96 protein-coding genes, 8 tRNA genes and 1 riboswitch (2 of these 105 cut by a window edge) are annotated in these 115,343 nt (G+C 40.6%); of the genes, 67 read left to right on the forward strand and 37 right to left on the reverse strand.

The window, feature by feature from the left end; all coding sequences use genetic code 11:
- The 4 genes from thrC to xerD form a co-directional block, all read right to left on the reverse strand.
- Window positions 1–136: the start of a threonine synthase gene (gene thrC, locus DK207_RS00275; protein ID WP_004637599.1), read on the reverse strand. The gene continues 1,004 nt to the left of window position 1, outside the view; 136 of the gene's 1,140 nt are visible here — the first part of the coding sequence; its start codon is at window positions 134–136; its stop codon lies beyond the left edge, outside the window.
- Between the two features lie 58 nt (window positions 137–194).
- Window positions 195–1,496 carry a homoserine dehydrogenase gene (locus DK207_RS00280; RefSeq protein ID WP_109439669.1) on the reverse strand — a complete coding sequence of 434 codons (1,302 nt, stop codon included), beginning with the start codon at window positions 1,494–1,496 and terminating at the stop codon, window positions 195–197.
- A gap of 131 nt (window positions 1,497–1,627) precedes the next feature.
- Complete coding sequence (locus DK207_RS00285; RefSeq protein WP_109439507.1) at window positions 1,628–2,443, reverse strand: DsbC family protein; 816 nt, start codon at window positions 2,441–2,443, stop codon at window positions 1,628–1,630.
- Between the two features lie 132 nt (window positions 2,444–2,575).
- Window positions 2,576–3,496 carry a site-specific tyrosine recombinase XerD gene (xerD, locus tag DK207_RS00290; RefSeq protein ID WP_109439670.1) on the reverse strand — a complete coding sequence of 307 codons (921 nt, stop codon included), beginning with the start codon at window positions 3,494–3,496 and terminating at the stop codon, window positions 2,576–2,578.
- A 150-nt stretch (window positions 3,497–3,646) separates the two neighbouring features.
- Between xerD and DK207_RS00295 the strand changes: the two genes are divergently transcribed.
- The 5 genes from DK207_RS00295 to ftsW all read left to right on the forward strand — a co-directional run bounded on the left by DK207_RS00295 (window position 3,647) and on the right by ftsW (window position 8,758).
- Window positions 3,647–3,907, forward strand: coding sequence for a FeoA family protein (locus tag DK207_RS00295; RefSeq protein ID WP_017394530.1), 261 nt, complete (start codon window positions 3,647–3,649; stop codon window positions 3,905–3,907).
- Complete coding sequence (gene feoB / locus DK207_RS00300) at window positions 3,904–5,757, forward strand: ferrous iron transporter B (protein ID WP_004637604.1); 1,854 nt, start codon at window positions 3,904–3,906, stop codon at window positions 5,755–5,757. Before DK207_RS00295 ends, feoB begins: the two co-directional genes overlap by 4 nt.
- Window positions 5,758–5,769: 12 nt before the next feature.
- Window positions 5,770–6,021, forward strand: a complete 252-nt coding sequence (locus DK207_RS00305; RefSeq protein WP_109439508.1) for a DUF6587 family protein — start codon at window positions 5,770–5,772, stop codon at window positions 6,019–6,021.
- A 174-nt stretch (window positions 6,022–6,195) separates the two neighbouring features.
- A complete protein-coding gene (murD, locus tag DK207_RS00310; protein ID WP_109439509.1) occupies window positions 6,196–7,554 on the forward strand; it encodes a UDP-N-acetylmuramoyl-L-alanine--D-glutamate ligase in 1,359 nt (452 codons plus the stop codon).
- Window positions 7,555–7,564: 10 nt separating this feature from the next.
- On the forward strand, window positions 7,565–8,758 hold the full coding sequence (ftsW, locus tag DK207_RS00315; protein WP_005087921.1) for a putative lipid II flippase FtsW: 1,194 nt from the start codon (window positions 7,565–7,567) through the stop codon (window positions 8,756–8,758).
- 62 nt (window positions 8,759–8,820) lie between these two features.
- Here ftsW and gluQRS read toward each other — a convergent pair whose 3' ends face one another.
- The 6 genes from gluQRS to DK207_RS00345 all read right to left on the reverse strand — a co-directional run bounded on the left by gluQRS (window position 8,821) and on the right by DK207_RS00345 (window position 15,249).
- Window positions 8,821–9,753 (reverse strand): tRNA glutamyl-Q(34) synthetase GluQRS, encoded by a 933-nt coding sequence (gene gluQRS / locus DK207_RS00320; RefSeq protein ID WP_109439510.1) that lies wholly within the window; start codon window positions 9,751–9,753, stop codon window positions 8,821–8,823.
- 2 nt (window positions 9,754–9,755) lie between these two features.
- Window positions 9,756–10,289, reverse strand: coding sequence for an RNA polymerase-binding protein DksA (gene dksA / locus DK207_RS00325; RefSeq protein ID WP_005083939.1), 534 nt, complete (start codon window positions 10,287–10,289; stop codon window positions 9,756–9,758).
- 203 nt (window positions 10,290–10,492) lie between these two features.
- Window positions 10,493–11,308 (reverse strand): 3',5'-cyclic-AMP phosphodiesterase, encoded by an 816-nt coding sequence (gene cpdA, locus DK207_RS00330; RefSeq protein WP_109439511.1) that lies wholly within the window; start codon window positions 11,306–11,308, stop codon window positions 10,493–10,495.
- A 22-nt stretch (window positions 11,309–11,330) separates the two neighbouring features.
- Window positions 11,331–11,942, reverse strand: a complete 612-nt coding sequence (locus DK207_RS00335) for an NUDIX domain-containing protein (protein WP_004637613.1) — start codon at window positions 11,940–11,942, stop codon at window positions 11,331–11,333.
- A gap of 75 nt (window positions 11,943–12,017) precedes the next feature.
- A complete protein-coding gene (thiC, locus tag DK207_RS00340) occupies window positions 12,018–13,913 on the reverse strand; it encodes a phosphomethylpyrimidine synthase ThiC (RefSeq protein WP_005087925.1) in 1,896 nt (631 codons plus the stop codon).
- A 92-nt stretch (window positions 13,914–14,005) separates the two neighbouring features.
- Window positions 14,006–14,126: riboswitch (TPP riboswitch) on the reverse strand.
- Window positions 14,127–14,160: 34 nt separating this feature from the next.
- Window positions 14,161–15,249 (reverse strand): hypothetical protein, encoded by a 1,089-nt coding sequence (locus DK207_RS00345; RefSeq protein ID WP_161419259.1) that lies wholly within the window; start codon window positions 15,247–15,249, stop codon window positions 14,161–14,163.
- A gap of 175 nt (window positions 15,250–15,424) precedes the next feature.
- Between DK207_RS00345 and phoU the strand changes: the two genes are divergently transcribed.
- Together phoU and DK207_RS15905 are read left to right on the forward strand one after the other, a co-directional pair.
- The gene (gene phoU / locus DK207_RS00350) at window positions 15,425–16,147 is read left to right on the forward strand and encodes a phosphate signaling complex protein PhoU (protein WP_004637615.1); all 723 of its coding nucleotides are present in this window, start codon (window positions 15,425–15,427) and stop codon (window positions 16,145–16,147) included.
- A gap of 163 nt (window positions 16,148–16,310) precedes the next feature.
- Complete coding sequence (locus tag DK207_RS15905) at window positions 16,311–16,427, forward strand: hypothetical protein (RefSeq protein ID WP_100222740.1); 117 nt, start codon at window positions 16,311–16,313, stop codon at window positions 16,425–16,427.
- A gap of 505 nt (window positions 16,428–16,932) precedes the next feature.
- Here DK207_RS15905 and DK207_RS00355 read toward each other — a convergent pair.
- Both DK207_RS00355 and argH read right to left on the reverse strand, forming a co-directional pair.
- Entirely contained in the window at window positions 16,933–17,208 is a 276-nt protein-coding gene (locus tag DK207_RS00355) for an oxidative damage protection protein (protein ID WP_005083932.1), read from the reverse strand.
- Between the two features lie 10 nt (window positions 17,209–17,218).
- On the reverse strand, window positions 17,219–18,652 hold the full coding sequence (argH, locus tag DK207_RS00360) for an argininosuccinate lyase (protein WP_109439513.1): 1,434 nt from the start codon (window positions 18,650–18,652) through the stop codon (window positions 17,219–17,221).
- On the opposite strand from argH, the gene DK207_RS00365 reads away from it, so the two are divergent.
- The 30 genes from DK207_RS00365 to DK207_RS00510 all read left to right on the forward strand — a co-directional run bounded on the left by DK207_RS00365 (window position 18,643) and on the right by DK207_RS00510 (window position 47,982).
- Window positions 18,643–19,785, forward strand: coding sequence for a sensor histidine kinase (locus tag DK207_RS00365; RefSeq protein ID WP_017395051.1), 1,143 nt, complete (start codon window positions 18,643–18,645; stop codon window positions 19,783–19,785). The genes argH and DK207_RS00365 overlap by 10 nt on opposite strands.
- A gap of 57 nt (window positions 19,786–19,842) precedes the next feature.
- On the forward strand, window positions 19,843–20,580 hold the full coding sequence (locus tag DK207_RS00370) for a LytR/AlgR family response regulator transcription factor (RefSeq protein WP_109439514.1): 738 nt from the start codon (window positions 19,843–19,845) through the stop codon (window positions 20,578–20,580).
- A gap of 108 nt (window positions 20,581–20,688) precedes the next feature.
- Window positions 20,689–21,606 carry a hydroxymethylbilane synthase gene (gene hemC, locus DK207_RS00375; protein ID WP_005087936.1) on the forward strand — a complete coding sequence of 306 codons (918 nt, stop codon included), beginning with the start codon at window positions 20,689–20,691 and terminating at the stop codon, window positions 21,604–21,606.
- A complete protein-coding gene (locus tag DK207_RS00380; protein WP_005087939.1) occupies window positions 21,606–22,382 on the forward strand; it encodes a uroporphyrinogen-III synthase in 777 nt (258 codons plus the stop codon). The genes hemC and DK207_RS00380 overlap by 1 nt, the downstream gene beginning before the upstream one ends.
- Window positions 22,379–23,206, forward strand: coding sequence for a hypothetical protein (locus tag DK207_RS00385; protein ID WP_005087940.1), 828 nt, complete (start codon window positions 22,379–22,381; stop codon window positions 23,204–23,206). The genes DK207_RS00380 and DK207_RS00385 overlap by 4 nt, the downstream gene beginning before the upstream one ends.
- A 5-nt stretch (window positions 23,207–23,211) precedes the next feature.
- Window positions 23,212–24,405, forward strand: a complete 1,194-nt coding sequence (locus DK207_RS00390; protein ID WP_109439515.1) for a hypothetical protein — start codon at window positions 23,212–23,214, stop codon at window positions 24,403–24,405.
- Window positions 24,406–24,413: 8 nt separating this feature from the next.
- A complete protein-coding gene (locus DK207_RS00395) occupies window positions 24,414–24,845 on the forward strand; it encodes an acyl-CoA thioesterase (RefSeq protein ID WP_005083921.1) in 432 nt (143 codons plus the stop codon).
- Window positions 24,846–25,272: 427 nt separating this feature from the next.
- On the forward strand, window positions 25,273–25,599 hold the full coding sequence (locus DK207_RS00400) for an H-NS family nucleoid-associated regulatory protein (protein WP_004637627.1): 327 nt from the start codon (window positions 25,273–25,275) through the stop codon (window positions 25,597–25,599).
- Between the two features lie 174 nt (window positions 25,600–25,773).
- Window positions 25,774–26,517 carry a type II secretion system protein N gene (gene gspN, locus DK207_RS00405; protein WP_026056326.1) on the forward strand — a complete coding sequence of 248 codons (744 nt, stop codon included), beginning with the start codon at window positions 25,774–25,776 and terminating at the stop codon, window positions 26,515–26,517.
- Complete coding sequence (locus DK207_RS00410; protein WP_109439516.1) at window positions 26,517–27,356, forward strand: type II secretion system protein N; 840 nt, start codon at window positions 26,517–26,519, stop codon at window positions 27,354–27,356. The genes gspN and DK207_RS00410 overlap by 1 nt, the downstream gene beginning before the upstream one ends.
- Window positions 27,357–27,397: 41 nt before the next feature.
- A complete protein-coding gene (gspD, locus tag DK207_RS00415; RefSeq protein ID WP_005087946.1) occupies window positions 27,398–29,608 on the forward strand; it encodes a type II secretion system secretin GspD in 2,211 nt (736 codons plus the stop codon).
- A gap of 78 nt (window positions 29,609–29,686) precedes the next feature.
- The gene (locus tag DK207_RS00420) at window positions 29,687–30,295 is read left to right on the forward strand and encodes an FHA domain-containing protein (protein ID WP_109439671.1); all 609 of its coding nucleotides are present in this window, start codon (window positions 29,687–29,689) and stop codon (window positions 30,293–30,295) included.
- 112 nt (window positions 30,296–30,407) lie between these two features.
- Window positions 30,408–31,100 (forward strand): phosphoglycolate phosphatase, encoded by a 693-nt coding sequence (locus DK207_RS00425; protein WP_005087950.1) that lies wholly within the window; start codon window positions 30,408–30,410, stop codon window positions 31,098–31,100.
- A gap of 82 nt (window positions 31,101–31,182) precedes the next feature.
- A complete protein-coding gene (trpE, locus tag DK207_RS00430) occupies window positions 31,183–32,676 on the forward strand; it encodes an anthranilate synthase component I (protein ID WP_109439517.1) in 1,494 nt (497 codons plus the stop codon).
- Between the two features lie 98 nt (window positions 32,677–32,774).
- Window positions 32,775–32,850, forward strand: a tRNA-Thr gene (locus tag DK207_RS00435).
- 52 nt (window positions 32,851–32,902) lie between these two features.
- A tRNA-Tyr gene (locus DK207_RS00440) sits at window positions 32,903–32,986 on the forward strand.
- 34 nt (window positions 32,987–33,020) lie between these two features.
- Window positions 33,021–33,096: transfer RNA gene (locus DK207_RS00445), tRNA-Gly, on the forward strand.
- A gap of 11 nt (window positions 33,097–33,107) precedes the next feature.
- Window positions 33,108–33,182, forward strand: a tRNA-Thr gene (locus DK207_RS00450).
- 164 nt (window positions 33,183–33,346) lie between these two features.
- Complete coding sequence (tuf, locus tag DK207_RS00455) at window positions 33,347–34,537, forward strand: elongation factor Tu (RefSeq protein ID WP_004770934.1); 1,191 nt, start codon at window positions 33,347–33,349, stop codon at window positions 34,535–34,537.
- A gap of 48 nt (window positions 34,538–34,585) precedes the next feature.
- Window positions 34,586–34,661 (forward strand) — tRNA-Trp (locus tag DK207_RS00460).
- A gap of 76 nt (window positions 34,662–34,737) precedes the next feature.
- The gene (gene secE, locus DK207_RS00465) at window positions 34,738–35,178 is read left to right on the forward strand and encodes a preprotein translocase subunit SecE (protein ID WP_004637637.1); all 441 of its coding nucleotides are present in this window, start codon (window positions 34,738–34,740) and stop codon (window positions 35,176–35,178) included.
- Between the two features lie 6 nt (window positions 35,179–35,184).
- The gene (gene nusG / locus DK207_RS00470; protein WP_004637638.1) at window positions 35,185–35,718 is read left to right on the forward strand and encodes a transcription termination/antitermination protein NusG; all 534 of its coding nucleotides are present in this window, start codon (window positions 35,185–35,187) and stop codon (window positions 35,716–35,718) included.
- 111 nt (window positions 35,719–35,829) lie between these two features.
- A complete protein-coding gene (gene rplK, locus DK207_RS00475) occupies window positions 35,830–36,258 on the forward strand; it encodes a 50S ribosomal protein L11 (protein ID WP_004637639.1) in 429 nt (142 codons plus the stop codon).
- A 3-nt stretch (window positions 36,259–36,261) separates the two neighbouring features.
- Window positions 36,262–36,957: a 50S ribosomal protein L1 gene (rplA, locus tag DK207_RS00480; protein ID WP_004637640.1), complete on the forward strand. Its 696-nt coding sequence runs from the start codon at window positions 36,262–36,264 to the stop codon at window positions 36,955–36,957.
- A 249-nt stretch (window positions 36,958–37,206) separates the two neighbouring features.
- Window positions 37,207–37,713, forward strand: coding sequence for a 50S ribosomal protein L10 (gene rplJ, locus DK207_RS00485; RefSeq protein ID WP_004876417.1), 507 nt, complete (start codon window positions 37,207–37,209; stop codon window positions 37,711–37,713).
- A gap of 42 nt (window positions 37,714–37,755) precedes the next feature.
- Window positions 37,756–38,127 (forward strand): 50S ribosomal protein L7/L12, encoded by a 372-nt coding sequence (gene rplL / locus DK207_RS00490; RefSeq protein WP_004637642.1) that lies wholly within the window; start codon window positions 37,756–37,758, stop codon window positions 38,125–38,127.
- 308 nt (window positions 38,128–38,435) lie between these two features.
- Complete coding sequence (gene rpoB / locus DK207_RS00495) at window positions 38,436–42,524, forward strand: DNA-directed RNA polymerase subunit beta (protein ID WP_004637643.1); 4,089 nt, start codon at window positions 38,436–38,438, stop codon at window positions 42,522–42,524.
- A gap of 172 nt (window positions 42,525–42,696) precedes the next feature.
- A complete protein-coding gene (rpoC, locus tag DK207_RS00500; RefSeq protein WP_075316323.1) occupies window positions 42,697–46,890 on the forward strand; it encodes a DNA-directed RNA polymerase subunit beta' in 4,194 nt (1,397 codons plus the stop codon).
- Between the two features lie 165 nt (window positions 46,891–47,055).
- Window positions 47,056–47,421: a hypothetical protein gene (locus DK207_RS00505; RefSeq protein WP_004637645.1), complete on the forward strand. Its 366-nt coding sequence runs from the start codon at window positions 47,056–47,058 to the stop codon at window positions 47,419–47,421.
- Between the two features lie 204 nt (window positions 47,422–47,625).
- Complete coding sequence (locus tag DK207_RS00510) at window positions 47,626–47,982, forward strand: YMGG-like glycine zipper-containing protein (RefSeq protein WP_004637646.1); 357 nt, start codon at window positions 47,626–47,628, stop codon at window positions 47,980–47,982.
- A 76-nt stretch (window positions 47,983–48,058) separates the two neighbouring features.
- On the opposite strand, the gene DK207_RS00515 is transcribed toward DK207_RS00510, so the two are convergent.
- Entirely contained in the window at window positions 48,059–48,574 is a 516-nt protein-coding gene (locus DK207_RS00515; RefSeq protein ID WP_171261738.1) for a DUF4442 domain-containing protein, read from the reverse strand.
- 94 nt (window positions 48,575–48,668) lie between these two features.
- On the opposite strand from DK207_RS00515, the gene DK207_RS00520 reads away from it, so the two are divergent.
- From DK207_RS00520 to htpG, 5 genes are all read left to right on the forward strand, one after another.
- A complete protein-coding gene (locus tag DK207_RS00520) occupies window positions 48,669–49,541 on the forward strand; it encodes an alpha/beta fold hydrolase (protein WP_005087961.1) in 873 nt (290 codons plus the stop codon).
- A 76-nt stretch (window positions 49,542–49,617) separates the two neighbouring features.
- The gene (locus DK207_RS00525) at window positions 49,618–50,982 is read left to right on the forward strand and encodes a Na+/H+ antiporter family protein (protein WP_109439518.1); all 1,365 of its coding nucleotides are present in this window, start codon (window positions 49,618–49,620) and stop codon (window positions 50,980–50,982) included.
- A gap of 478 nt (window positions 50,983–51,460) precedes the next feature.
- Window positions 51,461–52,063, forward strand: a complete 603-nt coding sequence (locus DK207_RS00530; RefSeq protein WP_109439519.1) for an OmpW/AlkL family protein — start codon at window positions 51,461–51,463, stop codon at window positions 52,061–52,063.
- A gap of 128 nt (window positions 52,064–52,191) precedes the next feature.
- Window positions 52,192–52,542, forward strand: coding sequence for a lysozyme inhibitor LprI family protein (locus DK207_RS00535; RefSeq protein ID WP_109439520.1), 351 nt, complete (start codon window positions 52,192–52,194; stop codon window positions 52,540–52,542).
- Window positions 52,543–52,659: 117 nt separating this feature from the next.
- On the forward strand, window positions 52,660–54,579 hold the full coding sequence (gene htpG / locus DK207_RS00540) for a molecular chaperone HtpG (protein ID WP_109439521.1): 1,920 nt from the start codon (window positions 52,660–52,662) through the stop codon (window positions 54,577–54,579).
- Window positions 54,580–54,679: 100 nt separating this feature from the next.
- Here the strand turns inward: htpG and DK207_RS00545 are convergent, their stop codons facing one another.
- From DK207_RS00545 to DK207_RS00555, 3 genes are all read right to left on the reverse strand, one after another.
- Window positions 54,680–55,816 (reverse strand): hypothetical protein, encoded by a 1,137-nt coding sequence (locus tag DK207_RS00545; RefSeq protein WP_109439522.1) that lies wholly within the window; start codon window positions 55,814–55,816, stop codon window positions 54,680–54,682.
- A gap of 212 nt (window positions 55,817–56,028) precedes the next feature.
- Window positions 56,029–57,441, reverse strand: coding sequence for a hypothetical protein (locus tag DK207_RS00550; protein ID WP_075316319.1), 1,413 nt, complete (start codon window positions 57,439–57,441; stop codon window positions 56,029–56,031).
- 557 nt (window positions 57,442–57,998) lie between these two features.
- Window positions 57,999–58,694 carry a DsbA family oxidoreductase gene (locus tag DK207_RS00555; protein WP_004637654.1) on the reverse strand — a complete coding sequence of 232 codons (696 nt, stop codon included), beginning with the start codon at window positions 58,692–58,694 and terminating at the stop codon, window positions 57,999–58,001.
- Window positions 58,695–58,870: 176 nt separating this feature from the next.
- Here DK207_RS00555 and DK207_RS00560 point away from each other — a divergent pair, with 176 nt between their 5' ends.
- Window positions 58,871–59,620: a hypothetical protein gene (locus DK207_RS00560; protein ID WP_109439523.1), complete on the forward strand. Its 750-nt coding sequence runs from the start codon at window positions 58,871–58,873 to the stop codon at window positions 59,618–59,620.
- 60 nt (window positions 59,621–59,680) lie between these two features.
- On the opposite strand, the gene DK207_RS00565 is transcribed toward DK207_RS00560, so the two are convergent.
- Entirely contained in the window at window positions 59,681–60,379 is a 699-nt protein-coding gene (locus tag DK207_RS00565; RefSeq protein WP_109439524.1) for a hypothetical protein, read from the reverse strand.
- 297 nt (window positions 60,380–60,676) lie between these two features.
- Between DK207_RS00565 and DK207_RS00570 the strand changes: the two genes are divergently transcribed.
- Entirely contained in the window at window positions 60,677–61,189 is a 513-nt protein-coding gene (locus DK207_RS00570; RefSeq protein ID WP_109439525.1) for a hypothetical protein, read from the forward strand.
- Window positions 61,190–61,257: 68 nt separating this feature from the next.
- Here the strand turns inward: DK207_RS00570 and fadA are convergent, their stop codons facing one another.
- Together fadA and fadB are read right to left on the reverse strand one after the other, a co-directional pair.
- Entirely contained in the window at window positions 61,258–62,430 is a 1,173-nt protein-coding gene (gene fadA, locus DK207_RS00575) for an acetyl-CoA C-acyltransferase FadA (RefSeq protein WP_109439526.1), read from the reverse strand.
- A 12-nt stretch (window positions 62,431–62,442) separates the two neighbouring features.
- Window positions 62,443–64,596 (reverse strand): fatty acid oxidation complex subunit alpha FadB, encoded by a 2,154-nt coding sequence (gene fadB / locus DK207_RS00580; protein ID WP_109439527.1) that lies wholly within the window; start codon window positions 64,594–64,596, stop codon window positions 62,443–62,445.
- Window positions 64,597–65,051: 455 nt separating this feature from the next.
- On the opposite strand from fadB, the gene DK207_RS00585 reads away from it, so the two are divergent.
- The 5 genes from DK207_RS00585 to pgsA all read left to right on the forward strand — a co-directional run bounded on the left by DK207_RS00585 (window position 65,052) and on the right by pgsA (window position 70,712).
- Window positions 65,052–66,068: a hypothetical protein gene (locus DK207_RS00585; protein WP_109439528.1), complete on the forward strand. Its 1,017-nt coding sequence runs from the start codon at window positions 65,052–65,054 to the stop codon at window positions 66,066–66,068.
- Window positions 66,069–66,240: 172 nt separating this feature from the next.
- The gene (lpxO, locus tag DK207_RS00590; protein ID WP_109439529.1) at window positions 66,241–67,155 is read left to right on the forward strand and encodes a lipid A hydroxylase LpxO; all 915 of its coding nucleotides are present in this window, start codon (window positions 66,241–66,243) and stop codon (window positions 67,153–67,155) included.
- A gap of 164 nt (window positions 67,156–67,319) precedes the next feature.
- A complete protein-coding gene (uvrC, locus tag DK207_RS00595) occupies window positions 67,320–69,119 on the forward strand; it encodes an excinuclease ABC subunit UvrC (RefSeq protein WP_109439530.1) in 1,800 nt (599 codons plus the stop codon).
- A gap of 105 nt (window positions 69,120–69,224) precedes the next feature.
- Window positions 69,225–70,022 carry an acyl-CoA thioesterase gene (locus tag DK207_RS00600; RefSeq protein ID WP_109439531.1) on the forward strand — a complete coding sequence of 266 codons (798 nt, stop codon included), beginning with the start codon at window positions 69,225–69,227 and terminating at the stop codon, window positions 70,020–70,022.
- A gap of 105 nt (window positions 70,023–70,127) precedes the next feature.
- Complete coding sequence (pgsA, locus tag DK207_RS00605) at window positions 70,128–70,712, forward strand: CDP-diacylglycerol--glycerol-3-phosphate 3-phosphatidyltransferase (protein ID WP_109439672.1); 585 nt, start codon at window positions 70,128–70,130, stop codon at window positions 70,710–70,712.
- Between the two features lie 238 nt (window positions 70,713–70,950).
- Here pgsA and DK207_RS00610 read toward each other — a convergent pair whose 3' ends face one another.
- Window positions 70,951–71,718 (reverse strand): IclR family transcriptional regulator, encoded by a 768-nt coding sequence (locus DK207_RS00610; RefSeq protein WP_109439532.1) that lies wholly within the window; start codon window positions 71,716–71,718, stop codon window positions 70,951–70,953.
- Window positions 71,719–72,152: 434 nt separating this feature from the next.
- On the opposite strand from DK207_RS00610, the gene DK207_RS00615 reads away from it, so the two are divergent.
- The 3 genes from DK207_RS00615 (at window position 72,153) to DK207_RS00625 (ending at window position 75,513) form a co-directional block, all read left to right on the forward strand.
- Window positions 72,153–74,246, forward strand: a complete 2,094-nt coding sequence (locus tag DK207_RS00615) for an FUSC family protein (protein WP_109439533.1) — start codon at window positions 72,153–72,155, stop codon at window positions 74,244–74,246.
- Window positions 74,239–74,445 (forward strand): DUF1656 domain-containing protein, encoded by a 207-nt coding sequence (locus DK207_RS00620; RefSeq protein WP_109439534.1) that lies wholly within the window; start codon window positions 74,239–74,241, stop codon window positions 74,443–74,445. The genes DK207_RS00615 and DK207_RS00620 overlap by 8 nt, the downstream gene beginning before the upstream one ends.
- 66 nt (window positions 74,446–74,511) lie before the next feature.
- Window positions 74,512–75,513 (forward strand): HlyD family secretion protein, encoded by a 1,002-nt coding sequence (locus DK207_RS00625; protein WP_109439535.1) that lies wholly within the window; start codon window positions 74,512–74,514, stop codon window positions 75,511–75,513.
- A gap of 1 nt (window position 75,514) precedes the next feature.
- Here DK207_RS00625 and ruvX read toward each other — a convergent pair whose 3' ends face one another.
- The 3 genes from ruvX to recN form a co-directional block, all read right to left on the reverse strand.
- On the reverse strand, window positions 75,515–75,958 hold the full coding sequence (gene ruvX / locus DK207_RS00630) for a Holliday junction resolvase RuvX (RefSeq protein ID WP_109439536.1): 444 nt from the start codon (window positions 75,956–75,958) through the stop codon (window positions 75,515–75,517).
- The gene (locus DK207_RS00635) at window positions 75,951–76,505 is read right to left on the reverse strand and encodes a YqgE/AlgH family protein (protein WP_109439537.1); all 555 of its coding nucleotides are present in this window, start codon (window positions 76,503–76,505) and stop codon (window positions 75,951–75,953) included. The genes ruvX and DK207_RS00635 overlap by 8 nt, the downstream gene beginning before the upstream one ends.
- Window positions 76,506–76,619: 114 nt before the next feature.
- Entirely contained in the window at window positions 76,620–78,281 is a 1,662-nt protein-coding gene (gene recN, locus DK207_RS00640; protein WP_109439538.1) for a DNA repair protein RecN, read from the reverse strand.
- A gap of 333 nt (window positions 78,282–78,614) precedes the next feature.
- Here recN and DK207_RS00645 point away from each other — a divergent pair, with 333 nt between their 5' ends.
- The 3 genes from DK207_RS00645 to DK207_RS00660 all read left to right on the forward strand — a co-directional run bounded on the left by DK207_RS00645 (window position 78,615) and on the right by DK207_RS00660 (window position 80,808).
- Window positions 78,615–78,941, forward strand: coding sequence for a pyrimidine/purine nucleoside phosphorylase (locus DK207_RS00645; RefSeq protein WP_004637677.1), 327 nt, complete (start codon window positions 78,615–78,617; stop codon window positions 78,939–78,941).
- 169 nt (window positions 78,942–79,110) lie between these two features.
- On the forward strand, window positions 79,111–79,857 hold the full coding sequence (rlmB, locus tag DK207_RS00650) for a 23S rRNA (guanosine(2251)-2'-O)-methyltransferase RlmB (protein WP_004637678.1): 747 nt from the start codon (window positions 79,111–79,113) through the stop codon (window positions 79,855–79,857).
- A 39-nt stretch (window positions 79,858–79,896) separates the two neighbouring features.
- Window positions 79,897–80,808, forward strand: a complete 912-nt coding sequence (locus DK207_RS00660) for a DMT family transporter (RefSeq protein ID WP_109439540.1) — start codon at window positions 79,897–79,899, stop codon at window positions 80,806–80,808.
- On the opposite strand, the gene coaE is transcribed toward DK207_RS00660, so the two are convergent.
- The 4 genes from coaE to pilB are packed head-to-tail and all read right to left on the reverse strand — an operon-like array spanning window position 80,805 to window position 85,235.
- On the reverse strand, window positions 80,805–81,410 hold the full coding sequence (coaE, locus tag DK207_RS00665; protein ID WP_109439541.1) for a dephospho-CoA kinase: 606 nt from the start codon (window positions 81,408–81,410) through the stop codon (window positions 80,805–80,807). The two genes, DK207_RS00660 and coaE, sit on opposite strands and share 4 nt — an antisense overlap.
- Before the next feature lies 1 nt (window position 81,411).
- Complete coding sequence (locus tag DK207_RS00670; RefSeq protein ID WP_109439542.1) at window positions 81,412–82,272, reverse strand: prepilin peptidase; 861 nt, start codon at window positions 82,270–82,272, stop codon at window positions 81,412–81,414.
- On the reverse strand, window positions 82,272–83,498 hold the full coding sequence (locus DK207_RS00675; RefSeq protein WP_109439543.1) for a type II secretion system F family protein: 1,227 nt from the start codon (window positions 83,496–83,498) through the stop codon (window positions 82,272–82,274). Before DK207_RS00675 ends, DK207_RS00670 begins: the two co-directional genes overlap by 1 nt.
- Before the next feature lie 24 nt (window positions 83,499–83,522).
- A complete protein-coding gene (gene pilB / locus DK207_RS00680; protein ID WP_109439544.1) occupies window positions 83,523–85,235 on the reverse strand; it encodes a type IV-A pilus assembly ATPase PilB in 1,713 nt (570 codons plus the stop codon).
- Between the two features lie 375 nt (window positions 85,236–85,610).
- Here pilB and tpiA point away from each other — a divergent pair, with 375 nt between their 5' ends.
- From tpiA to DK207_RS00740, 12 genes are all read left to right on the forward strand, one after another.
- Window positions 85,611–86,402, forward strand: a complete 792-nt coding sequence (gene tpiA, locus DK207_RS00685) for a triose-phosphate isomerase (protein ID WP_109439545.1) — start codon at window positions 85,611–85,613, stop codon at window positions 86,400–86,402.
- A gap of 12 nt (window positions 86,403–86,414) precedes the next feature.
- Window positions 86,415–86,744, forward strand: coding sequence for a preprotein translocase subunit SecG (secG, locus tag DK207_RS00690; RefSeq protein ID WP_109439546.1), 330 nt, complete (start codon window positions 86,415–86,417; stop codon window positions 86,742–86,744).
- Window positions 86,745–86,805: 61 nt separating this feature from the next.
- A tRNA-Leu gene (locus DK207_RS00695) sits at window positions 86,806–86,890 on the forward strand.
- 43 nt (window positions 86,891–86,933) lie between these two features.
- A tRNA-Met gene (locus tag DK207_RS00700) sits at window positions 86,934–87,010 on the forward strand.
- A gap of 87 nt (window positions 87,011–87,097) precedes the next feature.
- Window positions 87,098–87,174 (forward strand) — tRNA-Met (locus DK207_RS00705).
- 205 nt (window positions 87,175–87,379) lie between these two features.
- Window positions 87,380–87,904 carry a ribosome maturation factor RimP gene (rimP, locus tag DK207_RS00710; RefSeq protein WP_005083847.1) on the forward strand — a complete coding sequence of 175 codons (525 nt, stop codon included), beginning with the start codon at window positions 87,380–87,382 and terminating at the stop codon, window positions 87,902–87,904.
- Between the two features lie 37 nt (window positions 87,905–87,941).
- Window positions 87,942–89,426, forward strand: coding sequence for a transcription termination factor NusA (gene nusA / locus DK207_RS00715; RefSeq protein WP_004637688.1), 1,485 nt, complete (start codon window positions 87,942–87,944; stop codon window positions 89,424–89,426).
- Window positions 89,427–89,436: 10 nt separating this feature from the next.
- The gene (gene infB, locus DK207_RS00720; RefSeq protein ID WP_109439547.1) at window positions 89,437–92,142 is read left to right on the forward strand and encodes a translation initiation factor IF-2; all 2,706 of its coding nucleotides are present in this window, start codon (window positions 89,437–89,439) and stop codon (window positions 92,140–92,142) included.
- The gene (locus tag DK207_RS00725) at window positions 92,142–92,540 is read left to right on the forward strand and encodes a ribosome-binding factor A (RefSeq protein WP_004637691.1); all 399 of its coding nucleotides are present in this window, start codon (window positions 92,142–92,144) and stop codon (window positions 92,538–92,540) included. The genes infB and DK207_RS00725 overlap by 1 nt, the downstream gene beginning before the upstream one ends.
- A 221-nt stretch (window positions 92,541–92,761) precedes the next feature.
- Window positions 92,762–93,526, forward strand: coding sequence for a hypothetical protein (locus DK207_RS00730; RefSeq protein ID WP_109439548.1), 765 nt, complete (start codon window positions 92,762–92,764; stop codon window positions 93,524–93,526).
- A gap of 5 nt (window positions 93,527–93,531) precedes the next feature.
- Window positions 93,532–94,119, forward strand: a complete 588-nt coding sequence (locus DK207_RS00735) for a hypothetical protein (RefSeq protein WP_109439673.1) — start codon at window positions 93,532–93,534, stop codon at window positions 94,117–94,119.
- Window positions 94,109–103,927, forward strand: a complete 9,819-nt coding sequence (locus tag DK207_RS00740) for a calcium-binding protein (protein ID WP_109439549.1) — start codon at window positions 94,109–94,111, stop codon at window positions 103,925–103,927. Before DK207_RS00735 ends, DK207_RS00740 begins: the two co-directional genes overlap by 11 nt.
- 85 nt (window positions 103,928–104,012) lie before the next feature.
- On the opposite strand, the gene DK207_RS00745 is transcribed toward DK207_RS00740, so the two are convergent.
- The 10 genes from DK207_RS00745 to DK207_RS00790 form a co-directional block, all read right to left on the reverse strand.
- Window positions 104,013–104,378, reverse strand: a complete 366-nt coding sequence (locus tag DK207_RS00745) for a Na+/H+ antiporter subunit G (RefSeq protein WP_109439550.1) — start codon at window positions 104,376–104,378, stop codon at window positions 104,013–104,015.
- Between the two features lie 11 nt (window positions 104,379–104,389).
- Window positions 104,390–104,665, reverse strand: a complete 276-nt coding sequence (locus tag DK207_RS00750) for a monovalent cation/H+ antiporter subunit F (protein ID WP_109439551.1) — start codon at window positions 104,663–104,665, stop codon at window positions 104,390–104,392.
- Window positions 104,662–105,189, reverse strand: coding sequence for a Na+/H+ antiporter subunit E (locus tag DK207_RS00755; protein WP_109439552.1), 528 nt, complete (start codon window positions 105,187–105,189; stop codon window positions 104,662–104,664). Before DK207_RS00755 ends, DK207_RS00750 begins: the two co-directional genes overlap by 4 nt.
- The gene (locus tag DK207_RS00760) at window positions 105,189–107,000 is read right to left on the reverse strand and encodes a monovalent cation/H+ antiporter subunit D (protein ID WP_005088013.1); all 1,812 of its coding nucleotides are present in this window, start codon (window positions 106,998–107,000) and stop codon (window positions 105,189–105,191) included. The genes DK207_RS00755 and DK207_RS00760 overlap by 1 nt, the downstream gene beginning before the upstream one ends.
- Complete coding sequence (locus DK207_RS00765) at window positions 107,000–107,368, reverse strand: Na+/H+ antiporter subunit C (protein ID WP_109439553.1); 369 nt, start codon at window positions 107,366–107,368, stop codon at window positions 107,000–107,002. The genes DK207_RS00760 and DK207_RS00765 overlap by 1 nt, the downstream gene beginning before the upstream one ends.
- A 1-nt stretch (window position 107,369) precedes the next feature.
- A complete protein-coding gene (locus DK207_RS00770) occupies window positions 107,370–110,213 on the reverse strand; it encodes a monovalent cation/H+ antiporter subunit A (protein WP_109439554.1) in 2,844 nt (947 codons plus the stop codon).
- A gap of 243 nt (window positions 110,214–110,456) precedes the next feature.
- The gene (locus DK207_RS00775) at window positions 110,457–111,839 is read right to left on the reverse strand and encodes an AAA family ATPase (RefSeq protein ID WP_109439555.1); all 1,383 of its coding nucleotides are present in this window, start codon (window positions 111,837–111,839) and stop codon (window positions 110,457–110,459) included.
- Window positions 111,840–111,951: 112 nt separating this feature from the next.
- Entirely contained in the window at window positions 111,952–113,460 is a 1,509-nt protein-coding gene (locus tag DK207_RS00780) for a UvrD-helicase domain-containing protein (RefSeq protein ID WP_109439556.1), read from the reverse strand.
- 9 nt (window positions 113,461–113,469) lie between these two features.
- On the reverse strand, window positions 113,470–114,237 hold the full coding sequence (gene hisIE / locus DK207_RS00785) for a bifunctional phosphoribosyl-AMP cyclohydrolase/phosphoribosyl-ATP diphosphatase HisIE (protein ID WP_109439557.1): 768 nt from the start codon (window positions 114,235–114,237) through the stop codon (window positions 113,470–113,472).
- A 197-nt stretch (window positions 114,238–114,434) separates the two neighbouring features.
- A protein-coding gene (locus tag DK207_RS00790) for an ABC1 kinase family protein (RefSeq protein WP_109439558.1) crosses the window boundary here: on the reverse strand, window positions 114,435–115,343 show its 3' portion. 711 nt of this gene lie beyond the right edge of the window; only the last 909 of its 1,620 coding nucleotides appear in the window; its start codon lies beyond the right edge, outside the window; its stop codon occupies window positions 114,435–114,437.

Consider the following 115,343-nt stretch of genomic DNA (forward strand, 5'->3'; position numbering starts at 1 on the left):
TCAGACGTGGAATATTCTCTAATTTAATTAGAGGCGTGTTTCCTTCACCTAGAGAAATAGCACGTGTAGTTGCAGACACAGGTAAACGGTCACGATAACGATCAACAAGACCAGTATAACGATTGGCATTCGACATGATGGTGTTCCAATATGAGGTAGAGCGGGGTGAGGGAAGGCATTTCCCCTCAACCTGATTAACTATCGAGCGATTCTAAACGAATTCTCACAATTTCGCCATGAATTGCAGGTAAAGCTTGAATTTGTGCAAGTGCTTCATCCATTTTTGATTCAACAATTGGATCGGTTAAAATCACAATTGGGATGAGATCTTTAAGACGAGACTGTTGCATGATGGCATCAATACTAATCCCTGCACGACTTAAGATCGCCGTAACATCAGCCAAGACACCTGTTTGATCTTCGGCATTCAAACGAATGTAATATCCAGTCGTCATTTCTTCACGACTGAGAATCGGCATATCGGTGAGTGCTTCAAATGCAAGTTGTGGAATTGTTCCAGCGCCATCTTCTGTGTAAGAAATATCACGTACAATATCAATGACATCTGCAACTACAGCAGAAGCTGTAGGCCCTGCGCCCGCACCCGCGCCATAATACAAGGTTGGACCGACGGCATTGGCTTGAACCAAAACAGCATTTTTAACGCCATTGACGTTAGCAATCAGTTCTTCTGCAGGAATTAGAGTAGGGTGTACGCGTAACTCAATACCTTTTTCAGCGCGACGTGCAATTCCCAAATGTTTGATACGGAAACCAAGCTCTTCGGCATACTTGACATCTTGTGCCGTAATTTTGCTGATACCTTCGGTATAGACCTTGTCAAACTGAAGTGGGATACCAAATGCACAAGACGCTAAGATAGTAAGCTTATGTGCTGCATCGATGCCCTCGACATCAAAGGTTGGATCTGCTTCTGCATAACCAAGTTGTTGGGCTTCAGCAAGGACATCCGCAAAGGCACGACCTTTCTCACGCATTTCTGTGAGAATAAAGTTACCTGTGCCGTTAATAATTCCTGCCAGCCATTCGATATGGTTTGCTGCTAGGCCTTCACGAATCACTTTAATAATTGGGATACCACCAGCTACAGCAGCTTCATAAGCGATTTGTACGGCGTTATCTTCAGCAGCTTTAAAAAGTTCATTACCATGTTCTGCAAGTAATGCTTTATTCGCTGTTACCACCTGTTTACCATGTTTGATGGCTTCCATGATGATTTCATAAGCAGGGTGAATTCCACCCATCACTTCAACAACGACATCCACATCAGGTTGGCGTACGATTGCCATCAGGTCATCGCTTTGCTGAACTCCTTCTAATTGTAGATCTGGACGTGGACGGCGAGTGCCTACGTGTGTAATTTGAATTTCTCGACCGGTACGGCGTTTAATTTCAGCAGCATTTTCTTGTAGTAGTTTAAGGGCACCACCACCAACAGTACCAAGACCGAGTATCGCCAGACGAACTGGTTTCACGTCACACTCCATTTTATTCAATCATTTTAATGAAGCTTGATCATAGCTAAAAAAATGCGCAGACACTAGGGCTAAGATCATCTTTAATCTGTCGCCCAAGTCGTTCAATTTTTGAATGCTAGAAGCATTGGTTATTTGTTTAAACGCTGAACGATTTCATCAGCCGTCATATAACCACCTAAGTACTCACCTTCAACGTTATAAATCGCTGGTGTGCCATTTACGCCCATACTAAGTCCCAACTGATATTGATCTCGGACAGGGTTTTTACACTCGGCTGAGGCAACGGGTTGATCTTGGATTGCTTGCTCAAACGCTGCTTTGCGATCAGTGCTACACCAAATGGCTTGCATGGTCGGCATGAATTGTTCACCACGTGGCCATGCGATATAGCGGACTTCGATGCCTTTGGCTGTGATTTCCGGAATTTGTTCATGTAAGCGATGGCAGTAAGGGCAGCTTGAATCGGTGAAAACGTAGACGATATGTTTGGCTTTTCCGCTTTTGGCTGGATAGACAATCAAATCTTCGGTTTTTAAGGTTGCGAGATGCTTTTTATTTTCTACAGCTTGCAATGCATCGCCGACATTGTGCAATTGTTTATCACCTAAGCGAATAACATCACCTTGGATAATGTATTGACCATCACTCGTTGCATAGACAGAGCCCATGCCATCAAGATTGACCCAAAACAAATTAGGGACTTCGGTTTTTTGTACGGCGATGATTTTAGCGTTAATTTTGGCAGCTTTGAAATGTTTGTCTAAAGTCGAGATTAGTCGTTGTTGTGCATTACGTTCATTTAATGTTGAAGCCTCGCCCGTTGCTGGCGTACTTGCTGTCAGCGTATCTTGTTTTGGGGTCACGTTATCTTTTGAGCAAGCACCTAATATTAATGTTGATGCCAATGTACAAGCCAGTACTAATCTAGACCGAGTAAACACCATAAAGAACCTTTTTTTCATACTGTATTTATAAACTCGCTCAAGCATATCAAAAAAATGCAATAACATCGTTAAATCTTGCATCGTGTCTGTGAATATGTTGCAGTTTATTTTTAGTGTTAAGCAACAGACATATTAACCTCTCGGATGATATTGATGATGCAAGGCTTGCATTCGATGCTGAGCAACATGGGTATAAATCTGAGTGGTAGAAAGATCACTGTGTCCGAGTAGCATTTGAACGACACGTAAGTCAGCCCCATGATTGAGTAAATGTGTCGCAAATGCATGTCGTAAGGTATGGGGGGAGAGCTCTGCTTGAATATTGGCTTGCAGCGCATAACGTTTAATTGCATACCAAAAATTTTGGCGGCTCATAATTCCGCCATGCTGAGTTAAAAACAAATAATCTGTACTACTCTTATATAACTGCGGACGAGATTCTGCTAAATATTTTTCGATCCAATCACAGGCATATTGCCCTAGTGGAACAAGACGTTCTTTATTGCCTTTGCCTGTAATACGCACAAACCCTTGTTTTAAGTTGATCAACTCTAAACGTAGATTGAGTAATTCTGATACACGTAATCCACAAGCATAGAGAACTTCAAACATTGCACGATCACGTAAGCCTAGCGTTGTACTGATATCTGGTGCATTGATTAAGGCCTCAACATCTTGTTCAGATAGATCTTTGGGTAATGCACGACCAATTTTAGGTGAGTGGTGTGAGGCAACAGGGTTATCTTCTCTTAGTTTTTGCTCGCGTAAGAATTTATAAAATTGGCGTAGGGCAGATAGGCAGCGTGCGATTGAGCGAGGACTTTTCCCTGCTTTGGTTAACTCAATTAAAACATCACCGATATCCTCACTAGACCACTGCGGTAGTGAAGCTGTTCGATGTAACTCGCTGCATTGAATCAAATCAGATAAATAAGCATTACGTGTATGAGGGCTTACAGTTTGTGCAACTAAATAATCACGAAAACCCTGCAAAAAACTTAAATTTTCTGGGATAGAAACGGCAGTAGGAATACGTGGTTTTTTATTTAACATAATTGAATAAATTGAGGTTCTCTGTTGGCACTGTAAAAGAAAAAAAACATATTGTCGATCTGTGAATTGGGTAAATGCCATTGAGATTGCTTTTGGTAATTATTCTCATTTGTCTGTATACTTGGTGAAAACGGTTTATGGTGAAATGTGGTGCGTTTATCAGCATTAAAAGTCAAGCAAACAGCGATGATTACCAAAGTTAATCGCTTAGTCGATGATACGGAACAGACAGACCTTGTAGCTGTTCGTTTAGAGAGTCTAGGCTTTGTGCCAGGTACACAAGTACAGGTGATTACCAAAGGTATTTTTGGTGGTGACCCGATCCTGATCCAGATCGGTTTTACGCGATTTGCATTGCGTAAAGCTGAAGCCGATAAAATAGAAATTCAACTTGAAGGAGCACCTGCATGAGTGATGCGTTACGTGTTGCCCTTGTGGGAAATCCGAACTGTGGTAAAACTTCATTATTCAACCATTTAACAGGAACACGCCAAAAAGTTGCCAACTACGCGGGAGTGACAGTTGAGCGTAAGGTTGGGCATTTTCAACTTCCTTCTGGGAAGAATGTTCGAGTGCTAGATTTGCCGGGCACTTATAGCTTAAAAGCAACTAGCCCAGATGAAGAAATTACCCGTGATGTTTGCCAAGGTAAAATTGCAGAAGAAGGTCATCAAGATGCTTTCTTATGTGTTGTAGATGCGACTAACTTAAAATTGCATCTGGGTTTGGTCTTAGAAGTGATCGAGCTTGGACGTCCTGTTTTAGTGATATTGAATATGATGGATGAAGCGCGCCGTCGTGGCATTCAAATCAATACACAAAAACTATCGGAACGTTTGGGTGTTCCTGTGGTGGAAACTGTTGCTGTTCGCCGTGCAGGTGTCGAAAATCTATTGCATGCCCTTGATCAAGGTAACTACAGCATTCCAAAAACTGAATTGAGCGGTTTGACGGGCGATCATCATCAAAAGATCGAAGTGATTTTTAACGATGTGGTTAAGTTTGTTGATCAGGAAGATCAGCGCACCAATTTCCTCGACAAAATTTTCCTACATCCAGTGCTTGGTTTGTTGAGCTTAGCAGTCATGATGTTTGTGGTTTTCCAAGCAGTTTTTGCTTGGGCTGCACCATTTATGGATGGGATTGAAGAATTTTTTGCTTGGGCGGGAGAGATTTTAGGTGATCATATTAGTCAACCTTTGCTCAATAGTTTAGTGGTTGATGGGATTATTGCTGGGGCAGGGAGTGTTCTAGTTTTCTTGCCACAAATTCTGATTCTGTTTTTCTTTATTTTAGTATTGGAAGAATCGGGTTATTTACCTCGCGCAGCCTTCTTGTTAGATAAACTGATGTTTAAAGCAGGGCTAAGTGGGCGTGCATTTATTCCTTTGCTTTCAAGTTTTGCTTGTGCAGTGCCAGGCATTATGGCGACCCGAAGTATTAGTGATCCACGTGATCGTTTTACCACGATTATGGTTGCGCCATTGATGACTTGTTCAGCGCGTTTACCTGTGTATGCACTATTGATTGCTGCCTTTATCCCAAGTCAAACCGTGTGGGGGATTTTTAACCTGCAAGGTTTGGTGTTATTTGGTTTATATATGGCAGGGATCATTAGTGCTTTATGCGTTGCCTTTGTGACAAAATTTTTGCAAAAAGATAAGTCGCAACATGCATTATTGTTGGAGTTGCCAAGTTATCGTATTCCTAACTTCAAAAGTGTAGCGATTGGTCTGTTAGATCGCGCCAAAATTTTCTTAAAGCGTGTGGGTGGAATTATTTTCGCTCTTTCGATTTTATTGTGGTTCTTATGTACTTTCCCTCAAGCACCTGAGGATGCAACGCGTGCTGCAATTGATTATAGCTTTGCGGGAATGATTGGGCATTTGTTACAACCAATTTTTGCTCCACTTGGCTTTAACTGGCAAATCGTCGTTGCATTGATTCCTGCAATGGCGGCACGTGAAGTTGTGGTTGCTGCCTTGGGAACGGTATATGCATTGTCTGGTGTGGATGATGATGCGATTGCCGATGGTCTGGCGAATTTAATTAGCGCCGATGGATCAGGTTGGTCACTTGCAACAGGATTATCGTTATTGGTTTGGTTTATCTATGCTCCACATTGCTTAGCTACTCTAGCGACTGTACGCCGTGAAACAGGTTCTTGGCAGCATGTGGGTGTGATGACCGCTTATCTGTTTGGGTTGGCTTATTTGATGTCTTTCTTTACCTATCAAATTGCATCTCGCATTTGGGGTTGATTGGAGTGCCTTATGTTTGAATACCTGATTGTCGCTGTATTGGTACTGTGGAGCACTATCGTTGTATTTAAGAAAGTGTTTCCTCAAACAGCAAATTCAGCGTTTAATGCTTTATCAAACTTGTGCCAACGTTTGGGTTGGCAGCGTTTAGCAACATGGTTAAAGCCTAAAATGGCTGCAGGCTGTGGCGGAGGTTGCGGTTGTTCAACTGATGAAGCAGACAGTAAAAAGGCAGCGCCAATACAAACTGTCAAATGGCGTTAAAAAATAAGGATTGCCCATCTTAAGATATGGGCAATTTTTTTTGCAACTTTAATGTGTTGAGCTTTTACGCACTGACACAAAAAAGAGTGAATAAAACTAAAACTGAAAAAGCATTTAAAACAGTAAAGTGCTAACATTTTTGCCATTCCGTGATCCGTAACAAATGGGGCAAAAATGTTAATACAACGTGGTGGATTAAAAGTTGTGGCTGGCTTGGGTATTTCAGGCGTATCAGCAGTAGACTTTCTGCATGAACAAGGCTACCAAGTTGCAGTCACGGACTCCAGAGAAACACCGCCCGGACATGATCAAATTCCTGAAAATATTAAAAAAAGCTTTGGAAAGCTAGATCTGGATCTATTGCTACAAGCCGAAGAAATTATTTTAAGTCCAGGATTGGCACCCCAACTACCAGAGATCCAACAAGCTCTTGAAAAGGGTATTCCCGTTATCAGTGATATCCAATTATTACGTCGTGCAACAGACGTTCCAATTGTTGCAATTACTGGATCTAATGCCAAAAGTACAGTTACAACTTTATTTGGCTTGATGGCAAAGGATGCAGGAAAAAAAGTGGCTGTAGGTGGTAATTTAGGTCGCCCAGCACTAGATTTACTCAAAGATCAGCCTGAACTCATTGTGTTGGAGTTATCTAGCTTTCAGTTAGAAACGACCTCACATTTGAATGCGGAAGTGGCCGTGTTGCTGAATATGAGTGAGGATCATCTAGATCGTCATGGCGATATGCTCGGCTACCATAAAGCAAAACATCGTATCTTCCAAGGTGTGAAAAAGGTGGTATATAACCGTGATGACAGTTTAAGTCGTCCTCTCGTTCCTGATGTCACACCGATGCAGAGTTTTGGTTTAAATGCACCTGACATGAATCAATATGGTGTACTTCGTGAAGCTGATGGGAGCATGTGGCTAGCCCGTGGTCGTGAACGTTTAATCAAAACCTCAGATTTGTATATTCAAGGAATGCACAATGTTGCAAATGCCTTGGCATGTTTGGCGTTAGGTGAGGCGATTGGTTTACCAACGCAATCCATGTTGGAAACATTACAACAATTTAAAGGGTTAGAGCATCGTTGTGAATATGTACAGACGGTTGATCAGGTGCGTTACTACAATGATTCTAAAGGCACCAATGTTGGCGCAACACTCGCGGCAATAGAGGGACTGGGTGCTGCAATCGAAGCAAAACATGGCAAATTGGCACTGATTTTAGGTGGTCAGGGTAAAGGGCAGGATTTTAAGCCTTTGCGTAATGCGATACAGAAATACGTTAAAACTGTTATTTTGATCGGTGAGGATGCTGCCATGATTGAGCAAGCCCTACACAATACAACCCTGATTCAGCATGCGATTAGCTTGAAGCAGGCGGTCGATATTGCCCATCAGGCAACACAAGCTGAAGATGTGGTTTTGCTTTCACCTGCATGTGCAAGTTTTGATATGTTTAAAAGTTATAATGACCGTGGTCATCAATTCGTGGCGTGTGTGCATGCCTTGAATGGTAATAAAAATTAGGAATAGAATTATGGCGGATTTAGCCCAAAACACGGCGCAAAAAATTTCGCAATTATTGAGTCGTTTACCAAAACTTCCAGCAGAAATGACGGCGCGAAATATTCTTATTTTTTGCGTGATTTGTTTATTGTGCTTTGGTTCAGTGATGGTGGCATCTGCTTCGATGCCTTATGCAGAGTATATTCATGAAAATCCATTTTACTTTCTAATCCGTCACGGCATTTCTATTTGTGTGGCTGGTATCGTGGCTTTTCTAACGTATCGAATATCGCTCAATCTATGGTTTAAGAATGCCTTTTTATTGTGGTTGATCACGATTTTATTATTGCTAGCGGTTTTGGTGATTGGTACAGAGGTCAATGGTGCGCATCGCTGGATCAAGGTCGGCGGTTTTACTATACAACCAACGGAGATTGCCAAAATTGTTATGGCAATTTTTACGGCAGATTATGTGGTTCGCCGTGCTAAAGAAGTACGTACACATTGGAAAGGACTGCTACGTCTAAGTGGTGTGATGGCGTTAACGGTAGGATTCATCGTTGCGGAACCTGATTTGGGGGCAACGGTGGTGATTGTCTTGATGATGGTGGGTGTCTTCTTTTTGGCAGGCGCACCAGCGACCCAGTTTTTAATCATGTTGGGTGCGATTCTCGCTGGCATCAGTGCGTTGATTATCTTCGAACCGTTCCGTTTTCAGCGATTGATTTCATTTACTAATCCTTGGGCTGATCCTTTGGGTGTTGGATATCAGTTGTCTAACGCTTTGATGGCTTTTGGGCGTGGGGAATGGTTTGGAACGGGTTTAGGACATAGTGTGCAAAAACTGTCTTATTTACCTGAAGCACATACGGATTTTATGTTGGCGGTATTGGGTGAGGAGTTTGGTTTTGTTGGTGTAACCTCAGTGATGATTTTGTCATTCACCATGCTTGCATGCTGTATCAAAATTGGACACCGTGCATTACAGCATAACTACCTACGTGCGGGTTATTTGGCTTATGGGATTAGCATTATTTTCTTACTGCAAATTTTGGTTAATGCAGGTATGAATATGGGCCTTATGCCAACCAAAGGTTTGACATTGCCGTTCATTAGTTATGGTGGGACATCTTTAATGATGTGTGCAGCGATGATCAGTTTGATTCTAAAAATTGATGCCTCGACTCAAGAGCATAATCCTGTCAAAGAAGAGTCGAATTTCTAGTTGTTCTGAGCTAGGATCGAAACTAGAAAGCCCTTAATTCGAATAAGGGCTTTTTTTATTGTTTATTGATATACACCAGAAAGATAAATGCCTTGTGGGATGAGACTCACATCCCATTGTTGTATCGCTTGCTTAAGCATAACGTTTGGTTGGTCGAGATCGACATGGGGCTGACCGAGTGCCAAAATGGCATGCTGTAATAGTTCAGGCGCTTTTGAAAGTTCAAGCGGTTGAGCCATATTCTGCTTTGATAGTTTTTGGCCTTGATCATTCATTGCTAATGGCAGATGCATATACTGCAAAACAGGATAATTCAGCACCGAAGCTAACCAGATTTGTCGTGCTGTGTTATCTAGTAAATCTGCGCCTCGAACAACATGGGTAATCCCTTGTAAAAAATCATCAACGACAACAGCGAGTTGATAGCTAATAATGCCATCACGGCGTTTTAATATGAAATCGCCTAAATCATGTTGAAGGTTGGAGCATTGTTGACCGTGTAGGCGGTCTTCAAAACAGATGCGTTGATCAGAGACTTTTAGGCGAATAGCTTGTTGGGCAAAATCTAAGTTAAGCTCTCGACATGTACCTGCATAAATATGGTTCGAGCCGAGAATTTTCCGTGTGCACTGACATGCATAAATCGCGTGAGTTGTTTTGAGTTGTTCCAAAACCTGTTCATAGTACGCTAAACGATCTTTTTGAAATATTATCTCGGCGTCAGGTTGGAACTGGAAGGCATCGATACAAGCAAGAATATGCGCTTCGCTATTTGGATAGATGCGAGGAATGTCAGTATCTTCAATCCGAACCAACCATGTCCCCTGATTGGCTTTAGCATCACAGTAACTCGCGACTGCGGTGAGCAAAGATCCAAAATGTAAAGGACCAGTAGGGGATGGGGCAAATCGACCTGAGTAGCGAATCAGCGAAACATCGTTTCGCTGATTCGCAAGAGCCGAGCTGTGCTCGGCTAGAGCATTCTCAACAGTCACAATTATCCGTTGTTTTGCTTTTCTTTGATTTCAGCCAAAGTTTTGCAGTCAATACATTGGGTCGCAGTTGGACGCGCTTCTAAGCGGCGTAAACCAATTTCGATACCACAAGTTTCACAGAATCCATAATCACCCGCTTGAATTGCTTCAAGTGATTGTTCGATCTTGCGAATCAGTTTACGTTCACGATCACGTGTACGTAATTCGATGGCAAACTCTTCTTCTTGTGTTGCTCGGTCATTGACATCAGGTAATGCTGTTGATTCATCTTGCATGGTATTCAAGGTACGATCAACTTCAGACATTAACTCAGCTTTCCACGCATCTAAAATTTGGCGGAAATGCTCAAGTTGCCCATCAGACATGTATTCTTCATTTTTCTTTGGCTGATAAGGTGCAATACCAAATAAACTTGCAGTGGTTCCACCTTCCGCAGCCTTGGCTTTGGTTTTACGCACACGTTTTACAGGCGCTTTTTGCTCATCAATCACTTCGGTTTGTTCATCCAAGACTTGATTTTGGTTGTCATTCGCCATAAAGGGCATTCCTCATCTTACACGTACTATCTATACGCAAAAAATATGGTGCTATGCAAGTGTTTTTATAGAAACCTGCGATGGTTTTTTCCATCAGGGGTCGTCATCATATAGAGTTTTTTCGCAAGATGGTAGTCATTCATGTCTAGATTTGGTGAGAAATCATCGATGTGATTTGTAATCAAAAGTTTAACAAACCACCGTTAATCATAACCCAATACCTCAGAGCTGCTCATGCGTTCAGAGGTTTTTAAGCGGTATACTTGTGTTTCCAACTCACCATTGGCTTTAAGGCAAATATAACGATAACCTGGATGTTCTTCATCCAATGCAAATTTTTCACTTTTTGGTTTAAATTGAATGCATGTTGATGGCGTTGATAAAAATTCAATCCCTTGCCACTGATGAATCGCATCTTGATGAACATGTCCACAAACGATGGCTTTGATATTGGAAAAGGGTTTAACGGTTTCCAATAAATCAGAGGCATTTTTTAGTTTATGTTGATCGATCCATGCAGATTGCATAGCAAATGGATGATGATGACAAGCAAGAATCACGTAACGATCATGTAGTTTTAATAATAATGTGTGAAGTTGCTTTAGTTGTGATTCGGTTATTTTTCCATCAATACGCTGGGGTTGTGCGCTATTTAATAAAATAATGACCCATTTCCCAAGTTCGATCACGGTAAGTTGTGTTTGATCCACTTCGTGAAAAGGAAAATGTGCGACGTCATCATGATTGCCTGGTGTGTGGAAAAAAGGAATTTCCAAACTTTGCATATGCTGGATATAGCGATTGTATGTTACAGGTGTTGGTGTTTGTGCCAAATCACCCGTATGCACGATCAGATCGATTTGAGGATGTTGTTGACGCATCAAGTCAATTACTGCATGAAAGCTTTGTTCGGGTTGCATACCAACGAACTCTAAATGCGAATACTCCAATAAATGTGTATCAGTAATCTGTATCATCACAAAATCTTGTTGTGATGAGGTTGAGACTTGGTAGGTCACCGTGTTTAGCCCCTCAGACTTGTTATCGTTGTTGTATATGTTGAGCAAGCCATTGTAATGCCATGATTACAGGTGCATTTCTCAACCGCCCGTTATTTAATAGTATGTTTAATTGGGAGTAATCAAATAAATGAAGTTGAATGTTCTCACCTTCATCCGCTACCCCAAAAACACCCCCATCCTTAGGTAATTCAACTTCTGCTACATATAAATGAAAAAGTTCAGAGCAAGCTCCCGCAGACGGGTAGAAGCTAAATAAATGTTTTAATGTTGTGATGTCACATCCAGATTCTTCTAATGCTTCTCGACGAATACAGCACTCCGGAGATTCATCGCCATCAAGTACGCCTGCTATGACTTCAAGTTGCCATGCAGATACCGTATCGTTGATCGCACCAATTCGAAATTGCTCGATCAGAGCGAAGCGTTGTTGTGCGTCATTGTATAGTAAAACGCCAGCAGCTTCAGGTCGATGAATTAATTCTCGTTGAATGACAGGTGAATACTCTAATCGATGAAATAATCGATGTTTGAGGCTCACTTTCTCTACTTGAATGAATCCCCGATATAAAAACGTTCGAGATTCTATCGTAACGTCGGAGGCTGAATAGCTGGCGTGGTCAAGAATATTCATCTTCAATCAGGATGAGATTGTACATATCTCATCCTAACCGAGAATGTTTCGCAGGCAAATCTTTTTTTAGTTGATTTACACTTTGTGGTACAATTTTTGACCATGTTCCTGATAAGCGGTTTTCATCGCATTGAGACCTGCTTCAACTTCTGTGTCGGCATCATTTGATTGTTTGGCATTGCGTTGATTTTGCGCATAATCTCGCACATTTTGCGTGATTTTCATCGAGCAGAACTTAGGGCCACACATTGAACAGAAGTGTGCTGATTTGTGTGCCTCTTTTGGTAGTGTTTCATCATGCATACTGCGTGCGGTATCAGGATCTAGGCTAAGATTGAACTGATCATCCCAACGGAATTCAAAACGTGCTTTAGAGAGGGCATTATCACGGACTTGCGCACCTGGATGACCTTTGGCTAAGTCTGCTGCATGTGCTGCAATTTTATAGGTAATAATTCCATCTTTAACATCTTTTTTATTCGGTAAGCCCAAGTGCTCTTTCGGTGTCACATAGCACAACATCGCTGTACCATACCAGCCAATCATTGCTGCACCAATTGCAGAAGTAATGTGATCATAACCTGGAGCAATATCTGTGGTCAGCGGTCCAAGCGTATAGAACGGCGCTTCTTTGCAGACTTCAAGTTGTAGATCCATATTTTCTTTGATCATATGCATTGGCACATGCCCAGGCCCTTCGATCATCACTTGTACGTCATGTTCCCAAGCGCGGTGGGTGAGCTCTCCTAAGGTTTTCAGTTCACTAAATTGTGCTTCGTCATTGGCATCCTGAATACAGCCTGGACGTAAACCATCACCTAAGCTGAATGACACATCATATGCTTTCATGATTTCACAAATTTCATCAAAATGCGTGTATAAGAAGTTTTCTTCATGGTGAGCTAAACACCATTGCGCCATAATTGAGCCGCCACGAGAGACGATTCCTGTTAAGCGATTCGCCGTCATTGGAACATAACGAAGTAATACACCTGCATGGATAGTGAAATAATCGACGCCTTGCTCGGCTTGTTCAATCAAAGTGTCTTTAAAGATTTCCCACGTCAAATCTTCGGCAACGCCATCGACCTTTTCTAGGGCTTGATAAATAGGAACAGTTCCAATTGGAACAGGTGAGTTACGGATAATCCATTCACGCGTTTCATGGATATTCTTACCAGTTGATAAATCCATAATCGTGTCGGCGCCCCAACGGGTTGCCCATGTCATTTTTGCAACTTCTTCATCAATCGATGAACCGAGTGCTGAATTGCCAATATTGGCATTAATCTTCACCAAAAAATTGCGACCAATAATCATGGGTTCACATTCTGGATGGTTAATATTGGCCGGAATAATGGCGCGTCCTGCTGCAACTTCTTGGCGTACAAATTCAGGGGTAATTTCTCTTAAATTTTGTGCCCCAAAGTTTTGGCCTGGATGTTGACGCATATCAACATCTTCGCGCTGGCGTTGGTTTTCACGAATTGCAATATACTCCATTTCAGGCGTAATAATGCCTTGTTTGGCATAATGCATTTGCGTGACATTTTTCCCTGCTTGTGCACGACGTGGATTTTGGATGTGAGCGAAACGAATTTCAGCAGTACGAATATCTTTTAAACGTGCTTGACCAAACTCAGAGCTCAGACCCGTTAAAACATCAGTATCGTTACGTTCTTCAATCCATTTTTGGCGAATCGAAGGTAAACCTTTGTTTAAATCAATTTGTACATTTGGATCAGTATAGACCCCAGATGTGTCATATACCATGATTGGGGGATTGTATTCACCGCCTAAGCCAGTGGGTGTTTCTGTTAAGCTGATTTCACGAAATGGAACTTGAATGTCTGGGCGAGAACCTTGGACATAAACTTTTTTGGATGCAGGTAAAATACGAGTTAAATCTTTAGCATCTTGCTCATGTTGAGCAGAGATATCAGCTGGAGAAAGATTCGTTAATTGGTTCATGGCATGATCCTTATGTTATGGCATTAACGAATCAAGCACGACCAAAAACAATGGCGGATTTATCCTTCGAAACGTGGATAAAACTGAGCTAGGTTTTTGCTGGGCTTGATTCCTACGCAGGTGTTAACCTGATCAGGTTCAACGGTACTCATATTTAAATCATGTGATTATTATGATCTCAGCAGTTGATTAACTGCGCTCCGTCAAGCTATGTATTAGATTATCAGATTTAAAAAAAAATGTAGGATTAATTCCACTTATGTCTAAAACAAATTGCATCTGTATAACAATCGCGTGAAGTATTCCAATCTCGAGGTTTAATATTTAGTGCCAAACGTAATTGTTCATGTGCAATTTGTTGTGGATGCTTTTTATGGCCATATTCATCAAATAATTCAATGGGTTGAAGTTTGAATTTTTCTTGACGTTGTTCTGTGGGGGTCTTTATAAAGCTGAGGAACTTTTGGGCTTTTTTGTTTAGCTGAGTATTGTGGTTTTTTGCGAGAAATTTAATTTGCTGAAGTGCATCTTCATCAATCCACGAATCTGTGGTGTAATTTTCGGATACAGGTGTATTATCCAGGCCAAAGAAAATAAAATTACTATAATCTTCAAATAGTTTTTTGGCATCAGGGGTGAAATATCCTTTAGGATATTTTTGGACATATCGTTCCCAAAATAACGCTCTTTCAACTAATTCCTGCCAAGAGATTGTTAATGATGCATCTCCAAAAGTGGGATCACGATTGTCTTTTGCCATGCGTTGAATAAAATCTTGTTGATCTTTGGGTAAAGTAGAAGCAAAAATATCAATTACATATTGTGGTTTACGGTGAAATTCAAATACACCTTCACTTAATGCCTGTAGATGGATATACGCTTGTTGTTGATGGTTAAATAAATATTGATCACGTGGGGCAAGTTCTCTAAATAATGTAATATCCCCTTGAACAGGTTCGTTTCTATCTAACTGTTCCCATACATTTTCATTATCTAATAAGCTGATTGTATATTTCTCAAAATGAGGGTAATAACGCGTGTAATACTCTTTAGTTTGTTGATGCCCTTCTAAAAAACGTTGATACATTTCTGTTGAGCTTTCTAACCACTTTAATTGTTGAGCATTTTCTACAGTGGCAATACATTGTTTGAGTTGAACGTTAATTTGGTTTAACGCCTCAATAGCGCTGTGATGGTCAATTTTCTGCATGATTTGATCTATTTTTTGACACTCTTCTTGAGAAGTTATTTTTTTTGCAGCTTGTTGGGAAGTCAGTTCATCTTCATTTTGGTGTGGTATTGGTTTTTGGCAGCCTAATAATAAAAGACTGCTCATAATAAAAAAAATAAAAATATGCATAAAAAGTTCTTGGATATAAGTTGTTATCACGGCATGATTATAAGGTTATAGAGATAGAAGATGAAATCTAATAGATAGACTGTCATAAAAACTTCATCATTGTTATGTTTTAATCATGCATCATTTTCCATGTGTCTAATGGAGGCATTCTGTGAGTCCAAGTAATCCTGTGTTAAGTCATCATATTTCTTCACAATTTAATGAAGACTTACAAGATGTACATACCAAATTTATGAGCATGGGGGGCTTGGTAGAGCAACAGGTAGCCAATGCCATCCATTCTTTATTAGATACAGATGCCAATCTCGCGATTGACGTTCAGTTTAAAGACAATACTGTCAATCAGCTTGAGCGTGATATTGATGAAGGTCTAACCTTGATTTTGGCACGTCGTCACCCAGCTGCGATTGATTTGCGTATGGTCATCGCAATGAGTAAGGCCAATACTGACTTGGAGCGTATTGGGGATGAGGCTGCAAAAATCGCACGTATTGCTCAAAACCTATGTGAAGAGGGTGAATCTCCACGTGGTTATATGGAAACACGTCATATTGGAAACCAAGTACGTGTCATGATCCATGATGCCTTGGATGCTTTTGCACGTTTGGATGTAGATCAAGCTTTGAAAGTTGTGATGGCAGATGTTGATATTGATCGTGAATATCAGTCAGCAACACGGACATTGATGACTTATATGATTGAAGATCCACGTCATATTTCACGTGTGATGAATGTAATGTGGGTATTACGCTCTTTGGAGCGTATTGGTGATCATGCACGTAATATTTCTGAACAAGTGATTTATATGGCAAAAGGGACCGATGTTCGTCATACCAGTATCGAAGAAATAGAACAAAAAGTTAATCAAAAATAATTTTATTTGATCTGCCTGAACTCTATTGTTTACCAGTTTTGTAGGATGCCTCTACCTGATCGTAGAGGCATTTCTGTTATAGTTTTTTGAAAAATTCTGTGTCTATATTTTAACGGATGGGTCATTCAAAATGGGATTAATCTCATTTGAAGGTGTGACCGCGATGCGCTTTTTAAAAAAGAATAACTCAGCAAGTTTTGTTTTTTTAATTATTACGCTCTATGCTTTTCTTGGCTTTGCGATTGGATTCGTAATCTGGGAATATTTCTTAGTGAGCTAAATGATACATAAAAAAATCCCAGACTTCGGGGGAAAGTCTGGGAGAGAAATATCATACTTCGGTGAGATCTCTAAGGGTCTCTTTGTCCTTCTGAATTAACTATAAGGGTGATCCGGAGTTGTGTCATGTAGACAAGTGTGTATGCTCTGTAAGACTTTATTGCTAATGTAAATATCACGTAAAAAAGAGAGCGAATTTGCTCTCTTTTTCAGTTGCTTACAGGTGTCTTCTTCGTGTCTTGCAGAAAACCAAAGCGTTGCTTTCCTGTTTAACTCGAAGCATAGCTTCTCGTCTTGCGCAAGGGCAGAGCCTTAAAACGATGTTTTAAGTTTGCTTATCCTTGCACTCCGAGCATAGCTCTCCGTCTTGCGACACAGGCAACGATTATTAATCGTTGCTTTCCTGTTTAACTCGAAGCATAGCTTCTCGCCTTGCGCAATAGATTCTTTTTGATTGTGGCCTACGCGGACTTCGTCCTTGTCTTGCAGAAAACCAAAGCGTTGCTTTAGTTTTCTTCAGGCTTCCAGCCTTCAGCTTTTTCTACGCTTTCATCATTGTTAAAGAATTTCTCACGTTGTTCTTCAAGAAACTTTTTAGCTTCAGGTTCAAACACATTTAAGCGCTTTTCATTAATCAATGTAGTTTGGTGCTGTAACCATTCTTGCCAAGCTTGTTTAGAAACGTTTTCAAAGAACTCTTGACCTTTCGCACCAGGAAATGGAGCGAAATCTAGACCTTCAAGTTCTTTTTGATATTTACGGCAAAATACTTGTCGAGTCATTATAATGTCCTTAAGCGTAAAGCTGTTCTAAGCGAGTATGGGCACGAGTAATTGCTGCTTCGACCTGTTTTGGTGACGTACCACCGATATGATCACGCGCATTGACAGAGGCTTCTAGTGTTAATGCTTGATCGAATACGTCCGCATCAATTAAATCTGAGAATTGTTGAAGCTGTTCTAAGGTTAACTCAGATAGATCTTTTTCTTCCGCAACACCTAAAGCGACTGCTTTACCTACAATTTCATGTGCGTCACGGAAAGCAACACCTTTTTTAACTAAGTAATCAGCAAGGTCTGTCGCTGTTGAGAAACCACGGAGTGCAGCTTCACGCATAATCTCGATATTTGGAACAAGTGCAGGAATCATATCTGCAAATGCCATCAATGAACCACGAACTGTATCAATCGCATCAAACAAAGGTTCTTTGTCTTCTTGGTTGTCTTTGTTATATGCCAAAGGTTGACCTTTCATCAGCGTCAATAGGCTAATAAGATCGCCAAACACACGACCTGATTTACCACGGATCAGTTCAGGAACATCTGGGTTTTTCTTCTGTGGCATGATCGATGAGCCTGTACAGAAGCGATCAGGAATGTTGACGAATTTAAATTGTGCTGAAGTCCATAAAATCAGTTCTTCTGACATGCGAGATAAATGCATCATGATCAAAGAGGCAGCGGCATTAAATTCAATCGCAAAATCACGATCCGAAACGGCATCTAATGAGTTTTCTGAAACAGACTCGAATCCAAGTAACTCTGCTGTATACGCACGATCAATTGGGTAAGTTGTTCCTGCTAAAGCTGCTGACCCCAGCGGCATACGATTAACACGCTTGCGGCAGTCTTGTAGACGCTCTGTGTCGCGGATTAGCATTTCAAACCAAGCCAGCAAATGATGACCAAAAGTCACGGGTTGAGCCGTCTGAAGATGGGTAAAACCAGGCATGATCGTGTTGGTATTCTTGCTTGCAAGTTGCAAAATACCTTGTTGTAGACGCTGTAAAATTGTCAAAATATCATCAATTTCATCACGCAAATATAGGCGAATATCAGTTGCAACTTGGTCATTACGGCTGCGGCCAGTATGTAGTTTTTTTCCTGTAATGCCGATACGTTGAGTCAAGCGAGACTCAATATTCATATGCACATCTTCTAAATCAATACGCCATTCAAACTCGCCTGCTTCAATTTCTGCTTGAATTGTGGTTAAACCTTGAATAATGTCATCACGTTCAGCTTCAGTGAGAACACCCACTTTAGCAAGCATGGTTGCATGTGCGATTGAACCTGCAATATCTTGCTTATAAAAACGTTGGTCAAATTGCACAGATGCGGTAAATTCTGCAACAAAAGCATCTGTTGCTTCTGAGAAGCGACCGCCCCACATGCCAGAGGTTTGATGAGGGCTTGCTGAAGATGAGGATTGAGAAGATGTGGTCATGGCGGCTCAGTAAAATAAAAAAGAGTATAGCAAATCCAAACGCAGTTGCCGAAACTCGTGCGAAGAAGTTATCGCAATCACGTTCATTGAATCCATCAGGCTCCTATTTTTTTACGAAAATTGGGCAATGGCAATACTTATTAGAATTAATTGTTGCAAGTAATGTTCTGGCGATGGTGTTGGCTTTGGCCGAAGCGCAGTCGTGGCAGGCATTGCAGGGTATTCGTGTCTTGCAATATATGTTTTTTATTAATTGGGTGATTTTGTCTTTTGCTGCATTGGTGGATTACTTCCAAGCTTTTTTTTCTAAATTTAGTCAGAAAACCGCTTTAACTTTGGGTTTTATTCTGTTGCAGCTGATTGTTTTTTCAACCACCTGTGCAGTAAATGTGATTCAGTATTGGACAGTACGCTCAGGTGGCTTTAATGAACAGATTTTATTTCATGGTGTGGGATTGCATTTGAGTTATGGTGTCTTGCTTGGTGCATTTTGTTTACGTTATTTATATATGCGCGAACAATGGTTGAATCAGCAATATAGTGAATTGAATGCTCGAATTCAGGCGATGCAAGCACGTATTCACCCCCATTTTTTATTTAATAGTTTAAATAGCGTGGTGAGTCTAATTAGTATTGATCCTGACAAGGCTGAAAATATGCTGATCAGTTTGTCGCGGTTGTTTCGAGCAAGTTTCCAAGAGCTTAAATTGGTCAGTTTGGCCGAAGAAATAGATTTATGTCAGCAATATCTCAGCATTGAAAAAATACGTTTGGGTGATCGTTTAAAAGTCGAATGGAATATTCAAGCCACACCGATTGAGCTAAAACGCGTTACGATTCCCTTATTAACATTGCAACCCCTGCTGGAGAATAGTATTTTTCATGGGGTAGAAAGGGTATTGCAGCAGTCAACCATTACGGTATTGGTTGAAATATTGCAAAATCAAGTCAGTATAGTCATTACTAACCCTTATTCTCGCGATACAATAAAACCGCGGAAAGGAAATGGTATTGCGATCGAAAATGTTGAACAACGTTTGAAAGCGTATTACGGTCAAACTGTAAAATTTCAAGTGTATGGCGGCACATCGTTATATACCACTGTGGTGAATTACCACTACCGAGTAAAATAATAAGTCGAGTTAACCATAAAAAATATGGATGAAGTTAACAGTGACAAGGAGAAATGGATGAAAGTCCTCATTGCTGATGATGAACCACTTGCAGTAGAGCGCTTATCACGTTTGGTAACTCACATGGGACACGACGTTGTGGCAACCGCACATCATGGACAAGATGTGTTAAGCCAGATAGAACAAACTTCACCTGATGTGGTTTTGTTAGATATTCAAATGCCAGGCATGAATGGTTTAGAGTGTGCAGAACAATTGCGCCATTTAGATCCACGACCTGCTGTTATTTTCTGCACGGCTTACGATCAGCATGCATTGGAAGCATTTAAATTTCAAGCACAGGGCTATTTACTAAAACCTGTCGCACAAGAAGATTTACAACAAGTATTTCACCATTTAATTCAACTAACCCAAGCACAAATGACGGGTTTACAATTAGAAGATATGGACGATTCCAAAACCCAGCGTCACCAAATTGCTGCTAAAACGTATCGCGGCGTCGAGTTAATTCCATTAGAGAATGTATATTATTTTCTAGCGGATCAGAAATATGTGACCGTTCGCCACAAGAATGGCAGTGTGTTGATTGATGAAACATTAAAAGATCTGGAAAATGAGTTTTCAGATCGTTTTATTCGTATTCATCGTAATGCGTTAGTCTCTCTAGATTATTTAGAAGGTTTAGAGTTGGTGGCTGCGGGGCAATATCAAGTCCGTCTACGTGAGTTGGATGAGCGTTTGTCGGTGAGTCGTCGACATCTACCGAGTTTAAGAGAATGTATGCACCAGCTATAGAGGTTGTTTTACCTGAGCTGAAAGATTGTTTGTGATTTTTTACTTGCAATTTTAGATGATCAAGTTAAGTTGGGAGCAATTGCTTTAATCAATGCTTGACGTAGATTTATGAAAACTCTAAAAATTGCGACTCGACAAAGTCCTCTTGCACTTTGGCAAGCGGAGCATATTCGTTCTCGTTTAAACGCACTTTATCCAGATTTAACTGTTGAGTTGGTTAAGTTTGTCACGCAAGGTGACAAAATCCTCGATACGCCATTAGCCAAAATTGGTGGTAAAGGCTTATTTGTGAAAGAACTGGAAGCCGCGTTATTAGATGGTCGTGCTGATCTGGCTGTGCATTCTATGAAAGATGTGCCGATGCATTTACCTGATGGTTTAACTTTAGCCGTTATTTGTGAGCGTGAAGATCCTTTAGATGCCTTTGTGTCGAATCAGTATGCGCGATTTGAGGATTTGCCGCAGGGTGCAAAAGTTGGAACTTCAAGTTTACGTCGAAAATGCCAGATTTTGCAGCAACGTCCAGATTTAGAAATTGTTGATTTACGTGGCAATGTGGGAACGCGGTTATCAAAGTTGGATGATGGTTTATATGATGCGATTATCCTCGCCAGCGCAGGTTTAAAGCGTTTAGGTTTGGCTGATCGGATTCGTCATTGTTTGGCTCCTGTCCTTAGCTTGCCTGCGGTGGGGCAAGGGGCATTAGGTTTGGAATGTCGTGCAGATGATGAAAAACTTTTGGCATTGATTCAGCCCTTACAACATGAAGAAACCTCGATTTGTGTGCGTGCGGAACGTGCCCTAAATGCTTATTTGGAAGGGGGGTGTCAGGTGCCAATCGCAGGTTATGCTACTATAGTCAATCATCAATTACGGATTGAAGGCCGTGTTGGGAGCGTTGATGGAAAGACGTTACTTAAAAAACAATTGATTGGTTCAACGGATCAAGCTGAACAGTTGGGTGAGCAACTTGCACAAGATTTATTGGATCAAGGTGCAGGTGAATTATTGAAAGCCCTATATTAATGCGATTTATTAATACTCGCCCGCAAGATCGTGCAGATCGCTTGACTCAAGCGATGCAGGATGCGGGTTATCAAGTAGAACACTTACCCTTATTAGAGCTAATTGCTGTGCCTCTTTCTGAGGAGTTGCAGCAACTATATCAGCAATTAGATCAGGTACAGGTGATTGTTGTTGTCAGCCCAACAGCGGTTGATATCGGAATGAAGTATTTGATCAAGTCTGGGTTGAACTTGCATCAGCTCGCACATATTCGCTGGATTGCGGTAGGTCAGGCAACAGCTAAAGCGTTGGCCCAGTTTGGTATCCAAAGTGATGTACCTGAGGTGGAAAGCTCAGAAGGCATGTTGGATCTTCCTCTTTTAAAGCAACAGAACGATTTGCAGAAAATTGCTTTTTGGCGAGGATTAGGTGGGCGTCAGTTTATGATGCAGCAATTACAACAGCAAGGCGTCAAAATTGCGAACTTTGTGCTTTACCATCGGCAATGCCCTCAACAAAGTGTGTTTGAATTCCCTCGTTTATTAGAAAAAATGGAACTTGATCAACCAGTCGCGGTGCTGATAAGTAGTGAGGCGAGCTGGAAAAATTGGCTTCAACTTTGTGCACAAAATCCTTGTAAGCAGAAATGGGTGTATTTGGTGTTAGGTGAGCGTTTAACTGCTATTTTAAATCAAGCGCAACATAGTTTAGGCAATACAATTAACATTATTCAGCTTGAAAATTTATCTGCATCGGAGATTATTCAACGCATGAGCGATTGGCGAGGGGCGGTATGAGAAAAATTGTCTATTTAATATTATTACTTGGCTTAGTGTGGTTGGTTAAGCTCAGTTATGATATGGCTCAAAATGCTCAGACGATTCCTCAACTGCAACAGCAACTTTCGCAAACTGAACAACGTTATGCTTTATTGAATGATCAGTTAGTCGCATTACAGCGTCAGTTACAAAGTAGTAGCCCAGAAACACCTTCTGGTTTAAATATGTCTCCAATGGTCATTACTGGTGTAGCACCCGTGATTTTGATCCAACAACAACTGCAACTGGTTCAGTTCGCGCTAGATCAACAACAATTTATTTATGCTTTGGAGCATTTGACTCAAGTTCAACAGCAAGTGCTTCAATCGAGTCTGGCGCCTGCACTACAACACAGTTTGCTCAAAGCGATTGAACAAGATAAGCAGTCAATTCAACAATTCGTTTTGACTCAAACACAGCAACAACAACAACTTGAAGGTTTATTGCAAGAATTGGATCAGCGGATTCAAAAAGAAATACAAAATCCTCAGTTGAAAGCTACAAAAGGCGAATCTTCAATATGGCGGCATTGGTTTAATTTGGAAAAAGTGCAGCGCAATCCACCTGACTTAGTGCATCGTAATCTTACTTTGAAAGAGGCGCAATTACGGATGTTACTTGCGTCAGATGCGTTACATCGTGGTCAGCAGGCTGAATACAGAAAATCAATTCAAGAAGTGATGCAATTGCTGGCTGAACTACCAGATCAGAATAGCCAACAAATGAATCAACGTCTTGATAAGATTTTGCATTTACCAACAGTAGCAACGCCGAAACTGATTACACTCGGGTTAGTGGGGTAAGCACAATGAAACATTTGTTGCTTCGTTATGTGTTGATTAGCTTATTCTTATTCGCAATTTTTGCGGTTTTGAGTTATGGCTATGGGCATGGTTATGCTTATCTCTATTGGCGTGATTGGCAATTACAAAGCAGTGTTTGGGGCTTAATTGCATTATTTATTATTATCAGTTTGTTGGCACAATCATTTTGGTTATTGGGTAAACGCTATTTTGTACGTGAACAACGTAAAAAAGAAATAGCCCTCCATTTTAAGGATTTGCATCCTTATGAGCAATTAGGTGTTGTTTGGTTGTTGGATGCGGCTAAAGATCAACAGGTTTTTATTGAACGAGTGTATACCCAATCAGGCTTGTTAAACCACATTGTTGCCGCCCAATTTGATTATAAAAATGGGAATTATGACGCAGCTTTGCAGCACTTGGAGCAATCGGCGCCGGTCGCGTTTGAATTGGCTGAATTGCAACGTATAGATATTTTTTTAGCGCAACAACAAGAAGAAAAAGCACTCACGCATTTAGAGTTTTTGACTCAACATCAATTATCTCCTTGGTTACTTCAAATCGAAACGGCTTATCAACAGCGTATCACTGCTTTATGGGGGAAATTGGCATTACAACGTCCGTGGTTGTTCCTGCAAGCAACGCAATATGGTTTGCTTGATGCTGAACATCGAGATCTATGGTTGCAGCAATTGCTGATTAAGTTTGATCAGGCATCCGTGGATGATTTAGCGGCATTGCAGCAGCGTTATTTAGCCTTGCAGAATGAAATACAGACTCGCCCATATACGAGTAAGGTGTTGTGGCTTAAATTATTGGCTCGAATGCCTGAGATGAGCATACAACATGAGCAATTGGCTTTGCATTTATTACAAGAGCATTTTGATCCGGAAGTATTTTATCTCTGGTTTCAACAGCAACTCCTGAAGCAAATCCCAGATTATGCTGATGTAGAGCAACGTATTTTGCTGTTCGAGCAACGTTATGCGGGTGTGCCGATGTTAAGTTTTGCTAAATGGCATATTTATGTGGCGACAGACCGTCAACAGGAAGCTGAGCAGTTATTAACTTTATATCCTGATAATATATTAATGAGTTATTTAAGGATTAAGTCAGTCCTAGGGGATAATTTTGATTTAATCAAACAGTTGAATTTAATATTTGAAAATGATGTTAATTTTCTGAACTTTAAGCTGTGAGTGAAAATATGAATGAGTTGTCTGTCTACCCTGTTATACATAAGCAAAGTGTTGCTTGGGGAGATATGGATGCATTTGGTCATGTAAATAATGTGCAATATTATCGCTATATAGAAAGTGCTCGTATTGCCTATTTGATGGCATTGAATATATTTGAGCAAGATATATTGACCGTAGTTGCATCGAGTCAATGTAAGTATTTAAGCCCTGTATTTTATCCAGATGTGTTGCATGTTGGTGCGCGTATTGAGGAGATCCGAAACAGTGCATTTAGAATGCAATATGTATTGTGGAGTGAGCAACAACAACAAATTGTTGCAACAGGCGATGCTGTAATGGTGTGTGTTGATAAAGTGAATGCAAAAAAAATAAATATCCCAGACCATATTAAGCAAAGGATCATTCAGTTAGAAAAGACTGTAGAGCATGATTTAATTTGAAACTAATCATCGTAAAGACAATTATGTCTGATATTGTGATTTTATAGAAAAACTTCATTTACTATTTTTCTGTAACACATCTTGCGTAGGTGTGATGGATTAAGGTTTGTAAATGGAGTTTTTCAATAATAAGTAAATCAAAGTGAGCCATAAAATTATCGGGTGTGATTTTTTGAAGTCGAAATATCAGTGCTATGCACTGTTTTGAACTGAGCTAAATTAAAAATAGATTAATATATATTTTATTTTGAGTTTTCATTTTAAGTTTTCTTGTAAATAAAAAGCATTTTTTTTGTTATAGTGTGATTAATTCAGCTATTCTTATATTGATTAATTAAATGCATATAAATTAATATTGAGCTGAATTTAGAATTCATTTTTTTTATTTTTGCGTGAAATATTTTCTTATTGAGTTGGAGTGGTTCGGATGAAACCAGATATTAGTGATTTATCAGTTGAAGATTTAAAGCGTTTGCAAGCAGAAGCTGAAGCTTTAATTGAAAGTAAAAAAGACCAAGCAATTGAAGATGCATATAATCAAATCATAGCAATTGCTGATGGTATTGGTTTAAGCGTTGAAGAGTTATTGGCTGTAGGTGAGCAAAAGCGTAAAAAGACTACGCGTAAAGCTGTAGAACCACGCTATCGCAATAAAAATAATACTGAAGAAACTTGGACTGGTCGTGGTAAACAGCCGCGTTGGTTGGTTGCTGAATTAGAAAAAGGCGCAAAACTTGAAGATTTCTTAATCTAAGTGAGTTTTAAAGTCATCGTTTTGTCATACCATGACTTTATCCTTTGTAAAAAACCAAGCTTAAAAGCTTGGTTTTTTTATATGAGAGAATTGGCGATGTTGAAAAATTATGCATAATGTCATTCAGAGCAAGTATTTTAAATGGATGATGTTAGCGATGTTGGTAAGGGTGGAATGAAGAAAAATACCAAACAATGGAGATGGTGGCTATTCGCCATTTTTGCATTTTTAATTTTTATTATTTTACAGATTCCAGCAACATGGCTTATTGCGAAATTTTCTAAAGATAATCAATTACTACATAATGTTAGTGGCAACATCTGGCAGGGACAAGCGGACTGGCAACGTGGGCAGTTACGAGGCTCTGTGCATTGGAAGACACGACCTTTAGATTTGTTGCTATTACGTTTTGGGGCTGATCTCGATATCCATAGTGGCAACACACAATTTAATGGTGTCTTTGCTTATGGCTTGGGGAAAAAAATTATTGTTAAGGGGTTACAAGGTCAAGTGGCACCTGAGACTTTGCGTTATTTTGCCAATTGGCAATGGCCTGAGAATGCAATTCAACTCAAGGATGTACAACTTCATTATCACAATGAAAAAGGTTTTAGTGCCACTGAAGGGCAACTGAACTGGGGTGGTGGCGAATTGACGTATACTTTTGGTCAGCGTCAAGAGCGTATGACTATGCCATCTTTAATTGCCGAGTTAAAAGATGCCAATGGACAATTGCAACTGGATGTACGCGATCAACGCAGTCAAAAAATGGCAAACATAAGTTTAGATGCCAATCTTATGCTTGATGTACAACTGACACAGCGAATGCTGTTAAACGTTCCTTCTTATCAGGGTAAAGCAGGACTAGACACTTATGTGATTAGCTCACGCCAGCCATTGTTACAAGGTGGAATGTGATGGACGTATTAATACAAAAAATACAACGGTTAGATTGGCAAAAGCTCGATAAGCTCAGTCCGTTGATTTTGGCAATCTTGTTATTATGGCTGTGTTGGAAGCTCGCTTCGTTTTTTTGGTTGGTAGTTGCTCCTCCTCAAGCGATGCAATTTGATCGGGTTGAGTTGGGTTCACAACAAGCACAAGTTCCGAATATCAGTTCATTCGCTTTATTTAATGAGCCCGCTGCGAGTACAGTGCAGGATAATGTTAATTTGGAATTACAAGGGGTATTGCTCGGTTCTTCCAACTCATTGTCCTCTGCAGTGATCAAATTAAATGATAGTGCTGAGCGTTATCGTGTAGGTGAAACCTTAGGTTCAACGTCATATCAACTGGTTGAAGTGTATTGGGATCGCGTGGTGTTGAAACAAGGCAATGGTGCAACACGAGAAGTGACCTTTAAAGGGTTGGAGAAAGGTTTATATCAGCCTATAGAACCAATCAATAATCGCAATAATCAGCCGCCGCCTGCACATATGCCAGAGCCTGTTCAAAACTCTCCTCAGTCTGCATTGGGGCAGGCAATTCAACAAATGCAGGATAACCGTGAGCAATATTTGAAGAATATGGGAGTGAGTGGTGGTGCAGATGGCTATGAAATCACAGATCAAACACCCGTTGGTCTTAAAAATACATTGGGTTTGCGTGCGGGGGATCGAGTTCTATCGATCAATGGCCAAACCGTTGGGCAGGGACTAAGCGAAGTACAATTACTAGAGCAAGTGCGTCGTCAAGGGCATGCCAAAATAGAAATAAAACGTGGTGATCAAGTGATGACCATTCAACAGAGTTTTTAGTGATCACACATCATCACAATAGTTAGGAATAAGTGCAGGTTATGGCTTTTTTGAATCATCAGCGTCCACTTTGGGCATTACTTGCCGCAGCACCGTTAGTTGCGACAATCAGTACCCATGTACAAGCACAGACATGGAAGATCAATCTACGTGATGCGGATTTGGCAGCATTTATTAATGAAGTTGCTGATATTACGGGGAAGAACTTTGCAGTTGATCCTCGTGTTCGTGGCAATGTGACGGTTATTTCTAATAAACCACTCAATAAAGATGAGGTTTACGATCTCTTTTTGGGTGTGTTGAGTGTTAATGGTGTGGTTGCCTTACCTTCAGGCAATACCATTCGTTTGGTTCCTGATAGTAATGTAAAAAATGCAGGTATTCCTTATGATGGGCGAAATCGTGCGGGTGGGGATCAAATCGTAACGCGTGTTATTTGGCTACAAAATACCAATCCAAATGATCTCGTACCTGCTTTGCGCCCATTGATGCCGCAGTTTGCGCATCTGGCGGCAGTGGCGGGAACCAATGCGTTGATCGTCTCTGATCGAGCAGCAAATATTTATCAGCTTGAGAATATTGTCCGAAACTTGGATGGAACAGGGCAGAATGATATTGAGGCGATTACGTTGCAGTCGAGTCAGGCAGAGGAAGTGATTGCTTTGCTTGAGACAATGAGTGGAACGGGATCATCTAAAGATTTGATGGGGTCTCGAGTACGTATTGTTGCGGATAATCGCACCAATCGTATTTTAATTAAAGGTGATCCAGATTCACGCAAGCGGTTGCGTCAAATTATCGAAATGGTCGATGTGCCGTCAGCAGATCGTTTGGGCGGATTAAAAGTATTTCGTTTGAAATATGCAAGTGCAAAAAATTTAGCTGAAATTTTACAAGGTTTGGTGACAGGTCAGTCAGTTTCATCCTCATCGACATCTAATAATAGTAGTTCAAATACTGTTAGTAATCTGATTTCGAATAATCAAAATAGCAGTTCATCCAATAACGCATCGGGAAATTCAGCGATTAGCCTAAATAGTGGTTTTAATAATCGTCAAAATAATGATGTGACCAGCTTTAATGGTGGTGGCGTGAGTATCATTGCTGATGGTACGCAGAATGCCTTGGTGGTTAAAGCTGATCCACAACTCATGCGTGAGATTGAGTCGGCAATACAACAACTGGATACACGCCGTCAGCAAGTTCTGATTGAAGCAGCAATTATAGAGGTTGTTGGAAGTGATGCTGATCAACTTGGTGTGCAATGGGTGTTAGGTGATTTGAGTAGTGGTGTTGGACTGGTTAATTTTTCAAATCTTGGTTCTGGACTATCCAAAATTGCAGCAGGTTATCTCAGTGGTGGTGCAGCAGGTGCAGCAGGCGCTTTGGGAGATGGTGCTTCAATAGGTGTCGGGAATTTTGAAAACTCACGCAAGGCGTATGGTGCGTTGATACAAGCTTTAAAAGCGAATACTAAATCTAACTTTTTATCGACGCCATCAATTGTTACGATGGACAACGAAGAAGCCTATATTGTAGTAGGACAAAATGTTCCATTTGTCACAGGATCAGTTGCAACAACAGCTGGTAGTACCGTCAACCCATATACCACAGTTGAACGGAAGGATGTCGGGATAACGCTGAAAGTTGTACCTCATATTGGTGAAGGAGGGTCAGTTCGTCTTGAAGTTGAACAAGAGGTTTCGAATGTTCAGCCTAATCGAGGGCAGGCAACGGATTTGGTGACCAGTAAACGGGCAATTAAGACCTCAGTCTTGGCTGATCATGGACAAACCGTGATTTTGGGTGGTTTGATTTCTGATGATACCAGTCTAACGCGTCAGGGTATCCCTGTGTTGGGTGATATTCCTTATTTAGGACGTTTATTCCGTGCTGACACGCGTAGTAATGAAAAACGTAACCTTTTAGTGTTTATCCATCCAACGATTGTGGGGGATTCAGATGATATTCGTCGTATATCACAGCAACGCTACAATCAGCTTTATAGCTTGCAGCTTTCGATGGATAAAAACGGAAATTTTGCCAAACTGCCTCAAAATGTCTCGGAGATTTACACTCAACCAGTGGTCAATAACTCACCATATCAGAACGTTCCAACAGCGACACAACAAAAGACCTCTGTGGTGACTACGCCAGTAGCGACAGCACAGCCACCTTTGCAAAAGCAATCGGTTGAGCGAAGTCAGAATACGGTGACAACCACAACGCTTCATCCGGCATCTTCACAGTAGATGCACACAAGCACTTCTGTCACAATGTTATGATTGCAAGAGCCGATAATCAATAAATCAGGATAAGGGTTGATGTTTATGACTTGGAAACTACAAGCCATTACAGGTGAATTTACGGGGAAAGAACTCACGATTGAACGTGATATGTTGGTAGGGCGTCATCAAGAGGCTGATATTTTATTGCAATCTGCCGATATTTCACGTCGCCATGCTGCTTTGTTGCTTAAGGAACAACAATTGTGGGTGCAAGATCTGAACTCATCAAATGGTACTTTTGTGAATGATGTGCGTATCACTCAAGATACTGAATTGCATGATGGTGATATTTTGCAATTTGCAAGTTTTGTATTTAGCGTTCTTGCCTCAGAAACTGAATTACCAGAAATTGAAGTGGAACCTGTAAACACAGTCACGCAAGATCAAGGTATGCCAAGTATTGCAGAAAGAGCTGTTGAAACGCCAATTAGTCGCGATGGTATGCCTCAGCAAGTGGGTATTCCTAAGCCTGCACCGATCCCTGAAGGGGTGAAAGTTGAGGTTTCTGCTGAACCAAAATCAGTGCCTATGCCAGAGCCTGTGTCGCGAGTTGCGCAGGAAAAAGAGCAACAAAAAAATGCTTCAGTGGGCATGATTTCTCTGATTGTGTTGATCATTTTGGCGGTGATCGCTTGGTTGTTCTTTAAATAATTAGACTAAACTTTTACAATCAAGGCATGCTTCGAGTTGCTCTAACATTTTAGTAAAGTGGTGTTAGGGTTTAGTTGAGGGATGCCTTTTTCATTTTATAGGTGGAAATTTAATGTCCATTGCACAGTTACAACGTCGTGATCTTATCTTGTTTGATTTGGATGGAACACTTGTAGATTCTGCTGCTGACTTATATCGTGCAATGAATATGAGTTTGGAAAAATTGCACTTTCCTGTAGTTACTGAAGATCAGATACGAGCATGGGTTGGAAAGGGCGCCGCAAAACTTTGTGAAACAGTCCTTGAATATTTATTTGAGGATGCAAGCCCTCCGCAACATACGCTCTTGTTAAACACATTCGTTGATGTCTATGCACAAGAGTTATGTGTCAATACTCAGGTATATGAAGGTGTTTTACCTTTTTTGGATTATTGCCAAACACATGGGATTGCTATGGCATGCGTGACCAATAAACCTGAGCAGTTAGCGAGAGGTATTTTGGATATTTTGTCACTTTCATCTTATTTTAAGATGGTGGTTGGTGGTGATACCTTGCCTGAGCGTAAACCTCATCCCTTGCCATTATTGCACTGTATGCAGAGCCAAAATGTTGCTGCCGCACAAACACTAATGATTGGTGATTCAAGTAATGATGTTGAAGCTGCACGACGTGCAGGTATAGATTGTATTGTGGTCAGCTATGGCTATAATCATGGGGAGAATATTTACGATTGCCAACCGCAACAAGTGGTGGATCGTTTAGTGGAACTTGTTGAAGAAGATCAGATCAGGAGACAGGCATGAAAGTAGTTATGGTTTTTCGATGGCGGGCTTGAGAGAGCACTAAAGAAAAAACGCACAGAAATTAAAACCATAGAGAATATCCATGACTACCTTAGTACAATTTGAGCAATTAAAATCAGCCGGCTATAACACCATTCCTGTTTACCGCCAACGTTTAGCCGATACTGAAACCCCACTTTCCGTTTTTGCTCGATTTAAAACACATAAACATGCCTATCTTTTCGAGTCTGTTGAAGGTGGTGAAAATTGGGCGAGATACTCAATGATCGGTTTGGGTGAATCTACGGTTTTCTCATGTAATGCAGGTGTGCTTACCGTTCAGCAAACTGATGGTACTGTTACCCAACAAAATTGTACCGACCCATTTCAATATATTCGCGACTTTCAGCATCAATTTAAAGTACCAAGTAAAAAAGAATTGCCTGAACTACCGAGCTTTACAGGTGGTTTGGTGGGTTATTTGGGTTACGATGCTGTACGCTATATCGAGCCAAAATTAAAAAATGTTCCAGCAGACGATCCTGTGACATTGCCAGACTTATGGTTAATGCTGTCAAAAACAGTGATCGTATTTGATAATTTAAAAGATACTTTATTTTTAATCCATCATGCTGATGCAAATCAAGATGATGCTTATGCGCAAGCACAACAAAAATTGGATCAATTAGAACAACTGCTTGCAACACCTGTGAGTTTGCAGGCAAAACCGCATACAGCTCCGCACTTTGAGTCGATCACGGGGAAAGAAAAGTTTCTTGAAACGGTAGAAACGGTGAAAGAGTACATTCGTGCTGGTGATGTCATGCAGGTGGTGCCAGGACAGCGAATGGTGTCTGATTTTGATGGTGAGGCATTACAGGTTTATCGTGCTTTGCGTCATCTCAATCCATCACCGTATTTGTTTTTAGTGCAAGGACGAACGCTTGTTGATGACAAGCCTTTTCATATTGTGGGTTCATCACCTGAAATCCTATCTCGTTTAGAGGATGGGATCGCAACGGTGCGTCCTTTGGCCGGTACACGACCACGTGGTAAGACTAAAGAAGAAGATTTGGCACTCGAGCAAGATTTATTAGCAGATGAAAAAGAGATTGCTGAACATTTGATGTTGATTGATCTGGGTCGTAATGATGTTGGGCGTGTTTCAAAGATTGGAAAAGTCCAAGTCACTGATCGCATGGTAATCGAGCGTTATTCACATGTGATGCATATTGTGTCAAATGTACAAGGTGAAGTGCGTGATGATGTCGATGCTTTGGATGTGTTTAAGGCAACATTTCCCGCAGGAACGCTTTCAGGTGCTCCTAAAATTCGTGCGATGGAAATCATTGATGAAGTTGAGCCTGTAAAACGTGGCGTATTTGGTGGTGCTGTTGGCTATTTAGGTTGGCATGGGGAAATGGACATGTCGATTGCGATTCGTACTTGTGTGATTCGTGATAAAAAGGTTTACGTGCAAGCGGGGGCAGGGTTGGTTGCAGACTCACATCCTGAATCAGAATGGAATGAAACCCAAATAAAAGCTCGCGCAGTGATCAAAGCGGTTGAATTATCGTCAAACGGATTGATTTTATGAGTTTTTAGCGTTTTTTTTAAAAAAACCACTTGCATCGATTCAGAGTTTTGCTAAACTGCACACCGTTCCGATACGAAACGTACGAAACACTAAGAAGCGCCGGCATAGCTCAGTTGGTAGAGCAACTGACTTGTAATCAGTAGGTCCACAGTTCGAATCCGTGTGCCGGCACCATCTTAAGGTTTTGAGTTTGAAGTAAACGAGCTGCACTGTGCAAGTGTGATTTGGTGGGATTCCCGAGCGGTCAAAGGGGGCAGACTGTAACTCTGCTACGAAAGTTTCGAAGGTTCGAATCCTTCTCCCACCACCATATAACTTCGATTGAAGTGGTAAAGTACCAACGCGCGGGAGTAACTCAGTTGGTAGAGTGGCAGCCTTCCAAGCTGCATGTCGCGAGTTCGATCCTCGTCTCCCGCTCCATCGAAGAGATCGCTCTTATAGCTCAGTGGTAGAGCACTCCCTTGGTAAGGGAGAGGTCTCGAGTTCAAATCTCGATAAGAGCTCCAGATATACAGCTTAGTAGAATTTCTACAAAATTTTAAAGAAGCAGGCTATTATAGTCTGCTTTTCAAGTATTAGGTGTCTAGTTTTTTAGGCGAATGTCGATAAAGAAAGTTTTTCAGGGTTGTTTTTCTCTAAACTGGTGTCGACGTAAACGAGGAAAATCAAAATGGCTAAGGCTAAGTTTGAACGTAATAAACCACACGTAAACGTGGGTACAATTGGTCACGTTGACCATGGTAAAACAACTTTAACTGCTGCGATTGCAACGATCTGTGCAAAAACTTACGGCGGTGAAGCTAAAGATTACGCAGCTATCGACTCTGCACCAGAAGAAAAAGCACGTGGTATTACAATTAATACTTCACACGTAGAATACGATTCTCCAACTCGTCACTACGCTCACGTAGACTGCCCGGGCCACGCCGATTATGTTAAAAACATGATTACTGGTGCTGCTCAGATGGACGGCGCGATCCTTGTATGTGCTGCGACTGATGGTCCAATGCCACAAACTCGTGAACACATCCTTCTTTCTCGTCAGGTTGGTGTACCTTACATTCTTGTATTCCTTAACAAGTGTGACCTTGTTGATGATGAAGAATTACTTGAATTAGTAGAAATGGAAGTTCGTGAACTTCTTTCTACTTATGACTTCCCAGGTGATGACACTCCAGTTATCCGTGGTTCTGCGCTTAAAGCGTTGGAAGGTGATGCTGGTCAGTACGGTGAGTCTGCAGTTCTTGCTCTTGTTGAAGCGCTTGACTCTTACATCCCAGAGCCAGAACGTGCTATCGACAAAGCATTCTTGATGCCAATCGAAGACGTATTCTCAATCTCTGGTCGTGGTACTGTAGTAACAGGCCGTGTTGAGTCTGGTATCGTTAAAGTAGGCGAAGAAGTTGAAATCGTTGGTATTAAAGATACAGTTAAAACAACTGTAACTGGCGTAGAAATGTTCCGTAAACTTCTAGACGAAGGTCGTGCGGGCGAGAACTGTGGTGTTCTTCTACGTGGTACTAAGCGTGAAGACGTACAACGTGGTCAAGTACTTGCTAAACCAGGTTCAATCAAGCCACACACTAAATTCGATGCAGAAGTATACGTACTTTCTAAAGAAGAAGGTGGTCGTCACACTCCATTCCTTAACGGTTACCGTCCACAGTTCTACTTCCGTACAACTGACGTAACTGGCGCGATCAAATTACAAGATGGCGTAGAAATGGTAATGCCTGGTGACAACGTAGAAATGTCAGTAGAGTTAATCCACCCGATCGCAATGGACCCAGGTCTACGTTTTGCGATCCGTGAAGGTGGTCGTACTGTAGGTGCTGGTGTTGTTGCGAAAGTAACTGCATAATAGATTATGAAACTCAAATCGGAAGCTTCGGCTTTCGATTTGCATCATAGGTCAGTAGTTCAATTGGTAGAGCGTCGGTCTCCAAAACCGAATGTTGGGGGTTCGAGTCCCTCCTGACCTGCCACTTTTTTTAAATAAAAACGCTTGATTCTGGCTAAGTTGTCATATAATAAGTCGCGAATTCTACGACGAGTAAAAAAATGTCGAATGATAAATCGCGTGACGCATCGAGCGACGCGCCAATCCCTCAAAGAAATAACGCTGCAGAAATTGTAAGCTCAGGTTCTCCATTAGATGTTGTCTTATGGTTGATTGCATTGACTTTGCTGATTGGTTCAGCAATGGTAAATCAGCATTTACCTGCCTATTGGGCACCAGCAAATGATATTTGGGTGCGCATTGGGGTAATTTTGGCTTGTATCGCGGTCGCTTTAGGTTTATTATACGCCACCCATCAAGGTAAAGGCTTTGTGCGTTTATTGCTAGATGCGCGGATAGAACTACGTCGAGTGGCTTGGCCGACAAAACAAGAGACGATGACCACCTCGTGGCAAGTTCTTGTGGTTGTAATTGTAACAGCAATCGTATTGTGGTGTTTTGATTACGGGTTGGGCTGGTTTATTAAGTTAATTATCGGGTAAGGTGCGATGAAGCGTTGGTATATTATTCATGCCTATTCAGGTTTTGAAAAGCAAGTGATGCGTTCGCTTAATGAACGTATTCAACGTAGCACGGTAGCTGATAGCTTTGGTGAGGTTCTTGTTCCTACTGAAGAAGTAGTTGAAATGAAGGACGGTAAAAAGCGCAAGTCTGAGCGTAAATTCTTTCCTGGCTATGTGTTAGTCGAAATGGAAATGAATGATGATACTTGGCACATCGTGAAAGAGTGTCCAAAAGTTCTTGGTTTTATTGGTGGAACACCAGAAAAACCTGCGCCAATCACTCAGCGTGAAGCTGATGCGATTCTTGCTCGTGTACGTAATCTTGGTGAAGCACCTCGTCCTAAGACGATGTTTGAACCAGGTGAAGAATTGCTCGTTATTGATGGTCCGTTCACTGACTTTAAAGGGGTCGTGGAGGAAGTTCAATACGATAAGTCACGTTTAACGTTGACAATTAATGTATTTAATCGACCTACTCAGGTTGAGCTGGAATTTCGCCAAGTCGAAAAAACAGTTTAATTTGAACTGGTTGAGAAGCGCCCGATTTGATCGGGCATTGTTGTTCTAACACTTCGGTGTTGTTTAATTTTTGGGGAGCCTAGCGGCGCTTGTACCCAGAGGTAATTTTCAATGGCTAAGAAGATTGACGGCTATATCAAGCTGCAAGTTCCAGCTGGTAAAGCAAATCCATCTCCACCAATTGGTCCTGCTTTAGGTCAACGTGGTGTAAACATCATGGCATTCTGTAAAGAATTCAATGCTGCTACACAAAAACTTGAAGTTGGTTTGCCAATTCCTGTCGTGATCACTGTGTACAACGATAAGTCGTTCACATTCATCATGAAAACTCCACCTGCATCTATTCTTCTTAAGAAAGCTGCTGGTATTCAAAAGGGTTCTTCTGTACCAAACAAAACTAAAGTTGGTAAGTTGACTCGTGCTCAATTAGAAGAAATCGCGACTACTAAAGAACCAGACTTAACTGGTGCTGATTTAGACGCTCGTGTGCGTACCATCGCTGGTTCTGCACGTTCTATGGGCTTGGAAGTGGAGCTATAAGACATGGCAAAGTTAACTAAACGTCAAAAAGCCATTGCTGCTGCTGTAGAAGCAAACAAAGTTTACACTTTGGAAGAAGCAGTACAAGTTCTTAACAGCTTACCAGCTGCGAAGTTCAAAGAATCTTTAGATATCGCTGTAAACCTTGGCGTAGACCCACGTAAATCTGATCAGGTTGTTCGTGGTGCGACAACTTTACCAGCAGGTACAGGTAAAACTGTACGTGTTGCAGTTTTTGCTCAAGGCGCTGCTGCTGAAGCTGCGAAAGAAGCAGGTGCTGACGTTGTTGGTTTTGATGACCTTGCTGAAAGCATTCAAGGTGGAAATCTTGACTTTGATGTCGTAATTGCTGCTCCAGATGCAATGCGCGTTGTTGGTAAGTTAGGTACTATTCTTGGTCCACGTGGCTTAATGCCAAACCCTAAAGTGGGTACAGTAACGCCTGACGTTGCTAACGCGGTTAAGAATGCGAAGTCTGGTCAAGCACGTTACCGTGTAGACAAAGCAGGTATCATCCACGCTGCAATCGGTCAGCTTGGTTTTAGCGAAGAAGCAGTACGTCAAAACGTTGAAACTTTAATTGCAGATTTAAAACGCTTAAAGCCTGCAACGTCTAAAGGTGTATACGTTAAAAAGATCACTTTGAGCTCAACTATGGGTCCTGGTTTGATCGTTGACGTAAGCAACGTTTCTAAGTAATTAGACAGAATTTTAAAGCCTTAGACTTTTTCTTTGAAAAAGTCTAAGCAAACTTTGAATTGATAAATGAATATTTATCAGCGTCAAAGACCTCAGGCGAGAAATATTTTCGAATGTTTTTCTTAATCTTCCAGTCTGAGTAGACGCGGTGGTGTGATTTATTCCTCCTCCGCGTGTAAGTCTTAGTCAGACTTACGAATTGGGAGTGCATCTTTTGGGATGCATAAATCACCGTTAGGAGGTTTTACGATGGCTCTTCTTATCGAAGACAAAAAACAGATCGTTGCAGAAGTAAACGAAGTTGCTTCTAAAGCGTTCTCTGCCGTTGTTGCTGACTATCAAGGCTTAACTGTAGAGCAATTAACAACACTTCGTGTTGAAGCTCGTAAGTTAGGTGTTACTACACGTATCGTGCGTAACACTTTGGCTAAGCGTTCATTTGAAGGTACTCAATTTGATATCTTGAATGACGACCTTGTTGGTCCAACAATTCTCGGTTTCTCTACTTCTGAAGATGACATGGGTGCTGCTGCACGCTTGTTCGAAGAATTTGCGAAAACTAATAAAGCATTTGAACTTAAAGCAGCTGCATTTGATGGCAAGCTTTATAAAGGTGCTGAAGTTAGCGTAATTGCAAACCTTCCGAACCAAGAGAAAGCGCTTACTATGCTTGCCTCTGTTCTTCAAGCTCCTATTTCGAAATTGGGTCGCCTCATTACAGCGCTCAAAGAGAAAAACGAGTCAGAAGCGGCTTAATCCTATTTTCACACCATTCAATATCCATTTGGAGTTATTCTCATGGCTTTAACAAACGAAGAAATCTTAAACGCAGTTGCTGAAAAAACAGTTCTTGAACTTGTTGAATTAATTTCTGCTTTCGAAGAAAAATTTAACGTATCTGCTGCTGCTGTTGCTGTAGCTGCTGCTCCAGGTGCTGGTGCTGCTGCTGCTGAAGAACAAACTGAATTCAACGTTGAGTTGACTTCTTTCGGTGCTAACAAAGTTGCTGTAATTAAAGCAGTTCGTGAAGCTACTGGCCTTGGTCTTAAAGAAGCTAAAGATCTTGTTGAAGGCGCTCCTGCTGTTCTTAAAGAAGGCGTTTCTAAAGAAGAAGGCGAAGAACTTAAGAAGAAGCTTGAAGAAGCTGGTGCTACAGTTACACTTAAGTAATGCTGTAGGGAGTCGATTTTTTGAAAATCGGCTCCAAAAAATGGCTGATGGCTCTTGGGTCATCAGCCTTTTTGCGTTACAATAATCGGCTCGTTTTTTGTTAGTTTTGCGTTTTTGACGCATATAATTAGAACAAACGGCTAAATATCAAACGCTTACCAATATTTTTTTGCTTATAAAAATATTGTTAAGCGTTTTAATACCACTAAAAATTGCAGCATTTGTAAACAGTGGTGGCCATATCGGCTTGCGTAATTCCTTCTAAGCCCGTTCTGCAGGCGGCTTAGTTTACTTTCCGAGGACTCCAGATGGCATACTCATATACCGAAAAGAAACGGATTCGTAAGAATTTTGGTAAATTGCCCCACGTAATGGAAGCACCGTACTTACTTTCGATTCAAGTCGATTCGTACCGTACTTTCTTACAAGGTGGCAAAACTCCAAAAAATCGCGAAGATATCGGTCTCCAAGCCGCATTTCGTTCAGTTTTTCCTATTGAAAGTTATTCTGGCAATGCTGCTTTAGAATTTGTTGAGTATAGTCTTGGTAAACCAGAGTTTGACGTACGTGAATGTATTTTACGTGGTTCAACTTATGCGGCACCAATGCGCGTAAAAATTCGTTTGATCATTAAAGATCGCGAAACCAAATCAATTAAAGACGTTCGTGAACAAGAAGTTTACATGGGTGAAATGCCACTCATGACCGATAACGGTACATTCGTTATTAACGGTACTGAGCGTGTAATCGTATCTCAATTACACCGTTCGCCAGGCGTATTCTTTGATCATGACAAGGGTAAGACCCACTCAAGCGGTAAAGTGTTGTATTCAGCACGTATTATCCCTTACCGTGGTTCATGGTTAGATTTCGAATTTGATGCTAAAGATTTAGTATTCGTACGTATTGACCGTCGTCGTAAATTATTGGCGACTGTGATTTTACGTGCTTTAAATTATACCAATGAGCAAATCCTGAATTTGTTCTATGAAAAAGTACCTGTCTATTTAGATATGGGCAGCTATCAAATTGATCTCGTTCCAGATCGCCTACGTGGTGAGATGGCGCAATTTGATATCTTAGATAACGATGGCAAAGCGATTGTTGAACAAGGCAAACGTATTAATGCACGTCACGTACGTCAAATGGAAGCAGCGAACTTAGCGAAGCTTTCAGTACCTGATGAATACTTGTATGAGCGTATTACAGCTGAAGATATCACATTGAAAGATGGTGATGTGATTCCTGCAAATACGGTGCTTAGCCATGAAGTGATGGTGAAAATCGCTGAAGGCGGCGTGAAACAGTTTAATATTCTGTTCACCAACGATATCGATCGTGGTCCTTTCGTTGCGGATACTTTACGTGCAGATACAACAACAGGTCGTGAAGAAGCACTTGTTGAAATCTATAAAGTCATGCGTCCAGGTGAGCCGCCAACGAAAGAAGCTGCTGAAAACTTATTTAATAACTTGTTCTTCTCTTCTGAGCGTTATGACCTGTCTCCAGTGGGTCGTATGAAGTTCAACCGTCGTTTGGGTCGTCCATACGAAGTGGGTACTGATCAGAAGTCTCGTGAAGTTGAAGGTATTTTATCACACGACGATATCATTGATGTACTTCGTACATTGGTGGAAATCCGTAACGGTAAAGGTGAAGTCGATGATATCGATCACTTAGGTAACCGTCGTGTACGTTCTGTTGGCGAAATGACAGAAAACCAATTCCGTGTTGGTTTAGTGCGTGTTGAACGTGCTGTTAAAGAGCGCTTGAGCCAGGCAGAAACAGATAACTTGTCTCCGCAAGATTTAATCAACGCAAAACCAGTTGCTGCTGCGATCAAAGAATTCTTTGGTTCAAGCCAATTATCTCAGTTCATGGACCAAAACAACCCATTATCTGAGATTACACACAAACGTCGTGTGTCTGCACTTGGTCCTGGTGGTTTGACGCGTGAGCGTGCGGGCTTCGAAGTACGTGACGTACACCAAACTCACTATGGTCGTGTTTGTCCGATTGAAACGCCTGAAGGTCCAAACATTGGTTTGATCAACTCGCTTTCTGTGTATGCAAAAGCGAACGACTTCGGTTTCTTGGAAACACCGTATCGTAAAGTTGTAGATGGCCGTGTAACAGATGACGTTGAATACTTATCTGCAATTGAAGAAGTAGGGACTGTCATTGCACAAGCCGACTCTGCAGTTGATAAAGATGGTAATTTAACTGAAGAAATGGTTTCTGTGCGTCATCAAGGTGAATTCGTACGTATGTCGCCTGAACGCGTAACGCATATGGACGTTTCTGCACAGCAGGTAGTATCAGTTGCGGCATCATTGATTCCATTCCTTGAACACGATGATGCGAACCGTGCATTGATGGGTTCGAACATGCAACGTCAGGCTGTTCCTACATTACGTGCTGACAAGCCGCTTGTTGGTACAGGTATGGAAGCGAACGTAGCGCGCGACTCGGGTGTGTGTGTGATCGCAAACCGTGGTGGTGCGATTGAGTATGTAGATGCATCTCGTATCGTTATTCGTGTCAACGAAGATGAAATGATTGCGGGTGAAGCAGGTGTAGATATCTATAACCTGATCAAATATACACGTTCAAACCAAAACACATGTATTAACCAGAATGTCATCGTGAACTTGGGCGACAAAGTTGCTCGTGGTGATATCTTGGCTGACGGTCCTTCGACTGACATGGGTGAACTTGCGCTGGGTCAAAACATGCGCGTCGCGTTCATGACATGGAACGGTTATAACTATGAAGACTCGATTTTACTTTCTGAGCGTGTTCTTCAAGAAGATCGTTTAACGTCGATTCACATTCAAGAATTGTCATGTGTAGCACGTGATACTAAGTTAGGTGCAGAAGAAATTACTGCCGATATTCCTAACGTTGGTGAAGCTGCACTGTCTAAATTGGATGAGTCAGGTATTGTTTATATCGGTGCTGAAGTGACTGCGGGTGATATCCTAGTTGGTAAGGTAACGCCTAAAGGTGAAACTCAGTTAACACCTGAAGAAAAATTACTTCGCGCAATCTTTGGAGAAAAAGCGGCAGACGTAAAAGATTCATCTTTGCGTGTTCCGTCTGGTACCAAAGGTACAGTGATTGACGTTCAAGTCTTCACACGTGATGGTTTAGAAAAGGACGAGCGTGCTCAAGCAATTGAGAAAGCTCAACTTGATGCCTACCGTAAAGACTTGAAAGAAGAATACAAAATCTTCGAAGAAGCAGCACGTGAACGTATTGTTCGCTTGTTGAAAGGTCAAGAGTCAAATGGTGGCGGTACAACCAAGCGCGGCGATAAACTCTCAGAAGATGTATTGTCTGGTTTAGAGCTTGTTGATTTACTTGAAATCCAACCAGCTGATGAAGCGATTGCTGAACGTTTAACGCAAATTCAAGTGTTCTTGAAAGAGAAGAGCATCGAAATCGATGAGAAATTTGCAGAGAAGAAGCGTAAGCTTTCTACAGGTGATGAATTAACAACGGGTGTATTAAAAGTTGTTAAGGTTTACCTTGCGGTTAAGCGTCGTATTCAGCCTGGTGATAAGATGGCGGGTCGTCACGGTAACAAGGGTGTGGTATCAAACATCTTACCTGTAGAAGACATGCCGCATGATATTCACGGTGTGCCAGTTGATATCGTATTGAACCCATTGGGTGTACCATCACGTATGAACGTGGGTCAGATTCTTGAAACTCACTTGGGTATGGCGGCAAAAGGTCTGGGTGAGCAAATTGATAAGATGCTCCAACAGCAACGTACGATTGCTGAATTGCGTGCGTTCCTCGACAAGATTTACAACAAAGTTGGTGGCGAACAAGAAGATCTTGATAGCTTAACCGACGAAGAAGTTTTAAAACTTGCAGGTAACCTGCGTGCAGGTGTGCCTTTGGCGACACCAGTATTTGATGGTGCTGAAGAAAGTCAAATTAAAGAGTTACTTGAGCTTGCTGAATTGCCACGTACTGGTCAAACCGTATTGTTTGATGGTCGTACTGGTGAACAGTTTGATCGTCCTGTAACTGTCGGTTATATGTACATGCTCAAATTGAACCACTTGGTTGATGACAAGATGCATGCGCGTTCAACTGGTTCTTACTCACTAGTGACACAACAGCCGCTTGGTGGTAAAGCACAATTCGGTGGTCAGCGTTTCGGTGAGATGGAAGTATGGGCACTTGAAGCATACGGTGCAGCATATACGCTTCAAGAAATGCTTACTGTGAAGTCGGATGACGTTGAAGGTCGTACACGCATCTATAAGAATATTGTAGATGGTAACCATTATATGGATCCGGGTATGCCTGAATCGTTCAACGTATTGACCAAAGAGATCCGTTCTTTAGGTATCAACATTGAACTGAAAAATGGTGACTAATTAGCCATTAATCCCCCCTCAACCCCCTTTATGAAAGGGGGAGTTCCCACTCGAAAGAGTAGGGGCTTCCCTCCTTAGAAAAAGGAGGGACTGAGGGAGGATTATTCAGTTAAAAAACAATATTTGTGACCCAGTTGAGTGAGTGTAGCTCCTCGACACACGGAGAAAAAAATTGAAAGACTTGCTCGATATCATGCGTAAGAAAACGGATTCAGAAGGTCATGCACCCGTTGAATTTGACCGTATCCGTATTGGTCTTGCGTCGCCAGAGATGATTAAGTCATGGTCTCACGGTGAAGTTAAAAAGCCTGAAACCATTAACTACCGTACTTTTAAACCTGAACGTGACGGTTTGTTCTGTGCCAAAATTTTTGGTCCAGTAAAAGATTACGAATGCTTGTGTGGTAAATACAAGCGTATGAAATACAAAGGCGTCATTTGTGAAAAATGTGGCGTTGAAGTTACAACAGCAAAAGTTCGTCGTGAGCGTATGGGTCATATTGACCTTGCATCACCAGTTGCACATATTTGGTTCTTGAAATCATTACCGAGCCGTATCGGTTTACTTCTTGATATGACATTACGTGATATCGAGCGTGTATTGTATTTCGAATCTTATGTTGTTACTGATCCTGGTATGACTCCGTTTGAAAAGTATCAACTTTTAACAGACGAAGAATACTACAATGCACTTGAAGAACACGGTGATGAATTCACTGCGAAAATGGGTGCAGAAGCAGTTCAGGATTTATTAAAAGATATCGATCTTGAAGCTGAGATTGCTCGTTTACGTGAAGAAATTCCGCAAACAACTTCTGAGACGAAACTTAAAAAAGCGTCTAAGCGTTTGAAGTTGATGGAAGCATTCAAAGATTCGAACAATAAGCCTGAATGGATGGTGATGAACGTACTTCCTGTACTTCCACCAGACTTACGTCCGCTTGTACCACTTGAAGGTGGTCGTTTCGCGACTTCAGACTTGAACGATTTATATCGTCGTGTGATCAACCGTAACAACCGATTGAAGCGCCTTCTTGACCTTGCTGCGCCAGACATTATCGTACGTAACGAAAAACGTATGTTACAAGAGTCTGTTGATGCGTTGCTTGATAATGGTCGTCGTGGTCGTGCGATTACAGGTTCGAACAAACGTCCATTGAAATCTTTGGCAGATATGATCAAAGGTAAACAAGGTCGTTTCCGTCAAAACTTGTTAGGTAAGCGTGTTGACTATTCTGGTCGTTCGGTCATTACTGTAGGTCCTACTTTACGTCTGCATCAATGTGGTCTTCCGAAGAAGATGGCACTTGAATTATTCAAGCCATTTATTTTCGCGAAATTACAAGCTTCAGGTCAGGCGACTACCATTAAAGCTGCGAAGAAAATGGTTGAGCGTGAGACGCCAGAAGTTTGGGACGTTCTTGCTTCCGTGATTCGTCAACATCCAGTGATGTTGAACCGTGCGCCAACACTTCACCGTTTGGGTCTTCAAGCGTTTGAACCTATTCTGATCGAAGGTAAGGCGATCCGTCTTCACCCACTCGTATGTGCTGCGTTTAACGCTGACTTCGATGGTGACCAAATGGCGGTACACGTTCCATTGACACTTGAAGCACAGCTAGAAGCGCGTGCGTTGATGATGTCAACAAACAACATCTTGTCACCAGCCAACGGTGAGCCAATCATCGTTCCTTCTCAGGACGTAGTCTTGGGTCTTTACTACATCACGCGTGATGCGGTAAATGCCAAAGGTGAAGGCATGGTGTTTGCTGATACTCACGAAGTGAACCGTGCGTTGGCGACTGGTAAGGTTGCGATCCATGCACGTGTTAAAGTACGTGTACACCAAACTGTAATTGATGAAAATGGTGAGCGTGAACAACAAACGATTATTGTTGATACGACACCTGGTCGTTGCTTGTTGTGGGAAGTTGTTCCACAAGGTTTAAGCTTTGATATGATCAACCTTGAGATGACCAAGAAAAACATCTCGAAGTTAATCAACTCTTGCTACCGTAAGCTTGGTTTGAAAGACACTGTTATCTTCGCTGACCAATTGATGTATTTGGGCTTCCGTCAAGCGACGCGCTCAGGTGTATCTGTTGGTATGGAAGACATGTTAATTCCACCAACCAAGCAAACGATTATCGATAAAGCTGAAACCGAAGTTCGTGAAATTGAACAACAGTTTGAGCAAGGTTTCGTAACCGCAGGTGAGCGATATAACAAAGTGGTCGATATTTGGGCACGTACCAATGACCAAGTTGCTAAAGCGATGATGGATAACTTGTCTTATACACTTGTTAAAAACAAGCAAGGTGAAGATGAGAAGCAGAAATCATTCAACAGTATCTACATGATGTCTGACTCAGGTGCCCGTGGTTCGGCAGCTCAGATTCGTCAGCTTGCAGGTATGCGTGGTTTGATGGCGAAACCAGACGGTTCGATTATTGAAACCCCAATTAAAGCAAACTTCCGTGAAGGTTTGACAGTACTTCAGTACTTCATCTCGACACACGGTGCACGTAAAGGTTTGGCCGATACGGCATTGAAAACAGCAAACTCTGGTTACTTGACTCGTCGTCTTGTAGACGTAGCGCAAGACTTGGTAATTACTGAACCTGACTGTGGTACAGCCGGTGGTTTAGTGATGACTCCGTTCATTCAGGGTGGTGATGTCATTGAGCCATTACGTGACCGTGTATTAGGTCGTGTAACAGCTGAAGATGTACGTCGTGCTTCTGATGATGAAGTGGTATTACCTCGTGGTACGCTCATTGACGAGAAAATCGCTGCTCAGCTTGAAGAAGCGGGTGTCGATGAAGTTAAAGTACGTTCTGTAATCGCTTGTGAATCTACATTCGGTGTGTGTGCACGTTGTTATGGTCGTGACCTAGCACGTGGTCACTTGGTGAATCCAGGTGAATCAGTCGGTGTAATGGCTGCTCAGTCAATTGGTGAACCTGGTACACAGTTAACGATGCGTACCTTCCACGTTGGTGGTGCTGCGAGCCGAACTTCTGCTGCGAACAGCGTTCAAGTACGTAACAAAGGTACTGTACGTTTCCACAATGTGAAAACTGTACAACATGCCAAAGGTCACTTAGTGTCAGTTTCTCGTTCAGGTGAAATTGGTATTGCGGATGACTTAGGTCGTGAGCGCGAGCGTTATAAACTTCCTTACGGTGCAAGCATCTTATTGAAAGATGGTGAGACTGTAGAAGCTGGCGGTATCGTAGCGACTTGGGATCCACATACCCACCCACTTGTTACAGAAGTTGCGGGTAAAGCACGTTTCAGCCAAATCGCTGATGGTGTAACTGCAACCTCTAAGACTGATGATGCAACAGGTATGACGACTGTTGAAATCTTGCCAGTAACAGCACGTCCTGCGTCTGGTAAAGATTTACGTCCTGCGATCGTGTTGGATACAACAGATGGCGGCGAACAGTTCTACTTCTTGCCACAAAATACAATCGTGACTGTCCGTGATGGCGAAACGATTGGTGTGGGTGATGTAATCGGTCGTGTACCACAAGAATCTTCACGTACGCGTGATATTACCGGTGGTCTTCCACGCGTTGCAGACTTGTTTGAAGCACGTAAACCAAAAGAGCATGCGATTTTGGCAGAAGTGTCTGGTATCGTAAGCTTTGGTAAAGAGACCAAAGGTAAGAACCGTTTAGTGATTACACCTGATGATGGTTCAGAGATCTACGAAGAGTTGATTCCTAAATGGCGTCAAATCAACGTGTTCGAGGGTGAGCATGTAAACCGTGGTGAAACCATTTCTGATGGTCCACAAAACCCACATGACATCTTACGTTTGAAAGGCGAAGTGGCTTTAACAAACTACATCGTGAACGAAGTTCAAGATGTTTACCGTCTCCAAGGTGTAAAAATCAACGATAAGCATATTGAAGTTGTTGTACGTCAAATGTTGCGTAAAGTTGATATTACTGATGGCGGCGATACAAGCTTCATCAAAGGTGAGCAAGTGGATTACATCCGCGTTGTTCAAGAGAACCAAGCTGTCTTGGCTCAGAACAAGTTCCCTGCGAAGTTTGAACGTCAGTTAATGGGTATTACCAAAGCATCGCTGTCTACTGACTCATTCATCTCTGCTGCATCGTTCCAGGAAACCACACGTGTGTTAACTGAAGCGGCTGTAACAGGTAAAGAAGATGACTTACGCGGCTTGAAAGAAAACGTTGTTGTGGGTCGCTTGATCCCAGCGGGTACAGGTCTTGCGTATCACTTAGAGCGTCGTCGTCAAGAAGCAGAAGCTGCTGAATTTGAACTTCATAATGATTTTAGTGAAGTTGACCAAGCATTTAGTCAAGCGTTGAACTCAGACCAGTTCTAAGTCTTAACGAATTAGAAAGGCACCTTCGGGTGCCTTTCTTAATGGAGAAAATACGAGCAAAATATTACAAAAAAGGGTATAGCACTCGCATTTGGTTACTTGATCTGAGTAAAAGCTTCATCAAAGCATATTATTCTAGCGGCATATAAAAGCGGAGTATTTCAAATGAAAAAAATGATGATTCTAATGGGTGCGGTATTGATGTCATCGACAATCTTAGCGGGTTGTCAACATGCAAGTCCAGAAAGTAAACGTATTGGTGCTGCTGCAATTGGCGGTGGTGCAGGTGGTGCTGTAGGTAAAAATCTAGGTGGTAATTTAGGTGCAGGTCTTGGTGCTGCTGTAGGAGCTGGTGTTGCTGCGAATACGAAAGGTGCGAACAGTAAGAATACGCGTAATAGTGCAATAGGTGCTGGCGTAGGTGCATGGTTGGGTGGCGCAGTATTAGGTGGTGAAGCTGGTGCTGCAACAGGTGGTGCGCTAGGTGGTAGTGCTGGTGCAGCTTATGGTGAGAAAAAAGGTAAGTACTAATATCGGCTCAGTACTGCTTAAATAATTCAAAAGCTCTTATGATGATAAGGGCTTTTTCAGTTTTGCTTTTAGTGATGTGATCATCAAGGCAACGACTTTACAAAATATCAATCGATTGGGACAGACTGGTAACACAATGTGATCAAATTCCCCATAAAAGAAGATTATGCTTTTCAGTAGAGCATAAAAGGAGTGAGTACGATCATGAAAAAAACAATCGGTTTAGTATCTACTTTAATGTTATCGGCGGTGATGTTTACAGGCTGTCAAAATATGAGTGCATCTGATCAGCGTATTGGTGCAGCAGCGTTAGGCGGAGCAGTTGGTGGCGGCGTAGGTAACCATGTCGGTGGCGGTTTGGGTGCAGGTGTTGGTGCCGCAGCAGGCGCAGGTGTTGGTGCAAATGCCAAAGGTGGTAGTAGCAGTACAACCACGAGCAGTGCAGTCGGTGCTGGTATTGGCTCAGTGGTTGGAAAAGCAATTTTTGGTGGTGACTCAGGCGCTGCGATTGGTGGTGCAATCGGTGGTGGTGCTGGTGCTGCTATCCAAGAAAAGAAATAGTGTTGAGCATATATCTACATTTTACGAGAGCAAAGAAAATGCCTGAAAAAATAAATTTCAGGCATTTTGTTTTGAATCAGTGTTGGTTTGAACTGGCTTTGGGTTTTTTACGTCGAATATAAAGTACTTTTTCGACTTCTGCGATTCGTGTACCTGCATCATCAATGATATTCAAAGTGTAATGTCTATAGACTGGTTCATAATTTGCGGTCAGGCGTTTAATTTCAACAATTTCATCGGCACTCAATTCTATGTCTGCATACACCGTATTTCTACCTGGAGAGAGGAAATTAATCGAAGCACTTTTATCCCACACAATATATTTGTGACCTAGATGATGCATCAGAAGAAGCATATAAAATGGGTCAACCATTGAATAAAGACTGCCTCCGAAGTGTGTACCTACGATATTACGATTTTTTCGTGTCAGTGGCATTTTGACGCGAATAAAATAGTTCTCTAGGTCGATGGTGTCTATCGCGATACCTGCACCACGATAAGGTGAATAATGGTTGATGATAAATTTAGACACAACTGGAATGGTGCGAATTTTTTTGAAAAAGGCTTTCATGGTCAATTTTTTTTCTTGCAACTCTATTCATACTCCATAAGTATCATTTTTATTGCATCGCTGGCAATGGCTGTTTTATGACCAAGCCACTTAAAAAACAAAATGGGAAAAAGTTATGCAAGTACAAGTAAAAACAGTGACCACATCTGACCAACAAACCTTATGTGTTAAAACATGGGGAGATCAGCAAAAGACACCATTGGTTTTGGTGCATGGATATCCAGATAACCAAGAAGTTTGGGAACCGATCATCGAGAAATTAGTAAATGATTACTTTGTTGTAACTTATGACGTACGTGGTGCGGGCTTATCGTCAATTCCAAAACGTATTAAAGATTATCGTTTGCCGCGCTTATCTTTAGATCTACAAGAAGTGGTTGATCAAGTTTTACCAAACCGCAATTTCCACATGGCAGCACATGATTGGGGATCTTTACAGTCATGGGAGTCAGCAACTGAGCCGAAACTCAAAGGGCGTTTGTTGTCTTATACAACGATTTCAGGGCCTTGTTTAGATCATGCATCTTTATATTTACGTGAAAAATTCAAATCCGCACCAAGCAATGTTTTGAAAATGTTAACGAAATCTTGGTATATCGGCGCATTCCATTTACCTTTGCTTGCCCCGACCGTATGGACATTTTTTAGCCCAGAAAGATGGGGGAAAATCTTGAGTGGTCTTGAGAAGAAGCAAGGTTTACCATTGAATGCAAATATTGTTGCGGATGGTAAATATGGAATTAATTTGTATCGTGCTAACTTTATTCCATCCTTAACTCAGCCACGTCAGCGCTATGCACAATGTCCTGTTCAGGCAATTGTATTACGTCGTGATGCCTTTGTAAGTCCAGAATACATTACTGAATCAATGCCAAAATGGGTTGAAAATTTTGAGTATGTAGAGTTGGATGCAAATCACTGGGCGGTACTGAGTCAACCTGAAAAAATTGCAGATTATATTCGCCAATTTATCGTGAAAAATGCATAAATAAAAAACATCAGATAGCAATCGCTCAATTTAAACTCTGCTAAAATGGCGCCCTCGTTTCATTTAGTTCAGAGTTATGTTTGCAATTATTGCAGCGGTTGCTGTCATGTTCGGCCTCTCCTTGGGGCGTGTTCCAGTGGTATTTGCATTGGTCATTGGTGCTTTGACTGGCGGCTTATTGGCTGGTTTAGGGCTACAAGGCACTTTAGATGCATTCAACAATGGTTTGGGTGGTGGTGCGAAAATCGCACTCGCTTATGGTGTTTTAGGTGCGTTTGCCTTAGCTTTGGCTCGTTCGGGATTGCCTGATCTTCTGGCCTATAAACTGGTTAAAAGTCTTAAAAATGATGCAGATATTCGTGCGCAAAAGCAGGTGAAATTTCTCATTTTTAGTACCATCGGACTCGCTGCTATTGCATCGCAGAATATTATTCCTGTACATATCGCTTTTATTCCTGTACTCATTCCACCGTTACTCATTGTGTTTAATCATTTACGGTTAGACCGTAGAGCGGTAGCTTGCGTGCTTACATTTGGCTTAGTCGCAACTTATATGTTCTTGCCGATGGGATTTGGCGCAATATTTTTGAATGATATTCTCGCACATAACATCAATCATTTTGGTCAGAGTTATGGCTTGCAAATCAGCAATGATCAAATTCCTCGCGCTATGATTATCCCTGTGGGGGGGATGTTTCTTGGTATGTTGACTGCTTTATTTGTGAGTTACCGTAAGCCACGAGTATATGAAGATAAGCCCTTGCATAATGTAACACGAAGCATCGTGGGCGAAATGGCACAGGAGCAACAAGCACCGCAAATTGCACGATTTACTTTATTTATGGCAGCTTTTGCCGTGATTGCAACCATTATTGTTCAGCTTTACTCGGATTCTATGATTGTTGCTGGATTAGTGGGCGTTGCAATTCTGAGTTGTGCTGGGATTTTTAAATGGAAAGAAGCTGACGATGTTATCGTGAGTGGAATGAGAATGATGGCATTGGTCGGCTTTACCATGATTGCAGCTCAAGGTTTTGCTGCGGTGATTGAGGCAACACATCAAGTTCCTGAGTTGGTAAAAGCGACTGCAGGATGGATTGGGGATAGTAAGGCACTTGCTGCTTTTGTGATGTTGTTGGTTGGATTATTGATTACTTTAGGGATTGGTTCTTCATTTTCCACGGTGCCAATTTTGGCAATCATGTATGTACCTTTGTGTTTGCAATTCGGTTTTAGTCCTATGGCAACAATTGCGCTTATAGGAACGGCTGCTGCTTTGGGGGATGCAGGCTCACCAGCATCCGATTCAACTCTAGGGCCGACTTCAGGTTTAAATATCGACGGACAACATGATCATATGCGAGATACAGTTGTGCCTACCTTTTTACATTTCAACCTGCCATTACTGATTTTTGGTTGGATTGCGGCGATGGTTTTATAAAAAATAACAAAGGCTCTTTTAGAGCCTTTGTTATATTAAGAAATAATAAAGTATAAAATTTAAATAAAAAGATTTATTTTATTATCTAATTAATAGCTTTAACTATTTTAGAGAGAGTGAATAAAAAAATTAGATATAATTTATTAATAAGGTATTAAAGTGACATTTTTTGACTTTATTGTGATTTATTTTTCAATCTTTTTATTAATTTCAACTAAAATATATAAAATTAATTTCATTTAAAAAATAAACTTATGATAGTTTAAATCTTACAAAAATACTTGGTTTTCATGGGTTTAAACCAAAGTAAAATACTTGGTTTTAGTTGTTGTTACATATATTTACAAATATATATCCTTTTGAATCATATATTTGAAAATATAATTAAAATAGTCGGAATTAATATGTATTGCATAATATTAAAACTCGTGATTATTATAAATATGTAAGTTTTTATTTTGTTATAGAGGTTATTTTAATGTTAAGAAAAATATTAGTTATTAGTTTATTGGGGATGTCTTCAACTGTTTTTGCGGGAGGTTTTCAAGTTAAAGTTGGGGCAAGTGTTATTGCACCAACAGATAAAACAACGATAGCTGATGTGGGAACATTAAAAGCGGATTATGAATTTGCTTTTACTCCGTCAGTTGAGTACGTTTTCGGGGATACACCATTTTCAGCTGAGTTATTACTGGCAACACCAATATCACATGACGTTTCTTTAGATGGAACCAAAGTGGTGAAGCTCAAACATTTACCACCCACCATTACTGCCAAATATAATTTTAAGAACTCAACTGCTTTTACGCCTTATATCGGGGTTGGGGGAACTGCATTTCTTGCATGGGATGAAAAAACAGTTGGCCCATTATCAAGTGAAAAAATTAAGGTGAAAGATGACTTTGGCTTTGCGGGACAACTGGGTTTTACTTTCCAGCCTGCTGATGCGAAAAATTGGGGAGTATTCTTTGATGCACGCTATGCTCAATTAAAACCACAAGTGAGATTGAATGGTACAAAACTGACTAACTTGGATATCAATCCGATGGTGTATACATTAGGTTATAGTTATAAATTTTAAATAAAAACATATAAAGAGACCTCACATCTAGTGAGGTTTCTTTGCAATATAAGCATGAAATAAATACAGTTCGGGAATGTTCAGTTTAGTATGCTAATTGAGTCGCTCATACAATCGTAGAGAAAAAGATGAAAAGGTTGCCTATTGCTGTATTTATATGGATATCATTTGCATTATTTTCTCAAACCCATGCAGCGAGTTTCTCTTGTAAGGCAGTCAAGTTAAAAGCAGAGTATCAAATCTGCGCTGATCGTGAGCTCAATGATGCTGATGTAAAGTTAGCAACAACTTATCAGATCATTTTGCATGCATTACCCATGGGTGGGCGAGATGCAGAAAAAGATCAGCAATTTAAATGGTTAAAGCAGCGTAATGCCTGTGAAACAAATAAGGCTTGTATTAAGCGGGCATATTTACAACGACAACAACAACTCGATCAATTGCTCCAAGAGCGTGTGCTGAGTCAAGGACCATTCTAATGTGATCTTTGAGTTGATTTGATATAAAAAATTCAAAAACAAGCATTGAAAAATTGGAGTTATCCACCATTCATAAATCATTCCAAATAGATAAGCCTCACAAATAAGGAGTGATGTATGAGTGAACAAGCCTCACAGAATTATAGTTTCCAAGCTGAAGTTGCTCAGTTATTGCATTTAGTGACGCATTCTCTCTATTCCAACCCAGAAATTTTCTTGCGTGAACTCATTTCGAATGCGTCAGATGCTTGTGATAAATTACGCTTTGAGGGGATTAATCACCCTGAATATTATGAAAATGATCCAAACTTACGTGTGCGTGTAACACTTGATAAAGACAATAAGACACTGACAATTTCTGATAATGGTATTGGTTTAAGTCAGCAGGAAGCGATCGATAACCTCGGAACGATTGCAAAATCAGGTACCAAGGATTTCATGTCTAAACTAACAGGTGATCAAAAAGCAGATGCGCAGTTGATTGGTCAGTTTGGTGTAGGCTTTTACTCAGGTTTTATTGTTGCTGATAAAATTACCGTTGAATCTCGTCGTGCGGGTTTAGATGTAGCAGAAGGTGTACGCTGGATCAGTGGTGGAACAGGTGAGTTTGAAGTTCAAAGCATTGATAAAGAAACCCGTGGTACTGACATTATTTTACATTTACGTGATGATGCACTTGAATACTTAGAATCTTGGAAAGTTAAACAAATCGTTAATAAATATTCAGACCACATCAGTTTGCCGATTGAAATGCAAAAAGAAGTCTGGCAAGAAGAAGAGGTCGCTGAGGGTGAAGAGCCAAAAGGCGGTCAAATGGTCAAAACTGATGAATGGGAAGCGATTAACTCTGCAAGTGCCTTATGGACACGTAGCAAGAGTGAAATCACTGCAGAACAGTATATCGAGTTTTATAAGAATTTAAGTCATGATTTTGCTGAACCTCTCGCTTGGACACACAATCGAGTAGAGGGAAGTACTGAATATACGCAATTGCTGTACATCCCAAGTCAGGCAAAACAGGATTTATTTACTCGTGAAGCCAAAGCCGGCATTAAGTTGTATGTAAAACGTGTATTCATCATGGATGAAGCAGACAACTTGATTCCAAACTATTTACGTTTTGTCCAAGGTATAGTGGATAGTGCCGATTTACCATTGAATGTCAGTCGTGAATTACTACAAGAAAGTCGTGATGTGAAAACCATTCGTGAAGGGAATACGCGCCGTGTATTAACCTTATTAGATGGTTTGGCAAAATCAGAAGATGAAAAAGACCAAGAGAAATTTAAAAAATTCTATTCAGAATTTGGTTCTGTACTTAAAGAAGGTTTAGGTGAAGATTTTGGCAATCGTGAACGTATTTTGAAACTATTACGTTATGCGACGTCAAATAATGATGAGATTTCAACTTCTTTTGCGGACTACAAAGCACGTATGAAAGAAGGGCAGAAAGCAATTTATTACGTGACTGCCGATAGCTTAACGGCTGCAAAAAACTCACCGCAGCTTGAGTTGTTTAAGAAAAAAGGCATTGAAGTATTGTTAATGGCAGATCGCGTTGACGACTGGGCAATGAATTTTGTGCATGAGTTCGATGGTACACCATTACAGAATGTCTCTAAAGGCGCCGTGGACTTAGGTGATTTACAAGATGCTGAAGAGAAAAAAGCACTTGAAGAAGCCGCAGAGCAATTTAAACCAGTCGTTGAGCGTTTAAGTAACTCATTAAAAGACAAAACTAAAGAGGTTCGTGTCACTACACGTTTAGTTGACTCTCCTGCATGCTTAGTCACCAGTGAAGGTGAGCTTTCTCCACAATTGGTTCGTATGTTAAAACAAGCGGGACAGGCTGTGCCAGAAGTTAAACCGACTTTGGAAATTAATCCAGAGCATCCATTGGTGAAAAAACTTGAGAGCTCAGCGCAATTTGATGATCTTGCGAATGTAATCTTTGACCAAGCGGTGATTGCAGAAGGTGGTTTACCTGAAGATCCTGCTGCTTATGTGAAGCGTATTAATGAGTTGTTATTGAAGTAAAATAAATTATTCGGAAAACCTCTGCTTTGTTGGCAGAGGTTTTTTATATTTATGGATAAGTCTAAAGTTATCCACAGTAATGTCTAAAAAATCATCTTCGTTAGAATAAGGTCTCAAGACGGAGGAAGGTACTCACATAATGATTGCGATCTTCACGATGATCATTAAAGTAGTTTAGGTCACCTTGCACATAGAACCATTCACGCCATAGCGGTTGCCGCCATGATACAAATGGACCCCAGCTATTTAAGCGTAAATCATTATCATTATAGTAACCCCCTGTATAGATGCCATAATTAAATCGATTATGCGCAAAGAATTGATGTTCACGGAAGGTACGATTATCCCATCTAAGGTCATCATCTTGCTTGTCTGCATAAGTAAGACTGAATTGATTGGATAAAAAGGGTTGATTCGGACGAGCATGGATGAGTTCTAGATTGGTACGTAGATAATTTTCACTTTTACTGCCATAACGATAGATTTGTTCAGCATTGAAGCTAAAGTCATGTTCTAACTCCCAGTTTTTCTTTGCTCTCAATCGCAGATAAATATCATTACCAGACCGGAGACCAAGATCAGCATTGGTTTCAAAGGGGAGTCTTTTTGATAAATCAGAGAAACGTAATGCAACAGAGCCATTACTATCGCGAGTTTGTTTTGAGCTAAATCTTTTATCTGGATCTTGATTCGGTTGCTGGTTAATACTGCTGATATGATTATCGAACTCATCATCTAAAGAGTCATCGCCAAAAACTAAGCTTAACCGTTTTTCCAGAGTCGGTAATTTGATCTTACCGCGAATACGTGGTTTAACCTCATAGTTGTCATATTCATTCCAGTAATTATCAAGCATGACGCGAATTGTTGCTGAAGCTGGTTTATCTGGATCAATTTCACCAAACCAATTATCAATTTTCACTGAAGTGCGATCTGCCCATTCTCGGATATGGCGTTGTTGTTTATCCACCCATGTCTTATCTTCTGTTTCCTTAATAGGTGGCACAACGGGTTGATTCGATTGCTCAGGGAATACTGTCGGTGTTGCATCTACAAATTTGGGAATATAACCTAACCAGCTTTCTGTAGGTGCCGTATGAGCGGGAGATGTTGGAGTTTGTTGCTGCACAATCGTATCCAAATCTGTTTCTGCATAGCAGGTATTGATCGCAGCCAAAGATAATGTTGCGAAGCAATAAAATAAAGGTGTTGATACCGTTCTGATAGAAATTGCCATAATGCATGCTTTATATATTGTTCTTGGTTTCATTTTTGATGATTCATCTGTCAAAAGCAAGTTACAGAAACAAAAAACAGCAATTTAATTATATAAAACAAGGAAAAGGGCGGAGTAAATATATTTCTCGGCCCTTATTATCATGCTTGGTTAAAAGGTGCAAATGATCACGGTGTCGATACAATAAAACCATAAAAATTAGGTACTGTTCTTTAAGAAGACTCAGAGATCGCACTATTTTCTAAAGCTTGATATAAATCGTGTACTGAGATGGGTTGTGGTAAACGACTAATTGCTTGGCGAATCAATTGCCAGGTATAACCATCTGCTCGATCTAATAACAAATAAGGATAAGCCTGATCTTCACTGGACAGTTTGACGCGTTCAGCGCCATGAATCACACGGATTTTATGACGTTCTCTTAATAAGATAACTGGTGTGAAAAAGGTGGCGGCAGTTTCTTCAAATGGAATGAATTTTTGTGTATTGATAAATGATGCTGGAATATAAGGATAAGCACGTTGATCACGTTGCCATATCAAACTGCCATTCATAATACATTCATTAAATAAGCTTTCGTGTTGATGATAATGCTGTTTGAAATTTCTCCAGCTGGTTTGGTGGATAGAGCTGGTTTGAGTATGTTGTTGGTTGGTATAGGACTGCAAGATAGACGTTGCATATTCAGTATTATGTGTTCCTACCAAAACCACGTAATGTGAAAATTGTCCTTGAGCATACAGTTGCTCAGCAATAAAAATCTGTGTGGACCCCCAAACAGGTTGGGCTTCATTTTCCGCTTTGAGATATAACCAATCAATTTTGATGTTCTGATCCATCTCGTTGTGCATATCAACACGATATAAGGATGGAAAATGACGAGCATTGACGCGTTCTAGGCGACAGAGAAAGCCATCTAAATTGAAATCATTTAGAGTTACAGGTTTCGCTTTGTTGAGATTGCTAGGACTACGATAAGATGATTTGATGGTCGATGGCGTGCCAGCGTGACTCTTGGAGGTGATTGGCTGAATTTTTTCTTGAATGATTGCGTCAAGCTGAGATTTGAATTGCTCGGTTTCTTCTCGGATTACCGATAAGATATCAGTTTGAGCTGGGTGATTTGTATTTGAAGATGCTTGTATAGGTTCTAAAACAGGAATCAGCGTTTCAAGTTCATGATCTGTTTTTAAGTATTCACTGGCATGGTTTTTTAACCATTGTAATGCATCATGGGATGATGGCATCCATGGGCTTTTCAGAAAAGATAATGCTGGACGAATCACCCAAACTTGCCAAAGTTGAGCTTGTCGTAATGCAGCCCACCCCATATCTCCAGAGGCGAATAATGCATTTTCAACACGACCCATAAAGTTATAGGTGCCTCGATATGTCATGGCAAAACCATGGTGACTCAACTCTTCGTTGGAAAACTCTTCATTTTGAATAAATGCCTTGAACGGTGTAATTTGATCTTGAAAAGTAGGATCGTCGCAAGATGCGCAAATATCTTTAATTCGTTGTTTTGCTTTCGCAATTTCAAACAGTGATGCTTTATCATCACTGAGCCCCTCAATCAGACTTTTGAGCTCATCAACCAAAAGTGCTTTCTCTAATACGTCCATCTATTGTTTCCTTAGAGATAGGCTTGAGCCTGTTCAAATAATAAATTAACCGTATAAATCGCAATGGATATACATTTTTTAAGTCAAATTGGTTCTGTTTTTTCCATGTAAAAAGTGATTCACAATAGTGATCAATCGTCTGGTTTTAGAACAACCATAAAAGCTGTAAAAACTTGTATTTTCATCACAAAAGACGTCACTTTATGACAATTATAGAAGAAAAAAAGTCAAAATCTATAGTCTGATAGTTAGCAAATACTCTCATTTGGCTAGGTGAAATAGAGATGCTGTTCATGCTTTATCCTTGAAAACAAAAACATTTTAAAAGAATAAATCGGATAAATAGATGATCAAATAGAAATGTATCTGTAAATTTATGACTAAGTTGTGAACAGTCTCACATATCAAAGATAAAAAACTTAAACAAATAAAAAATAAATCTAATTTAATAGTGATTGTTATAGTTAAAATACTGAAATAAAAAGAAAATATACGGATCTGTATAGAGGCAAGCAACGGTTTTACTTGTTGCTTGCTTATGGTTTGAACCACAATAATTATGGTTTTATTTCACATTGATCATCCTGGCATTGGGCGGTCTCGGTTGATTCCACTTGCTGGGGAGCTGTAGATTGTGCTTGTTGCAGCGCCTGTAAGAAAATTTCACGTGGTTGAGCACCTGAAAGCGCAAGTTTTTGATCAAATACAAAGAAAGGTACGCCTGTGACATTTAACTGTTCACGTGCAATTTTTTCATCATGACGAACAAAATCAGCCAGTTCATCTGAGTCAAGGACGTATTCCACTTCAGCATTATCCAAACCAATGCGTGACGCAATTTCTTCGACTACTTCGCGTTCACCAATTGCCAAGCCTTCAGTCATATAAGCATGGAAAAAAGCTTCTTTTGCTTCGTTACCTAAACCTTTGCTTTGCGCCAAGTGAATGATTCGATGGGCATTGAAACTATTACCAGAATTGGCTTTCTGCCATTGGAAATCAATACCTTCGGCAGCTGCCATGGTTGCAATATTACGTTCCATTTCTTCCATTTCGGCAAAAGTACGACCATATTTCTGAGCTAAACGTTCGGTATTTGATGTGTCATGCTTTGCTGGGGCATTGGGATCAAGCTCAAAACTATGCCAATGAATATCGAGTTCAATTCCAGCTTCTTCTGCAACATGTTCAAGACGTTTTTTACCAATATAACAAAAGGGACAAACGACGTCCGACCAGATATCTACGCGCATGGTGTTATCTCAATAATGATCATTACATCTGATAATAAGGGTGATCATGTTGAATTTAAAGCGAACATTATGTAATGCTGCATTACAAGGACTGAAATAAAAACATCTAAAGGTAGATTGTTAAACGGATTAACATCAACTTTAGAACTAAAAATATAATTAAATTTGGAGATGATATGCGTCGTTTGTTGATATTTTTATTCATTATTATTGTCTGTATTGGTTCATTTTTCTTCTATCAGGATTATATAAAACAGCACCGACTGAATAATCAAAAAATGTTTGAGGTGGTGATGGCTGAGAAAATGCGTGAACTCTATGATCAGGCTCAAGATTGGTCAACGCCTGTAGAGTTTGATGTGCATGATGATCGCTTATCTGGTGATTACCAAAAAATGTCTGCGTTTTTACTAGGATACTGGATGCAAAATGTCGAAGCTCGAAATCATTATTTGCGTGAGTTAAAAGCAGCGAAATGGGATACTTTTCTAGATGTTGAACGATTAGATCGAGATCGTACAGAGAATTATAAAGAAACAACCCAGATGTTCGTTGAGGTACGAAATGCTTCAGTACAATATGAGCAACAGCGCCAGAAAATTTATTTGGATTCACTAGAACAAGTCAAAAAAATGTCGATTCAGCAAGATTTACGTCAAACTCTACTCACCAAGTTAGAAAGTAATCTGGAAATTGATTCAAATGAGGATATCTTCTCTATTGAACAGCAAATTATAGAAAAGGCCCAAGCGATGTTTGATTTATTAAAGGCGCATCCATGGCAAAGAAAAAATAAAACTATTCTTTTTCATGAAAATACGCCTGTGAGAAAATTTAATACACTCTATCAAGAGGTACTTAAATTAAATAGTCAGATGAATAAGATTAAGAAAAACAATGTCGAGGTACTTGAAGAGGAACTATGAGCTTTAGTTAGGGCAATTATTGGCATCATCCATAGTTGCCCTCGCTAGCAAAATACTTGATTAATCAAAAATCTTTTCGGCAGCTTGAAACGGTAAACTCACCACATCAATTGCAACAGCAAAAGGCAGTAACACTAATTTCTCAAAAGGATTGAGACTAGATCGAGATTTATAACTTTCTTGTTGATTGGTATAGATCGTAACTTGATAGGGTTTGCTTAATGCTTTTAATGAGCTGAGATTATTAGCGACAGGATATACAACACCTGCAAGCTTAATATCAAAACAAAAGCGTTGTGCTTGCATACGTGTATCACTCGAAGATGAACACTCTTTTGCACCATTTTCAATAAAAAATTCTAAGTCTTTTTTACTTAAATCTTCTTTGAGTTTGACATAAGAAAGCGGTAAGGTGCCTGAAAAATGCCCATCATTTTTTGCTGAGTAAAAGTTTAAATCACGGGTGATTTGTATGTTTTTGGGATCTAGCTTGTTGATGATAGTCACGAACTGAGCACCGCCTTGAGTCAAAATATAACTATTTTTTTGACCGGCAATGACAATGCTATCTCTGGGCAGATTGGCTGTAGCTTGGGCTGGTCGTCCAAATGCCACCACATTGTCTTCAACTAAAGTGACTTTGGCAGTTCGTGTATAAGTTTTACTGTCTTTGGTGATTAGGGTTTTGGTGGCGCAGCCTGACAAAAAAGTTCCTGTTAGTACTAGTGCAAACGTCGTTTTCGCCAATGTAAATAGCATTTATTTCTCCTTGTACTTTAAAATTGAAATTTTTAAAAATTAATTATTTATAGCCCTAAAATGACATTCATCGAAAATATTGACCAAATAATATCTCTTATAACAAATGTGATTGTTTCTATAAAGATTCAAGTGATTTCAGAATGAGATTCGATTTTGATCTTTCGGTCAAAGTTTTATTGATATTTACCGTTTATCTGAGCTTTACTGAATCAAGTCGGACTTTGTTGTAGCCTATTATATAGACACTTTTATTTCTTGTTTTTCTATTGGGTGACTGATTTTTTGGAGCGAGCCATGAATTTTCTAAAACGATCAGCTTGTATCGCCGTATGGGTTGCTATAGGGTTGCCAACGGTGCAAGCCAATGATGTTGTTACGTTACCAACCATTAAAATCATGGCTGAATCTGAGCTACGTGAAGAAGTGGGCTTTATTCCGTTTCAAGAAGATGAGAAAGTTCGTGAAGCTTTGCAACACCATATTTATAAGGTGCATAGCGATATGCAGAATGCTGGCGTAGATGAAGGGATGACTACAGTCAATTATCAGCCTAAAACAACTGAACCAGATTTATCTCAGCTATCACCAATATTGCAGCAATATATTTTAGCTGTGGCGAGAGGATTTCAATCATCTGATCCAACCACAGGTGTATTTAAAATGTTGGAGCCTTTGAATATTGATCGAAATAATATCATGGGCATCCGAGATGGAACGATTAAGATCAATATGGATGATATCTTGAAATTGCAGCAGCAAATTCAAGATGGGTTAAATCCTCCCCAGAATCCTTTGTTTCCGCGTTAAAAATTCTATTCTATTTGGAGAATAAAAAATCCCCGCAAAGTGCGGGGATTTTTTTATCTTAGTGTCGATTAAACACGTTCGATAATGGTCGCGATACCTTGACCAAGACCGATACACATGGTCGCAAGACCGATTTGTGTATCTTGTTGTTCCATCACGTTCAACAATGTTGTTGTGATACGTGCACCTGAACAGCCCAATGGGTGACCTAATGCAATCGCACCACCATTCAAGTTGATGATGTCTTGTTTGTCATAAACGCCTAAGCCTTTCATTACTGATAAGCCTTGAGCAGCAAATGCTTCATTTAACTCGATAGTTTGGATGTCAGCCATCGTCAAACCAGCACGTTTAAGCGCTTTTTGAGTTGCTGGAACTGGACCGTAACCCATGATCGCAGCATCACATCCTGCAATCGCCATTGAGCGAATCACAGCACGTGGTTTTAAACCAAGCGCTTGAGCACGTTCAGCAGACATCAGTAACATTGCAGATGCACCGTCAGAAAGAGCAGAAGAAGTTGCTGCTGTTACTGAACCGCCTTTAGGATCGAAAACTGGTTTCAATGCTTTGAATGCTTCAAGGTTAGCATCTGGACGAATTACTTCATCGATATCGCAAAGGATTTTAAAGCCATTCGCATCATGACCTTCAACACCTACGATTTCGTTTTTGAAACGACCTTCTTGAGTTGCAGCCCAAGCGCGACGGTGAGATTCAACACCGAATGCGTCTTGTTCTTCACGAGAGATTTGATTCATACGACCTAACATTTCAGCGGTTAAGCCCATCATGTTAGATGCTTTTGCATAGTGTTTAGATGCTTCAGGGTTAAGGTCGATGCCGTGCATCATACCGACGTGACCCATGTGCTCTACGCCACCGATGATGAAGATATCGCCTTGATTCGTCGCAATTTGTGCAGCAGCAGTATGAAGTGCTTGCATAGAAGAACCACAAAGACGGTTAACGGTTTGACCGCCAGCGGTCTTTGGAATATCAGCCAATAAACCAATGTTACGAGCAATGTTCATACCTTGCTCTAAAGTTTGGTTTACACAACCCCAAATGATGTCTTCAACTTCGTTGGTATCAAATTGGTTACGAGCAACAAGTGCACGTACTAATTCAGCAGATAAACTGTCGGCACGTACATTGCGGAACATACCGTTACGTGATTTGCCCATGGCAGAACGAACGCCATCAACAATCACAACGTCACGTGGATTTAAAGTAGCCATTCACGTCGCTCCTTAACCGTAGAATTTTTTGTTGTTAGCAGCCATGTCACGCAACATTTGTGGCGCTTCATAAGCTTTACCTAAGTGTGCATATTTGTCGCAAAGCGCAACGTATTCAGCAACACCAGTTTGGTCGATATAACGGCATGGACCACCACGGAATGGAGGGAAACCTACACCCATGATCATCGCCATATCTGCTTCAGAAGCAGTTGCAACGATGTTGTCTTCTAAGCAACGAACCGTTTCGTTACAGAAAGCAAGCATCATACGGTCAATGATTTCTTGTGGATCAAATTCACGTTTTTCGCCAGTCACGAAAGGCGCAATGATTTCGTAAGCTGTTGGGTCAACAGTTTTCGCTTTCTTACCTTTCTTGTCTAACACATATTTGTAGAAACCAACGTCATTCTTTTGACCAAGACGTTTTGCTTCGTACATCGCTTGGATAGAACCTTTGTAGTCTGGTTTCATACGGTCAGGGAAACCTTCAGCCATCACCTCTGCGCCATGAACACCTGTATCGATACCAACAACGTCGATCAAGTATGCAGGACCCATAGGCCAACCGAATTTCGCCATTACATTATCAACTTGCTGGAAGTCAGCACCGTCTTTAACGAGTAGATCGAATGCACCGAAGTAAGGGAACAATACGCGATTTACCAAGAAACCTGGGCAATCGTTTACAACGATAGGTGTTTTACCCATTTTCTGAGCAAGAACAACAGTTGTTGCGATTGCTTCATCAGAAGTTTTTTCACCACGAATAACTTCAACCAATGGCATCATGTGTACTGGGTTGAAGAAGTGCATACCAACGAAGTTTTCAGGACGTTGTAATGCTTTCGCAAGGCGTGTAATCGAGATTGTAGATGTGTTAGATGCAATGATCGTGTTTTCACGAACATGCTTTTCTGTATCTGCAAGTACGATTTCTTTAACTTTAGGGTTTTCAGTTACCGCTTCGATCACGATATCCACTTCTTTAAACTCATCGTAGCTTAAAGTAGGACGGATGCGAGCAAGGGTTTCACCCATTTGCGCAGGTTTCATTTTCTTGCGTTCAACTTGCTTTGTTAACAAGCCATTCGCTTCTTTCATACCTAATGCAAGTTGTGGGTTCCCAATATCTTTCATGATGATTGGAGTGCCTTTGCTTGCCGCTTGGTAAGCAATACCACCACCCATAATACCAGCACCTAATACAGCTGCTTGGTTTACAGGATGAGCACCTTTTTCATATTTTTTCGCAGTTTTCTTCACAACTTGATCGTTGATGAATAAACCGATAAGTGCGCCAGCTTGTGGGGTGATCGCAGCTTTAGCGAAACCTTGAGCTTCAGCTTTTAATGCATCATCACGAGTTGAGCCTGCGCCAGCTTGTAAAGAATCAAGCAATAATTTAGGCGCTGGGTATTGAGCCGGGTTTGCTTTTGCAAGAACCGCACCTTTCGCCGTATTGAACGCCATCATTTGCTCAAGTGGGTTCAATTTAATAGCATCTAATTTTTCTTGACGCTTTGCTTTCCAGTTTAAACGACCAGCAAGTGCTTGTTTCACTAAGTCAACAGCAGCTTCTTGAAGTTTGTCAGCAGCAACAACAGCATCTACAGCACCATCTTTAAGCGCAGCAGCTGGCTTCTTAGGATTCGCCATCGCCATCCATTCAACGGCATTGTCGATACCGATCAAACGGCTTAAACGAACGCTACCACCAAAACCAGGATAGATACCGAGTTTGATTTCTGGTAATCCTACTTGTGCTTGTTCAGACATGACACGGTAGTCACACACTAAGCACATTTCAAAGCCGCCGCCAAGCGCCATGCCATTGATGGCAGCAACTTTAGGGATGTCTAAATCTTCAAAGCTATTGAAGATCTCATGTACAGGCATAAGCCAGTCAACAATTGCTTGTTCACCAGCAGCGAAGTTTTCGCCAAATTCAGTAATATCTGCACCAACGATAAATGTTGATTTCCCAGAAGTAACAACTAAGCCTTTAATATCGTTATTGGCTTTAACCGCAGCAATTGCTGCTTGGAAGTCTTCAATGGTCGCACGGTTAAATTTATTAACCGACTCACCTTGTAAGTCAAAGCGGAATTCTGCAATTCCGTCCGCAAGCATTTGGACGGTAATGGCATTGCCAGCGTGGATCATGCCTGATCTCCTTGTTGTGGAGGATTCTAAGTTGATGTCAAAAAGCTTATGCGCCTGTTAGGTCGCAAAAATGCTTCGGTAATCTTACGATAACTATATCTAAAAAGGGCATAACAAAGTTGTATCAAGCCGTGACGCAGTGGTCATCAAATTTTTATGCAGAAATATCGGTGTCATAGTTTTATTGTGGATTTTAATGGCGTAGCTGTGAAAAACCCATTAAAAAGATAAAGCTACTGTATATTTCTTATAAGGGAAATCATGATGAGAAGGGTATGTATTGGCTTTAAAATGAGGTTTTTTAGATAAAGGATAAAGACGGATTGAGTAGTTAATTTTTTTGACTTTGTAATAAAAAAATAAGTTTTTTTGTGAATTGTTGGACAGAAAGTATTGTCTAATTTTTTATCTATAGATAATATTTATGTTATAAAAATGTTCAAGAAAGTAATATTATGTTAAAAAATAAACTTGTTGTTCTGGCAATGCTTCCATTCATGCTAAGTGCGTGTGGAGGTGGTGGTGGTAGTTCAGGTAATAATAGTTCAACAGGTAGTAATGGGGCGCAGGACTCTACTGCCAATGGTACACGTTATTATTTTATGGATCATGAAGTTTCCTTATATGAAGATGATGACATCAGTGTTGAAATTGGTGATACTTTATCTTTTGGCGCATTTGAAATTTTTAATAAACAAGTCAAGGACCCTGCATCAAATCAACCATTAAATAACTATTTATTAACCGAGAAAAAGCTTTATTTACCGACTGATATCGCAACTAAGGTGATGAATATTCGTTCGATGACCGATTGGACATATGATGTCATTGGAGATGTCAAAGAAGATTGGAAACTTGAGCGTGTTGATCTCACAAACAAAAATATGTTCGATACCGTATTACCTAATTACCGAACTTTAGGCTTTGATGAGTTTGCTTTGGGGAATGCTGAGATATTCTTAAATGTACATGGCAATAAGGTATTTCCTGCTGGAAGCGCATGCTATCGTTTGGTATCGAGAAAAACGAATCAAGATACGTTTGCTTTCAATCAAAAAACGATGATTGAACAGAGTTTTGCAGATTTTAATCTAGAGAATGAATGGTACCTATTGGGGCTCAATGAAAATAATCTATTTGATTTTACGTATAGAGCCGCTAACGGGAAATGGCAAGATGTACCTTGGACAACCATTTACAGCACAAGTTTAGGCTTTTCAGCTAATGAGAGTGTAGCTGTTGAATACCAAGGTCAAACGTATGCAGCTGATTATACCAGTAGTATTGAATGGACTGCGAAGAAAGAAATTGAGCATTGGGAAACCTATTTAAAAAATGTGAAAGAAACGGAACAGATCCGTGGAGCAAAATTGAAGATTGCTCAATTAAAGTCAGGTTGTTATGTGTATAATGAAAAAGCAGCAGAAGCGCTTTATACTTTACCGTCTTTAGATTGGCAGCCTTATAAGTAAAATTAAAATATAGGAAGTATATGGATATCCCAAGTTTAAGGATTTGAGATATCCATGGTTGTAATATTAACTTGATCTGATTTTTTTTTTTGAATTTGCTAATATCACCTCACTTCTAAAGTCTAAAATTCTATTGCGATATTTTAATTAGTATCCAAAAGTGAGTAACTATATGATTAAGTGGATCATATTAGCGATTTTTATCATTTCTGCGTTGTATATTCAGCGTCGCGGGAAAGTAAAACATTCGTTTTATCGTCAGTTTTTTGACCATTCTACGATTCTCGCGCCAATCAATTTTTTAATGTACATGTTTTCCAAAGTGCCGAATCAGCCGTATATCGACACCCAGCATTTTCAGGACCTAAAGGTTCTGGATGAAAACTGGGAAATGATTCGTGATGAAGCGAAAGCATTATATGACAAAGGTGGCATTAAAGCGTCCAGTACCTATGATGACTTGGGTTTTAATTCCTTCTTTAAAACAGGTTGGAAACGTTTCTACTTGAAATGGTATGACTCGGCGCATCCATCGGCAGCGGAACTTTGTCCGAAAACAACTGCATTATTAAAGACTTTACCAACCATCAAAGCCGCAATGTTTACCGAGCTTGCGCCTGATAGCCGTTTGGTGCGACATCGTGATCCTTATGCAGGTTCGCTACGTTATCATTTAGGTTTAATCACACCAAATGATGATCGTTGCTTTATTGATGTGGATGGTGAGCGTTACTCATGGCGCGATGGTGAAAGTGTAGTATTTGATGAAACTTATATTCATTATGCTGAAAATACCACGGACCAAAACCGTATTATCTTTTTCGCAGATGTTGAACGTCCACTTAAAACTCGTTTTATGGAAAAGTTTAATCATTGGTTTGGCAAAAAAGTAATGACTGCAGCAAGTTCTCCAAATGAAGCTGGAGATCAAACAGGTGGTTTAAATAAAGCTTTTGGTTATGTTTACCAAATTCGGATTAAAGCCAAAGCACTGAAGAAATCTAATCGTCAGTTGTACTACTTTTTGAAGTGGTTCATCATGTTAGGCTTGTTCTTCCTCATCTTTGTTCGTCCCTATGTGTTTTAAATCATAATCAGATAAATTATCACTAAAATTTTTTGTATTCAGCTCTGAGATCTAATCAATTTCTCAGGGCTTTTTTTATTGCTCAAATTACATTTCAATCGGGACTTGAAATTCATCAATACAGCCTACATCATCAAAAGCATTACTGATCATAAAAGTCTGCCGTGAATCCAAACGCACGTGAACATATTGAAAAAATACTTGCTCATATGACCCAATTGCCGGGCGTTTATAAAATGCTGGGCAAAGATGGGGAGTTGCTCTACGTCGGTAAAGCGAAAAATCTAAAAAACCGAGTATCGAGTTATTTTGTTAAAACCATTGAGCATCCAAAAACTCAAGCCTTGGTTGCGCGCATTTATGACATCGAAACTTTAGTGGTTCGTTCCGAAACCGAAGCACTATTACTCGAACAGAACCTGATTAAATTGCATCGTCCCCCGTATAACATCATGTTGCGGGACGATAAATCTTACGTTTATATTTTCGTTTCGGCAGATAAACCTTACCCAAGGATTGCCAGTGGGCGGGGTAAAGGCAAACATCAAGTTGGTAAATTCTTTGGACCTTATCCAAGCGCTTATAGTGCAAGAGATACTCTCCTGACCTTACAAAAATTATTTAATGTTCGTCAGTGTGAAAATAGCTACTTTTCCCAACGTAAACGCCCTTGTTTACAGTATCAGATTAAGCGATGCACCGCGCCTTGTGTGGGTTTAATTAGTCCAGAAGACTATAAAGAAGATGTAATTAATTCGATCCGTTTTCTCCAAGGAGATACCAAAGAACTGAATCAAGAGTTGATTGGAAAAATGGAACAGGCGGCAGAAGCGCTCGAATTTGAAAAGGCGGTATTCTATCGGGATCGTCTGGCTTTACTGCGTGAGGTTCAGGCTCAGCAGGCAGTTTATAAAATTAAGGGTGAGGCGGATATTTTAGCCATCGCACATCAAGCTGGTGTTACTTGTGTCCAGATCATGTTTGTGCGTAATGGTCAGATGTTGGGTGGAAAAAGTTATTTCCCAGATATGTTAGGTGACGATCTAGGGCAAATGCTGAGTGATTTTATTGCGAACTTTTACTTTCAAGTTGCTGATGAAATCCCAGTCGAATTGATTGTTAATCTAGAAGTACCTGATAAAAAACAATTAGAAGAGGCCTTACAACAGACTTTTAAGAAAAAAATTCAGATTAAACATAAGGTGCGTGAAACGCGAGCTGAATGGCAAGAACTCGCCCAAATGAATGTGCAGCATGCTATTAAAGGTAAACTGAGTAATCATTTAGAGTTGAATGAGCGTTTCCATCAATTAGAGCAAGTGGTTGGTCGTCCAATTGATCGTATCGAATGTTTTGATATTAGTCATACCATGGGTGAAGCACCAATTGCTTCATGTGTGGTCTTTGATCAAGGTGGCGCAAGAAAACGCGATTATCGTCAATTTGCCATTCAGGATATTACGGGTGGGGATGACTATGCAGCGATGCGGCAAGCCCTGATTCGACGTTATAAAAAGAATATGTTGCCTGATTTACTCTTGATTGATGGTGGCAAAGGGCAACTACATATGGCAATGGAGGTCATGCAAGAGCTTGAACTGGATGCTTTTATGATTGGTGTTTCTAAAGGTGAGGGGCGTAAGCCTGGGTTAGAGACTTTACATTTCACGGATGGCACCAAGATTCAACTTGCCGAAGACCACAAGGCTTTGCACTTAATCCAACAGGTACGAGATGAAGCGCATCGTTTCGCCATTACTCGACATCGTGCAAAACGTGATAAACGCCGCAGTAGTTCAGTGCTAGAAGCTATTCCTGGTTTGGGACCAAAACGCCGTCGAGATTTATTGACACATTTTGGTGGTATTCAAGGCGTACTCAATGCATCTGAAAAAGAATTGACTCTGGTACCCGGCTTGGGTGAAGTCATGGCAAGGATCATCTATAAAATTTTGCATGAATAATTTGACCAATTGACCAAATTTTTTAATGATTAATTGGTCAATGACCATTCACAAATCTCGAAAAACATTCAAAGATAGAATGGATCGAAGATAAAAGGAAAAATGATGTCATTGCTTCCGCTGTATCAACAAGTTAAACAACAAGAATGGATTGATATTCCATCAGGATGGTTACAAGGTCGAACCGTATTTGGAGGACTCATCGCAGGACTGATGATCCAAAAAGCAATGGAGACGGTCAATGATTCTGCAAAACAACTTCTAAGCTGTAATGTCACCTTTATTGGGCCTGTACAACATGGATCTGCAAGGCTTACCGCTGAAATACTACGTGAAGGAAAATCGGTAACGAGCTTGGAAGTTCGTTTGTGGCAAAATGATGCAGTGCAAAGTATTTTGGTTGCTAGTTTTGGATTGCAACGAGCATCTCGAATTCATGTTAGTCATCTGCCGCAAGAACCCGATTATCCATCACCTGAAGCGCTCGATAAAACATATTATATTGAAGGCTTAATGCCTGAATGTATGCAGCAATTTGAATTATGTTGGGCTGAAGGTCAATATCCGATGGCGGGGAGTAAAGTGCCTGATTTCGGCGGTTGGTGTCGTTTTGCACCAAACCTGCATACTGATCGTGAAATGCAGCTTGCAGACTTATTTGCATTAATGGATGTATGGCCACCAGGTGTTCTACCCATGTTTAAAACACCCGCTCCAGCCAGTTCATTGACTTGGCAGATTACTTATATCCATCCAATTGCTCATAATATTCAGGATTGGTTTAAGTATAAGGTAACTACGGAGTATGCTGAACATGGTTATGCTACTGAATATGCTTATGTTTGGGACCGTGACCATCGACTTATTGCGATTTTAAGACAGACGGTTGCTGTGTTTGCCTAATCGACATTAGTCGGTATTTCGTATAAAGTTGCTTACAGATCGAAACAATCTCGGTACATCCTTTGCGCAATATGCAAATTTGATGCGAACAACATGGCGGTGTTTATGAGTACAGGGCGAATCCTGAACATTCCAAATATATTAACTTTGGCGCGTATTGCTCTCATACCTGTTTTTTTGGTAATCGCATATTGGCCACCAGCGATTGGCGCTGAACACCATGGTGGAATGATACGTCATATCATATTGACAGCAATCTTCGTCCTTGCCGCACTGACAGATTGGTTTGATGGCTATTTGGCACGAACATTGAACCAGACTTCTGCTTTTGGACGTTTTCTCGATCCCGTCGCAGATAAGTTAATGGTCGCGGCAGCTTTAATTGTACTTGTGCAATGGCAACCTACCATTTCAATGGCATTTGCAGCGATTGTGATTATTTCGCGTGAGATCACTGTTTCTGCTTTACGTGAATGGATGGCTGAGCTCGGGGCGCGAACCAATGTTGCAGTTTCTACAGTCGGAAAATACAAAACAGCATTCCAAATGATTGCGATCAGTGTGTTTTTGTTGAACTGGCAACCCTTAGAAATGTGGGCTTATGCTTTGTTATATGCGGCAGTGATCTTAACGTTATGGTCTATGTTTATTTATTTGAAAGCTGCATGGCCGTATTTAAAGCAACCGTAGTCTTTTTCTCATTAAGCTATTTTCTTAAACCTTTCTTCTGAAAGGTTTTTTTATATATAGGGTATGGTTTTTGCAAAAATGAAAAGAAGAAAAAAGCCCATCTGTTGATGAGCTTAGTTCTCTGAGGAGACATGCTCTATTGGGAGAGTATGCTGAAGAACAAAATCATAATATGAGAATTTTGATGTTTTTTCAATCTTTGAAAATGTAAAATTTAAAAAAATTCTCATAAATGGCTCTATCCATTTTCAGAAATTAAGGCAAATTTGTGTTCAATTTGAGCTGCATTACTTTGTAAAATTTCGATCAGTTTTTGAATATTTAAAAAATCAAAGCGATTTTTAGAGGCGACTAAAGTAAGTGCAATCGGTGCTTCTTTGCTAGAAAAACGAATAGGTACAGATAGCCCGCAAACCATCGGGTCAATCTCACCTTGTGATAAATAAAAGCCTTGTTTCTTAATTCTTCGCATTTGTTGAGAGAATTCATCCAGGTTCTGTGCAAAACCCACCTGAGAAAGCTCTTGCGTGAATTGTTGATAATAGGCTTGGATACGTTGCTTGCTCAAATGAGCAATCACGATTTTAGGAGACGCGCCGATATAAACAGGACGAGGACAACCTCGACCAAAAGAGAGTAGTTCTGCTTCTTTGAAGGTTTCATGATGTAAATCAATACAATAATCATGATTTAAATAGGTGAGTAAACAGCAGAGTTCGGTTTTATCAACGATATCACGCATAAATGGAATACTGATCTGAACCAATGGATCAGTGCTATGCGAAATATAGTCTAAAACAGCGATTTTGGAACCTAAAGTATAATCTCCTGATGTCCCGCTAATGCGTTTAAGCATATCAGCAGAAACTAGTTCTTTAAGGTAACGGTAGGCAGTTGGTTTAGACAGTCCAAGTTCATCACAAATGATATCGACATTGATAATCGGGCGTGAGACTGAAAATAAATCCAGCACAGTGAGAATCTTACCAAAGCTCGAACTTGCCATGATGACGTGTCTACTCCTTAAAAAGAACGTGAAAATCAAAATTTTATTGTTTTATAACAGAAAAGCGCTGAGTCTCATATGGGCATTTAGATTTGATAAATTCATCTGAATAAATCTCTAGCTTTCTGAGAAACCTAAGCCATCTCAATGAAAATATGTTTTAAAATAACATTAAATTATCAAAATATGATAATTATGTTGACTAAATTATCATTTTTTGGAAAAATTATCTACGCAATGTCTTAATTGGATAATTATTGTTCTAAATAATAGTTTCCATAACGCTGTCCACATTGTGCCTCATTTCAAATTAATCAGCTTAGTGTTCATCGACTGTTTTGGGTTAATCCAAAAATAGGTTGGATTTGTTGCCCTTGGTTTTATACCGATAGCAATCTGATGAGCAAAAACTGACCTAGCATTGAGATATATACATGTTACTTAAACAGTTGTTGGCTTTTAGACCTAGCCGACTAGACATCATTTTTGCCTGCAAAACCTTTGTGGCAGGTATGTTGGCACTGTTTGTTTCATTTGAACTGGATTTGATTAATCCGATGTGGTCGATTGGAACCGTTTTGATTATTGCTAATCCATACTCAGGAATGGTGTCATCAAAATGTGTTTATCGGTTGGTGGGTACTGTTGTCGGAGCAATTATTGCTTTGATCTTAACCCCTCATTTTATTAATACACCGTGGTTATTCACGATTATTCTGTCACTTTGGGTTGGCTTTGCTTTGTACGTTTCTTTATTGGATCGTACACCTCGTAGCTATGTGTTTATGTTGGCAGGATATTCAACTGCGATGATTGTATATAACGCCATTACTTATATTGATAGCTACAATATTTTTGATATTGCTTTAGCGCGAGTATTAGAGATTTCGATCGGTGTCATTGCAACTGCTGTTGTCTCTGCAACGTTCTTTCCAGTACATGTTGGGGCGATGATTAAACAAAGAGTAAACAAGGCGCTACATGATCTAGAAAGCACGTTTGAGAATTTGGTAACTACTCAAGAAACGTCCCAAGACTATACTCAGATTTTATCAGTGATTACCCGAGATGCCTCAGATATTCATGCGCTTGCTGTGCATTTGAATTATGAAAAAGGTGAACTCAAAGGGATGACTAAACCGTTGCAGGAGATGTTGCATCAGGTTTCCTTGGTGGTTGCTAATCTCGTGGCACTTTCACAACGTGTGAAACAGCTTGAGCAGATGCAAATGGCTGAACTGGCACCGCATCTAGATCAAATTCGACAGCGTACTTTATTATTTTTAAAGCAAGAAAAAAATTTGATCCCATTGGATTTACAAACACTGCCAACAGGGTTTGAACAAGATTTCTCCGAGTTAATCGCCAAGGCGACAGCCGAACAGCAAGTGGTTTTAGGGGCCTTAAAAATGGATATCCGCCACTTTATTGCCAATATTCTGGCTGTGAAACTTATTTGGCAACAAATTCAGCAAGGCAAAAAAGATATTCCAACAGAAATTACCGCGATAAGTACTACCTATCCGAGTTTACATCGTGATCATGGTATCGCTGTTCGTGGGGGAATCAGTGCCGTATTAATTACTTTTATCGTAACGGGCGCGTGGATTATTTCAGGCTGGAAAGCTGGATTTATGATGGCACAGATGGGTGCAGTCACGGCATGTATTTTGACTGCCTTGGATAATCCGGTGCCTGTATTGCGAATTTTTATTTGGGGCAGTTTGTTTTCAGCAGTTTTAGTCTTTTTGTATGCATTTGGGATTTTTCCACATGTAACACATTTTTGGCAATTGGCTCTGGTTCTGTTCCCTGTGTTTTTGGTCGCTGTGAGTATGATGGCAAATCAAATGTTGATGCCTGTCGGGATGGTGTTGGGTATCAACACCATGATGGGCTTGAATCTACATAATCAATACACCATGGATGCTGTGTCTTATTTGGACAGTTCCTTTGCGATGGTGTTGGGGGTACTGGTTTCATTGATTGTGATTGATCTGGTGAGGGCTGTTTCTCCAGATACCAGTGCCACACGTATTTTGGCTTTACATTATCAAGCCATGCGTCAAGCAATCAATATGCCGTATGGGAGCAACTTCAAAATCCATCTGCGCAGTATGCTGGACCGTGTGGGGGTGTTGAATACCAAGCTGGTACAAAACCTTGAGATTAAAACCTCAATTCAACATGCTTTGATTGAGAGTAGTTCAATTGTTGATTTGGTTCGATTACAAGAAATTAGTCAGAAGTTGCCTCAGTCTGAAACTTTGCAAAACCAAGTGAAGCGCTTGCAACAACAACTGAGTGATTATTTTAAAACCCAAGAAAAGCAGTTGTCATTGAATCATTTCCCAACAGAAATTTTGCAGCAGATAACGGAACTCCAAATGATTGCCTCGGAAATCGATGATGAGCAATTACGACAACGCATGCGGATTTCGTTGAACAATATTCGTGTCAGCATTGGACATGTCTCTGCTGAAGAGATGTGCTCAACGATAAATGGTGTAGGTGTATCTCATGGGTGAAGTAAATCTGTATGGAATTTATATTCCGATTTTGTTGGTACAAGCCATTATTGCCTACCTGTTATTTAAGTTCTCTAGTCTGCTCACAGATCGTTTAATAGCGAAAGGTTGGATTGCATTGCCTAGCATTTTCAATCTGTGTTTTTACTTGGGACTATTGTTATTCGTACATGGATTGTTTGTTTGGTTGTGGGTTTAGTGGCTTTCACAAGTGCTCATTTTTGAAAATTGAATCAGTTAAGAATATGTACGAAAGGTGATGAACATGAATGCATTTGATGTGCGAAAAGTTATACGTCCCGTGGTTTTACTTCTCGCGATTTTGATCGCTGTCTATACGGTTGTGCATTTGTGGAATTATTACAATGCATCGCCCTGGACACGTGATGGACGTGTCCGTGGCGACGTGATTCAGGTTGCTTCGGATGTGAATGGTTTGGTTACTGAGGTTTTAGTGCAAGATAACCAGACAGTGAAGAAAGGGCAGGTACTTTTCACCATCGATGTGGCACGTCAAGCCTTAGATGTTGAGCAGGCGAAATCTGATTTGGCCAAAGCCAATGCGGGATTGGCACAGGCGCATGCGAACCTGGCAGGTGCAAAAGCAAGTTTGGTCAAAACTGAGGCCAATATGAAGCTGGCAGAAAAGAATGCAGCACGTTATGTGAGCTTGATGGAGGGTGCGATCTCAAAACAAGAACAAGATCAAGTCTTTGCTACGCGTGATCAGGCACTCGCAGAACGTGAGCAATTGACAGCAACGATTGAGCAGGCCAATGCAGCGATCAAACAACAGCATGCTTTGATAGAAGTTGCTCAAAGTAATTTACATTTAGCACAATTGAATTTGCAGCGCTCAGAAGTGGTTGCACCAGCGGATGGGACTTTATCTAACTTTGACTTGAGAGTCGGTAATTACGTGAAAGTTGGGCAACCTGTTGCGGCACTGTTGGACCGTCATCAACTGTACGTAGTCGGATATTTTGAAGAAACCAAACTCAATCGGATTCATGTTGGAGACCAAGCTACAGTGCAGTTAATGGGGGATCAGCAGAAGATTCATGGGCATGTGCAGGGGATTGCTACAGGGATTGAGGATCGCGAACGTTCGGGAAGTTCTAATTTATTGGCAAACGTAAACCCAACTTTTAGTTGGGTGCGTTTAGCGCAACGTGTGCCTGTGAAAATTGTTTTGGATGAACCGCCGCATAATCAATTGGCTTTTGTGTCAGGACGTACTGCGACGGTCAGAATTATTGAGAAATAATTTAGGGGATAATTCCCGTAGGGTCACGATACCAGCTCTGAATCAATAGTGCAGCGGCAAAGCTATCTGCTGATAAACGCTTTGCTTGCCCTTTGCTTTGATAAAATTCGAGTTCTTCTCGCGCTTCTCGTGTGGTTAGGCGTTCATCTACCATCCAAGTGGTAATATTGGTTTGATGGCGTAAGCGTCTTGCAAACTTTCGAGCTCGGGCTGACAGTTCAGATTCACTGTCATCCATATTTAAGGGTAAGCCCACAATAAACAGATTTGGCTGCCATTCTTTGACGATCTTTAACAGTTGATTCCAGTCAGGAATACCATCTTTCATGCTGAACAATGGGAGTGGATTGGCACTTTCAATACTTGATTGACCAATCGCCATCCCCATTTTTTGTGTGCCAAAATCAAAAGCCATAATGGATTGAGAAGGGTTTAACTCAGGCATGGCCAATCTCTGAGGCAAGCCAAGTACGGTCTACACCGATTTTTTTGTATGCTGCATCCCATCGATCGTCATAAGGTAGATTAAAAATCAAATCCATATCAGAATCACAAATCAGCCAATCTCCGCGCGCCATTTCTTCTTCAAGTTGATTTTTAGTCCAACTTGCATAGCCCAGCGCGATTTGATAACGGCCAACGCCTTCATTGTGTGCAATCGCATCTAAAATATCTTTGCTGGTGGTAATACATACATTTTCACCGACAGCAATCGATGAGTGCCATGTCGGTTGCCCTGTATGTAATACAAAGCCAGCTTCTGGACGCAATGGACCACCTTGCAACACAGCATGGGGTTGTACATTATCTGCATCAATTTCTAAATCATTGAGTAATTCTTTGATTTGTAATTCGGATGGGCGATTGATAATGATGCCTTGTGCACCGTCTTCATCATGGCGTGCAACATAGATGACCGTATTTGCAAAGAATTCATCAGCCATGTCTGGTGGAGCTATGAGACAACGATGTGTTAAATATTGTTTCGTCACCTAGGCGGTTCTCCATCAAAAGATTGAGTTAATCTATGTATATAGGTTCTTTTTATCAACATACAAGAGTTAATCGGATTTCGCCAATCATTTTCTGATATTTTGTCGCAAAGTTCAGGTTGACTGGAATTTGAGTTGACGTAATTGCTTGGCGTGTTGCAGAGTTGTCTCACTGATCTCTACACCACCAGACATACGGGCAAGCTCTAAAATACGGTGTTCTTCATCCAGTTCAATGATGGTACTGCTCGCAGGATCAGTTTGTTGTTTTTTCACAAGTAAATGCTGATCAGATTGTGCGGCTACTTGGGCTTGATGCGTAATACAAAGTAATTGGACATGTTGTGCTAAATCCGCCAGTAAACGGCCAACAACTTCAGCTGTTCCACCACTAATCCCCACATCGATTTCATCAAAAACTAATACCTCAGCTTCGGTTTTCTCTGCATTCATCACTTGCATGACTAAGGCAATACGGGATAACTCACCACCTGATGCAACGCGTGCCAGCGGTTGGGGTGGAATCCCTTTATTTGCGGTAAAGAGGAGTTGAATCGAGCTAAACCCTTCGGCATTGGCTTGTTCCATCGGTTCAAATTTGAACTCAAAATGTGCTTCTGGTAGCGCAAGTGGTTTTACCTGTTCAGTCAGCTGTTTAGCTAAAGGAATAGCGGCTTCACGACGAATTTGATCTAGGTATTCGGCTTTTTGCAAAAATGCTTGATAAGACAATTCGACTTGTTCAGCCAAAGTTTCAGGATCTTCAAGCTGATGTAGTTGTTCTAGTTCCTGTTGCCACGTCTCATATTCTTGTTTTAATAATTCAGGCTGAGTACGGTATTTTCGTGCCAAACGATGGAATACTTCTAAGGTCGAATTCAGCTGCTCCATGCGCTCAGGGTCAAAACTTTGACGGTCAATGAATTGACGTAGACTTGCAGTTGCATCATCAATTTCACTTTGAGCATTTAATAATGAATTATAAATATCTGAGAGATGCTCACTACGTCCCGCATGAGATTCTAAACGACGAATAATCGAGGCAATTTCTTGGGTAATATTTTGCTCTGCCTCATCTAAGACATTTAAGCTATACCCACAGTCTTGCATGATATGTTCGTGATGACTTAGACGATCAAACTCTTGTTCAGTTTCACGATAATCGGTCTGAATGACTTCTTCAAGTTCCTCAATTTGTAATTCTAGGCTTTGAATTTTTTGGAGACGGGTAGCTTGAGCATCTAATGCGGCTTGATGTTGGCGAATATTATTTTGCCATGTTGTATAGGCATCACGTACTGCCTGAGCAGGTTCTGCGAAGTTATTGTAGCGATCTAACCAATGTTTAGGATAGGGTGGTTCGAGTAACTGTTGTTGACTATGCTGACTATAAAGTTGAACCAGTAAGCGTCCAATTTCCTTAAGTTCAGCTAAACTGCTAGGTCGACCATTGATCCAAGCTTTACTTCGTCCCGTGGCAAAAACAACACGTCTTAAATGAATTTCTCCCGTATCTTCTTCTAATTCATGCTCAGCCAACCATTGTGCTTCAGCACTATTGGGTTGATAACTAAATACGGCAGTGACATCTGCTTTGTCTGCGCCGTAGCGGACATAATTGGTATCGGTGCGTTCCCCCAAGCATGCAGACAATGCATCTAACAATAATGACTTGCCAGCACCTGTCTCACCTGTTAAGACATTGAAGCCTTGTTCAATATCTAAAGCCAAGTGATCAGCCAGTGCAAAATTAATTAAAGTTAAATGGGTCAGCATGAATGCATCCAATGCACGAAATCTTTTGCTTAAAGATAGAGAAATTTTACTGAGGCGACAAGAGTATCTTGTTTGATTGAAATAAAAGAGGGCTGAATTTATTTGAATTCATGATTAATGGAATATTGTTGTAAATAAATGACTTGATCATTTGAAAACCATATTCTTATTTTATTTATTGAGCAAGGACGTTGTGCTGTCCTTTTATTTTAGATCATGCGTTAGAAAATTGCTGAGAAAGCACAATAAAAATGGATTGATTCGTGACGCTGGCACAATTAAACTAGCTCCATCATAACCTAATATAAATGCTGCATTATTTGGAGAGTAGGCATGAGTTCAGTGCAGTTTGATCATGTTACGGTCATTAAAAAATCAAATGTATATTTTGGCGGAGCATGTATTAGTCATACCGTACAGTTTGAAGATGGAACGAAAAAGACGTTAGGTGTGATTTTACCCACTGAACAACCTTTAACTTTCGAAACACATGTCCCTGAGCGTATGGAAATTATTTCGGGTGAGTGTCGTGTGAAGATTGCGGATAGTGCTGAAAGTGAATTATTCCGCGCTGGACAGTCTTTCTATGTACCAGGTAATAGCATGTTTCATATCGAAGCAGATGAAGTACTCGATTATGTTTGCCATTTAGAGGGCTAACCTATTTGAGCCTAAATCGAGTACACTATATCTAAAGAGAATCCTGTAAAGTCATTTACAGGATTTTTTTATTAAATTCCCTTGCAGAGCTATTCGCTCCTCACCTGTAAAGTTACTTTGCAGGATTTTTAATTTTTTCTAAATTCCCCTTAAGTTAAAGAGGTTGTTCATGGCTAAACCTGAATATTATTATGGCGTTCACTCAGTTGAGACGTTGTTAGAGTTGGAGCCTGAACGCGTTTTGACTTTATTTACCTTAAAAGGTCGTGATGATCAACGCTTACAAAAGATTTTGCAGTTGGCTGAACCATTTGGTATCAGCGTGCAAAAGGCGAGTCGTGACAGTCTAGAAAAATTGGCAGGTCAGCCCTTCCATCAGGGTGTTGTTGCAGCCGTGCGTCCACATCCGACTTTAAACGAAAAAGATCTTGATCAGCTGATGCAACAATCACCAAATGCTTTATTGTTAGCTCTAGATCAAGTGACGGATCCACATAATTTGGGAGCTTGTATCCGTACAGCGGCGGCGATGGGTGTACAGGCTGTAATCGTGCCGCGAGATCGTGCCGCCAGTTTGACACCGACCGCCCGAAAAGTTGCTGCGGGCGGTGCTGAAAAAGTTAAATTTATCCAAGTGACCAATTTAGCGCGGACTTTGGCGCATTTGAAAGACACCACGCATACTCGTGTGATTGGTACTATGTTAGATGAAAAGGCTTTGCCGATTCAACAATGTGACTTTAGTGGACCTGTTGTGATTGTTATGGGGGCTGAAGACACCGGTCTAAGACCAATTACGCAGTCGCAATGTGATCAAACGGTTTATATTCCAATGTCAGGTGATTTACAGAGTTTAAATGTGAGTGTCGCGACAGGCATGGCGCTCTATGAGGCTTGTCGTCAGCGCAACCTGTAAACTTGATGCATTACTCAGCCATAGATTAAGTGATTTAACATGACCTCGCGAACTCAAGGCTACATATTTATCTTGATCACGATGTGCATTTGGGGCGGATTTACTATTTTTTCTCGTCTTAATGCCCATTGGCATATTAATGCCTGGGATTTAGTGGCCATGCGTTTTGCGATTGCATCGATGATTTTAATGCCAATCTTAATTTATAAAAAAGATTTGGTTTTTTTATGGCAACCTCGTGCCGTGATTTTGGCATTGATTGGTGGGTTGGCGTATTGTTTTACGGTCTATATTGCTTTTTTACATGCACCAGCAGCACATGCTGCCATTTTCCTTAATGGTTGTATTCCTCTTTGTACCGCCGTGGCGGCCTATCTCATCTTTAAGCAACCCTTTGATAAACATACATGGGTGAGTTTAGTCATCATGTTGAGTGCATTAGCGCTGATGAGTTATTTGATGTTGCATGAACAAACCACCGTATTCGGGGTGGGGGATGTACTTTTGTTCATAAGCGCAGTCTGGTGGGGTATTTTTACCGTACTTCTTAAACAATGGAAAATGTCGGCGTGGCATTCTACGGCGAGTGTAGTGATTTGGTCGGCATTGATTTATCTACCAATTTATTTTTTATTTATTCCGAAGCATTTCCACGAGGCAGAACCCTTACATTTAGTTATACAAGGACTGTTCCATGGCGTATTAGTCGTCATTATTGCAACCTTGACCTATGTTGCTGCAATTGAGCGTTTAGGCGCATTTAAAACAGGAAGTATTGTCACTTTGGCACCCTTTATTGCTGCTGTGATTGCAGTGCCGTTGTTAAATGAGCCTTTAAGTCTTGCTGTTGCGTGTGGTCTAGTCGGGATGGCAATTGGTGCATTACAGCCTTGGAGATGGCGGAGACAAGACAGTTTAAGTCAGCAACTTTCCCAGCAAAATAAAAATTAGTTGTGTTTTTCAGCACGTTGCAAATAATTAAGATGTAACGGTTTAAGTTTTTCATGCAAATGTTCCAATAAACCATCATTCAGCACAATATCATTGGCCAGTTGTTGCTTTTGGTTTCTTGGCATTTGCGCTGCAATAATTTTTCTAATTTGTTCTTCGTTTTGTCCATCTCGTTGGCTAGCGCGTTGCAATTGCGTTTGTTCATCTGCATCAATCAGTAACGTATGATGGACCAATTCATGTTGATTCGTTTCAAATAAGAGGGGTGAAACTAAAATAACATAAGGACTTTCAGCATGCTGGAGTTGTTGGATAATGGACTGACGAATCGCCGGATGAGTAATGTGTTCTAGGGTTTGACGTGCTTCAGGAGATTTAAAAATATGCTCTCTAAGCGCACGTCGATTAAGGTGACCATCCTCAAGTAAAACCCAGTCACCGAAAGCTTGGTGGATATCTTGTAATGCTTTCTGACCTGGTTCAACCACTTCTCTCGCCACGACATCTGTATCAACGACAGTAATACCTTGGGACTCGAACCATTGTGTAGCAGCTGATTTACCACTGCCAATACCGCCTGTAAGACCCAAGATAAATTGCATGCTAACCACCTAAATAAACTTTCATAATTTGATCACCCCATAAAAATGCGATCCAGCCTGCAATTGCAATATAGGGGCCAAAAGCAAAGGGCTGATTTTCACCCCGCATTTTCAATAAGATGATACCAATAATTGCACCAACAACAGAAGAAAGTAATACGATTAAAGGCAATAACATTGGACCCATCCAAGCCCCCAATGCTGCCAGTAACTTAAAATCACCATAGCCCATACCTTCTTTGCCTGTAAAGATCTTAAAAAGATAATAAACAATCCAAAGACAAAGGAAGCCAATGACATAGCCCCAAATTGCGGAGTCCGCAGTGGTATAGATCGCAAAACTATTGATGGCTAAACCCAATGCTGCCAGTGGAAGGGTAAAACGGTCAGGGAGCAGTTGGGTATCAAAATCAATAAAAGTAAGCGTGATCAACACCCAAGTGAGAACTAAACCAAATAGCATTTGTAGGGTAGGACCAAAAACAGCAACGACCACTAGAGAACACCCCATGGTCAATAATTCGATCAATGGATAACGAATGCTAATTGGGTTTTGACAGGCACCGCATTTACCGCGGAGTATTAACCAACTGATAACAGGGATATTTTGATACCATCGGATAGGCGTGTGACACTTAGGGCAAGTCGATGCAGGTTGGCTTAAAGTCAGTTTGTCTTCTTCAATGATGGGTTGTTCTGGATGGAGTAACATTTGGCACTCATATTGCCATTCCTGTTCCATCATTCTTGGCGTTCGAAAAATAACAACATTTAGGAAGCTACCAATACATAAACTAAAAAGCCCAACTGCAAGATAAAGTGCAGTTGGGTTTTCGATAAAATAAGTCAAGAATTGCTGCATTAGACCACAGAACCCATTTGGAAGATTGGAAGGTACATCGCGATAACAAGTCCCCCTACAAGTACCCCTAGAATTGCCATAATTAGAGGCTCCATCATTGCAGTTAAGCCGTCAACCGCATTATCAACCTCATTTTCGAAGTGCGTGGCAACTTTATCGAGCATACTATCTAAGGCCCCTGATTCTTCACCAATCGCGACCATCTGGATCGCCATGGATGGGAAACGGTTAGAAACACGCATAGCAAATTGCAGTTGTTGTCCTGTTGCAACATCCTCGCGAATTTTCATCACGGCCTCTTCGTAAACAACGTTATTGGTTGCACCAGCCGTTGATTCGAGTGCATCAATTAAAGGAACACCTGCTGCAAATGTGGTTGCAAGCGTACGACTGTAACGCGCGATAATTGCTTTATAAACCAAATCACCAAAAATGGGCAAACGCAATGCAAGTTTATCAAGGGTGTCGCGGAATTTTTTACTGCGTTTTTTTGCCTCAAGAAAACAGGCAATAATCGCACCGATAACAATAATCAAAATAAACCAATATTCTTGCATCCACACAGACATATTCACGACCATTTTGGTAAAGGCAGGTAAGTCTGCACCAAATGAGCTAAATAGATCTTGGAAGACAGGAACCACCTTAACCATCAAAATAATCGTGACAATCACTGCAACTACAATCACTGTCGCAGGATATTTCATGGCTTTTTTGATTTTTTGTTTGAGTAATTCACTTTTCTCTTTATAGATTGCGACACGATCAAGCATCGTTTCCAATGCCCCTGATTGTTCACCAGATTCAACTAAAGAACAGAATAAATTATCAAAGTATTGCGGATATTTCCGTAATGCGCCTGCAAAGGTATTACCGCCTTCAACTTCGCCTTTGAGTCCAAGCACCACTTCGCGCATGGACGGATTCTCTAAACCTTCGGCTACGATCTCAAAACCTTGTACCAGTGGGACCCCTGCTTTCATCATGGTTGCCAATTGGCGTGTAAATACCGTGATATCAAGAGTCGAAACTTTCTTTTTCATTAAGCCTTCGAGAATATTTTTACGTTTCTCTCGAATATTCTTAATGGTTACCCCTTGTTTGCGTAATGTGACTTTGGCTAAAGCCATATTACGTGCTGGTAATTCCCCTTTAATTTTTGCCCCTTTGCGGTCTACCCCTTCGTAAGCAAAAGTAGGCATCATTTGCGCTTTTTTAGCTGCCATGATTGATAATCCTTTTTATTAATTTTATTCACTTGTGACGCGGTTAATTTCTTGCAATGAGGTAATGCCTTGCATCACCTTTTTTAAACCTGAGCGTCTTAAATTATTAAATCCTGCCTTTTCTGATGCTGATGCGATTTGTAAAGCATTGCCATCCTCCATAATAATCTTAGAGATTTCAGGCGTGACTTTCATTACTTCATAAATACCGACACGACCTTTGTAGCCTTCACGGCATTCTGAACATCCCACAGGTTGGAAAATTTGCAACTCTGGATCTGCCAAGTCTTGTTCAGTGAAGCCAAGCTCTAAAAGACTTTGTTTGGGGATCTCTATAGGTGCTTTGCAATGCGAGCATAAACGACGGGCTAAGCGTTGTGCAATCACAAGATTGACCGAAGTAGCGATATTGAAAGAGGGAACCCCCATATTGCGTAGACGTGTCAGGGTTTCAGGTGCGCTATTGGTATGGAGCGTGGACATTACCATGTGACCTGTTTGTGCTGCCTTAATGGCAATTTCAGCAGTCTCTAGGTCACGAATCTCACCCACCATGATAATGTCTGGATCTTGTCGTAAGAATGCTTTAAGTGCAGCAGAGAAAGTTAGTCCAGTTTTGGTATTGACGTTAACCTGATTAATCCCTTCTAAGTTAATTTCCACAGGATCTTCGGCGGTAGAAATATTGGTATCTTCGGTATTGAGAATGTTGAGACCTGTATAGAGCGATACGGTTTTACCAGAACCCGTTGGACCAGTAATTAAAAGCATACCTTGAGGTTTATCCAATGCCTCTAGGAATAATGCCTTTTGTTCTTCTTCATAGCCTAAGGCTTCAATTCCGAGCATGGCACTCGATGGATCAAGAATACGGAGTACCAGCTTTTCGCCAAATAGGGTAGGCAGTGAGTTGACACGAAAGTCAATCGCTTTGGTTTTAGAGAGTTTGAGCTTGATACGGCCATCTTGAGGCATCCGTTTTTCTGAAATGTCCATTTGTGACATGACTTTTAAGCGGGAAGCAAGTCGCGTTGCAAGCTGTAAAGGAGGATTGGCGATTTGCCGTAAGACCCCGTCTACGCGATAGCGAACCCGATACATCTTTTCATAAGGTTCAAAATGTAAGTCGGAAGCGCCCATGCGAATGGCATCAATTAATAACTTATTGATATATTTTACAATTGGTGCTTCTTCACCCTGTGGCGTTTCATCATCACTTTGTTGAGTCTCTGGCGTTACATCCAGATCCAGATCAAAATCTTCATTATCACCAAAGTCAAAGCTCTCGGTATCGCCAAACTGCTGTTCGATCAGTTTTTCAAGTTTACTGTGTTCAACGATAATCGGTTCAATATTGAGCTTGGTGTTAAAGCGAATCGCATCAAGCGCGTCAATATTGGTAGGATTGCTCGTCGCGACATAAAGGATCTGCCCTCGTTGGATGAGGGGAGCCACCCGATGCTTTTGAATTAATTTGCTGTCAGCCAGCTCACGAGGCAATAATGCAGTATCGAATACGGCTAAATCAAAAATAGGTTCGCCGAACTCAGCTGAGATCGACTCTGCAATTATCAATTGCGAGATACGATGATGTTCAATTAAATATCCAACAATATCTTGTTGTGTTTTTTTTGCCGTATCGATTGCAGTTTGCATTGTCGATGCAGACATATGACCATCTTCGACCAACCGTCGAATAAACCCCGAAAATTTTGGAGACGTATGTAATCCTGACATCTGTCCGCCTTATATCAAAATGTTTATAATATGTATCTTAAAAATTATACTTTTGTTATGCAAAAATACTACTAGAGAAAGTGTCGTTTTTGACTTGATTCATTGCTAAAACTTTGAACTGATCGAGTTTTTTGTCAATTAATTTTCTTTATTGTTGCGTTACTCACAACACGATAAAAAAGCCAAACCTAAAAATTGCGTGTTATCTCTGAGATTCGCCATTAGAAATGTGTTTAATGAATCGGCTCCTTTTGTTAGGTGGAAAGGGGATTTTGCTCTGATTTAAATTTAAACAATAGAAAAAAACTGAATTTTATAAAAATCCGTGTAAAATATGCAGCATTTTTGAGAAATTAACATTAAGGTAGGCGAAGTATGTCGAGCTCGACTATTACCCCATGGGTTGTCGGTAATTGGAAAATGAATCCAATGCATGCGAATGCTGTCCAATTAGTACAAGAATTTAAGCAGTTATTACAACAGCAAGAAATTGATTCTACAAAATGTCATATCGGCGTTGCACCGATTGCAATCGCATTAACTCAAATTCAAACTCAGTTAAAAGATGCTGCTAGACCGATATACACAGTAGCACAAGATGTTTCTCGTGTAGCAGGGACAGGTGCTTATACGGGTGAGGTGAGTGCTGAACTTTTAAAAGATAGCGCGATTGAATTCGTGTTGGTCGGTCACTCCGAGCGTCGTGAAATATTTGGTGATGATGTTGCAATTTTAAAAGCAAAGTTACAAAACGCTTTAAACGCGGGCTTAACCGTGATTTATTGTGTGGGTGAAAGTTTGGAGCAACGTGAGCAAGGGCTTGCTGAGCAAGTTGTATTGCAACAAATCTGTGATATCGCCCCTGTTGTGCAAGCAGAACAGTGGAAAAATGTTGTGATTGCTTATGAGCCGATTTGGGCGATTGGTACGGGTAAAACTGCTTCACCAGCAGATGCGCAAGCCATGCACGCTAAAATTCGTGAAGGTTTAAAACAGATCACCTCATGGGGTGCCAATATTGCAATCCTATATGGTGGTAGTGTAAAAGCAGAAAATGCGGTTGAGCTTGCGGCTTGCCCAGATATAGACGGTGCTTTAGTGGGTGGTGCATCTTTAAATGCGCAGTCTTTTTACCAAATTGCAAAAGCATTTGCACAAAGCAAATAACGAGGAATAGAGATGTATAGTTTTATACTCGTTGTACACATTATTTTAGCAATTTTGATTATTGCTTTGGTCTTAGTACAACAAGGTAAAGGTGCTGAAGCAGGAGCATCATTTGGTGGTGGCGGTGCAGCAACCGTATTTGGAGCTTCTGGCGCTGGAAACTTCTTGACACGTTTGACTGCAATTTTTACGGCTATATTTTTTGTGACCAGCCTTTCATTGGCTGTGATGGCGAAGAAAAGCACGACGGATGCTTATAGCTTAAAAACTGTTCAAAGTTCTAGTGCAACTCCAGCAGCATCGACTGAAACTTCATCAAATGCACCGAAAACGACTGAATAAGTCGAATTAGCACTTTCCTTTTTTCAATTAAAGGAATAGAATGCGTCCCACAAAGAAAGCTGCGGTGGTGGTGGAATTGGTAGACACGCTACCTTGAGGTGGTAGTGCTTTCGGGCGTGGGGGTTCAAGTCCCCCCTTCCGCACCAAGCTTAATAACCAGTAAGTTTGGTGTATGCAGTGATTTGTTGATGCGGGATGGAGCAGTCTGGTAGCTCGTCGGGCTCATAACCCGAAGGTCGTTGGTTCAAATCCAGCTCCCGCTACCATTTGATTAAGGTGCAACTTAATCAAGCAATGGTGAAGAAAACTCAAATTGACTTTTTTTCATAATTGTATATAATTTTGCACGTTGATGCGGGATGGAGCAGTCTGGTAGCTCGTCGGGCTCATAACCCGAAGGTCGTTGGTTCAAATCCAGCTCCCGCTACCAAGTTTCTAAAAAGAGGCTCACAATAAGGTGGGCCTTTTTGCACAGTGGACTTCTGTTTTCTGTGTAACATAGGGGCGGTTACGCCCTTTTTTATTGGTTGTTTAGCTATCGTGTAGTGTCGATATGAGCCGGATACGGCGCAAGATCAAATTATCGTGTTCACTATACGGTTATTGATTGGCTCGCATGAGAGCAACGAGAGTAAATGAAACTATCAAATAAATCTCAAGCACTATTTGATCTAATCGCACCAGCGGTTGCTGCCTGTGATGTAGATTTGTGGGGAATTGAATTTCTGCCACAAGGTAAACGCTCATTACTACGCATTTATATCGATAAAGCCATCGATGAGAATGCAGAACCAGTTCTGAATGAAGATGGTGAAGTTGAAGAAGGTCGAGGTATTGGTGTTCAGGATTGTGTACTTGTGACACAACAAGTGGGTGCAATGCTGGATGTACATGATCCGATTTCAGGTGAATATGCATTAGAAGTTTCTTCACCAGGTTGGGATCGTCCATTCTTTCAGTTGTCACAAATGTCTGGGTATATTGGACAACAAGTTGCTTTACGATTAATTGCTGCTGTCGAAAACCGTCGTAAATTCCAAGCGAAATTACTTTCTGTTGATCTGGAAAATGAAATGATTCAGGTCGAAGTAGAGGGTGGTCAAGTGCTTGAAATTGATAGTCATAATATTGATAAAGCAAATTTAATCTATCAAGACTAATATTAACTTAATTTTATAAGAAATCGGTAGGTGACTTATGGGCCGTGAAATTCTTACCGTCGCAGAGACGGTTAGTAATGAAAAAGGTGTTAGTCGTGAGGCGATCTTCCAAGCATTAGAGCAAGCCCTAGTTGCAGCGACGAAGAAAAAGTTTTACGAAAATACACATGCAGAAGAAGCGCAACTCCGCGTTGAGATTGACCGTAAAACTGGTGACTACCGTACATTCCGTCAGTGGACTGTGGTAGCAGATGAAGATCATGAAATGCCTGCATGCCAAGATGCAATTTCTGATGTAGATCCTGCACAGTGGTCGATTGGTGATGTACGTGAGCTTGAAGTTGAGTCGATTGAGTTCGGTCGTATTGCTGCACAAATTGCAAAACAAGTGATTGTACAAAAAATTCGTGAAGCTGAACGTGCATTGGTTGCTGATGCGTATGAGTCAAAAGTTGGCGAATTGATTTATGGTGAAGTGAAAAAGCAAACTAAAGATGGCTTTATCATTGATCTTGGTGACAATGCTGAAGCGTATTTGGCACGTGAAGAAACGATTCACAAAGAAATCTTGCGTCCTAAGCAGCGTATCAATGCGATTTTATATAATGTAAATCGTGAAGGTCGTGGTGCACAGTTGTTATTGTCGCGTGCTCGTCCTGAAATGCTGATTGCGTTGATGAAAAAAGAAATTCCAGAAATTTCTGAAGAGATCATTGAAATCAAGGCAGCTGCACGTCAACCAGGTGTACGTGCTAAAATTGCTGTCAAAACCAATGATCACCGTATTGATCCAGTGGGTGCATGTATTGGTATGCGTGGTACTCGTATTCAAGCGGTACAGCAAGAACTCAATGGCGAGCGTATTGATGTGGTGGTGTGGTCTGACGACCCAGCGCAGTATATTGCAAGTGCATTAGAGCCAGCTGATGTATCTGGTATTGTGCTTGATGAAGACGCACGTAGTGCGGATATCATTTTCGCGACCAATGATCAGTTAGCGCGTGCGATTGGTTCGCAAGGTCAAAATGTTCGTTTAGCATCTGAGTTAACGGGTTATAAGCTCGACATGATGTTAGAAGAAGAGTATCGTGCTCGTCAGCAAAATGAAGCACAGCAATATCTTGATATGTTTGTTTCACGTTTAGATATTGAAGAAGACTTGGCAATGGCATTGGTTGAAATGGGCTTCACTTCATTAGAAGAGATTGCTTATGTGCCAGCAGAAACATTTGATGAGATTGAGCTTGATGCCGATCTAGTTGAATTATTGCAGAGTCGTGCGAAAGAAGCTGCTTTAACGGATGCGTTGAAACAGCAAGAAAATATTCAAGAGCCAAGCGCAGAACTTCTCGGTATGGATGGTATGACCACTGAGATTGCATATGCATTGGCGGCACGTGGTGTGATTACAGTTGATGACTTGGCTGACCAAGCAACTGACGATATTTCTGATATCGAAGGTTTGGGGCATGACAAAGCGGGTCAATTGATTATGAAAGCACGTGAATCATGGTTTAACTAGGAGATTATAGATGACGGACAAGTCGATTCAAGAGTTAGCACTCAGCGTAGAACGTCCTGTAGAGAAACTCCTAGAGCAGGTTCGCGAGGCAGGTCTACCACAGCGTAAAGCAGATGACATTATTACCACTGAACAGCAAGATACTTTAGTCAATTATTTGAAAAAAGTTCATGGTCAAGAAAGTGGTAACACAGGAAAGATCGCGTTGAAACGTAAAACAACGAGTACTGCTAAAGTAACCAGTACATCGGGTAAAGCAAAAAGCATTAATGTTGAAGTTCGTAAGAAGCAAGTTTTTGCAAAGCCAAATCCAGAATTAATTGCTGCAGAAGCAAAAGCGCGCGCAGAAGCGGAAGCAAAAGCACGCGTAGAACAGAGTTCACGTGCAGAAGCTGAACAAAAAGCGCGTAATCAAGCTGAACAGAAAGCCAATGCAACGCTAGAAGCAATGCGTGCGGCACACACTTCTGATAGCGCTACACAAGCGCCTGCTAAAACTGCAGTCGTTGTGAAAAAGCGTAACAGCGATAAAGTAATTAAAGCACCTGTTGTGAAACCAACAGAAACTGCAGAGCAAAAGAAAGCACGTGAAGAACAGGCTGCTCAGTTAAAAGCGACTGAAGAAGCAGTACGTCGCAAAGCGGCTGAAGAAGCTCAACAGCGTACACTTGAACAGATGCGTAAAATGGCATCGAAATATTCAAGTGATGATGCAACGACTACGATTCGTGTGATTGATGACTCACCATTGGCAGCTGGTCTTGTAGGTCAGGCTTATGAAGATTCCTTTAATCAAGAAGACCGTGAAATCAAACGTGGTGGCGCGAGCAACACACGTGGTCAGAAGAAAGGTGGTCGTAATAACCAAGAAGAGCAAAGCTTTAACCGTACACATCACAAACGTGGCTTAAAAACCAGTCAGTCAAACAAACATGGTTTTGAAAAACCGGTTAAGAAACAAGTTTATGATGTGGAAATTGGTTCAACGATTGTTGTGGCTGATTTAGCACAGAAAATGGCGGTTAAAGTCCGCGAAGTCATCAAGATGCTCATGAAAATGGGTGAGCTTGTCACTCAGAACCAATCGATTGACCAAGATACAGCAGTATTGGTGGTTGAAGAGTTAGGCCATAACCCAATTCTAGTTTCTGATACACAAGCAGAGGATAACTTGCTTGAAGCTGCTGAAGAAGCGCGTGGCGAGCAAACCACTCGTCCTCCAGTCGTCACCATCATGGGTCACGTTGACCATGGTAAAACGTCATTATTGGATCGTATCCGTCGTTCTAAAGTGGCAGCGGGCGAAGCAGGTGGTATTACGCAGCATATCGGTGCTTATCATGTTGAAACTGAGAAAGGCATTATTACTTTCTTAGATACTCCAGGACACGCAGCATTTACCTCTATGCGTTCTCGTGGTGCCAAAGCGACTGATATCGTTGTACTTGTTGTAGCTGCGGATGATGGTGTGATGCCACAAACTGCTGAAGCTATTGATCATGCGCGTGCTGCAGGTACGCCGATCATTGTTGCAATCAACAAGATGGATAAAGAGTCAGCTGATCCAGATCGCGTGTTAAATGAATTGACCACCAAAGGTATCGTACCTGAAGAGTGGGGCGGTGATGTTCCAATCGCTAAAGTATCAGCACACTCAGGTCAAGGTATTGATGAATTACTTGATTTGATCTTGATTCAATCTGAGTTGATGGAGCTTAAAGCTTCTGCAGAAGGTGCGGCACAAGGTGTTGTCATCGAAGCGCGTGTTGACAAAGGTCGCGGTGCAGTGACCTCGATTCTTGTACAAAACGGTACATTGAACATTGGTGATCTTGTATTGGCTGGTTCATCTTATGGTCGTGTACGTGCGATGTCTGATGAAAATGGTCAACGTATCACGACAGCTGGACCATCTATTCCTGTTGAAATCTTAGGTTTACCAGAAGCGCCAATGGCGGGTGATGAAGTTCTTGTCGTGAACGATGAGAAGAAAGCTCGTGAAGTTGCTGATGCGCGTGCTGACCGTGAGCGTCAAAAACGTCTTGAGCGTGCAAGCGCAATGCGTTTAGAAAACATCATGGCATCGATGGGCAAGAAAGATGTTCCAACCGTGAATGTTGTACTTAAAACTGATGTACGTGGTACTTTAGAAGCATTGCATGTTGCACTTGATGAACTTTCTACTGATGAAGTGAAAGTACGCGTAATCGGTTCAGGTGTTGGTGCGATTACTGAGTCTGATGTGACGCTTGCTGAATCATCTGAAGCTGTGTTATTAGGCTTTAACGTACGTGCAGATAACACAGCACGTCAGAAGTCTGATCAAGATGGTATTGATATTCGTTACTACAGCATTATTTATCAATTGATTGATGACGTAAAAGCGGCAATGAGCGGTAAGCTTGCTCCTGAACATCGTGAAACGATCTTGGGTGTTGCGCAAGTACGTGAAGTGTTCCGTTCAAGTAAGTTTGGTGCAGCAGCAGGCTGTATGGTGATGGAAGGTGTGATTCACCGTAACAAGCCAATCCGTGTCTTACGTGATGACGTGGTTGTGTTCCAAGGTGAACTTGAGTCTCTACGTCGTTATAAGGACGTGGTTGAAGAAGTTCGTGCTGGTATGGAATGTGGTCTTGCTGTAAAAGGTTATAACGACATCAAAGAACTCGATAAGATCGAGGTTTATGATGTCCAATTGGTTAAACGGAGTCTTTAATGGCGGGTAGCCAACGCTTAAAGCGCATGGCGGATTCGGTACAACGTGAGTTGTCTGAGCTGATCCGTCAAGAGCTTAAAGATCCACGTCTGGGTGGTCTAGTGACCATCTCAGCCGTGAAAGTTAGTGCTGATATGGGATATGCTGAAGTTTATGTGACCGTAATGGGGCGTGAACTTGGCGATGATCAAAGTGAAGCGGCGAATAAAGAAACTTTAGATGTATTGAATAAAGCATCTGGTTTCTTGCGTCATGAGTTGAGTCGTCGTATTAAAACCCGTATCACACCTCGCTTGCGTTTTCACTACGACAAAACCAATGCTTATGGCAATTATATGTTTGGTTTGATTGCTGAAGCTGTCAAGGATTTGCCTGAACAAGAGCAAGATAAAGAATAAGTTTAAAAAGCCACCTTCGGGTGGCTTTTTAATACATGAGGTTTTTAGGATGATTAGTAGATTCTATCTTTTAGAAATTTAAAAAATAATTAAAGAGAACAAGTACTCACTTAAAAGAAATTTTGCTAGTTAAATCAAAAATATATACAGACTGATTTGTATGAAAAAGAAGCAAGTCAGCGTAAAATATTGTAGACGAAAAACTGAAATAAAAATTTAAAATGCATATTCATTTTACCATTGAAGATAACGAAAAGTTGATTGGGGAAGGACCAATTCAAGTGGGTTGGTTTTTAACAGAGGACAGAGCATCCATTCTGTATGAACCACCTTATCGGATGCGTTCGCAGTCACAGACCAAACATGCCAAGTCAGCAAGCCGTTGTCCTGCGGTATTGCAGTTGGAAAGTCGTTATTTTGTTATTAATTGCCCATTTGACTTCCATCTGCGTTTTGCACGAGATGCACAAGGCAAGCCGACCTTAGTGAATGTCTTGGGGGATCAGTCGCCTATACGTGCCAATAAATTACGAGAGCTGCTCACAATTGTCAATGAGAATGAATGGCGTACGCCTCAAGTCCCAATCTTACAACTGAAACTTCCATATTGCTTTATTGCAGATGAAGTGGTGTACATCACTCAATTGGATGCTTTTGGGCATTACCGCAAGAATCCGCTACCAGGCACAATATTTGGTGGACGTTTTCCGATTCATATTTGGCCACGACCACTAATGTGGGCATTTGAATGGTATGACACTTCAAAGGATTTAATTCTAAAACGGGGTGAACCTTTATTTTACTGTCAGTTTGATGGTTACGATCCATCACACACGATAAAACTGCTACAGGCTGAGAAAACACCTGAACTTATGCACTATATGGATCAAATTTCAGGTGTGGTGAATTATGTGAATCAAACTTTTAGTTTGTTTAATGAAGTAGAAAAAATAAGACCTAAAAAATTATTAAAAATGGATAAATAATAATGATGAATATAAAAAACTACAGGCCATCAAAAGGTTTTATATGGGCTTTACTTTTAATCTTTTTTACAGCTTGGCTAGTATATAAATGTGTTCCTTTAACGGAGAAGAGACAGGATGCTCGTATTCATTCATTGATGGAACGGCAAAGGATGAGGCTAGCTCAAGAGTTCGACTCATATACATCAGAAGATTTTGCTAGATTACCAAAATTTGACTCTCGAAAATATGCTCTATTAAAGCGTAATGGTCGTTTTTGGTTAATACCTAGAGAATATTATGGTGCTAATGGGTTTACCATTAGAGTTAGAGATATTAATAAGCTAATGAAAAAAAAATGGAAAGATAATGCTGTGGAGCAAGCAGTATTTAGAATATTTATGTACTCACCTCAGTATTATTATGGTGATGTAAATACATTTAACCACAATTCATGCAATTCTGAAATAGGTCGATTTAAATGGAGTGGAGTTCTTATTGAAATTTACAATGCTCATTTTATTAATGTTACAGATGAGCAATATTTAGATGTTTGTTTAACTACATTAAAAATTTTAAAAGAAGAAATAAAGGAAATACATTATGTCAACTAAACTAAGCCAAGTACATATGGATCAAATTGCTGCTATGCGTCTACAGGCAGAAAATGGGCAAATTGGTTATTGGCGAATTTATCAAACTTTAGCCAATTTATTACAAACTAATTATGGCTATGAATCAACCAATCCAACAGTACTTTGGTTGAGAGGGGCAACAGAAGCCAATGTTGGGCGTGGTTCGATGTCTGAACTTATTCGTGTGTATAGTAGCACTCAGGCAATGTTACGTTATGGAGAAACAGTCTCTGAAAGTTTAATGCAACAGGCATCAGATGAAGTAGCTAAAAATCTATTAAAGAACCTTTTTGGTGAAGAAAAAATAGAAACTTATGCAGTCATACCTGAAATTGATGAAATTGCCGAAAAAGATGCAACCGCAGTTGGAAAAATTTTATTTAATCGTGATCCAAATGATACTGCTGCTGAGTTAGGGGCTAACTCAGCATGGTCAGGAGCACTACTTTTTACCCAGCTGACCAGTGATCAAAGTTATCGTTTAATGAGTAAAGGAGATAAACCTTTAGTAGTAGATTCCCTCAATGACTGGCGCGATGTGCTATATGCGTATGTCAGCTATGAAGCAGGTTTTAAAGCAGCAGCAACAGAGTTTTTAAAAAATGTAATTATTGATGAAACAATAGGGAGTAATCAAACGGCAAAGGATATTGCCATTTTAGGACAAACTTTTTATGGTTATGTTGTGGGAGAGAAAACATTTATTGATTATCTTTCTACTTTGGTAACAGGAACAGATAATCAAAAATTATTATCTTCATTTGGTTTAATTAATAGTGTTGGTGTAAATCGTTTTCTTGATATGTTAATGGGTGCTGTATTAGGAAAATCAATTATAGGAACAACGAATGATGATAACTTTTTTGCGAATGCAAGAGCATTTTTTCAAAGCTCAATTTTAGATTTAGAAACACAATCTTTAAACCAATCAAGTCTATCCGAATTAATCACTTTAGCAAAAACAAACGCCAATGTTCGTTCTGCTCTCAGTGCTCTTTCAATGGTATCAGTCGAAACAAGTTCAGCAGTCCAAAGCAAATTTGGACTATATAATCCATTAACAGAACAAGGTGAAATTACTGAACAGTGGATAGAGGATAGGGCCAAGGCATTATTAACTATAAGAAATTATTGGATAACAGGAACAACAATTGGTTCACCTTTACCAGATCAAAACTGGTTGATTGAAGATATAAGTACAGGAATAAAAGTGGTTAAAATGGGAGCAAATCTCAGTATCCCACAAAACTCCTTTATATTTGGTACAGATGGCAATGACAGTAATATACGTGGAGGTGATGGAAAAGATCATATTTATGGTGGTCGAGGCAATGACGAACTCTATGGTGGCAAAGGTAACGACTATTTAGAAGGCGGAGCAGGTAGTGATGAACTCTATGGTGGAGATGATCACGACAAACTCATGGGAATGGATGGGATTGACTATTTATATGGCGGAGCAGGAAACGACATATTATATGGCGGAGCGGAAAATGATGAATTGCATGGAGGTGATGGCAATGACTACTTACATGGCGGTTCAGATAATGATTTATTAAATGGTGGTAAAGGTAACGACTATTTAGAAGGCGGAGCAGGTAGTGATGAACTCTATGGTGGAGATGATCACGACAAACTCATGGGAATGGATGGGATTGACTATTTATATGGCGGAGTAGGAAACGACATATTATATGGCGGAGCGGAAAATGATGAATTGCATGGAGGTGATGGCAATGACTACTTACATGGCGGTTCAGATAATGATTTATTAAATGGTGGTAATGGCAACGATATTCTCGTTGGCGGAGAAGGCTGGTTACATGCTGATGGCGGTGATGGCAATGACATTATTTATGCTGATCAAAATAATATTAATTTATCGCCAGATGAACTTAATGGTGGAAGTGGCAATGATATTATCTATGCTGGTGCAGGATTAGCTACAATCAAAGGCGGTGAGGGGAATGACCTTGTTTATGGCGGGCAAAGCGCTGATATTATTCAGGGTGGTGCTGGCATAAATATTCTAGAGGGAAAAGGTGGCTTAGATATATATAAATTTGATTTTTTATCTGGTTCTGGAAATGAAACAAGTCTTATTATAGATGGTTTGGGTAAAATATTAATAAACTCAAAACAACTCATTACTGGTGAATATGATCATGAGATTAAGGCATGGCGAAGTCAGGATGGCCAATATATTATAAGAAAACTGGGTGAAGAAGATAATAAGAAAATAATAAGCATCCACAAGGACGGTGATGAGAAAAATACAATTTATATAGATGGTTGGAAAAATAATGGAGATATGGGATTAATTTTTAGTAATATCCTAACTAGTCCTGATCCATCCTTAGAAAATTTACCAATCTTAACAGGTGGAAATAATATTGCCTATAACCAAAATAAGGTTAATGGTGGGGCGGGTAATGACTATATCAGTGGAAGTACGACATATGATGCCGACATACTTTTGGGAGGGGCTGGTAAGGACTATATTACTGGTGGTGATGGAGATGACTTTATTGATGGAGGGGATGATGCAGATATTATTATGGGGGGAGCAGGAAAAGATATTATTTACGGAGGGGAGGGAAATGATTTAATCCTCAGTGCCGGAAATGGGGCAATTCGTGCAAGTGTCATTGCCAGTCAATATAACTTAGATGCTGAGTATATCTTGCAGTCTGTCAATAGAGAGTGGCAGCTTGACTTTAACTATGAACCAATCTATAGCGAAGAATCAAAATCATATATTTATTACTATGGAACATCGTTACTTCCACATATCAATCTTTCGGCAACGATTAATAATAAACGGGTTGAATTAGGGACTGTTTTAGCTTTATTGCCAGAAAAAGATGAGGGTGGTGAGTTAGGTACGGATATTGTCTATGGTGGAGCGGGTCAGGATTTTATTTTTGGTTCAGGCAGTGTTGACCAACTTTATGGTGGAACAGAGAGTGATTATCTCTTGGGTATGGGGGGGAGTGATTATCTGTATGGTGGTGCAGGTGTAGATTATTTGTATGGTGGGGCTGGCCGTGACTATCTTTATGGTGGAGCCGATAATGATACCATAATGGGTGGGTATGAGTCAGATGTCATCTATGGTGGAGATGGGGAAGATAACATCATTGGTGATCTACCGAATCTAATTGGAACCAATGGACCTCCAAAATCGGCTGATTCATCTCGCTATGGTGATGACCTGATTTATGGTGGAAAAGGTGGGGACACAATTCGGGGCAATGGTGGAAATGACATCATTTATGGTGGGGATGATGGCGACTTTGTGTATGGTGGGGATGGCAATGATATCCTCTTTGGTGATCAAGGAAAAGACCACATAGATGGTGGGATTGGAGATGATATTCTGTTTGGTGGAACTGAGGATGATAAGCTCTATGGTAAAGAAAATAATGATATTCTATTTGGTGGCAGTGGAGTAGATCACTTATATGGTGGTGATGGAGATGATATCCTGTATGGCGATACAGGCGATGATTTCCTTTATGGTGGTCGTGGTTCAGATTTATATGTTTTTTCAATTGGTGATGGAAAAGATACCATTGTAGAAGAGGTCTCAGATTTAGCTGCACTCAATTATCAAAATTTTATTTATTTTACATTTGATCCAAGCCAAACTCGTGCTGTTATTCGTGATGGTTTTAACTTGGTGATCAAATATGGCATAGACGATCAAGTAACGGTCAGAGATTATTATAAAGTCAGAAATACCAGTAAAAATACTTATCTAGAAAATCAAGAATTATTTGAACAGATTGAAATCTCGCAAGTACGCTTTGAAGATGGAACAGTCTGGGATACTGATCAAATCATGCAAATGGCACCCCCTCCAGAAGACAATGAGTTACCGCCTGAACCTTTGGAAAACGTGGCTTATTTTGTAGATGCGCTTGTAACCAGAGATTATATTGCCGCACAAGGAAAGGAAATTCTCACATTTACTTTTCCTGTAAATAGTGCTTCAGGTAGCCAACCTTTTTATATCCAGCAAATGCAAGCCATAGAAAGTGCGCTTAATAAATTTGCTCAAGTCCTCAATATCACATTTGTAGCATCAGAAACAGGTGCAGGCGATCTTAGATTTTATTTAGATGATCTTTCGGATGTCGATGCGGGCGCAGCAGCAGGTTATGCCAGTGCATACAATGGGCAAATACACTTAAACTCTGCTTACTTTGACACTGCAAACTCATTTGATGAAGGCCAATATGGTTTTGAAGTCTTACTGCATGAGATTGGACATGCTTTGGGGCTGGAACATCCATTTGAGGCACCAGTATTGCCAGAATTGGAGAATACCCAGAATAATACGATTATGTCGTATAGCTCTAATGGAATAAATGATACAGAATTAAAAATTTATGATATTGCAGCATTACACTATTTGCATGGGGTCAATAAAAATATACGTGCAGAAAATAATAGTTATACCTTTGCCGATAAGTATATTTGGGATGGCAATGGAATAGATACTTTTGATGCTTCACAACAGGTCGAAAATGTCTATCTGGATCTGAATGCTGGTGGCTGGAGTTATATCGGTCAAAAGAACCAAAGTATTTTGGTGGATGGGCAAAGCTTTATCGGTTATGGCACCACGATAGAGAATGCAATAAGTGGGACAGGTGATGATACACTAGTTTCAAATGAAACAAATAATATATTACAAGGTGGTTTAGGATGGGATACTTATATTTTTAATGAAAACTTTGGACAAGATGAAATTATAGAGATCAATACAGAGAATATTATAAAGTTCAACTTTGGCCTTGATGAAAGCTATTTATTTTATAGAGAGGGGAGAATTCATTATAAGGATAATATAATCAAGGTTGATATAGATAAGATTTCATTGTTTGAGATCAATCATAAAAACTACAGTTTGGAAGAATTTAAGAGTAAATTCTTAAGTTTAGATGGAAATTATATTGGAACAAATGGTGATGATATTATTGAAATCAATCTTGGAAATAACAGGATTTATGGAGAGGGAGGTAATGATAAAATCTATGGGGGAATCGGTGATGATAGGCTTTATGGTGGTACTGGACATGATGAGCTTTATGGTGGTGCTGGACATGATTTATTAGATGGAGGCGAAGGAGATGATATTCTGGATGGTGGAAATGGAGAAAATATCTTTGTTTTTGGGTTGAATTATGGTCATGATCTTATTAGATACTCCAGTGAGAAAAATAAGGTACAGCTTATAAATTTAAATCCAGAGGATGTTAGTGCTCATAGGCAGGATAATGACTTACTGATAAAAACTAAGAGTAGCAATGATAGTTTAATACTGGAGCGCTATTTTAGTGATATTAATACAGTCATAAGGAAAGACTATCTCGAGTTCCAGAATAGTGTGATTTGGGAAAAGGAAGACATTAAGCAACAGGTACTCAAGCCGACCAAAAATGATGATGTAATTGTTGGATTTTATGGTGAAAAACATACACTTTATGGGTTGGCTGGAAATGACTATATAATTGGTCATAATCAGAATGATCATTTATATGGTGGAGATGGTGATGATATTTTAGAAGGCGATGGTGGAAATGATTATCTGGACGGAGGTGCCGACAATGATCATCTCTATGGTGGAGCTGGGAATGATATTTTAATTGGTGGCGAGGGAAATGATACTCTATATGGTGGTGGTGGAAGTGATATTTATATCTTTGATTCAGGTTTTGGGCAGGATCGAATCATTGATGCCAAAGTAGGTGGGGAAACAGGTCAGGTTATTTTTAACCAAATAGATATAGATGATATTCAATTTGTAAGGGATAAAAATGAATCCAGAAATTTACTGATAAAAATTAAAAACACAACAGATGTCCTAACTGTAGAATCATTCTTCTCTTCTGATCCTTATTCATATACCAATACATCCCATTCTATTGACTTATTTAATATTACTCAAAACAATTTGTTATTAAACTTTAATGATATTGTCAATATTGTTAAAAATGGAACTATGCAAAGTGATGTTATTTATATCAGGGGAGAACATAATTATATTATAGATACACTTGCAGGAAATGATTATATTAATGCAGTTGATGGGCAATATGAGATTTATGCTGGCGATGGTGATGATGATATTGAAGTGCAAAACGCCTCAAACTCTCGTCTCTATGGTGGCGAGGGTAATGATTCCCTTAGTGTAGGAGGACATTATGCAGAAATCTATGGAGGGCGTGGTGATGACCAGCTCAGGGTCCAGGCAGGTGATCATCATGTACTCTATGGTGGTCTAGGCTATGATAATTATAGTATTGCAGATGGTTCTAAGAACACTTTAATACATGATGAAGATTATCAAGGTAAGATTAATCTATCGATGGTTCCATTTTATGCTGTAAGAGCAGGGGGTCATATCAGTGACTTTGTGTATCCACTCAGTGGAAATTTTGAATATGAAGTAAATAATATTAAATATTATAGCTTTACTAAGAATACAACAAGAAATGTAACGATCGAATATGATGCATATTTGGGTGAAGTAAAGTTTGTTTTAGATGAAGATTCATCGGGTTATAGTAATATATATGGTGAGGCACGAACTAAATATAGTTCGGGTGATGTTTTGTTTTATTTTAAAGATATTTATAACTATCAAGATTTTGAAAATATTAAGAAATTAGATGTGTTTATTAATAATAGTCAAAACCTTAAGGTAAATTATAGCGGTGGTAGTGGTTACCAGTTTCTAAGTACGACATTGTCCATTGCAGATATTTTTGATCAGGGAGTGGTCAAGTCAGTCTATGGTGCTGGAAATGACATTATTTATGGTGTAACCGCACATCATTTTGATGGAGACCATATTTATGCGGGTGCTGGTGATGACCAGATCTATACTGGTTCTGGGGCAAGTCGTGTATATGGTGAAGAAGGCAATGACTACATTGTAGTCACAGATACTACTGCTGTGGATGAAGTTTATGGTGGTAGTGATGATGATATCATCTATAACTACGATCCAAATGATGATGATCAAGATATCAAGTTAAACTATTCTGGAGATAAAATCTATGGTGGTGAGGGTAATGATACGATTCATATCAGCTATCAATCTGCCACAGTTTATGGTGGTTTAGGCAACGATACAATCTTTGCCAGTAATGTAGCTACTGATATGTATGGTGGAGTTGGTCAAGACCTTTATATTGGTGGATTAGCCGATGATCGATATTATTATAGTGTTGGAGATGGTTTTGATATTATCAATCAAACTGGTGGCGGTAGTGATGTTATACATTTGTCAGGTATAAATCTTCATAATGTGGAATTTGTTAAGGAGCATGATGATCTTATTTTGATATTCAACAATGATTCTGAGAGTGGAATTCTTATCAAAGATCATTATCTCGGTGGAGAAAATGCCATCGATGGTATTAAATTTGAAGATAGTAATACCATCATAAATGCTTCTGATATCGTGAATATTATTAGACTGCGCTCATATAATGGATTATATGATCAGATTATTGAAGGTACGGTTTCATCAGAAACATTATATGGTACATCACAGAATGATTTGATAGAAAGTTTTGATGGTAACGATACCATCTGGGCAAAGGCAGGAAACGACCGCATAGAAGGTGGTGCAGGTAATGATTATCTAGATGGTGGTATCGGTGATGACCATATGTATGGTGGTTCAGGGAATGATACATTGATCGGTGGTTTAGGTAATGATTATTTAGATGGTGGTGCTGGTGATGATAAATACTTTTATTATTTATCAGATGGTGTAGATATTATCGATCAAACTGGGGGTGGTCATGATGTGCTTTGGTTAATGGACCATGGTATTACGCATGATCGGATCAGTTTTTCTAAAAAAAATGATGATCTGATAGTCATGATTGATAATAATCCAGATCAATATGTTCGAGTTAAAGATCATTTTCTTGGTGGTGAAAAAGCCATTGCGGCAGTACAGCCAAATGGTGGATATACGATTACAGCTGCACAGATTGCAGCAATATTGAATCAAGCAACACAGCCTGAGCCTGAAAATCCTGATCCAACTGAACCAGAAACATCAAATGTCGCAGGGGATACAACGTATCATTATACAACAGGTGAACTCACGATTACTGAGCAATCGGGGAATGATAAGGTTGTCTTTAAAAGTGGCATTACTTTTAGTCAAGTTGGTAATTACCTGAATAAATCGGGTAATGACCTTATACTTAAAGTGAATGGTAGCAATACTAACAAAGTGACGGTGAAAAATTTCTTCTTGGGTGGAGATCATTTAGTCGAAACATTCCAGTTTGAAACAGGTGGGCAACTAACAGCAGAACAAATCTTCGGGGCATTTGGATTAACCATTCCACCAACACCAACTGAACCAAAAAATCCGGAACCTCCAGTTACTGAAAACCCAGAAGTTATAGGGAATACTACATATAACTATACAACTGGAACTTTAACCATCACTGAACATTCAGGTAATGACAAAGTAATCTTTAAAAATGGCATTACTTTTAGCCAGGTTGGAAATTATTTAACTAAATCAGGCGATGATCTGATCCTAAAAATCAATGGCAGTAATACCAATAAAGTTACTGTGAAAAATTTCTTCCTTGCTAGTAATTATCTAGTTGAAAACTTTGAGTTTGAAACGGGCGGTAATTTAACGGCAGAGCAGGTTTTTGGGGCGTTTGGTTTAACATTGCCATCTACAGGTGGAGTAAATCAGGATTCCAGTGAGGTCACAGGTGACACTGTCTATAACTACACAACAGGTGATTTAACCATCACTGAACAATCAGGCAATGACAAGGTCATCTTTAAAAATGGTATTACCTTTAATCAGGTAGGAAGTTATTTAACTAAATCAGGTGATGATTTAATCCTTAAAGTGAATGGTAGTAATACTAACAAAGTCACAGTAAAGAACTTCTTCTTAGGTGGGCAATATTTAGTAGAAACATTCCAGTTTGAAACTGGTGGGCAAATTACAGCTGAACAAATCTTTGGTGCATTTGGAATGACGGTGCCACAACAAAGCTCATCAGCAAATGTACCACCTGAATCAACTGATTTAGACGCTTTTAATACCACCTATAATTATAGTTCTGGTGTGATGTTCATTAATGAAAAGTTAGGAACAGATCAAGTAATCTTTGGAAATGGAATTACCTTTAGTCAAGTTGGTAACTATCTAACGAAATCTGGTGATGATCTAATTTTAAAAGTGAATGGCAGTAATACCAATAAAGTCACAGTTAAAGATTTCTTCTTGGGCGGTGCGCATGAGGTTGAGTCTTTTAGCTTTGAGACAGGCGGTAGTATTACTTCAGATCAAATTTATCAGGTATTTGTGATTGATCGTCCTGTCAATGCTGAGGATGAAGTCGCCAATATTGTAATGGGTGATTCAGGTGATAACGTGCTGAGTAGTGATGCGGCGGTGAGTGAATTATTCATCTTAAACGGGGGCAATGATATTCTTGAATTGTTGCTCAATGCTTCAGGTGAAATTGCTGTGGATTATGTAGCTGACTTTGATATGGCGGAAGACCAGATTGATTTGTCGCAAATATTGGACAGGCATGCAACTAGTTCCAATCTTTCCAATTATATCGAAATTATTTATGACACTGTTGCTAAAACGAATACATGGAATGTTCGTAGTGAAGCGAATGGAGATTATCAGGAATTATTGGTAATGACCAATCAAAGCGAGCAAGTGTATTTACAGGACCTTATTAGTAATCAAAGTGTTATATATTAATAATCTGTTACGCTAAGTTCTAAAAATCTGAAATAAAAAGACCAACTATAGTTGGTCTTTTTAACTGAGGTTCTTTTGTAAAAGATTAATCTTTTTTACGGCGATAATGCTGCCAAGGAAGCGGGCGATTTAAGGCTTCAGGTACCTCACCACTATTTGAACGTAAGCGTAAATGGATCGCGGCTTGTGCCATTAAGTTGGCAGATACTGGTGCTGTGATAAATGCAAAGAAAGTAATCAGTAATTCAACAGAGCCGAAACGACCATGAGAAGCACCGAATGCTATTGCTGCAATTAAAAAACTACCTAAGCCTAATGTACTTGCTTTGGTTGGGGCGTGAAGTCGCATGAATAGATCTGGTAAACGAATCATACCAATTGACCCTACCAACATAAAAAATGCGCCAAATACCACAAAAAAAGAAATAATAATTTCTAAGCCAAGATGCATGATTTATCTCCTTAATCAATCACATGCCCAGTTGTGAAATAACGAGCAAGTGCCGCGGTAGAAACAAAACCAAGCATTGCAACCAAGAGAGCACCTTCAAAAAAGTTGGTGCTGGCCCAGTAAATTCCCAATAATACGATAAGACATGTCGCATTGAGGAATAAGGTATCGAGCGCAAGCAAACGATCAATCACAGAAGGACCTGCAATCAAGCGGATCAAACACATAAACATGGAAATGGTGATTGCAACCAAACCAATACCTAGCGCATACGGTAAAATAGTCATTTGCTCGCTCCCTCTGGTATCTTCGCGTTGAAGATTTCAATTAAAGGCATTTCATAGCGCTGTTTAATTTCTTGAACTACCACCTCAGTATCACCACAATTAAGGGCATGAACAAGAATATCACCACGTTCTTGATCGATTCCTGCAGAAACCGTACCTGGTGTCGTGGTGATAATCATCGCGAGTAAAGTGTTGACTTGTTCATGTTCAGTGTCTAAAGGAACACGATACCATTTGGGTTGCAATTTTTTCATTGGACCCAACACCATTCTTGCGACACGGAAATTTGAAATCACAATATCCCATAGCACCACAAAGAACAGTTTGATTGCTGCCCCAAACTGAATACGCGGGGTGTAGGCGATAAAAGGTCGCACCAACACTGGAATGATTACGGCTAATATGAATGCAAATGTAAGACTCGATATATGCACGCTATTTGCCAACATTAACCAACTGACAAAAACCAAGCACGAGACAAATGGATGTGGAAAACAACGATGAAGCAAATTAAGTTTTTGCATTAGTGTTCCTCCATTGGCTTGAGCTGGGCTTCATTTGGAATCGTAGGAGCTTCTAAAATCTGTTCAGCAATTTGACGTTGCTTATACTCAGAAATATGTTCGCCTTGTAAGCTGGCTTTTGAAATCACATCAGGGATGAGTATCGCATTGTGATCTTCAACTTCACCGCCATATTTTGTTTCAGGAATATAGCTTGGATCAAAAGGTTGTACGCTGATCGCGCGTCCTTGAGAATCCTTTTTCAAGATGGCTTCATTATAAAGTGCGTGGTCTTGAATTTGCTGTGCTGTCGCAACGGCATATTGCTGAATTGGTGAGGCAAATACCACATATGCCATCAAACCAGCGAGTAATAGATAAATGGCTTTATCATTACGGTTGGGTGCAACCTCTGGTAGTGCCAAATATTCAGCATGTGCAGGCTCTTTCGGGTTCTGTTCAGGTGCACTCGCACGCCAGAAAAGAATGAAACCTACACGGGTAAAGGCAATAATACTCAGTAAGCTCACGATCAATACGATGGCAATAATCCACGCTTGATAAGGACTTTCTGCTGTTGCTTGCAATATAAAAACTTTGCCTAAGAAACCACTAAATGGTGGTAGACCTGCCATCATTAGCGCAATCGTAAAGTAGGTAAATGCAGCCGCTTTTTCCTGTTTCATCTTTGGCGAGACTTTTAAGTGATCTTTGAATGCTCCTCGTTGAGAAGTGATCCAACCACAAAACAGGTAGAATGCAGCAGCAATTAACGTACTGTGAACAACATAGTACAATGCGGCTGACCATGCTTGCGTATTAAACATCGCAATTGCAATCAAGAGTGTACCAATTGACGACAGGACCATAAAGCCAACAAAGCGGCGTAAACGATCCGCGCCGAGCGCACCAATTACCCCATAAATCGAAGTAATTAGACCAATTACCATTAAACAGTTCTTAAAAATACTTTGTGCCATGGCATCATCAAAGACCGTGCCATTTACACGTAAAATGGCATAAATTCCGACTTTGGTCATGATGGTAAAGATCGCTGCAACAGGCGTGCTGGCAACAGCATAAGTTTTTGGTAGCCAAAATCCAACAGGAAGCATTGCGGCTTTAATTCCAAACACCACAAACAAGATTAAGCCACCAGCAATTGCCAGTTTATGTTGATCGCTATCTAAAGTTGACATCAGGCGACCAACATCCGCCATATTCAAACTTCCTACGCTGCCATAAATCATTCCTAAACCAACAAGGAAAAGGGCAGAGGCGAGTAAGTTGATTGTGACGTAATGAACACCGAGCTGAAAACGTTGACGACCTTGACCATGCAACAGGAGTACATACGACGCCATCAATAAAATTTCGAAGAAGACAAATAGGTTAAACAAGTCACCTGTTAAGAAGGCGCCTGAAATTCCCATAAGCAAGAAATGGAACATGGCATGGAAATAACGACCACGGGTATCCCAGTTTGCGCTGGCATACCACAGCACAGGTACAGCAAGTGCATAGGTCAACGCCAACATAAATGCGGATAAGCGATCAAGGACCAATACGATACCAAATGGTGCCGACCATTCACCCATCTGGTAAACGGTGATTTGTCCAGTATTGGCAATCACTAAATAACTTAGTGCTGTGATCAATCCTAAAATAACAGAAACCAGACTGATGCCACGTCGCCAAGGTTGTCGCCAATCTTGTTTTAAAGACCCTGAACCAGGATTGCCCAATATTAATAACAAAAAGCTCGTAAAAGCAGGAATTAAGATACTAAGAATTGGAGTATGAGTCTGCCAGAAGTGGTAGAAATCAAACATTATGGCTCATCCTCACGTGGTTCATAAGTCAAGGTCGCTTCTTCTTTGGAGTCAACATGATCTGATCCCGACTCATAGCGACTGCGTAAAGCAAGTTGCACAATAAATGCCGTTGTTGCAAAGCCAATCACAATCGCAGTGAGTACCAGAGCTTGAGGCAGAGGATCAGAAACTTTCGCTGTTTCAGTCAGCACGGCAGGTGCATTGACTTGGGTGCGCCCCATTGCAAATAAAAATAAATTAACGGCATAGCCAATCATGACCAGACCGAGAACCACAGGGAATGTTCTAGCACGAAGAATCAGGTAAATTCCGGTTGCAGTCAGTAAACCAATTCCAGAGGCAAGTAAAAATTCAATACTAAGCATATTATTTATCTCCACTTGGGATTGGTCCCGACATACCAGAGTGACGTGAGTCACCTAAGACCGAAATCAAGAGCATGGTGGCGCCTACTACCGTGATATAGACCCCTAAATCAAATGGCATTGCTGAAGCCAAATGCATTTTTCCAATCAATGGCGGTTCAACATAGATATGTGCGCTCGTAAGGAATGGGCGTGCCCAGAACCAAGCACCAACACCTGTTAAACCTGCAATCATTAAACCTGAGCCAATCCAGATTTCATATAAACGTCCAGACTGGGCTCTAATCATGCGTTCAGCTTGATCTTGTCCTAAAGCAATATACTGAATAATGAGTGCCATTGAGGTCACTAGACCTGCAATAAACCCGCCCCCAGGGTAGTTATGCCCACGCAGGAAGATGTAAGCGCTGATCACCAATGCAATTGGCAAGATCCATGACGCTGCGATACGTAACATCAGTGGAGATGGGTTAAAACGATAGGTCAGACCTTGGGTCATGGTTGTACCATGGGCACGCATACCATCCATCAAACATAAGGCACCAATCGCGGCGATCCCAAGCACTGCAATTTCACCGAAGGTATCGAAACCACGGAAATCGACGAGAATAACGTTAACAACGTTAGAGCCACCGCCTAGTGGGATAGATTGCTGTAAGAAGAACCATGAGATTGAATTATGATCACGGGTAAGTAATAGCCATGTAATCCAACCAATTCCTAAACCACCTGCAATTGCAAGACTGGCATCTCTCCAACGACGTGGTCGGGTAGATTCATATGGTGTTAATTGTGGTAATAACGACAAGCTCATTAACAATAGAATCGTGGTAACGACATCTACCGTGATCTGGGTTAAGGCAAGGTCTGGTGCGGATAAACCGATAAAGGCCATCGTAACGACTAAACCGACAGCACCACTGATCAAAATGGCTTTAATTCTTTCGTGGTGGAACCACAACATCATCCAGCAGCCAGAGAACAGCACGAGCCAAAGCACGATAGCCGCCCAAGGCGCATGATTGAGCTCACGCGTACCTGTAGTCAAACCTTGATTGAACAGTGGTATTGCGACCATCGCTATGCTGAACAATACAATTAAAAGTAGATAGGACTGTAAAGAACCTGTCTCGGTTTTTTGTTTGATCTTACGGCTCGTGAGTAATAAATGTTTCAGGAACAGTTCAAATAAAACTTTCCCTTGCCATTTGCCAAGATAAGGATCCAAATCGATCTTGCGAATACGACCGTCTTTTGCGAGTGCAAAATAAAAGATCGTCCCACCGACCAAGGCAATTAAACTCATAATTAACGGCGCATTCACGCCATGCCAAATAGCCAGATGTGTGCCTGCAAACTCAGGTTGAGCTAAGCTTGCACGAGTGACACTGTTCACAAAAGTTTCTGCGAGCAGCGCAGGGAAGATACCCACCAAAATACAAAGCACAGCAAGAATAATGGCTGGTAAACGCATACCGATATGAGGCTCATGGGCATCTTTATGCGGAACTTGTTTACCAATTTCGCCATCGAAAAATACGCCATGGACTAAACGGATGGAGTAACTCACTGCAAAAATACCTGCAAGAGTTGCAATCACTGCTGAAACCAACATGACTGGACCCGACAAGTTTGCCAATAACTCAGTAAAGAACATTTCTTTCGAAAGGAAGCCATTGGTCAGAGGAACACCTGCCATTGATGCAGCAGTGATCATGGTCAGCGTTGCAGTAAATGGAAGGAGTTGCCAAATTCCACTAAGTTTACGCAGGTCACGTGTTCCTGTTTCATGGTCAATGATGCCCGCAATCATGAACAATGCTGCCTTAAAGGTCGCATGGTTGATGATATGGAAAATTGCAGCTGCAACGGCAAGGGGAGAACCAATACCAAGGAGACACACAATTAGACCTAAGTGACTGATGGTGGAGTATGCCAAGAGACCTTTTAAATCTTCTTTGAAAATGGCAAAACCAGCCGCCATACACAAAGTAAAGAGACCGATAAAAGTCACGATATTGTGATATAACGCAGCACCAATAAAAATAGGTGCTAAACGAGCGAGTAAGAAAATACCTGCTTTAACCATCGTTGCAGAGTGAAGATAGGCTGAAACAGGTGTGGGTGCAGCCATCGCATTCGGTAACCAAAAATGAAATGGGAACTGTGCGCTTTTAGTGAATGCACCAAGTAAAATCAGTAATAACGTCGGTACGAAGAGTTCATGCTGTTGAATCACATCCTTCATCAACACCAGTTGATCGATTTGATAAGTTCCAGTGATTTGTCCTAATAGAACAAAACCACCCAGCATTGCTAGCCCCCCCATACCTGTAATGGTGAGTGCCATACGTGCGCCACGTTGAGCTGCATCGTATTGACTCCAGTAACCAACCAATAAGAAGGAGGAGATACTGGTAAGCTCCCAAAAAACCAACAATAAGATTAAATTGTTAGAAAAAGAAATCCCCAACATCGCTGCCATAAACAGCATCAATAATTGATAAAGTTTACTCAGGGAGTTTTTAGGACTGAGATAATAATAGGCATATATAAAAATAAGGGTGCCGATACCGCTAATCAGCAGACCAAACAATAAACCTAGGGCATCTAGGCGGAAACTTAAATTAATACCTAACTGTGGTAACCAATCCCAACTTTCTAGGAGAGCATTACCTTGAAGAACTGTTGATGCCTGAGTTAAGAGTAAAATGAAACAACTCAGACTGATGCCAATCGCCCCAATTGCAGCCATGCCACGTGAAATACGGTGCAAGTATGGGATTAGGGTGGTGCCGAGTATGAGCGGTAATAAGATAATAATCGGTAGCACACTGGTATCCATGTCGATGATATAGGTCAGAAACCTAAGGTGAAATTTATTCAAGACTTACAGGCGTTCAAAGAGAATGCCAAAGCTTTAAATCTTGAAGCCCAATCAAGTTAATAGAGCAGTAAGTTGTATTGCGCAACTTAGTAATAAAAAGCGCTTTATTTTACTATAAAATGAACAAAAAAGATTGGCTTATTACATGAAAAACACAGATCAACAGGTAAAAAAATATGCGGTGCTGATCTGTTTTGAGGATTAAGAAGAGCTATGTTGTGATGTATCGTCGATTCTTAATAAATTGAGCAACTCATTTTTTTCTTGTGGGTCAAGCTCTTGAATTTGATTAAATAATATATCCACTTTATTGGATGATGCCGTCGCTTCGAGCAGGTTGGGATTGAGTGGCTCAGTCAGTTCTAGGGGTTGGTACAATTCGTTATAAAGTTCAGAAAATTGCTGTTGGGATTGTTCTATGTCGATCGGAAAAATTGCCTTCATGTCAAGTTGTAAGCATTGATAATGCAAGGCGTGTTCAAGTAACTCATCACGATTGCCCGTGGCAATGATTTGCAGGCGGGGGAAGGCTTGATGTAGGCGTTCCAAGATTTCAGCACATAGATTTTGATCCAATTGAGTATCGATTTGATCAATCAACAAGATACCTTCGCCTTCCAAACAAGGTTCAAAACAGTTTTGGTTGAGTAAACAAAGGCGGCGACAAATATCCCCGACGAGCGCAATCCAAGTCTTTTGTGAGGCTGAAAGTTGCTGAAATGGTAGCACTTGGTCGTGATAACGAACCATCAGTTGTAACTTAGGGACATATTGAATGTAGATATCTTTCAGTTCTGGAAAAACAGTGGTTAAGCTTTTTTTGAGTGCATATAAATTGGGGGCAGACAGCTGTTTTGGGTGATTTACCAGTTCCTGCTGTAATTGTTCTAACATCTCGGATTGATTTTGTTGGTTAAAATCATTGCCCATTAAACGTCTAACAATGTGTGCCGAGTGAGCATTTTCAACATCACTAATTTCCCTAAACCACTCAAAAAAACGTGAAAAAGTGGTATAGGGAATGGCGGTCAAATCATAAGCTGACATCTTCTGTAAGATCCCAGGTACATTTTTACTTTGTAAATTGATGTCTTGCACAAAGCGTTCGGCAGGATAATAAGCAACCAAGGGTAAGCCAAATAACGGGTCTTGTTGATTGGTCTTTTGATATAAACCTACCATTTGATCAAGTTGTTGAGTCTCAACTTGACTGATACCAACACCTTGATTGTTATAGGTTTTAAAAAGCTTCCATGCACAACTTTGAGTGTTGATGGATTGTGCTGAACTACTCTCAGCTAAACTGCTGTTCAACTCGCTGCTGAGTCTGACTTGGACTTGGACTTTGGCTTGTAAGCGGGTCAACATAATATCTTGATCAGCAATTACTACGCCAGCCGTCCGAATATCTTTATAGCGCGCCGAGAACCAAGACAGGGCATGATAGATATTTTTTAAAACAGTCGTTTTACCTGTGGCTTGGTCACCCAAGATTAAGGTAATGGGATATTGATCAGGGTGAAATTCAAGTTTTAAATCCCGAAACATACCGACATGTTTAAATTGAACCGATTCAAGTTGCATATGCTCACCTTAGGGTCAATGGTTTTCCAACCAGCGTTGCCTTATCAGCTAAAACGACATAAACAAGGCATGAAGCGCAGGTAATGGGAACAGACCCTAGTCAAGCGCGCTTTTAACCTACGGACTGACGAAGAGTTGAGGAAGCGCTTTGTTTTAGCTTTAATTGTTGTATTAAGTCATAAAGATGATGAATATTTAAACTTACTTTAGCACGAGTACAGGCCACGTAAAGTAATCTCAGCTCTTCATCTGTAATTTTATGTTCCAGTCCATTTATTTTAAATTGATAATCATCTTCGATATGTACTCGATTCCATTCCAAACCTTTGGCTTTATGCGCGGTTGAAATCACATAATCCGCTTGTTCAATGGGAGTGATTTTTGCCAAAGCTTTCTTGAGTGGTTCAGTGCCATGATCATCAACCAATTTAACTAACGGTTTGATGTCACTGCCATCATTGGTTTCACAGTATTCATGTACATCATGCCAAGAGTTAAACCAAGCCAGCTCGGGGACATCGGTAATACGTTTACCTTGCTTTAGCAGACTAGCTGCATCGACAAAACGGCTGAGCTTCTGATGATCGGCTTGTAGACTGACTTTATCGCCATGTACTAAACCTGACAGTAATAATTCCATTGCCCGAGCATTGGTACGGCATAAAATCGCATCACGCATTTTGGTATGGGGTTTATTTACCACACTGGATTTCATGTTTGGATTGCCGAGTAGTGGAACTGTTTCATTTAACGCACCCAGTAGGCAGTTTGCCACATCGGCAATCGCTTCACCAAAACGAAATGAGGTGGTCAACCGACTTTCATGTAATGGCATTTGTTGCATGGCATTGACAGCACCACGCCATGCATAGATTTGTTGATGCGCATCACCGACATAAATTACTTGGGTACTTTTTTGACGTAACAAGATCCCAAGCATGAGTGGGTCGGCATCCTGTGCTTCATCAAACAGGACATAGTCTGCTGGGATATTCGGTTCAGATAATGCCCAAAGCTTTAGATAAATATCATGTCCAATGCCAGCTTGATGATTCTGATCAATCGACTCCAACCAGCGACGTTCTACCGCAGGGTAAAGATGTTGTTGCAGAGCTTCGATGTCATCCTGATGTAGCCAGCTCGGTGCTTGGATATGCCGAGGAGCAGGGTATTGCGAACTGGTCGAGCAGAAATAACTGACAGCATTGGCAACGAGGCTCGCAAGTCGACTTGGCATCAGTACATATTTTTCATAACGACCGCCCATGAGACGACGAAGAGTAATCGGTTCTAGGCGATATTCTTTAGCGATAAAACTTGGGCTTAAACGTGGTAAGCGTAATTTATCTGTGACGCCACGCGGTACACTGCGAAAGGCAAGTGAGTGAAAGGTTCTGCAATTCACATTGCCATGAAATTTGCTTTGTGCTTCAGATGCGATGGCTTTATTAAATGCCAAGTACATACCACGCCGTTCAGGCATGGCATCGCTGATCATTTGTAAGGTGGTGGTTTTCCCTGTGCCAGCATACGCAATCACTTTAAAGGACTGTCCTAAGCGGGCATTGTCTATGGCAATCGCTTGCTCATAGGTGGCTTTGGGTTTTTCGATAATTGACACAGGTTCTCGTTACGCTTCTTTGCTACGGTTGGCTTTTTCAACAAGGCCGGATAAACCCTGACGACGAGCCAATTCATCTAATACTTCTTGGGGTTCAAGGTCGAAATAACCAAGCATGACAATACTATGGAACCATAAGTCTGCCACCTCATAAATCAGGTCATGTTTATTTTCCAATGAGGCTTGGATGGCATAGTCTTTGGCAGCAATAATGCTTTCGACGCTTTCTTCACCGACTTTTTCTACAATTTTATTGATGCCTTTTTTGTAGAGGCTGGCGATATAAGAGTTATCTGCTTCGGCTGTTTTACGTTGTTGCATCAAACGGCCCAGATAAGCAAGCACATCAACTTGTTCATTTTGATTATGCGTATGGGTTTCTGTTTTAGCAGATGCACCGTAAATCGCAGTTGGATCTTTCAGTTGAGCATCAACAACTTCCCAACCTTGAGGGGTTAGTTTGCGATAGAAACAAGACTCACGACCTGTGTGGCAGGCGATTCCACCATGTTGTTCAATTTGCAGAATGATGACATCCGCATCGCAATCCAAACGAATTTCATGCACGGTTTGGAAGTGTCCTGATTCTTCGCCTTTGTGCCAGAGCTTTTGACGTGAGCGTGAGTAATACACCGCCTGATTTTTTTCAGCAGTGAGTTGTAAAGCCTCACGATTCATCCACGCAACCATTAACACTCGACCAGTTTGATGATGTTGTGCAATGGCAGGAACAAGACCATTGGAATCAAATTTAACTTCATCTAACCAGTTTGACATGAGTGAAAATCCATTTGGTGGAAAGCCGTTAGTGTAGCGTTTGTGGCTAGGGTTGGCTATCCTTGTTGGGTAAAAAGTCGAAGATAGAGCGTTAAAGCGCGTTCGAAATTTCAATCAAATTTTGATCTGACTCGCGCAGATAAATGAATAAAATTTTAAGCATAAAAAAGCCCTTGTTTATACAAGGGCTTCTGAGTTTATTTCACAATCCGCCAGAGCGCTAACAGACTGCTTAAAACGATCAATACAATTGAGACAAACCAAGGGCTTATAATTGCGATCGTCAGCATAATCAACATAGTGCTACCAAACATCCAGCTACGACGTTGTTGCTGTTGCATTTGTAAACGCATTTGTTGGATTTCTTTGAGCTGTTTGTCTTGCCATGCTGATTGGTTTTTTAAACCATTCAGACTGTCGATGAGCAGGCTTGGAATATCTTGCGCGCCCAATAATAAGTCTGGAATTTGCTGGCCCAGTTCTTTCATATTTTTAACTGGATTCATATTGGCTTTGACCCATTCGGTCAAAATTGGTTTCGCCAATTTCCAAATATCGAGTTGAGGATAAAGATCTGTACCTAAGCCTTCAACATGAACCAAGGTTTTTAGCAGCAACATCAGTTGAGGTGGAATTTCTAGATGGAAGCGACGTGCAATATCCATGACTTGAATCAGAATACCTGCGAAATCTAACTGATCCATTGGTTTTGAGACCATTGGACCAACCGTGCGGCGCATCTCACGAGATAAGGCATCTTGATCGGTGCCTGGTGGAATCCAGCCTGCTTGATGTACGATCTGAATCAGTTGCATGAAGTTACTGTTCATGACGGCAAGTAACATCCGCGCTACGGTCATTTGGTCATGTTTTGACAACTCACCCATAATGGCGCAGTCCAGCGCGATAAAGCGAGGATTACTTGGGTTAATTGTTTCTACGAAAACATTACCCGGATGCATGTCAGCATGGAAGAAGTTGTCACGGAATACTTGTGTAAAGAAGATCGTTAAACCTTTTTCCGCCAAATCAGCACGATCCATGCCTAGACGATCAAAAGTTGCGGTATCTGAAATTGGGACACCTGTAATACGTTCAGCGACCAT

The sequence above is a fragment of the Acinetobacter haemolyticus genome (assembly GCF_900406815.1).
In the GTDB taxonomy this organism is placed as follows: Bacteria; Pseudomonadota; Gammaproteobacteria; order Pseudomonadales; family Moraxellaceae; genus Acinetobacter; species Acinetobacter haemolyticus_A.

Excerpts from the sequence above, each read along its gene's own strand:
- DK207_RS00600 (WP_109439531.1), top strand. The coding sequence starts at position 69,225 with ATGTCATTGCTTCCGCTGTATCAACAAGTTAAACAACAAGAATGGATT.
- DK207_RS00425 (WP_005087950.1), top strand. The coding sequence starts at position 30,408 with ATGTCCATTGCACAGTTACAACGTCGTGATCTTATCTTGTTTGATTTG.
- DK207_RS00610 (WP_109439532.1), bottom strand. The coding sequence starts at position 71,718 with ATGGCAAGTTCGAGCTTTGGTAAGATTCTCACTGTGCTGGATTTATTT.
- fadB (WP_109439527.1), bottom strand. The coding sequence starts at position 64,596 with ATGATCCACGCTGGCAATGCCATTACCGTCCAAATGCTTGCGGACGGA.
- DK207_RS00675 (WP_109439543.1), bottom strand. The coding sequence starts at position 83,498 with ATGGCAGCTAAAAAAGCGCAAATGATGCCTACTTTTGCTTACGAAGGG.
- gspN (WP_026056326.1), top strand. The coding sequence starts at position 25,774 with ATGAAGAAAAATACCAAACAATGGAGATGGTGGCTATTCGCCATTTTT.
- hisIE (WP_109439557.1), bottom strand. The coding sequence starts at position 114,237 with ATGTCAAACTGGTTAGATGAAGTTAAATTTGATTCCAATGGTCTTGTT.
- DK207_RS00395 (WP_005083921.1), top strand. The coding sequence starts at position 24,414 with ATGAATGAGTTGTCTGTCTACCCTGTTATACATAAGCAAAGTGTTGCT.
- DK207_RS00565 (WP_109439524.1), bottom strand. The coding sequence starts at position 60,379 with ATGCTATTTACATTGGCGAAAACGACGTTTGCACTAGTACTAACAGGA.
- DK207_RS00390 (WP_109439515.1), top strand. The coding sequence starts at position 23,212 with ATGAAACATTTGTTGCTTCGTTATGTGTTGATTAGCTTATTCTTATTC.
- ruvX (WP_109439536.1), bottom strand. The coding sequence starts at position 75,958 with ATGCCTGAGTTAAACCCTTCTCAATCCATTATGGCTTTTGATTTTGGC.
- DK207_RS00755 (WP_109439552.1), bottom strand. The coding sequence starts at position 105,189 with ATGCAAAAACTTAATTTGCTTCATCGTTGTTTTCCACATCCATTTGTC.
- secE (WP_004637637.1), top strand. The coding sequence starts at position 34,738 with ATGTCGAATGATAAATCGCGTGACGCATCGAGCGACGCGCCAATCCCT.
- feoB (WP_004637604.1), top strand. The coding sequence starts at position 3,904 with ATGAGTGATGCGTTACGTGTTGCCCTTGTGGGAAATCCGAACTGTGGT.
- DK207_RS15905 (WP_100222740.1), top strand. The coding sequence starts at position 16,311 with ATGCGCTTTTTAAAAAAGAATAACTCAGCAAGTTTTGTTTTTTTAATT.
- DK207_RS00760 (WP_005088013.1), bottom strand. The coding sequence starts at position 107,000 with ATGTTTGATTTCTACCACTTCTGGCAGACTCATACTCCAATTCTTAGT.
- DK207_RS00550 (WP_075316319.1), bottom strand. The coding sequence starts at position 57,441 with ATGGACGTATTAGAGAAAGCACTTTTGGTTGATGAGCTCAAAAGTCTG.
- DK207_RS00735 (WP_109439673.1), top strand. The coding sequence starts at position 93,532 with ATGAATATAAAAAACTACAGGCCATCAAAAGGTTTTATATGGGCTTTA.
- trpE (WP_109439517.1), top strand. The coding sequence starts at position 31,183 with ATGACTACCTTAGTACAATTTGAGCAATTAAAATCAGCCGGCTATAAC.
- DK207_RS00560 (WP_109439523.1), top strand. The coding sequence starts at position 58,871 with ATGCGTCGTTTGTTGATATTTTTATTCATTATTATTGTCTGTATTGGT.
- DK207_RS00410 (WP_109439516.1), top strand. The coding sequence starts at position 26,517 with ATGGACGTATTAATACAAAAAATACAACGGTTAGATTGGCAAAAGCTC.
- tpiA (WP_109439545.1), top strand. The coding sequence starts at position 85,611 with ATGTCGAGCTCGACTATTACCCCATGGGTTGTCGGTAATTGGAAAATG.
- DK207_RS00745 (WP_109439550.1), bottom strand. The coding sequence starts at position 104,378 with ATGCATCTTGGCTTAGAAATTATTATTTCTTTTTTTGTGGTATTTGGC.
- DK207_RS00530 (WP_109439519.1), top strand. The coding sequence starts at position 51,461 with ATGTTAAGAAAAATATTAGTTATTAGTTTATTGGGGATGTCTTCAACT.
- fadA (WP_109439526.1), bottom strand. The coding sequence starts at position 62,430 with ATGGCTACTTTAAATCCACGTGACGTTGTGATTGTTGATGGCGTTCGT.
- rplA (WP_004637640.1), top strand. The coding sequence starts at position 36,262 with ATGGCAAAGTTAACTAAACGTCAAAAAGCCATTGCTGCTGCTGTAGAA.
- DK207_RS00670 (WP_109439542.1), bottom strand. The coding sequence starts at position 82,272 with ATGCAGCAATTCTTGACTTATTTTATCGAAAACCCAACTGCACTTTAT.
- DK207_RS00400 (WP_004637627.1), top strand. The coding sequence starts at position 25,273 with ATGAAACCAGATATTAGTGATTTATCAGTTGAAGATTTAAAGCGTTTG.
- DK207_RS00730 (WP_109439548.1), top strand. The coding sequence starts at position 92,762 with ATGCATATTCATTTTACCATTGAAGATAACGAAAAGTTGATTGGGGAA.
- DK207_RS00520 (WP_005087961.1), top strand. The coding sequence starts at position 48,669 with ATGCAAGTACAAGTAAAAACAGTGACCACATCTGACCAACAAACCTTA.
- secG (WP_109439546.1), top strand. The coding sequence starts at position 86,415 with ATGTATAGTTTTATACTCGTTGTACACATTATTTTAGCAATTTTGATT.
- DK207_RS00620 (WP_109439534.1), top strand. The coding sequence starts at position 74,239 with ATGGGTGAAGTAAATCTGTATGGAATTTATATTCCGATTTTGTTGGTA.
- DK207_RS00775 (WP_109439555.1), bottom strand. The coding sequence starts at position 111,839 with ATGCAACTTGAATCGGTTCAATTTAAACATGTCGGTATGTTTCGGGAT.
- htpG (WP_109439521.1), top strand. The coding sequence starts at position 52,660 with ATGAGTGAACAAGCCTCACAGAATTATAGTTTCCAAGCTGAAGTTGCT.
- DK207_RS00740 (WP_109439549.1), top strand. The coding sequence starts at position 94,109 with ATGTCAACTAAACTAAGCCAAGTACATATGGATCAAATTGCTGCTATG.
- coaE (WP_109439541.1), bottom strand. The coding sequence starts at position 81,410 with ATGCAATTTATCTTGGGTCTTACAGGCGGTATTGGCAGTGGTAAATCA.
- DK207_RS00285 (WP_109439507.1), bottom strand. The coding sequence starts at position 2,443 with ATGGTGTTTACTCGGTCTAGATTAGTACTGGCTTGTACATTGGCATCA.
- DK207_RS00335 (WP_004637613.1), bottom strand. The coding sequence starts at position 11,942 with ATGAATATTCTTGACCACGCCAGCTATTCAGCCTCCGACGTTACGATA.
- nusG (WP_004637638.1), top strand. The coding sequence starts at position 35,185 with ATGAAGCGTTGGTATATTATTCATGCCTATTCAGGTTTTGAAAAGCAA.
- DK207_RS00385 (WP_005087940.1), top strand. The coding sequence starts at position 22,379 with ATGAGAAAAATTGTCTATTTAATATTATTACTTGGCTTAGTGTGGTTG.
- nusA (WP_004637688.1), top strand. The coding sequence starts at position 87,942 with ATGGGCCGTGAAATTCTTACCGTCGCAGAGACGGTTAGTAATGAAAAA.
- DK207_RS00365 (WP_017395051.1), top strand. The coding sequence starts at position 18,643 with ATGTGGTCATGGCGGCTCAGTAAAATAAAAAAGAGTATAGCAAATCCA.
- gspD (WP_005087946.1), top strand. The coding sequence starts at position 27,398 with ATGGCTTTTTTGAATCATCAGCGTCCACTTTGGGCATTACTTGCCGCA.
- pilB (WP_109439544.1), bottom strand. The coding sequence starts at position 85,235 with ATGTCAGGATTACATACGTCTCCAAAATTTTCGGGGTTTATTCGACGG.
- murD (WP_109439509.1), top strand. The coding sequence starts at position 6,196 with ATGTTAATACAACGTGGTGGATTAAAAGTTGTGGCTGGCTTGGGTATT.
- DK207_RS00305 (WP_109439508.1), top strand. The coding sequence starts at position 5,770 with ATGTTTGAATACCTGATTGTCGCTGTATTGGTACTGTGGAGCACTATC.
- lpxO (WP_109439529.1), top strand. The coding sequence starts at position 66,241 with ATGATTAAGTGGATCATATTAGCGATTTTTATCATTTCTGCGTTGTAT.
- pgsA (WP_109439672.1), top strand. The coding sequence starts at position 70,128 with ATGAGTACAGGGCGAATCCTGAACATTCCAAATATATTAACTTTGGCG.
- DK207_RS00505 (WP_004637645.1), top strand. The coding sequence starts at position 47,056 with ATGAAAAAAATGATGATTCTAATGGGTGCGGTATTGATGTCATCGACA.
- rplJ (WP_004876417.1), top strand. The coding sequence starts at position 37,207 with ATGGCTCTTCTTATCGAAGACAAAAAACAGATCGTTGCAGAAGTAAAC.
- DK207_RS00770 (WP_109439554.1), bottom strand. The coding sequence starts at position 110,213 with ATGGATACCAGTGTGCTACCGATTATTATCTTATTACCGCTCATACTC.
- DK207_RS00420 (WP_109439671.1), top strand. The coding sequence starts at position 29,687 with ATGACTTGGAAACTACAAGCCATTACAGGTGAATTTACGGGGAAAGAA.
- infB (WP_109439547.1), top strand. The coding sequence starts at position 89,437 with ATGACGGACAAGTCGATTCAAGAGTTAGCACTCAGCGTAGAACGTCCT.
- dksA (WP_005083939.1), bottom strand. The coding sequence starts at position 10,289 with ATGGCGAATGACAACCAAAATCAAGTCTTGGATGAACAAACCGAAGTG.
- DK207_RS00370 (WP_109439514.1), top strand. The coding sequence starts at position 19,843 with ATGAAAGTCCTCATTGCTGATGATGAACCACTTGCAGTAGAGCGCTTA.
- DK207_RS00725 (WP_004637691.1), top strand. The coding sequence starts at position 92,142 with ATGGCGGGTAGCCAACGCTTAAAGCGCATGGCGGATTCGGTACAACGT.
- recN (WP_109439538.1), bottom strand. The coding sequence starts at position 78,281 with ATGCTGACCCATTTAACTTTAATTAATTTTGCACTGGCTGATCACTTG.
- DK207_RS00345 (WP_161419259.1), bottom strand. The coding sequence starts at position 15,249 with ATGAGCAGTCTTTTATTATTAGGCTGCCAAAAACCAATACCACACCAA.
- DK207_RS00570 (WP_109439525.1), top strand. The coding sequence starts at position 60,677 with ATGAATTTTCTAAAACGATCAGCTTGTATCGCCGTATGGGTTGCTATA.
- DK207_RS00765 (WP_109439553.1), bottom strand. The coding sequence starts at position 107,368 with ATGCTTAGTATTGAATTTTTACTTGCCTCTGGAATTGGTTTACTGACT.
- ftsW (WP_005087921.1), top strand. The coding sequence starts at position 7,565 with ATGGCGGATTTAGCCCAAAACACGGCGCAAAAAATTTCGCAATTATTG.
- DK207_RS00380 (WP_005087939.1), top strand. The coding sequence starts at position 21,606 with ATGCGATTTATTAATACTCGCCCGCAAGATCGTGCAGATCGCTTGACT.
- tuf (WP_004770934.1), top strand. The coding sequence starts at position 33,347 with ATGGCTAAGGCTAAGTTTGAACGTAATAAACCACACGTAAACGTGGGT.
- DK207_RS00660 (WP_109439540.1), top strand. The coding sequence starts at position 79,897 with ATGACCTCGCGAACTCAAGGCTACATATTTATCTTGATCACGATGTGC.
- DK207_RS00625 (WP_109439535.1), top strand. The coding sequence starts at position 74,512 with ATGAATGCATTTGATGTGCGAAAAGTTATACGTCCCGTGGTTTTACTT.
- DK207_RS00585 (WP_109439528.1), top strand. The coding sequence starts at position 65,052 with ATGTTAAAAAATAAACTTGTTGTTCTGGCAATGCTTCCATTCATGCTA.
- rplL (WP_004637642.1), top strand. The coding sequence starts at position 37,756 with ATGGCTTTAACAAACGAAGAAATCTTAAACGCAGTTGCTGAAAAAACA.
- DK207_RS00535 (WP_109439520.1), top strand. The coding sequence starts at position 52,192 with ATGAAAAGGTTGCCTATTGCTGTATTTATATGGATATCATTTGCATTA.
- DK207_RS00645 (WP_004637677.1), top strand. The coding sequence starts at position 78,615 with ATGAGTTCAGTGCAGTTTGATCATGTTACGGTCATTAAAAAATCAAAT.
- DK207_RS00510 (WP_004637646.1), top strand. The coding sequence starts at position 47,626 with ATGAAAAAAACAATCGGTTTAGTATCTACTTTAATGTTATCGGCGGTG.
- DK207_RS00525 (WP_109439518.1), top strand. The coding sequence starts at position 49,618 with ATGTTTGCAATTATTGCAGCGGTTGCTGTCATGTTCGGCCTCTCCTTG.
- DK207_RS00355 (WP_005083932.1), bottom strand. The coding sequence starts at position 17,208 with ATGACTCGACAAGTATTTTGCCGTAAATATCAAAAAGAACTTGAAGGT.
- argH (WP_109439513.1), bottom strand. The coding sequence starts at position 18,652 with ATGACCACATCTTCTCAATCCTCATCTTCAGCAAGCCCTCATCAAACC.
- rimP (WP_005083847.1), top strand. The coding sequence starts at position 87,380 with ATGAAACTATCAAATAAATCTCAAGCACTATTTGATCTAATCGCACCA.
- xerD (WP_109439670.1), bottom strand. The coding sequence starts at position 3,496 with ATGTTAAATAAAAAACCACGTATTCCTACTGCCGTTTCTATCCCAGAA.
- thiC (WP_005087925.1), bottom strand. The coding sequence starts at position 13,913 with ATGAACCAATTAACGAATCTTTCTCCAGCTGATATCTCTGCTCAACAT.
- rpoB (WP_004637643.1), top strand. The coding sequence starts at position 38,436 with ATGGCATACTCATATACCGAAAAGAAACGGATTCGTAAGAATTTTGGT.
- rplK (WP_004637639.1), top strand. The coding sequence starts at position 35,830 with ATGGCTAAGAAGATTGACGGCTATATCAAGCTGCAAGTTCCAGCTGGT.
- DK207_RS00555 (WP_004637654.1), bottom strand. The coding sequence starts at position 58,694 with ATGCGCGTAGATATCTGGTCGGACGTCGTTTGTCCCTTTTGTTATATT.
- hemC (WP_005087936.1), top strand. The coding sequence starts at position 20,689 with ATGAAAACTCTAAAAATTGCGACTCGACAAAGTCCTCTTGCACTTTGG.
- rlmB (WP_004637678.1), top strand. The coding sequence starts at position 79,111 with ATGGCTAAACCTGAATATTATTATGGCGTTCACTCAGTTGAGACGTTG.
- DK207_RS00750 (WP_109439551.1), bottom strand. The coding sequence starts at position 104,665 with ATGACTATTTTACCGTATGCGCTAGGTATTGGTTTGGTTGCAATCACC.
- DK207_RS00545 (WP_109439522.1), bottom strand. The coding sequence starts at position 55,816 with ATGGCAATTTCTATCAGAACGGTATCAACACCTTTATTTTATTGCTTC.
- DK207_RS00615 (WP_109439533.1), top strand. The coding sequence starts at position 72,153 with ATGTTACTTAAACAGTTGTTGGCTTTTAGACCTAGCCGACTAGACATC.